General features: G+C 66.4%; 111 protein-coding genes and 2 tRNA genes (2 of these 113 running past the window's edge). 72 read left to right on the top strand and 41 right to left on the bottom strand.

Features of this window, described 5'->3' with window-relative positions; all coding sequences use genetic code 11:
* The 3 genes in view from L1Z78_RS16090 to L1Z78_RS16080 are tightly spaced (at most 19 nt apart) and all read right to left on the bottom strand, a layout consistent with a single transcriptional unit that may run on beyond the window.
* Window positions 1-1,472: the 5' portion of a PhnE/PtxC family ABC transporter permease gene (locus L1Z78_RS16090; protein ID WP_234637400.1), read on the bottom strand. The gene continues 112 nt to the left of window position 1, outside the view; only the first 1,472 of its 1,584 coding nucleotides appear in the window; the start codon lies at window positions 1,470-1,472; the stop codon falls past the left edge of the window.
* A complete protein-coding gene (locus tag L1Z78_RS16085) occupies window positions 1,463-2,284 on the bottom strand; it encodes a phosphonate ABC transporter ATP-binding protein (RefSeq protein WP_234637399.1) in 822 nt (273 codons plus the stop codon). Before L1Z78_RS16085 ends, L1Z78_RS16090 begins: the two co-directional genes overlap by 10 nt.
* A gap of 19 nt (window positions 2,285-2,303) precedes the next feature.
* A complete protein-coding gene (locus tag L1Z78_RS16080; RefSeq protein ID WP_234637398.1) occupies window positions 2,304-3,188 on the bottom strand; it encodes a putative selenate ABC transporter substrate-binding protein in 885 nt (294 codons plus the stop codon).
* A 480-nt stretch (window positions 3,189-3,668) separates the two neighbouring features.
* Here L1Z78_RS16080 and lldP point away from each other — a divergent pair, with 480 nt between their 5' ends.
* From lldP to dld, 4 genes are read left to right on the top strand one after another with little or no spacing between them, the layout of a single operon-like run.
* Window positions 3,669-5,345 (top strand): L-lactate permease, encoded by a 1,677-nt coding sequence (lldP, locus tag L1Z78_RS16075; RefSeq protein WP_234637397.1) that lies wholly within the window; start codon window positions 3,669-3,671, stop codon window positions 5,343-5,345.
* Between the two features lie 20 nt (window positions 5,346-5,365).
* Window positions 5,366-6,172: a transcriptional regulator LldR gene (lldR, locus tag L1Z78_RS16070; RefSeq protein WP_234637396.1), complete on the top strand. Its 807-nt coding sequence runs from the start codon at window positions 5,366-5,368 to the stop codon at window positions 6,170-6,172.
* Window positions 6,173-6,182: 10 nt separating this feature from the next.
* Window positions 6,183-7,322 (top strand): FMN-dependent L-lactate dehydrogenase LldD, encoded by a 1,140-nt coding sequence (lldD, locus tag L1Z78_RS16065; RefSeq protein ID WP_234637395.1) that lies wholly within the window; start codon window positions 6,183-6,185, stop codon window positions 7,320-7,322.
* Window positions 7,319-9,073: a D-lactate dehydrogenase gene (gene dld, locus L1Z78_RS16060; RefSeq protein ID WP_234637394.1), complete on the top strand. Its 1,755-nt coding sequence runs from the start codon at window positions 7,319-7,321 to the stop codon at window positions 9,071-9,073. Before lldD ends, dld begins: the two co-directional genes overlap by 4 nt.
* Before the next feature lie 15 nt (window positions 9,074-9,088).
* On the opposite strand, the gene L1Z78_RS16055 is transcribed toward dld, so the two are convergent.
* The 4 genes from L1Z78_RS16055 to L1Z78_RS16040 all read right to left on the bottom strand — a co-directional run bounded on the left by L1Z78_RS16055 (window position 9,089) and on the right by L1Z78_RS16040 (window position 15,463).
* On the bottom strand, window positions 9,089-10,639 hold the full coding sequence (locus L1Z78_RS16055; RefSeq protein WP_234637393.1) for a S41 family peptidase: 1,551 nt from the start codon (window positions 10,637-10,639) through the stop codon (window positions 9,089-9,091).
* Window positions 10,640-10,800: 161 nt separating this feature from the next.
* A complete protein-coding gene (locus L1Z78_RS16050; protein WP_234637392.1) occupies window positions 10,801-12,309 on the bottom strand; it encodes an aldehyde dehydrogenase family protein in 1,509 nt (502 codons plus the stop codon).
* Window positions 12,310-12,351: 42 nt separating this feature from the next.
* Window positions 12,352-13,233, bottom strand: coding sequence for a transporter (locus L1Z78_RS16045; RefSeq protein ID WP_234637391.1), 882 nt, complete (start codon window positions 13,231-13,233; stop codon window positions 12,352-12,354).
* A 106-nt stretch (window positions 13,234-13,339) separates the two neighbouring features.
* Complete coding sequence (locus tag L1Z78_RS16040) at window positions 13,340-15,463, bottom strand: PQQ-dependent dehydrogenase, methanol/ethanol family (RefSeq protein ID WP_234637390.1); 2,124 nt, start codon at window positions 15,461-15,463, stop codon at window positions 13,340-13,342.
* A gap of 266 nt (window positions 15,464-15,729) precedes the next feature.
* Between L1Z78_RS16040 and L1Z78_RS16035 the strand changes: the two genes are divergently transcribed.
* Complete coding sequence (locus tag L1Z78_RS16035; protein ID WP_234637389.1) at window positions 15,730-15,969, top strand: hypothetical protein; 240 nt, start codon at window positions 15,730-15,732, stop codon at window positions 15,967-15,969.
* 83 nt (window positions 15,970-16,052) lie between these two features.
* Window positions 16,053-16,520 (top strand): hypothetical protein, encoded by a 468-nt coding sequence (locus L1Z78_RS16030; RefSeq protein ID WP_234637388.1) that lies wholly within the window; start codon window positions 16,053-16,055, stop codon window positions 16,518-16,520.
* Between the two features lie 115 nt (window positions 16,521-16,635).
* Here the strand turns inward: L1Z78_RS16030 and L1Z78_RS16025 are convergent, their stop codons facing one another.
* Window positions 16,636-18,825: a TonB-dependent receptor family protein gene (locus L1Z78_RS16025; RefSeq protein ID WP_234637387.1), complete on the bottom strand. Its 2,190-nt coding sequence runs from the start codon at window positions 18,823-18,825 to the stop codon at window positions 16,636-16,638.
* A 125-nt stretch (window positions 18,826-18,950) separates the two neighbouring features.
* Here L1Z78_RS16025 and L1Z78_RS16020 point away from each other — a divergent pair, with 125 nt between their 5' ends.
* Window positions 18,951-20,117: a helix-turn-helix domain-containing protein gene (locus L1Z78_RS16020; protein ID WP_234637386.1), complete on the top strand. Its 1,167-nt coding sequence runs from the start codon at window positions 18,951-18,953 to the stop codon at window positions 20,115-20,117.
* 34 nt (window positions 20,118-20,151) lie between these two features.
* Here L1Z78_RS16020 and L1Z78_RS16015 read toward each other — a convergent pair whose 3' ends face one another.
* Together L1Z78_RS16015 and L1Z78_RS16010 are read right to left on the bottom strand one after the other, a co-directional pair.
* Complete coding sequence (locus tag L1Z78_RS16015; RefSeq protein WP_234637385.1) at window positions 20,152-21,102, bottom strand: class I SAM-dependent methyltransferase; 951 nt, start codon at window positions 21,100-21,102, stop codon at window positions 20,152-20,154.
* A 76-nt stretch (window positions 21,103-21,178) separates the two neighbouring features.
* On the bottom strand, window positions 21,179-21,997 hold the full coding sequence (locus L1Z78_RS16010) for a PaaX family transcriptional regulator C-terminal domain-containing protein (protein ID WP_234637384.1): 819 nt from the start codon (window positions 21,995-21,997) through the stop codon (window positions 21,179-21,181).
* A 96-nt stretch (window positions 21,998-22,093) separates the two neighbouring features.
* On the opposite strand from L1Z78_RS16010, the gene L1Z78_RS16005 reads away from it, so the two are divergent.
* Together L1Z78_RS16005 and L1Z78_RS16000 are read left to right on the top strand one after the other, a co-directional pair.
* Entirely contained in the window at window positions 22,094-22,870 is a 777-nt protein-coding gene (locus L1Z78_RS16005) for a crotonase/enoyl-CoA hydratase family protein (RefSeq protein WP_234637383.1), read from the top strand.
* Between the two features lie 217 nt (window positions 22,871-23,087).
* Entirely contained in the window at window positions 23,088-24,461 is a 1,374-nt protein-coding gene (locus tag L1Z78_RS16000; protein WP_234637382.1) for an AMP-binding protein, read from the top strand.
* 24 nt (window positions 24,462-24,485) lie between these two features.
* Here the strand turns inward: L1Z78_RS16000 and L1Z78_RS15995 are convergent, their stop codons facing one another.
* Window positions 24,486-24,800: a hypothetical protein gene (locus L1Z78_RS15995; RefSeq protein ID WP_234637381.1), complete on the bottom strand. Its 315-nt coding sequence runs from the start codon at window positions 24,798-24,800 to the stop codon at window positions 24,486-24,488.
* A gap of 133 nt (window positions 24,801-24,933) precedes the next feature.
* Between L1Z78_RS15995 and L1Z78_RS15990 the strand changes: the two genes are divergently transcribed.
* Window positions 24,934-25,656: a methylated-DNA--[protein]-cysteine S-methyltransferase gene (locus L1Z78_RS15990; RefSeq protein ID WP_234637380.1), complete on the top strand. Its 723-nt coding sequence runs from the start codon at window positions 24,934-24,936 to the stop codon at window positions 25,654-25,656.
* Between the two features lie 9 nt (window positions 25,657-25,665).
* Here L1Z78_RS15990 and L1Z78_RS15985 read toward each other — a convergent pair whose 3' ends face one another.
* On the bottom strand, window positions 25,666-26,568 hold the full coding sequence (locus L1Z78_RS15985; RefSeq protein ID WP_234637379.1) for a DMT family transporter: 903 nt from the start codon (window positions 26,566-26,568) through the stop codon (window positions 25,666-25,668).
* Window positions 26,569-26,751: 183 nt separating this feature from the next.
* On the opposite strand from L1Z78_RS15985, the gene L1Z78_RS15980 reads away from it, so the two are divergent.
* From L1Z78_RS15980 to L1Z78_RS15965, 4 genes are all read left to right on the top strand, one after another.
* Window positions 26,752-27,543 (top strand): SDR family oxidoreductase, encoded by a 792-nt coding sequence (locus L1Z78_RS15980; RefSeq protein WP_234637378.1) that lies wholly within the window; start codon window positions 26,752-26,754, stop codon window positions 27,541-27,543.
* 117 nt (window positions 27,544-27,660) lie between these two features.
* Entirely contained in the window at window positions 27,661-28,092 is a 432-nt protein-coding gene (locus L1Z78_RS15975) for a PaaI family thioesterase (protein ID WP_234637377.1), read from the top strand.
* A gap of 82 nt (window positions 28,093-28,174) precedes the next feature.
* Window positions 28,175-29,191 carry an NADP-dependent oxidoreductase gene (locus tag L1Z78_RS15970; protein ID WP_234637376.1) on the top strand — a complete coding sequence of 339 codons (1,017 nt, stop codon included), beginning with the start codon at window positions 28,175-28,177 and terminating at the stop codon, window positions 29,189-29,191.
* Between the two features lie 36 nt (window positions 29,192-29,227).
* The gene (locus L1Z78_RS15965) at window positions 29,228-30,133 is read left to right on the top strand and encodes an SDR family oxidoreductase (RefSeq protein WP_234637375.1); all 906 of its coding nucleotides are present in this window, start codon (window positions 29,228-29,230) and stop codon (window positions 30,131-30,133) included.
* 3 nt (window positions 30,134-30,136) lie between these two features.
* Here L1Z78_RS15965 and L1Z78_RS15960 read toward each other — a convergent pair whose 3' ends face one another.
* On the bottom strand, window positions 30,137-30,862 hold the full coding sequence (locus tag L1Z78_RS15960; RefSeq protein WP_234637374.1) for a DUF1566 domain-containing protein: 726 nt from the start codon (window positions 30,860-30,862) through the stop codon (window positions 30,137-30,139).
* A gap of 182 nt (window positions 30,863-31,044) precedes the next feature.
* On the opposite strand from L1Z78_RS15960, the gene L1Z78_RS15955 reads away from it, so the two are divergent.
* The 6 genes from L1Z78_RS15955 to L1Z78_RS15930 all read left to right on the top strand — a co-directional run bounded on the left by L1Z78_RS15955 (window position 31,045) and on the right by L1Z78_RS15930 (window position 40,216).
* A complete protein-coding gene (locus L1Z78_RS15955; RefSeq protein ID WP_234637373.1) occupies window positions 31,045-32,259 on the top strand; it encodes a multidrug effflux MFS transporter in 1,215 nt (404 codons plus the stop codon).
* On the top strand, window positions 32,256-33,710 hold the full coding sequence (locus L1Z78_RS15950) for an MFS transporter (RefSeq protein WP_234637372.1): 1,455 nt from the start codon (window positions 32,256-32,258) through the stop codon (window positions 33,708-33,710). The genes L1Z78_RS15955 and L1Z78_RS15950 overlap by 4 nt, the downstream gene beginning before the upstream one ends.
* Before the next feature lie 166 nt (window positions 33,711-33,876).
* Window positions 33,877-35,187: an efflux RND transporter periplasmic adaptor subunit gene (locus L1Z78_RS15945; RefSeq protein WP_234637371.1), complete on the top strand. Its 1,311-nt coding sequence runs from the start codon at window positions 33,877-33,879 to the stop codon at window positions 35,185-35,187.
* An 18-nt stretch (window positions 35,188-35,205) separates the two neighbouring features.
* Window positions 35,206-38,373 (top strand): efflux RND transporter permease subunit, encoded by a 3,168-nt coding sequence (locus L1Z78_RS15940; RefSeq protein ID WP_234637370.1) that lies wholly within the window; start codon window positions 35,206-35,208, stop codon window positions 38,371-38,373.
* On the top strand, window positions 38,370-39,830 hold the full coding sequence (locus L1Z78_RS15935) for an efflux transporter outer membrane subunit (protein WP_234637369.1): 1,461 nt from the start codon (window positions 38,370-38,372) through the stop codon (window positions 39,828-39,830). The genes L1Z78_RS15940 and L1Z78_RS15935 overlap by 4 nt, the downstream gene beginning before the upstream one ends.
* A gap of 62 nt (window positions 39,831-39,892) precedes the next feature.
* Window positions 39,893-40,216, top strand: coding sequence for an antibiotic biosynthesis monooxygenase family protein (locus tag L1Z78_RS15930; RefSeq protein WP_234637368.1), 324 nt, complete (start codon window positions 39,893-39,895; stop codon window positions 40,214-40,216).
* Here L1Z78_RS15930 and L1Z78_RS15925 read toward each other — a convergent pair.
* On the bottom strand, window positions 40,201-41,283 hold the full coding sequence (locus L1Z78_RS15925; RefSeq protein ID WP_234637367.1) for a DUF72 domain-containing protein: 1,083 nt from the start codon (window positions 41,281-41,283) through the stop codon (window positions 40,201-40,203). The genes L1Z78_RS15930 and L1Z78_RS15925 overlap by 16 nt on opposite strands.
* A gap of 202 nt (window positions 41,284-41,485) precedes the next feature.
* On the opposite strand from L1Z78_RS15925, the gene L1Z78_RS15920 reads away from it, so the two are divergent.
* Together L1Z78_RS15920 and L1Z78_RS15915 are read left to right on the top strand one after the other, a co-directional pair.
* Entirely contained in the window at window positions 41,486-43,837 is a 2,352-nt protein-coding gene (locus tag L1Z78_RS15920) for a Tex family protein (RefSeq protein WP_234637366.1), read from the top strand.
* Window positions 43,838-43,850: 13 nt separating this feature from the next.
* Entirely contained in the window at window positions 43,851-44,690 is an 840-nt protein-coding gene (locus L1Z78_RS15915; protein ID WP_234637365.1) for an HDOD domain-containing protein, read from the top strand.
* Window positions 44,691-44,711: 21 nt separating this feature from the next.
* Here L1Z78_RS15915 and L1Z78_RS15910 read toward each other — a convergent pair whose 3' ends face one another.
* The 4 genes from L1Z78_RS15910 to L1Z78_RS15895 all read right to left on the bottom strand — a co-directional run bounded on the left by L1Z78_RS15910 (window position 44,712) and on the right by L1Z78_RS15895 (window position 48,872).
* The gene (locus L1Z78_RS15910) at window positions 44,712-45,968 is read right to left on the bottom strand and encodes a tetratricopeptide repeat protein (RefSeq protein ID WP_234637364.1); all 1,257 of its coding nucleotides are present in this window, start codon (window positions 45,966-45,968) and stop codon (window positions 44,712-44,714) included.
* Window positions 45,969-46,007: 39 nt separating this feature from the next.
* Window positions 46,008-47,645 carry a DUF4384 domain-containing protein gene (locus tag L1Z78_RS15905; protein WP_326491983.1) on the bottom strand — a complete coding sequence of 546 codons (1,638 nt, stop codon included), beginning with the start codon at window positions 47,643-47,645 and terminating at the stop codon, window positions 46,008-46,010.
* Between the two features lie 238 nt (window positions 47,646-47,883).
* Window positions 47,884-48,306, bottom strand: coding sequence for a hypothetical protein (locus L1Z78_RS15900; RefSeq protein ID WP_234637362.1), 423 nt, complete (start codon window positions 48,304-48,306; stop codon window positions 47,884-47,886).
* 98 nt (window positions 48,307-48,404) lie between these two features.
* Window positions 48,405-48,872, bottom strand: a complete 468-nt coding sequence (locus L1Z78_RS15895) for a hypothetical protein (protein WP_234637361.1) — start codon at window positions 48,870-48,872, stop codon at window positions 48,405-48,407.
* Between the two features lie 652 nt (window positions 48,873-49,524).
* On the opposite strand from L1Z78_RS15895, the gene L1Z78_RS15890 reads away from it, so the two are divergent.
* The 4 genes from L1Z78_RS15890 to L1Z78_RS15875 all read left to right on the top strand — a co-directional run bounded on the left by L1Z78_RS15890 (window position 49,525) and on the right by L1Z78_RS15875 (window position 55,105).
* Complete coding sequence (locus L1Z78_RS15890) at window positions 49,525-50,304, top strand: LuxR C-terminal-related transcriptional regulator (protein WP_234637360.1); 780 nt, start codon at window positions 49,525-49,527, stop codon at window positions 50,302-50,304.
* Window positions 50,305-50,373: 69 nt separating this feature from the next.
* Window positions 50,374-51,246 carry a sensor histidine kinase gene (locus L1Z78_RS15885; RefSeq protein WP_234637359.1) on the top strand — a complete coding sequence of 291 codons (873 nt, stop codon included), beginning with the start codon at window positions 50,374-50,376 and terminating at the stop codon, window positions 51,244-51,246.
* A 43-nt stretch (window positions 51,247-51,289) separates the two neighbouring features.
* Window positions 51,290-52,396, top strand: coding sequence for a patatin-like phospholipase family protein (locus L1Z78_RS15880; protein ID WP_234637358.1), 1,107 nt, complete (start codon window positions 51,290-51,292; stop codon window positions 52,394-52,396).
* 159 nt (window positions 52,397-52,555) lie between these two features.
* Window positions 52,556-55,105, top strand: coding sequence for an AI-2E family transporter (locus L1Z78_RS15875; protein WP_234637357.1), 2,550 nt, complete (start codon window positions 52,556-52,558; stop codon window positions 55,103-55,105).
* A gap of 8 nt (window positions 55,106-55,113) precedes the next feature.
* Here L1Z78_RS15875 and L1Z78_RS15870 read toward each other — a convergent pair whose 3' ends face one another.
* Window positions 55,114-56,250, bottom strand: coding sequence for an iron-containing alcohol dehydrogenase (locus tag L1Z78_RS15870; protein ID WP_234637356.1), 1,137 nt, complete (start codon window positions 56,248-56,250; stop codon window positions 55,114-55,116).
* Between the two features lie 302 nt (window positions 56,251-56,552).
* Here L1Z78_RS15870 and L1Z78_RS15865 point away from each other — a divergent pair, with 302 nt between their 5' ends.
* Entirely contained in the window at window positions 56,553-57,488 is a 936-nt protein-coding gene (locus tag L1Z78_RS15865) for an alpha/beta hydrolase (RefSeq protein WP_234642189.1), read from the top strand.
* 32 nt (window positions 57,489-57,520) lie between these two features.
* A complete protein-coding gene (locus L1Z78_RS15860) occupies window positions 57,521-58,384 on the top strand; it encodes a YbgC/FadM family acyl-CoA thioesterase (protein ID WP_234637355.1) in 864 nt (287 codons plus the stop codon).
* A 35-nt stretch (window positions 58,385-58,419) separates the two neighbouring features.
* Here L1Z78_RS15860 and L1Z78_RS15855 read toward each other — a convergent pair whose 3' ends face one another.
* Window positions 58,420-59,352, bottom strand: a complete 933-nt coding sequence (locus L1Z78_RS15855; protein WP_234637354.1) for a YgfZ/GcvT domain-containing protein — start codon at window positions 59,350-59,352, stop codon at window positions 58,420-58,422.
* A gap of 46 nt (window positions 59,353-59,398) precedes the next feature.
* Here L1Z78_RS15855 and mltG point away from each other — a divergent pair, with 46 nt between their 5' ends.
* The 6 genes from mltG (at window position 59,399) to L1Z78_RS15825 (ending at window position 64,278) form a co-directional block, all read left to right on the top strand.
* Window positions 59,399-60,400, top strand: a complete 1,002-nt coding sequence (gene mltG, locus L1Z78_RS15850; protein WP_326491949.1) for an endolytic transglycosylase MltG — start codon at window positions 59,399-59,401, stop codon at window positions 60,398-60,400.
* Between the two features lie 54 nt (window positions 60,401-60,454).
* On the top strand, window positions 60,455-61,129 hold the full coding sequence (gene tmk / locus L1Z78_RS15845; RefSeq protein ID WP_234642188.1) for a dTMP kinase: 675 nt from the start codon (window positions 60,455-60,457) through the stop codon (window positions 61,127-61,129).
* A complete protein-coding gene (locus L1Z78_RS15840) occupies window positions 61,126-62,175 on the top strand; it encodes a DNA polymerase III subunit delta' (RefSeq protein WP_234637352.1) in 1,050 nt (349 codons plus the stop codon). The genes tmk and L1Z78_RS15840 overlap by 4 nt, the downstream gene beginning before the upstream one ends.
* Window positions 62,176-62,296: 121 nt before the next feature.
* Window positions 62,297-62,656: a PilZ domain-containing protein gene (locus tag L1Z78_RS15835; RefSeq protein WP_234637351.1), complete on the top strand. Its 360-nt coding sequence runs from the start codon at window positions 62,297-62,299 to the stop codon at window positions 62,654-62,656.
* Between the two features lie 81 nt (window positions 62,657-62,737).
* Complete coding sequence (locus tag L1Z78_RS15830) at window positions 62,738-63,550, top strand: TatD family hydrolase (protein WP_234637350.1); 813 nt, start codon at window positions 62,738-62,740, stop codon at window positions 63,548-63,550.
* Window positions 63,541-64,278 carry an ankyrin repeat domain-containing protein gene (locus L1Z78_RS15825; protein WP_234637349.1) on the top strand — a complete coding sequence of 246 codons (738 nt, stop codon included), beginning with the start codon at window positions 63,541-63,543 and terminating at the stop codon, window positions 64,276-64,278. The genes L1Z78_RS15830 and L1Z78_RS15825 overlap by 10 nt, the downstream gene beginning before the upstream one ends.
* A gap of 40 nt (window positions 64,279-64,318) precedes the next feature.
* Here L1Z78_RS15825 and msbA read toward each other — a convergent pair whose 3' ends face one another.
* Window positions 64,319-66,136 carry a lipid A export permease/ATP-binding protein MsbA gene (gene msbA / locus L1Z78_RS15820; RefSeq protein ID WP_234637348.1) on the bottom strand — a complete coding sequence of 606 codons (1,818 nt, stop codon included), beginning with the start codon at window positions 66,134-66,136 and terminating at the stop codon, window positions 64,319-64,321.
* Window positions 66,137-66,325: 189 nt separating this feature from the next.
* On the opposite strand from msbA, the gene tolB reads away from it, so the two are divergent.
* From tolB to L1Z78_RS15795, 5 genes are all read left to right on the top strand, one after another.
* Window positions 66,326-67,645 (top strand): Tol-Pal system beta propeller repeat protein TolB, encoded by a 1,320-nt coding sequence (gene tolB / locus L1Z78_RS15815; RefSeq protein WP_234637347.1) that lies wholly within the window; start codon window positions 66,326-66,328, stop codon window positions 67,643-67,645.
* Between the two features lie 65 nt (window positions 67,646-67,710).
* Complete coding sequence (gene pal / locus L1Z78_RS15810; RefSeq protein WP_234637346.1) at window positions 67,711-68,253, top strand: peptidoglycan-associated lipoprotein Pal; 543 nt, start codon at window positions 67,711-67,713, stop codon at window positions 68,251-68,253.
* Complete coding sequence (ybgF, locus tag L1Z78_RS15805; RefSeq protein WP_234637345.1) at window positions 68,253-69,035, top strand: tol-pal system protein YbgF; 783 nt, start codon at window positions 68,253-68,255, stop codon at window positions 69,033-69,035. The genes pal and ybgF overlap by 1 nt, the downstream gene beginning before the upstream one ends.
* A complete protein-coding gene (locus L1Z78_RS15800; protein WP_234637344.1) occupies window positions 69,035-69,859 on the top strand; it encodes a tRNA threonylcarbamoyladenosine dehydratase in 825 nt (274 codons plus the stop codon). The genes ybgF and L1Z78_RS15800 overlap by 1 nt, the downstream gene beginning before the upstream one ends.
* A 68-nt stretch (window positions 69,860-69,927) precedes the next feature.
* A tRNA-Lys gene (locus L1Z78_RS15795) sits at window positions 69,928-70,003 on the top strand.
* A gap of 72 nt (window positions 70,004-70,075) precedes the next feature.
* Here L1Z78_RS15795 and L1Z78_RS15790 read toward each other — a convergent pair.
* The 8 genes from L1Z78_RS15790 to L1Z78_RS15755 form a co-directional block, all read right to left on the bottom strand.
* The gene (locus L1Z78_RS15790; RefSeq protein ID WP_326491948.1) at window positions 70,076-70,993 is read right to left on the bottom strand and encodes a tyrosine-type recombinase/integrase; all 918 of its coding nucleotides are present in this window, start codon (window positions 70,991-70,993) and stop codon (window positions 70,076-70,078) included.
* A gap of 119 nt (window positions 70,994-71,112) precedes the next feature.
* A complete protein-coding gene (locus L1Z78_RS15785) occupies window positions 71,113-71,349 on the bottom strand; it encodes a hypothetical protein (protein WP_234637343.1) in 237 nt (78 codons plus the stop codon).
* Window positions 71,346-71,747 (bottom strand): helix-turn-helix domain-containing protein, encoded by a 402-nt coding sequence (locus L1Z78_RS15780; RefSeq protein WP_234637342.1) that lies wholly within the window; start codon window positions 71,745-71,747, stop codon window positions 71,346-71,348. Before L1Z78_RS15780 ends, L1Z78_RS15785 begins: the two co-directional genes overlap by 4 nt.
* 136 nt (window positions 71,748-71,883) lie before the next feature.
* Window positions 71,884-72,588, bottom strand: coding sequence for a hypothetical protein (locus L1Z78_RS15775; RefSeq protein ID WP_234637341.1), 705 nt, complete (start codon window positions 72,586-72,588; stop codon window positions 71,884-71,886).
* On the bottom strand, window positions 72,581-73,018 hold the full coding sequence (locus tag L1Z78_RS15770; RefSeq protein ID WP_234637340.1) for a hypothetical protein: 438 nt from the start codon (window positions 73,016-73,018) through the stop codon (window positions 72,581-72,583). The genes L1Z78_RS15775 and L1Z78_RS15770 overlap by 8 nt, the downstream gene beginning before the upstream one ends.
* Complete coding sequence (locus L1Z78_RS15765; protein ID WP_234637339.1) at window positions 73,015-73,767, bottom strand: hypothetical protein; 753 nt, start codon at window positions 73,765-73,767, stop codon at window positions 73,015-73,017. Before L1Z78_RS15765 ends, L1Z78_RS15770 begins: the two co-directional genes overlap by 4 nt.
* Window positions 73,768-74,037: 270 nt before the next feature.
* On the bottom strand, window positions 74,038-74,940 hold the full coding sequence (locus L1Z78_RS15760) for an antA/AntB antirepressor family protein (RefSeq protein WP_234637338.1): 903 nt from the start codon (window positions 74,938-74,940) through the stop codon (window positions 74,038-74,040).
* 125 nt (window positions 74,941-75,065) lie between these two features.
* Complete coding sequence (locus L1Z78_RS15755) at window positions 75,066-75,242, bottom strand: hypothetical protein (RefSeq protein WP_234637337.1); 177 nt, start codon at window positions 75,240-75,242, stop codon at window positions 75,066-75,068.
* A 100-nt stretch (window positions 75,243-75,342) separates the two neighbouring features.
* Here L1Z78_RS15755 and L1Z78_RS15750 point away from each other — a divergent pair, with 100 nt between their 5' ends.
* Window positions 75,343-75,768, top strand: coding sequence for a helix-turn-helix transcriptional regulator (locus L1Z78_RS15750; protein ID WP_234637336.1), 426 nt, complete (start codon window positions 75,343-75,345; stop codon window positions 75,766-75,768).
* A 134-nt stretch (window positions 75,769-75,902) separates the two neighbouring features.
* On the opposite strand, the gene L1Z78_RS15745 is transcribed toward L1Z78_RS15750, so the two are convergent.
* The 6 genes from L1Z78_RS15745 to L1Z78_RS15725 all read right to left on the bottom strand — a co-directional run bounded on the left by L1Z78_RS15745 (window position 75,903) and on the right by L1Z78_RS15725 (window position 80,058).
* Window positions 75,903-76,502 (bottom strand): hypothetical protein, encoded by a 600-nt coding sequence (locus L1Z78_RS15745; protein ID WP_234637335.1) that lies wholly within the window; start codon window positions 76,500-76,502, stop codon window positions 75,903-75,905.
* A 20-nt stretch (window positions 76,503-76,522) separates the two neighbouring features.
* On the bottom strand, window positions 76,523-76,657 hold the full coding sequence (locus L1Z78_RS27970; protein WP_267966978.1) for a hypothetical protein: 135 nt from the start codon (window positions 76,655-76,657) through the stop codon (window positions 76,523-76,525).
* Window positions 76,654-77,067, bottom strand: coding sequence for a hypothetical protein (locus L1Z78_RS15740; protein ID WP_234637334.1), 414 nt, complete (start codon window positions 77,065-77,067; stop codon window positions 76,654-76,656). The genes L1Z78_RS27970 and L1Z78_RS15740 overlap by 4 nt, the downstream gene beginning before the upstream one ends.
* 324 nt (window positions 77,068-77,391) lie before the next feature.
* A complete protein-coding gene (locus tag L1Z78_RS15735; protein ID WP_234637333.1) occupies window positions 77,392-77,589 on the bottom strand; it encodes a hypothetical protein in 198 nt (65 codons plus the stop codon).
* A 114-nt stretch (window positions 77,590-77,703) separates the two neighbouring features.
* Window positions 77,704-78,375, bottom strand: a complete 672-nt coding sequence (locus L1Z78_RS15730; protein WP_234637332.1) for a DUF1828 domain-containing protein — start codon at window positions 78,373-78,375, stop codon at window positions 77,704-77,706.
* A 978-nt stretch (window positions 78,376-79,353) separates the two neighbouring features.
* Complete coding sequence (locus L1Z78_RS15725) at window positions 79,354-80,058, bottom strand: S24 family peptidase (protein WP_234637331.1); 705 nt, start codon at window positions 80,056-80,058, stop codon at window positions 79,354-79,356.
* A 317-nt stretch (window positions 80,059-80,375) separates the two neighbouring features.
* Here L1Z78_RS15725 and L1Z78_RS15720 point away from each other — a divergent pair, with 317 nt between their 5' ends.
* The 8 genes from L1Z78_RS15720 (at window position 80,376) to L1Z78_RS15685 (ending at window position 85,254) form a co-directional block, all read left to right on the top strand.
* A complete protein-coding gene (locus L1Z78_RS15720) occupies window positions 80,376-80,702 on the top strand; it encodes a hypothetical protein (protein WP_234637330.1) in 327 nt (108 codons plus the stop codon).
* Window positions 80,699-81,184, top strand: a complete 486-nt coding sequence (locus tag L1Z78_RS15715) for a phage regulatory CII family protein (protein ID WP_234637329.1) — start codon at window positions 80,699-80,701, stop codon at window positions 81,182-81,184. The genes L1Z78_RS15720 and L1Z78_RS15715 overlap by 4 nt, the downstream gene beginning before the upstream one ends.
* Before the next feature lie 101 nt (window positions 81,185-81,285).
* On the top strand, window positions 81,286-81,609 hold the full coding sequence (locus L1Z78_RS15710) for a hypothetical protein (RefSeq protein ID WP_234637328.1): 324 nt from the start codon (window positions 81,286-81,288) through the stop codon (window positions 81,607-81,609).
* Between the two features lie 2 nt (window positions 81,610-81,611).
* Window positions 81,612-82,469 (top strand): hypothetical protein, encoded by an 858-nt coding sequence (locus tag L1Z78_RS15705; RefSeq protein ID WP_234637327.1) that lies wholly within the window; start codon window positions 81,612-81,614, stop codon window positions 82,467-82,469.
* Window positions 82,466-84,265 (top strand): toprim domain-containing protein, encoded by a 1,800-nt coding sequence (locus tag L1Z78_RS15700; protein ID WP_234637326.1) that lies wholly within the window; start codon window positions 82,466-82,468, stop codon window positions 84,263-84,265. The genes L1Z78_RS15705 and L1Z78_RS15700 overlap by 4 nt, the downstream gene beginning before the upstream one ends.
* Window positions 84,243-84,485 (top strand): hypothetical protein, encoded by a 243-nt coding sequence (locus L1Z78_RS15695; protein WP_034369338.1) that lies wholly within the window; start codon window positions 84,243-84,245, stop codon window positions 84,483-84,485. Before L1Z78_RS15700 ends, L1Z78_RS15695 begins: the two co-directional genes overlap by 23 nt.
* A 27-nt stretch (window positions 84,486-84,512) precedes the next feature.
* A complete protein-coding gene (locus L1Z78_RS15690; RefSeq protein WP_234637325.1) occupies window positions 84,513-84,902 on the top strand; it encodes a hypothetical protein in 390 nt (129 codons plus the stop codon).
* 7 nt (window positions 84,903-84,909) lie between these two features.
* Window positions 84,910-85,254, top strand: a complete 345-nt coding sequence (locus L1Z78_RS15685) for a hypothetical protein (RefSeq protein ID WP_234637324.1) — start codon at window positions 84,910-84,912, stop codon at window positions 85,252-85,254.
* A 29-nt stretch (window positions 85,255-85,283) separates the two neighbouring features.
* On the opposite strand, the gene L1Z78_RS15680 is transcribed toward L1Z78_RS15685, so the two are convergent.
* A protein-coding gene (locus L1Z78_RS15680; protein ID WP_234637323.1) for an IS3 family transposase occupies window positions 85,284-86,386 on the bottom strand; the annotation gives its coding sequence in 2 pieces (ribosomal slippage) (window positions 85,284-86,128 and window positions 86,128-86,386; 1,104 coding nt in all).
* 337 nt (window positions 86,387-86,723) lie between these two features.
* A complete protein-coding gene (locus L1Z78_RS15675) occupies window positions 86,724-86,915 on the bottom strand; it encodes a DUF1508 domain-containing protein (protein ID WP_234637322.1) in 192 nt (63 codons plus the stop codon).
* A 308-nt stretch (window positions 86,916-87,223) separates the two neighbouring features.
* On the opposite strand from L1Z78_RS15675, the gene L1Z78_RS15670 reads away from it, so the two are divergent.
* On the top strand, window positions 87,224-87,436 hold the full coding sequence (locus L1Z78_RS15670; RefSeq protein ID WP_234637321.1) for a hypothetical protein: 213 nt from the start codon (window positions 87,224-87,226) through the stop codon (window positions 87,434-87,436).
* Window positions 87,437-87,744: 308 nt separating this feature from the next.
* Window positions 87,745-87,820: transfer RNA gene (locus L1Z78_RS15665), tRNA-Met, on the top strand.
* Between the two features lie 510 nt (window positions 87,821-88,330).
* Here the strand turns inward: L1Z78_RS15665 and L1Z78_RS15660 are convergent.
* Window positions 88,331-88,933: a hypothetical protein gene (locus tag L1Z78_RS15660; protein ID WP_234637320.1), complete on the bottom strand. Its 603-nt coding sequence runs from the start codon at window positions 88,931-88,933 to the stop codon at window positions 88,331-88,333.
* 24 nt (window positions 88,934-88,957) lie between these two features.
* Between L1Z78_RS15660 and L1Z78_RS15655 the strand changes: the two genes are divergently transcribed.
* Window positions 88,958-89,296, top strand: coding sequence for an HNH endonuclease (locus tag L1Z78_RS15655; protein ID WP_234637319.1), 339 nt, complete (start codon window positions 88,958-88,960; stop codon window positions 89,294-89,296).
* Here the strand turns inward: L1Z78_RS15655 and L1Z78_RS15650 are convergent.
* Together L1Z78_RS15650 and L1Z78_RS15645 are read right to left on the bottom strand one after the other, a co-directional pair.
* Window positions 89,291-89,572 (bottom strand): hypothetical protein, encoded by a 282-nt coding sequence (locus tag L1Z78_RS15650; protein ID WP_234637318.1) that lies wholly within the window; start codon window positions 89,570-89,572, stop codon window positions 89,291-89,293. The two genes, L1Z78_RS15655 and L1Z78_RS15650, sit on opposite strands and share 6 nt — an antisense overlap.
* A gap of 237 nt (window positions 89,573-89,809) precedes the next feature.
* Entirely contained in the window at window positions 89,810-90,160 is a 351-nt protein-coding gene (locus L1Z78_RS15645) for a hypothetical protein (RefSeq protein WP_234637317.1), read from the bottom strand.
* A 36-nt stretch (window positions 90,161-90,196) separates the two neighbouring features.
* On the opposite strand from L1Z78_RS15645, the gene L1Z78_RS15640 reads away from it, so the two are divergent.
* The 14 genes from L1Z78_RS15640 to L1Z78_RS15575 all read left to right on the top strand — a co-directional run bounded on the left by L1Z78_RS15640 (window position 90,197) and on the right by L1Z78_RS15575 (window position 99,428).
* Window positions 90,197-90,493, top strand: a complete 297-nt coding sequence (locus tag L1Z78_RS15640) for a hypothetical protein (protein ID WP_034392891.1) — start codon at window positions 90,197-90,199, stop codon at window positions 90,491-90,493.
* A 10-nt stretch (window positions 90,494-90,503) separates the two neighbouring features.
* Entirely contained in the window at window positions 90,504-92,213 is a 1,710-nt protein-coding gene (locus tag L1Z78_RS15635; RefSeq protein WP_234637316.1) for a terminase large subunit, read from the top strand.
* Window positions 92,214-92,224: 11 nt separating this feature from the next.
* Window positions 92,225-93,466: a phage portal protein gene (locus L1Z78_RS15630; RefSeq protein ID WP_234637315.1), complete on the top strand. Its 1,242-nt coding sequence runs from the start codon at window positions 92,225-92,227 to the stop codon at window positions 93,464-93,466.
* On the top strand, window positions 93,444-94,295 hold the full coding sequence (locus L1Z78_RS15625) for a head maturation protease, ClpP-related (RefSeq protein ID WP_234637314.1): 852 nt from the start codon (window positions 93,444-93,446) through the stop codon (window positions 94,293-94,295). The genes L1Z78_RS15630 and L1Z78_RS15625 overlap by 23 nt, the downstream gene beginning before the upstream one ends.
* A 2-nt stretch (window positions 94,296-94,297) precedes the next feature.
* The gene (locus tag L1Z78_RS15620; RefSeq protein WP_234637313.1) at window positions 94,298-95,476 is read left to right on the top strand and encodes a phage major capsid protein; all 1,179 of its coding nucleotides are present in this window, start codon (window positions 94,298-94,300) and stop codon (window positions 95,474-95,476) included.
* A gap of 42 nt (window positions 95,477-95,518) precedes the next feature.
* Window positions 95,519-95,704 (top strand): hypothetical protein, encoded by a 186-nt coding sequence (locus L1Z78_RS15615; RefSeq protein ID WP_034369093.1) that lies wholly within the window; start codon window positions 95,519-95,521, stop codon window positions 95,702-95,704.
* A 6-nt stretch (window positions 95,705-95,710) separates the two neighbouring features.
* Window positions 95,711-96,052 (top strand): head-tail connector protein, encoded by a 342-nt coding sequence (locus tag L1Z78_RS15610; RefSeq protein ID WP_234637312.1) that lies wholly within the window; start codon window positions 95,711-95,713, stop codon window positions 96,050-96,052.
* Window positions 96,049-96,390, top strand: a complete 342-nt coding sequence (locus L1Z78_RS15605) for a phage head closure protein (RefSeq protein ID WP_234637311.1) — start codon at window positions 96,049-96,051, stop codon at window positions 96,388-96,390. The genes L1Z78_RS15610 and L1Z78_RS15605 overlap by 4 nt, the downstream gene beginning before the upstream one ends.
* Window positions 96,391-96,401: 11 nt before the next feature.
* Window positions 96,402-97,016 (top strand): HK97 gp10 family phage protein, encoded by a 615-nt coding sequence (locus L1Z78_RS15600; RefSeq protein WP_099750619.1) that lies wholly within the window; start codon window positions 96,402-96,404, stop codon window positions 97,014-97,016.
* A complete protein-coding gene (locus L1Z78_RS15595; protein WP_234637310.1) occupies window positions 97,006-97,362 on the top strand; it encodes a DUF3168 domain-containing protein in 357 nt (118 codons plus the stop codon). Before L1Z78_RS15600 ends, L1Z78_RS15595 begins: the two co-directional genes overlap by 11 nt.
* A gap of 97 nt (window positions 97,363-97,459) precedes the next feature.
* Window positions 97,460-98,110 carry a phage tail protein gene (locus tag L1Z78_RS15590; protein ID WP_234637309.1) on the top strand — a complete coding sequence of 217 codons (651 nt, stop codon included), beginning with the start codon at window positions 97,460-97,462 and terminating at the stop codon, window positions 98,108-98,110.
* Window positions 98,111-98,205: 95 nt separating this feature from the next.
* A complete protein-coding gene (locus L1Z78_RS15585; RefSeq protein WP_234637308.1) occupies window positions 98,206-98,649 on the top strand; it encodes a phage tail assembly chaperone in 444 nt (147 codons plus the stop codon).
* Window positions 98,650-98,711: 62 nt separating this feature from the next.
* The gene (locus L1Z78_RS15580) at window positions 98,712-98,963 is read left to right on the top strand and encodes a DUF1799 domain-containing protein (protein WP_050771847.1); all 252 of its coding nucleotides are present in this window, start codon (window positions 98,712-98,714) and stop codon (window positions 98,961-98,963) included.
* A 36-nt stretch (window positions 98,964-98,999) separates the two neighbouring features.
* A complete protein-coding gene (locus L1Z78_RS15575; RefSeq protein WP_234637307.1) occupies window positions 99,000-99,428 on the top strand; it encodes a hypothetical protein in 429 nt (142 codons plus the stop codon).
* On the opposite strand, the gene L1Z78_RS28175 is transcribed toward L1Z78_RS15575, so the two are convergent.
* The gene (locus L1Z78_RS28175) at window positions 99,384-100,010 is read right to left on the bottom strand and encodes an ATP-dependent Clp protease proteolytic subunit (RefSeq protein WP_418921628.1); all 627 of its coding nucleotides are present in this window, start codon (window positions 100,008-100,010) and stop codon (window positions 99,384-99,386) included. The two genes, L1Z78_RS15575 and L1Z78_RS28175, sit on opposite strands and share 45 nt — an antisense overlap.
* A 136-nt stretch (window positions 100,011-100,146) precedes the next feature.
* On the opposite strand from L1Z78_RS28175, the gene L1Z78_RS15570 reads away from it, so the two are divergent.
* The 7 genes from L1Z78_RS15570 to L1Z78_RS15540 form a co-directional block, all read left to right on the top strand.
* Complete coding sequence (locus L1Z78_RS15570) at window positions 100,147-100,488, top strand: hypothetical protein (RefSeq protein ID WP_234637306.1); 342 nt, start codon at window positions 100,147-100,149, stop codon at window positions 100,486-100,488.
* 93 nt (window positions 100,489-100,581) lie between these two features.
* Entirely contained in the window at window positions 100,582-105,288 is a 4,707-nt protein-coding gene (locus tag L1Z78_RS15565) for a phage tail length tape measure family protein (RefSeq protein ID WP_234637305.1), read from the top strand.
* On the top strand, window positions 105,285-106,202 hold the full coding sequence (locus L1Z78_RS15560; RefSeq protein ID WP_234637304.1) for a carbohydrate-binding protein: 918 nt from the start codon (window positions 105,285-105,287) through the stop codon (window positions 106,200-106,202). Before L1Z78_RS15565 ends, L1Z78_RS15560 begins: the two co-directional genes overlap by 4 nt.
* The gene (locus tag L1Z78_RS15555; protein ID WP_234637303.1) at window positions 106,199-107,218 is read left to right on the top strand and encodes a hypothetical protein; all 1,020 of its coding nucleotides are present in this window, start codon (window positions 106,199-106,201) and stop codon (window positions 107,216-107,218) included. The genes L1Z78_RS15560 and L1Z78_RS15555 overlap by 4 nt, the downstream gene beginning before the upstream one ends.
* Window positions 107,215-107,835: a hypothetical protein gene (locus L1Z78_RS15550; protein WP_234637302.1), complete on the top strand. Its 621-nt coding sequence runs from the start codon at window positions 107,215-107,217 to the stop codon at window positions 107,833-107,835. Before L1Z78_RS15555 ends, L1Z78_RS15550 begins: the two co-directional genes overlap by 4 nt.
* A complete protein-coding gene (locus L1Z78_RS15545; protein WP_234637301.1) occupies window positions 107,832-108,146 on the top strand; it encodes a hypothetical protein in 315 nt (104 codons plus the stop codon). The genes L1Z78_RS15550 and L1Z78_RS15545 overlap by 4 nt, the downstream gene beginning before the upstream one ends.
* An 89-nt stretch (window positions 108,147-108,235) precedes the next feature.
* Window positions 108,236-108,561 carry the 5' portion of a hypothetical protein gene (locus L1Z78_RS15540; protein ID WP_234637300.1) on the top strand. Its footprint extends 37 nt past the window's final position, so 326 of the gene's 363 nt are visible here — the first part of the coding sequence; the start codon lies at window positions 108,236-108,238; the stop codon falls past the right edge of the window.

The raw sequence follows: 108,561 nt of genomic DNA, 5'->3' as shown, positions 1-108,561 counted from the left end.
AAGTACAGCAACTGCCCCAGCCCGCCCGCGCCCACGAAGCCCAGGATGGCGGCCATGCGGATGTTCATCTCCCAGCGGTATAGCGTGTAGGCCAGCAACTGCGGCGCGGCGCCCGGCAGCGTCGCATAGAGGAAGGCCATGGCACGGCTGCTGCCGGACAGGCGCAGCGCCTGGGTGGGGGCGGCGGGCTGGTTCTGCAGGGCCTCGGCATACAGGCGGCCCAGCACGCCGGCCGTGTGCAGCGCCAGCGCCAGCGCGCCTGCGAACGGGCCCAGGCCCACGGCCAGGGCGGTGATGGTGGCCCAGACCAGCTCGGGCACGGAGCGCAGCAGGTTGAGCACCAGGCTCCAGGGGGCGCGCCAGCGCGGCAGCGCCAGCAGCAGGCCCAGCACGGCCGCCAGCAGGGTGCCGACCACGGAGATGGCCAGCGTCTCCCACACGCCCACGGCCACCTTGCGCAGCCATTCGGCGCTGGTGTCGGGCGGGAAGAAACTGATGACGAATTCCAGCATGGACCGGCCCGCCGCACCGGTGAACAGCGAGGGCAGGTCCATCTCCAGCATGGCAAAGCTGGCGGCCACGCCCAGGGCCAGGGCGGTGCAGATGAGGGCGCTGCGCCAGCCCCAGGCGCTGGCACGCGCGGCGGGCGGCGTGTCCAGCGCGCGGCGCAGGCCGCGCGAGAGCAGGTCGGCGCCCCAGACCAGCAGCATGAAGGTCAGCAAGATGGTGGAGGCCTCGCCGCCGTTGAGCATCTTCATGGCCTGGTCCATGAGCTGCCCCAGGCCGCCCGCGCCCACGAAGCCCATGACCACCGAAGCGCGTATGGCGCACTCCCAGCGATAGACGGTGTACGAGGTCAGCTCGCGCGCGGCCTGGGGCAGCAGGCCGTAGAGCATGGCCAGCGGCCGGCGCGCGCCGGCCTGCGCCAGGGCGCGTGCGGGTGCGGGGTCGGCCGATTCCAGGATTTCCGCATAGACCTTGGCCAGCATGCCGCCATAGGTCAGGCCCAGGGCCAGCACGCCGGCCGCCGGACCCAGGCCGAAGACGCGCACGAAGACCAGGGCCCAGACCAGCTCGGGCACGCCGCGCAGGAGGGTGAGCAGGCCGCGCGTGACGGGGTTGAGCGCCCGCCGCTCGCGCGCTGCGCCCGTGACCAGGTAGGCCAGCGGCACGGCCAGCACAAAGGCCAGGGCCATGCCGGCCGTGGCAATGGCCAGGGTCTCCAGCGTGGCGCGGCCCAGGTAGCCGAGGAAGTCGCGCCCGGTCTCGGGCGGCAGGAAGGTGGCGAGGAAGCGGCCTATGACCTGCAGGTTGCCGGGATCGAACAGCGCGCCCAGGCTGAAGCCCGCGCCCTGGAACAGCGGCCACAGCACGACGGCGGCCAGCACCAGCGCGCCCAGGCGGCGGGGCGCGGCGGGGTCACGCAGGTCGCGAGGGTTGCCTGCGTCGCGCAGATCGGAGCTCAACGGCATGCGGATGCGGAAAGCGGTGCGGCAAAGGCGGGCGCGGGTGTCCACGCAGGGCGGGAGGGATCATCGCCAGGATGCTCGGACCCATACAGCGCACGCAGGTGTTCCTGCGTGACTTCAGCCGCCGGCAGGTCGAAGGCGATGGCGCCATCGCGGATGCCCACGATGCGCGCAAAGCAGGCCAGCGCCAGGTCCACGGCATGCAGGCTGGCCACCAGGGTGGCGCCGCGTGCGGCGGCTTCGTGCACCAGCAGTTGCACGGTGGACAGGGCCAGGGCTGGGTCCAGTGCGGCCACGGGCTCATCGGCCAGGATCAGCTCGGCCTGCTGGTAGAGCACGCGGGCAATGCCCACGCGCTGCAACTGCCCGCCGGAGAGCTGGTCGCAGCGCGCGAACAGCTTGTCCGCCAGTTGCACACGGGCCAGGGCCTCGCGCGCGCCAGCGGTGTCCTGTGGGTACAGCAGCGAGGCCAGCGCCTTCCAGGCCGGCCACCGGCCCAGGCGCCCGGCCAGCACGGCCGTGACCACGCGCTGGCGCGGCGGTATGGGCGGCGCCTGGTGCACCGTGCCGATGCGCGCGCGCAGCAGCCGGGGAGCCCCTGCGCTGGACGCAGGCACCTCGTCGCCCAGCACGCTGCGCCGGCCCTGGCTGGGCGCCAGCGCCGTGCCGATGACGGACAGCAGCGTGGTCTTGCCCGCGCCCGAGGGGCCGATCAGCGCAATGGCCTCGCCCTGGCGTGCGGCCAGCGTCACGCCGCGCAGCGCAATGCCGCCGCCAGCGTGGGTCAGGCCCACGCCTTCCAGTTCAAAGCTCATGGATTGCGCCTGCTACGGCTTACTTGAGCAGGCCGGCCGACTTGGCGGCAGCCTCGATGCCTTCGTAGTTCGAGGCCTGGGTGGGCACGAAGCGCGCGGCGCGCTGCAGCTCCAGGATGGCCTTGTGCTCGGGCTTGGCCGGGTCCAGCGCCAGGAAGGCGTCGGTCAGCTTCTTGACCAGGGCCGGGTCCAGGTCGCCGCGCACGGTCCAGTTGTAGTCGAAGTAGGGCGGCGTGGTGGCGAACACGCGCACCTTGCTGGTATCGACCTTCCTGGTCTCCACCAGCTTGTCCCAGACCGATGCGTTGAGCACGCCGGCCTCGGCCTTGCCTGCGGCCACGAAGGCCACGGTGGCGTCATGCGCGCCGGAGAAGGCCACGGTCTTGAAGTCCTTCTCGGGGTTGATGCCGTCCTGCTGCAGGAAAAAGCGCGGCATCAGGCTGCCCGAGGTGGACGAGGGCGCGCCAAAGGCGAAGCTCTTGCCCTTGAGGTCGGCCAGGGTCTTGATGGCAGGGTTGGCCGTGATGAACTTGGAGGTGAACCTGGCGTCTTCCTCGCGCTGCACGATGGGGATGGCCGTGCCGTTGGTGCGGATCTTGGCCTGCACGAAGGTGAAGCCGCCCAGCCAGGCCAGGTCCAGCTTGCGCGTGGCCAGCGACTCGACCACGGCCGCATAGTCGGTCACGGGCGTGAACACCACCTTCATGCCGGTCTGGGCCGAGAGGTACTTGCCCAGCGGCTCGAACTTGCGCTGCAGCTCGGTGGGCGCTTCATCCGGGATGGCCGAGACGCGCAGCACGGCGGGTTCGGCGGCCAGCGCGGGCAGGCTGGACAGGGTGGAGGCGGCCAGCACGCAGGCAGCCGCCTGGCGCAGCGCCGAGCGGCGCGCAGTGATGTGGTTCATGGGTGGGCTCCGTTCAATCAGCCACCGCCGTCCGGATACACGGCGGTTTAATAAAGCGCCCGGGATGACCGGGCGCCGAAGGTACAAGGGCGGTACACCGACCGCTGAGGCTGCATTGTAGGGAGCGGGCTTTTCCGTTGGGGACGTCAGGCATGAGCGCCGGACCTGCGGGCACAGCGCTGCCGCCGATCTTTTTCCCGCGTGCGCTGCGTTTGTGCACCGCCTGGGGCCCTGGCTGGCCGGGGACTTGAACATGCGTTGCGCCGAAACATCCATAATTGGTCTGACCAATAAACATCGTGGTGCATTATCTGCACTTTTTTAGGTGTTTACCCTGTTCATCTGCCCAATTGAAAGCTCTGAGAATCGCACCACTTCGCGCAATGGTCTGAATTTGGTCTTAATTGGTTGGACCAATTCATCAATGAAAAAGAAGGACAGCCGCGCGGGCAACACACCCAATCACCTAGAGACACGGTCATGCAAACCATCTGGCAACAGAACTACGATCCCGCCGGGAACATCTGGATCTCGGCGCTGATCGCGCTCATCCCCATCATCTTTTTCTTCCTGGCGCTGACCAGGTTCCGTCTCAAGGGCTACCAGGCCGGCACCGTCACCGTGGCGCTGGCGCTGGGCGTGGCGCTGCTGTTCTACAAGATGCCCGTGAGCGCGGCACTGGCCTCGGCCGTGTACGGCTTCTTCTATGGCCTGTGGCCCATCGCTTGGATCATCGTGGCGGCCGTGTTCCTTTACAAGATCTCGGTCAAGACGGGGCAGTTCGACGTGATCCGCTCGTCCATCTTGTCGGTCACGCCAGACCAGCGGCTGCAGCTCATCCTGGTGGGCTTTTGCTTCGGTGCCTTCCTGGAAGGCGCGGCCGGCTTCGGCGCGCCCGTGGCCATCACGGCCGCGCTGCTGGTGGGCCTGGGCTTCAAGCCGCTGTATGCGGCCGGCCTGTGCCTGATCGCCAACACGGCGCCCGTGGCCTTTGGCGCCATGGGCATTCCCATCATCGTGGCCGGGCAGGTCTCGGGCGTGGATGCATTCGCCATCGGCCAGATGGCCGGCCGCCAACTGCCCTTCATGACCGTGCTCGTGCTGTTCTGGCTGATGGCCATCATGGACGGCTGGCGTGGCGTCAAGGAAACCTGGCCTGCTGTGCTGGTGGGCGGCGGCTCGTTTGCCGTGGTGCAGTTCCTCACGGCCAACTTCATCGGCCCCGAGCTGCCGGACATCACCTCGGCCATCGTCTCCCTGGTGGCGCTGACCCTGTTCCTCAAGGTCTGGCAGCCCAAGCGCATCTTCCGCTTCGATACCGAAGGCGCCAAGCCCGGTGCTGCCGCCGCAGCACCTGCCAAGGCGGGTGCTGTGCTGACGGCCGGCGCCATCGTCAAGGCCTGGTCGCCCTTCATCATCCTCACCGCCATGGTGACGGTCTGGAGCATCAAGCCCTTCAAGGCGCTGTTCGCCGCTGGCGGCCCGCTGGCCTCCACCGTGATCAACATCCCCGTGCCCTTCCTGCACAACCTGGTGGAGAAGACGCCGCCCGTGGTGGCCGCCGCTGCGCCCTACGGCGCGGTCTACACCTTCAACTGGCTGCTGGCCACCGGCACGGCCATCCTGATCGCGGCGCTGATCACCATCACCTTCACGCGCCTGCCGGCCTCCAAGGCGGTGGCCACGCTGGGCGAGACCTTCAGGGAGCTGGCCGTGCCGATCTACTCCATCGGCATGGTGCTGGCCTTCGCCTTCGTGGCCAATTACTCGGGCCTGTCGGCCACGCTGGCCCTGGCGCTGGCGCATACCGGCCAGGCCTTCACCTTCTTCTCGCCCTTCCTGGGTTGGATCGGCGTGTTCCTGACGGGCTCGGACACCTCGGCCAATGCCTTGTTTGCCGCATTGCAGGCCACGACGGCGCAGCAGCTGGGCCTGCCCCAGGTGCTGACCGTGGCGGCCAACACCACGGGCGGCGTGACGGGCAAGATGATCTCGCCCCAGTCCATCGCCATTGCCTGCGCGGCCGTGGGGTTGGCGGGGCGCGAGTCGGACCTGTTCCGCTTCACGGTCAAGCACAGCCTGATCTTCGCCGTCATCATCGGGGTGATCACCACGCTGCAGGCTTATGTATTTACGTGGATGATCCCGGGTCACTGAAAACACCAGAGAGTTCCCCCATGCGCGTTGCCGATCAAGTTGTCGAAAAATTGCTGGCCCTGGTGCAGGCCAGCGGAGTGCAGCCCGGACAGCGGCTGCCCGCCGAGCGGCAACTGGCGGCCGAGCTGGGTGTCTCGCGGACCTCGGTGCGCGAGGCCATACAGAAGCTGACCAGCCAGGGCGTGCTGGCGGCGCGGCGCGGCGATGGCACTTACCTGCAGGAGCCGGCGCCGGCTGCCGAGCCTGCGGACTGGCTGAAGGACGCCATGCGGCCCCTGGCCGGGCTCATGGAGTCCGATTCCCACTACCGCTACGACGTGCTGGAAACCCGCCATGCGCTGGAGACCAGCACGGCCTGGCTGGCCGCCCAGCGTGCCACGCCCCAGGACAAGGACCACATCCAGCGCTGCTTCGACGTGATGATCCAGCACCAGCAAAGCGGCCACGCCGAGCTGGCGGCGCGCGCCGATGCGCAGTTCCACCTGGCCATTGCCGAGGCTTCGCACAACCTGGTGCTGGTGCAGGTCATGCACAGCCTGTTCACCGTGGTGCTGTCCACCGTGGAGCGCAACCGCCATGACATGTTCCGCCTCAGCGCGCCCCAGACCCTGCAGGAGCTGACCGTGCAGCACCAGAGCCTGATGCAGGCCATCCTGGACGGCGACCCGCAGCGCGCCCGCGAATGCATCGGCGAGCACCTGGAGCATGTGCGCACCACCATCCAGCGCCTGGACGAAGACCGTGCTCGGCGCGAACGTTCGATGCGCCTGCCGCTGGACGCCGCCCCCGCGCTGCTTCCGCCTTCTGACCTGATACGAAAGACATGAGACACCCATCATGATCATCTCCTCGACCTCCGACTACCGCGCGGCGGCGCAAAAGCGCCTGCCGCCTTTCCTGTTCCACTACATCGACGGCGGCGCCTATGCCGAGCAGACGCTGCGCCGCAATGTGGAAGACCTGGCCGCCGTGGCGCTGCGCCAGCGCGTGCTCAAGGACATGAGCCAACTGGACACCAGCATCGAGCTGTTCGGCGAAAAGCTGTCCATCCCCGTGGCGCTGTCGCCCGTGGGCCTGACGGGCATGTACCGCCGCCGCGGCGAGGTGCAGGCTGCGCGCGCGGCCGACGCGCATGGCATTCCGTTCACCATGTCCACGGTCTCGGTCTGCCCCATCGAGGAAGTGGCGCCGAAGATCAAGCGCCCCATGTGGTTCCAGCTGTATGTGCTCAAGGACCGGGGCTTCATGCAGAACGCGCTGGAGCGCGCCCAGGCGGCTGGCTGCTCCACCCTGGTCTTCACCGTGGACATGCCCGTGCCCGGCGCGCGCTACCGCGATGCGCATTCGGGCATGAGCGGCCCCAACGCGGCCCTGCGCCGCTACTGGCAGTCGGTCACGCATCCAGCCTGGTCCTGGGACGTGGGCCTGCTGGGCCGCCCGCACGACCTGGGCAACATCTCCGCCTACCGGGGCAGCCCCACCGGGCTGGCCGACTACATCGGCTGGCTGGGCGCCAATTTCGACCCATCCATCTCCTGGAAGGACCTGGAGTGGATACGCGCCTTCTGGAAGGGACCCATGGTCATCAAGGGCATCCTCGACCCCGAGGACGCCAAGGACGCCGTGCGCTTTGGCGCCGATGGCATCATCGTCTCCAACCATGGCGGCCGCCAGCTCGACGGCGTGCTGTCCTCGGCGCGCGCGCTGCCGGCCATTGCCGACGCGGTCAAGGGCCAGATCAAGATCCTGGCCGACTCCGGCATCCGCAATGGGCTGGACGTGGTGCGCGCCATCGCCCTGGGCGCCGACTGCGCCATGATCGGCCGCGCCTTCATCTACGCCCTGGCCACCTCCGGCGAGGCGGGCGTCAAGCACCTGCTGGAACTATTGGAAAAGGAAATGCGCGTGGCCATGACGCTGACCAGCGTAAGCAAGGTGTCCGACATCACCGGCGACCTGCTGGTGCGCCAGCCATGAGCGCGCTGCAGACTCCGGTCGTCTCCCGCGAGGCCCTGCTGCTGCAGCTGCGCGAGGCCGTGGGCGCGGCCCATGTGCTGACCGACGACCAGGCCACGCGGCGTTTCCGCAAGGGCCACCGCACGGGCGAAGGGCCGGTGCTGGCCGTCGTGCGGCCCGGGACGCTGCTCGAACAGTGGAAGGTGGTGCAGGCCGCCGTGGCGGCCGGGCGCATCGTCATCATGCAGGCCGCCAACACGGGCCTGACGGGCGGCTCCACGCCCGACGGCGCTGGCTACGACCGCGAGATCGTGCTCATCAACACCTTGCGCATCACCGGCGTGCAGGTCATTGGCGGCGGCGCCCAGGTGGTCTGCCTGCCCGGCGCCACGCTGGACCGGCTGGAGCAGGCGCTGGCGCCGCTGGGCCGCGAGCCGCATTCGGTGATCGGCTCGTCGTGCATCGGGGCCTCGGTGCTGGGCGGCATCTGCAACAACTCGGGCGGTGCCCTGGTGCGGCGCGGCCCGGCCTATACCGAGCTGGCGCTGTATGCGCGCGTGTGCGACGACGGCTCGCTGGAACTCGTCAACCACCTGGGCATCGCCCTGGGCCGCACGCCCGAGGAAATCCTCACGCGGCTGCAAAACGGCGACTACACCGAGTCCGACATCGCCAGCGACCCGCAGCGCGCGGCGTCCGATCCGCGCTATGCCGAGGCCGTGCGCGCCGTCGATGAAGACACGCCCGCGCGCTTCAACGCAGACCCTTCGCGCCTGTTCGAAGCCTCGGGCTCGGCCGGCAAGCTGTGCCTGTTCGCCGTGCGGCTGGACACCTTTCCCAAGGAACCCAGCACCGTCTTCTACATAGGCAGCAATGCGCCCGACGACCTCACGGCCGTGCGCCGCCACCTGCTGACCGCGCTGCCACGCCTGCCGATTGCGGGCGAATACATCCACCGCACGGCCTACGACATCGGCGAGAAGTACGGCAAGGACACCTTCCTCTTGATCGACCGCTTCGGCACGGCCAGGGTGCCGGCCGCCTTCGCGCTCAAGAGCCGCGTGGACGGCTTCTTCGAGCGCTTCGGCCTGCGCGGCGTCACCGATCGCGTGATCCAGGCGCTGACCAACCTGCTGCCCAGCCACCTGCCCGCGCGCATGCGCCAGTGGCGCGACCGCTACGAGCACCACCTGCTGGTGCGCGTGTCCAACGACACGGCCGAAGCCACGCGTGAATTCCTCACGCGGCACTTCAGCGGCAGCACCACGGGCGGCTGGTTCGAGTGCGATGCCGACGAGGGGCGCAAGGCCTTCCTGCACCGCTTCGCCATCGCGGGTGCGGCCATCCGCTACCGCGAGGTGCACCGCGCCCAGGTCGAGGACATCGTCGCCCTCGATGTCGCCCTGCGCCGCAACGACCGCGAATGGGTGGAGCAACTGCCTGCCGACGTCGAGCGCGACATGGTCCACAAGCTCTACTACGGCCACTTCTTCTGCCATGTCTTCCACCAGGACTACATCGTCAAGAAGGGCGTGGACCCGCTGGCCATGGAGCACCGCATGTGGGAGCTGCTGGACGCGCGCCGCGCCGAGTACCCGGCCGAGCACAACGTAGGCCACCTCTACATCGCCAAGCCCGCGCTGGCGGGCTTCTACCGCGCGCTGGACCCGACCAACACCTTCAACCCCGGCATAGGCCACACCTCGCGCCAGCTGGGCTGGGAGGAATGCTGCGACCGGCCGGGGGGATGGCCCAAGGGGTATTCGGAGTAGGGGGGGGGACGTTTTTCAATCGAGCGATATCCGGCCTGCCGTCGGCAGGATGCTGTCCAGCACCCAGGCCTGCACGGCGGCGGTGTCGGCGAGGTTGCCGTCGAAGACGAACTGCGGCACGTAGGGCTGGCCTTCCTTGTCCTGGCGGCCGTGGTTCTTCCAGACCTTGAGCGGGACGCGGAGCGTGACGGTCGGCGAAAGCGCCTTGTCGGCGACATCGGTGTAAGGCGTGTCCGTTCCGGTGGGGCTGCCCACATGCACGATGCCCGGAATCCGCAGTGCCGCGCTCACGAAGTCCAGGCAGGCGCTCATGCAATAGGCATCGGTGACCAGCACCAGCTGGCCGCTGAAGCGGCGGGCGCGTTCCTGTGCAGCGTCCTGCTGGAACTCCGGGTGCGACTCTTCCACCGATGGCTGCTCGACAAAGTCCTGCCCGCGTGATGCGGCCTCTTGTATCAGCGATGCCATCCGCTGGGTGAACTGGTAGAACAGGCTGTCCTCACCCTCCGTTTCGCGGGATTGGGCCTTTCGCTCCTCGAAAGCCTCCAGCGCAAGGTTGGAAACACGCCAGTAGGCCCGGGGCTGCTGTGGCTGTGCCGCATCGTCCTTGACGATGGCATCCGTCAGCAGGGCCATCAGGATGCGGTAGCCGAGTACGGAGTCGCCGCCACCATTGCCGCGCGCATCGAGCACCACGGCCTGCGCCTCTCCGGTCTGCCGGATTCCGTCCAGCATTTGCTCGAAGCGGGCAACGGCCTTGCTGGACTTGGGCTGGAAGTCGGAGGCATGGACCCAGTACACGCCCGGGCGTACCTGCGTGATGCCCTGTCGCGGCCTGCGGGGCTGCTTCAGAGCCTCGGTGTCCTTGTCGGTCAGGGGCTGCCACTGCATGCCGTAATGGCGGATCTCGCCCGTGGCCGTGCGGGTCGTGCATTGGCTGACCCTGAACGGCTCCCACAGCGGGGCCGTGGGCGACTCGCGGGTCAGAAGCCAGGCCAGGTCGGACTTGGTGGACTCCAGGTGCGTGAGCCGGGTCACGAAGGGCGCGACTTTTTCAGCGAGCAAATCGTCGAGGGGGCGGCCGTCGCAGGACAGCACCTGCTCACCCACCTGCGGCGTATCGACAGGCCATTGTGCGGCGCGGCCCGAGACCCGGTAGCGTCCGCCCTGGCGCTGCACGGCCCAGCCCGCCCAGTTAATGGCGGCGGCCGATGGGGAGGGGTTCCACACGACCAGATGGTTGTCCCTGTAGCCGCTGGTGTAGAAGCGCAGCGCGGCAAAGGCCCGCTGCGGCGTCGTCGCGCGCCGGGCCAGTGCCATGGCCTGGTCATGGCCCTGGCGGAACCATTGGTGGAAAGCCTGCGCGTCCGGGTCGAGGATGGCCGGGTGCGACTGCTGGATGATCGCGTGCACGCGGCCTATGTCTTCCACGGCGGTGCGGCTCCAGCGCTGTGCTTCCTCGCGGGCCTGTTCCGGCGTGGGCCTGGGGTCCGTGTCCCCGTCCTGCGCGTGGCAGGCGAAGGCGATGAAAAGCAGTGACAGCCCGGCGGCCAGTCGATGGTGCATGGTCTCCCTCTCTTTTGGTGCGCCGCAGCCCGGGCGGCATGGAAAGCGAGGGAGTGTGCAAGGTTCTGCGGCGAATGGAGATCGGAGTCGTCTGAATCTGCGCCGTCAGAACAGCGCAGGCCGCCGGCATGTAAAAAAACTGCAGTCCAGCGGCCCGGCCCTTACAGGTTGATGAACACCGACTTGGTCTCCAGGTACGCATCCAGCGCCGTGCGGCCCATGTCGCGGCCCATGCCGGATTGCTTGTAGCCGCCGAAGGGCATGCCCGGGTCCAGCGTGCTGTGGCAGTTGACCCAGACCGTGCCGGACTGGATCTTGGGGATCAGGCGGTGGACCTTGGACAGGTTGTTGGACCAGATGCTGGCGCCCAGGCCGTAGGGCGTGTCGTTGGCCCAGGCGGCGACCTCGTCCAGGTCGTCATAGGGCATGGCCACGAGCACGGGGCCGAAGATTTCCTCGCGCGCCACGCGGTGGTCGTGCTGCACGCCGGTCATCACCGTGGGCTGCACGAAGTAGCCGCGCTGGCCCGCGCGGCCACCGCCCACCAGCACCTCGGCGCCCTGGCTGCGGCCGATGTCGATGTAGCCGCAGACGCGCTCCATCTGCTCCTGCGAGACCAGCGGGCCCATCTGGGCGCGGGGGTCCAGGCCGTGGCCCAGCGTGAGCTTGCCGGCCTGGTCGGCCACGTCGGCGACCACGCGGTCGAACATTGTCTTGTGCACGTACAGGCGAGAGCCTGCGCAGCAGACCTGGCCGTGGTTGAAGAAGATGGCGTTGGCCGCGCCGGCAGCCGCCGTGGCCGGGTCGCAGTCGTCGAGCACGATGACCGGGGACTTGCCTCCCAGCTCCAGCGTGATGCGCGTCATGTTGTCCATGCAGGCGTGGCCGATGCGCTTGCCGACCTCGGTCGAGCCCGTGAAGCTGACCTTGTTGACCAGCGGGTGCGAGACCAGGGGCGCGCCCGTGCCGGGGCCGTCGCCCGTGACCACGTTGAACACGCCGGGCGGAAAGCCGGCCTCCTGGATCAGCTCGGCCAGCATCAGCGCGGTCAGCGGGGTCTGCTCGGCGGGCTTGAGCACCAGGGTGCAGCCTGCGGCCAGCGCGGGCGCGAGCTTCCAGGTGGCCATGAGCAGGGGGAAGTTCCAGGGCACGACGGCCGCGACCACGCCCACGGGTTCGCGCCGGGTGTAGGTGAACATCCGGGCCTCCGGAGCGAGGGGGATGGAGTGCTCGTGCGTCATGCCCTCGATCTTGGTGGCCCAGCCCGCCATGTAGCGGATGGAGGCGATGGCCATGGCAATGTCCACGGCGCCCGCGATGGCGGCGGACTTGCCGTTGTCCAGCGATTCGACCTCGGCCAGGGCCTGGGCGTGCTGCTCCATGAGGTCGGCCAGCCGCAGCATCAGCCGTTCGCGCTCCATGGGGCGCATGCGGCCCCAGGGGCCCTGGTGCAGCGCGCGGTGGGCAGCGCGCACGGCCCGGTCCACATCGGCGGGGCCGGCACTGGCGACCTCGGCGATCACGGCCTCGGTGGCGGGGTTGACGGTGGGCAGGCGCTGGCCGCTTTGCGCGGCCACCCACTGGCCGTCGATGAAGAGGTCGTGCGTGCCCCGGTTGAGGAAGGCGCTGGCGCGCTCGCTGATCTGGTGCTGGATGTCGCTGAGGTTCATGGTTCGTTCCTTGGTGGTGGAGAGGAGGAAGGGGCTTGGGATTCAGAAAACCTGCAGCAGTCGCAGGTTGATGCGGGCGTTCTCCTTGAAGCCCTGGCGCACATGCAGGTCGCGGCCCACGGTGGCCAGCAGCTGCGTCCTGGGCGCGACGAAGACCGCGCCGCCGAACGAGACCTTGGTGGTGGACTGGCGGTCGCCTTGCGCCACGCCGTTGACCCTGGTCTCGCCGCCCGTCAGGTGCGACAAGCCCAGGCGCAGGTCCGAGGTATCCGACAGGTGGTAGCGCAGCAGGCCCTGGAACTGGAACTGCGCCTTTTGCTTGAGCGTGGCGCTGTGGGCGCCGAAGTCGTCGTTCTTGCCGAAGACGGTGACATCGGCCGCCAGGTCCATGGTCACGCTCTTGCCCAGCGGCTTGATCCAGCCGGCCTGCAGTGCGGCCTTCCAGCGGTTCTCGCCCAGGCTCAGCGGGTCGTTGCGGTGGTACTGGCCCGTGGGCAGCCAGACGAAGGGAGTGATGCCGAAGTGCTCCTTGTCGCCGGGCTTTGTCAGCCACAGGGTGGCGGCCAGCATCAGGTCGCCCACGCCGGTATTGCTGCCCATGGCCGCAATGTCGCGCGAGGCCGACAGGCGCCCGAAGGGCAGCAGGAACTGCGGGTCGATCACATAGTCGCCCAGCTTCATGAAGTGCACGCCGCGCGCTATGCCGATGTCCGAGGTCAGCCTCGGCCGTATGGGCGCCTGCTCGCCATTGGCATAGAGGCTGTCCCGCGTGGCGTGCTGGTAATAGACCATGCCCAGCGTGGTGCCCGGGGGCAGGGCGGTGTAGTCGCCGGCGTCGATGTCGACGGCATGGGCGTTGACGGCGCAGCACAGGGCCATGGCCGCCAGGGCCGGGGATGCGCGTCGGTGGGATGGGGATGGCATTGCGGGGTGTCCTGTCCGGTGTTTTCAGGCAAAGCCCTGCCCAGGCCTGCTGCAGGACAGCAGGGCCGGGGAGGGAATGGGAGGTTGGGGAAGGAGGGAGGGCTGTTTACTTGGGTCGCACCGCGTCGGCCGTGCCCTGGATGAAGGCCTTGATCTTCTCGACGTCGTCCATGCTCAGCTTGCCCGTGAAGTCCGGCATGCCGCGCGCCATGGCCGGGCCCTTGAAGATGAACTTGTCCAGGTGTTCGATATAGGCCTTGTCCAGGTAGCCGAGGTTGGGCAGGTTGCCGCCCCGGTCCACGCCGGGCACGCCGTGGCAGAAGGCGCAGTTGCTCACGTACAGGGCCGTGCCTTCGGCCACCAGGCTCTTGTCGTAGGGCACGCCCTGCAGCAGCTTGCCCTGCTGGTAGGCGACGAAGGCAGGCGCCTCGGCCTTGCCGTCCAGCGCGAAGGTGTAGACCGTGCCCGGGCCCTTGCGCTCGGTGTGGCGCGCAGCCAGGCCGTAGACGCCGCCCCAGCCCACGGCGATGGAGACGTACTGCCGGCCATCGACCTCATAGGTGATGGGTGCGGCCACCACGCCCGTGCCCGTGGGCTTTTCCCAGAGCTTCTTGCCGTTGCGCGCGTCATAGGCCACGAAGCGGCCGTCGGCCGTGCCCTGGAACACCAGGTTGCCCGCCGTGGCCAGCGTGCCGCCGTTCCAGGGCGAGGCATGCTCGACGCGCCAGCGCTCCTTCTGTGCCACCGGGTCCCAGGCGATCAGGCGGCCGAAGGGCGTGCTCTTGGGCGGCTCCATGTTGATCAGCGTGGCCGTGTTCCAGCCGATGTTGCTGTGCGGCTCGGGCAGGGAGCCGCCGTTGAACTTCCAGTTCTTGTTGTCCTGCAGGGTCAGCGGCACATGCTGGGCCGGCAGGTAGGCCAGGCCTGTGTCGGGGCTGTAGGACATGGAATGCCAGTTGTGCGCGCCAAAGGGGCTGGGGATCACGTCTCGGGCGCGGTCGCCGCTGCGCGCAATCGGCGTCTCGATGGGCCGGCCCTTGGCGTCGTAGCCGCTGGCCCAGTTCACGTCGACGAAGTTCTTGGCCGAGATGAACTGGCCATTCGTGCGGTCGATCACGAAGAAAAAGCCGTTCTTGGGCGCATGCAGGATGACCTTGCGCGGCTTGCCGCCCACCTTGATGTCGGCCAGCACCATGGGCTGGGTGGAGGTGAAGTCCCAGCTGTCGCCCGGCGTCTCCTGGTAGTGCCAGACGTACTCGCCCGTGTCGGGGTTCAGCGCCACGATGCTGGCCAGGTACAGGTTGTCGCCACCGGCCGGGCTGCGCTTGGACTGGGCCCAGGGCGAGCCGTTGCCCGTGCCGATGTACATCAGGTTCAGCTCGGGGTCGTAGGCCATGGTGTCCCAGGCCGTGCCGCCGCCCCCGGCCTCCCACCACTTGCCGGCCGGGTCCCAGGTCTTGGCAGCGCGGGCCATGGCTTCGTTCTCGAAGGGCTTGGACGGGTCGCCGGGCACGGTGAACCAGCGCCATTGCTGCGCGCCGGTCTCGGCGTCATAGGCCGTGACATAGCCGCGCACGCCGTACTCGGCGCCGCCGTTGCCGATCACCACCTTGCCCTTGATGACGCGCGGCGCGCCCGTGATGGTGTACGAGAAGGCGCGGTCGACGATGGTGTCCTGCTCCCAGACCTTCTGGCCCGTGGCCGCGTCCAGCGCCACCAGGCGGCCGTCGAAGGCGCCCACGAACACCTTGCCCTTGTAGACCGCCACGCCCCGGTTGACCACGTCGCAGCAGCCCTTGAAGCCGTTGGCGCGGTCCACGCCGGGGTCGTAGCTCCACAGGCGCTTGCCGGTGCGCACGTCCACCGCATGCACCACGCTCCAGCTGGCCGTGACGTACATGATTCCATCGACCACCACGGGCGTGGACTCCACGCCGCGCGTGGATTCCAGGTCATACGACCAGACCAGGCCCAGCCGCTTCACATTGGCCGTGTCCAGCTGCCTGAGTTTGGAAAAGCGCGTCTCGCTGTAGTCCATGCCGTAGCTGGGCCAGTCGCGGGACGTACGGGCGTTGTCGAGGATGCTCTGCGAATCGATGCGCGCCGTGACGGCGCGGATGTGTTCGGGCGAGCCTTTGCTTGGCAGCCCTGCCTGGGCCAATGCCGCGCCTGGCAGGGCCAGCGCCATGCCGGCGGCCAGCAGCGCGGAGGAAAGCACGTGGGTCTTCATGTTGTCTCGTCTCCTGTGTGGGGTGTTCTTGCGTGCATGGCGCGCACGGGCAGAGCGCCATGGAGAAGACGATAAAAAAAGCCACCACGCGTCACAACACTCGGATTTACCCGCAGGCCGTTGTGTTCCACCGTGGAACAGCGGTGCCCGGGCATCGCACGGGTCGCAGCTTTAAGAATCCTCTTATGGATTACGCGCGTTGATTTCTCTAATCTCGGGATATTGGCAGTCAGGCCATTTGTCCATTATTTTTTTATCGGGGAGTGATGGTGAATGCTCCCATTCGCATGGATATGCCGGCCTTTCCGGAATGCGGTTTTTCCACCGACTCTCTCGCATCTCCGCGATTTCGACGCTGCCTGGCTGAAGTCAGTCGCCGGCCTGTCACTGACGACATGGACATCGATGGCGTGCCATCGACCCGGAAGGCATTGCCGATGCGCTGGCATGCGCCGCAATGGATGGCACGGGTGTTGGACGCGGTTTTCTTCAATATTCTGGAATGAAAATGACATCGAAACCAATGGCCGGACCACGGCATTTTCTGCTTTTCGAGATTTTGCTGATATTCACTGTGGTGGCCTTGGGCATGCTGGGTTCCGCCTTCGTGACACTCAAGGGCATGGCCCAGTCGAGGAATGCGGACCTGCACGACATCGCCGTCATGCACGCCACCAGCCTGGCTTCGGCCATGCACGCCAATCGCCGGTTCTGGGCCGATACGGCGATTTCCCCGTGCTTCAGCACGGGCGGTGGTCGTGTGCGGGGCTGTGACTATCTGGCCGTCCCGTCGCCGGCCCCGGAATGCGGTGCCTGCACGGCGCAGGCTCGCGCGGTGGCGGACCTGGGGGCATGGCGCGACCGCCTTCTGGCGGCCTTGCCCCAGGCACGGCTGGATGTGCAGTGCCTGGACAGCGCCGCCGAGGCGGCGGATTCCCAGGCCGCGAGCGACATGACCCGCAGCTGCAGCATCCGCGTCGCCTGGCAAGGGCCTGCCGACGGGCGGCGGCAGGATGTCGCTGGCCAGAACACCTACATGATCAGGGTCAGGCCGTGAAGCGGGTCCGTCCGGGCCTGGCCTTGCCCGACCTGCTCATCGCTGTGGCGGTGCTTGCCATCCTGGCGGCGATCCTTCTGGACCCGTGGCCGTAGGGTCCGTTGCACACCTCACCTCAGAAAGCCCGGCTGACTGTCACACCGGCCGACAGCCCCCGGCCCGCGCCCGGCTCGAAGTAGCGCTGGTTGCCCTCGTTGACGATGACCGAGCCCGCGTAGTGCCGGTCCGTCAGGTTGTCGACCCGCACGAAGGCCTGCGCGCCCCATTGCTGCCATTGCCGCGACCAGCGCAGGCTGGAACCCCAGACCGTATAGCCGGCGGCACGGTCGGTGTTGCGGTCGTTCACGGCCACGGGGCCGCTGTGCAGCATGTCCACGGTCCAGGTCCATTGGGGGGACAGGCGCCAGGCCAGCTCGGTCCACAGGCGCCGGGGCGATGTGCCTGCCAGGCGTGAGCCGGGTGCCACCAGGGCCGTGGGCGTGGTGCAGGGCGTGCCGTCGCAGGTCAGGAAGCCGTCGCGGTAGCGCGCCTGCAGCAGGGTCAGCGCGGTGCTGGCGGTCAGCGGGCCCCATTGCGCGTTGCCCGCGAATTCCAGGCCACGCCGCAGCGTGCGGCCCGCGTTCTGGTAGGTGGCGCGCCCGCCCGTGTTGGACAGCACCGTGAGCTCGCGCTGGGTGTGGGTCTCGAACAGCGTGAGGTTCCAGCCCGCGTGGCCATGGCGCCCGCGCAGGCCGACCTCGACCGTGTTGTGGGCGCTGGCCGCCAGGGCGGTGTTCAGGCCGCTTCGTCCGCCGGGCCGGTAGGCGGTCTCGTTGAGCGTGGGTGTCTCCATGCCCCGGCCCACCGAGGCGTGGGCCACCAGCCCGGGCAACAGGTTCACGCGCAGGCCCAGCGAGGGCAGCCAGCCGCGCCAGGCCATGGCGCCGCTGTCGTCACCATTGCCGGTGACGATGAAATGGTCCTCCGAGCGGTAGCGCACGCGCGCCTGGCGCAGGCCGGCGCTCAGGCCCAGGGTCTGCGTGCGCCATTCGGCCTGCACATAGGGGTCGGCCGAGCGTGCCTGGTTGCGTTCGTCGCGGCGCAGACGGCCCATCACGCCGAGCTGGCTGCCGACGAAGTTCTCGTAGCCGCGCCGCGTCTCGCCTTGCCAGTCGTAGGCCACGCCCGCCGACCAGTCCAGCGTGCCGCCGGCCACGTCCTCGTACGTGCGGCGCCAGCGCAGATTCATGCCTGCGTAGTCGCGGTCCAGGTCGATGATGCCCCCCGGGTGCGATGGGGGTGCCTGGGTGGCCACGGGAATGGACTGGTACTGCAGCACGGAGCGTGTGCCGGCATAGGCCATGAGTTCCAGGCGCTGCCGGCCGTCGAGGCGGTGCTGCCAGGCGGCGCCCAGCTGGCGCTGGCGCACGCTTTTTCGCGTATCGAAGCGCAGCGCGGCGGCCGTGGTCTGGCCCGGGTCGGCCTCGAATTCGGCGCGCGTCAGGCCCAGGGGGTCCTGGGCGTTCAGGCGCTGTTCCTGGTATTGCAGCAGCCAGTGGTCATCGCCTTGCTGGCGCGAGAGCTTCATGTGGGCCGTGCTGCGGTCGGCGGCCGACTGGGGGCGCATTCCATCGGTGGCGAAGCGTTCGATGTGCAGGGCGTAGCGCCAGGGGGCGGAGCCGGCTGCTGCGTCACCGCCCAGCGTGCCGCGCAACTGGGTGGACAGGCGCCACAGCCCGTCCGGGCCCACGGCCATGCCGCTGCGCCACAGGCCGGGCTGCTCGCCATCCTCGGTGTACAGCAGCAGGGCGCCGCCCGCGCTGTTGCCGTAGAGCACGGCGGCGGGGCCGCGCACCACGTCGAGGTGCGCCGCATTGCCCAGCGTGAAGCTGGCGGCCTGTCCCTGACCGTCCGGGGCGCCGGCGGGAATTCCGTCCACGTACAGGCGCAGGCCGCGCACGCCGAACGTCGAGCGCGCCCCGAAGCCGCGCACCGAGATCTGCAGGTCCTGCGCGAAGTTCTGGCGGTTGAGCACCACGATGCCCGGCACGCGCGCCAGGCCTTCGGACAGGTTGATCTGCATCTGGCCCTCGCGCAGCAGGCCGCCGTCCACGCTGTCGATGGCGGCCGTGGAGCGCCAGAGGTCGGGCCCTGCCGCGGCCCCGTCCTGGCTGGCGTTGATGACCACGGGGGCCAGCATGGCATCGCTGGTCTCGTGGGTGCGGTCCTGTGCCTGCGCGGACAGCGCGTGCAGCGCGCAGGCCAGGGCGGGGCCCAGGGCATGGCGGGCGGCGAGAGAGGGCGGTGGAGGTCGGTGGCGTTGCATCGTGGCGGGGCATGGACAGATGCCCGAGGTTAGCGAGCGCACAAGGCCATTCCAACACGGGTGATTTCCCTAGTGCTGTCTTGTGCCATGGCGGAACAACAATCGCGGCAGTCTTGATTTCCGTCATGCACCAGGATCCTCCCGCGCATTTGCCCTCCAACCCCTTCTATGCCACGCGGCAGGACAGGGTGGCGCTGGCGCGCGAACGCTATTTCGAACGTGGCGAGCGTCCCTCGGGCCTGGTGTCCGAGCCCGTGCTGCAATCGTGGACGCGCTGCCTGGGCGCCAGCCGCCGCCCCGACGAGAAGATCAGCTTCGACCCGGTCAGCAAGATCCGCACGGCCACCTTGCTGACACGCAACCGCGCGCTGATCGAAGCCGCCAAGGATCCCATCGCAGAGCTGGAGACGGTCATCGCGGGCAGCCAGGCGCGCGCCATGCTGACCTGCAGCGAGGGCGTGGTGCTCATCGCCTCGCGCCCCACGCCGGGCGACGGGCCGCTGCTGCTGTCGGCCGCGCGCGTGGGAGTGAACATCGCCGAGGACGCCGTGGGCACGGGCGCGCCGGGCGTGGCGGTGCGCACGGGCGAGGTTTGCCATGTGCGCGGTGGCGAGCATTTCTTCCGCTGCCTGGCTTCGCTGCACTGCGCGGCCGCGCCCGTGCGCGACGCCAGCGGGCGCACCGTGGCCATGCTGGATTTGAGCAGCGAGGCCGGTCCGTTCCGCTTCGATGCGGGCGCCATGGCCCACATGTACGCCACCAGTATCGAAAACCGGCTGCTGGTGGGGGCGGCGCGCATGCACCTGCTGCTGCGCTTCCAGTCCAGCAGGAGCATGTTCGGCACGCCGCTGGAGGGATTGGCCGCCGTCGATGGCGAAGGCCGCGTGTGCTGGTTCAACGGCGTGGGCGCACAACTGTTCGACAGCCCGCGCCGGCCTGCGCAGGCACCGGAGGCCGAGGAGGTGTTCGGCCTGGGGCTGAAGCAGCTGCTGGCGCTGGCCCATCATGGACAGGCGCGGCCGCAGATGTTGCCCACGGGGTTGACGCTGTGGGTGCAGGCCCAGCTGGACGAAGGCCCACCGTTGGCCGATCAGGACTTGCCGTCCGGGTCGCCGGCCGGGCCTCCGCCAGGGATGCCAGCCGAGGCGCCATCCTCCCTGGGCGAGGCCAGCCGCGAATTGATCGAGCAGGCACTGGCCCGCTGCCAGGGGAATATCTCGCGCGCCGCCCGCATGCTGGGCGTCTCGCGCGGGCTGCTGTACCGGCGCCTGCGCGAGTGGGGGCGGCTCTAGCCCAGCTGGCCAGCACGCTCAAGGGCAGGGCCGGTCAGGTGGCCGCATCGGGCACATCGGGCGCTCTGTAGACCAGCACCTTGAGGCTGCGCTCGGCATCGATGTCGGCGAAAGTGGCCGGGTTGGCCACGCGCTCGACGAACGCCAGCTCGGGCGCTGCTTCCTGCATCTGCGAGGTCAGGAACCGCGTGCCCATCTCGGGCGCGTTCAGGCACAGCAGCACATGGCCGCCGGGGCGTAGCAGGCCTGGCAGGCGGCGCATCAGCCGGGCGTAGTCCTTGGTGGCGACGAAGCTGCCCTTCTGGTAGCTGGGCGGGTCCACCACGATCAGGTGGTAGGGGCCGCCGCGCGTGATCTTGCCCCAGCTGCTGAAAATGTCGTGGGCCAGGAAGCCGGCGCCCGACAGATCGTTGAGTCGGTGGTTCTGCTGGCCCGTGGCCAGCGCGCCCTGGGCCATGTCCATGTTCACCACCTGGCGGGCACCGGCCTGCAGCGCCACCACCGAGAAGGCACAGGTGTAGGCGAACAGGTTGAGCACCTTGAGGCCGAAGCGGTGCTCGGGGTGGGCGGCCACATGCTCGCGCACCCAGCGCCGGCCTTCGGCCATGTCCAGGAACAGGCCATGGTTCTGGCCGCGCAGCACGTGCACGCGGTAGCGGGCACCGGACTCGGTGACCACGTGCGGGTCGGGCACCTCGCCGGCCATGAGCCGGGTTTCGGCCGGGGCGGCGCTCTGGCGCAGCTGGTAGACCCAGTTCAGGGGCTGGCCCGGGGCGATCTCGCTCCAGCGCCGGCCCAGCGCGTCGGCGATGGCGGCCAGCGCGCTGTCGTCCAGCGGCGCAAAGCTGGTGAGCACGAGCACGGGAGGGAAGGCGTCCAGCGCAAGGTGTTCGCAGCCGGGGTACAGGCCTCCCCGGCCGTGGAAGATGCGATGGGCGTCGGTGGCGGGCTCCATCCGGGCGATGGCGTCGAGCAGGGCTTGCATGGGAGATCGGCAACAGGGCAAAGGCACCGGCGGCTGCCGGCGCGAAGCCCGCAAGTGTATGCAGTTTGGCAAGACCTCAGGAGTCTGGCCGGCCGTGCTCCAGCCAGCGCAGCCACAGGCCCAGGGCGGTGTCCTGGTAGCCCAGCAGCGCCTGGTGCAGTGACTGGCGCGCGGCGGAGGGCATCAGCTCCTCGGGCAGCAGGGGGTCGCGCAGCAGGTGGGCGATGGCCTGGCGGCCCAGCAGCAGGGACTCGCGCACGGCTGAGGCAAGCGGCATGCCTTGCAGGCGCGCATGGCTGGCCTGCACCATGTCCAGCCAGTGGCGGTGGGCCGATTGCAACGCACGCACATCCCACAGCGAGCGTGCGCGGGCCAGCATGGCCTCGTCGAAATCCTGTGCCAGGAACATCAGCGCTGCTCCCGACAGGCCCAGGGAGCGCAGCTCATCGCGCTGCGCGGGCAGGCCGCCGGCCAGATTGTCGGGCCGCACCCGCAGCCCCTGTTCGAGCCCGGCGAAGCCCAGCAGGCCCAGGGCCCGCTGGTGACGCCGCCAGCATGTCTTGTCCGAACGCGGTACGGCCGCATCATGCACGGCCAGCCAGCGGCCCTGCCAGGGCGCGCGCCGAGACTCGCGCTGGCGCCAGCCATCGACGGTGCGGGACAGCGACGGGTCCAGGGCCTGCGCCCGGTAGCTGCCGCGCCCGCAGCGCGCGATCTTGCCCTGGGCCACCAGCCGCGTGAGGCTGACGCGCACCGTGGTTTCCCCAAGGCCCAGCAGCTCGCCGGCGCGCAGCAGGGCCGATGCCGGCAGCGGCTGGCCGCGTGCCACCAGCAGGTCCAGCATCAGGTCGGGGCCGCTGGGGCGGGGCGGCACGACATTACATGACTTGTCCATCGTTGTGAAACCTTGCAATGCTTCCTAGCATGGATTGCAACATGTCCCGGACCTGGCAGCCGGCGCGGGCGGGACAGTGCGATTCAGGAGGCAGACATGGAGTTCGTGGATTTCGCGGTCGAGGGCGCGGTATGCGTCATCACCATGAACCGGCCGGGCAAGCGCAACGCGGTGCACCGGCCCATGGCGCAGGAGTTGCGACAGGCATTCGAGCGCTTTGAAAGCGACCCGGCATTGCGCGTGGCCGTGCTCACGGGCGCCGGCGGGCATTTCTGCGCGGGCGCGGATCTGGGCGTGGTATCCGATCCCGACCTGCGCAACGAGCTGGACCCGCAAGGCGGCGGTGCGGGGCCCATGGGGCCGACGCGGCTGGCACTGTCCAAGCCCCTGATCGCGGCGGTCAACGGCTATGCGGTGGCGGGCGGGCTGGAGCTGGCCCTGCTGGCCGACCTGCGCGTGGCCGACGAGGATGCGGTCTTCGGGGTCTTTTGCCGGCGCTGGGGCGTGCCGCTGATCGACGGTGGCACGGTACGCCTGCCACGCATTGTCGGCATGGGCCGCGCGATGGACATGATCCTCACGGGCCGCGCCGTTCCTGCACCCGAGGCCCGGGCCATGGGCCTGGTCAACAGCGTGGCACCGCCCCAGGGGGCCTTGGGCGAGGCGCTGGCGCTGGCGCGGCAGATCGCTGCATTTCCCCAGCAGTGCATGCTGGCCGACCGCGCATCGGCCTATGCGCAATGGGACCTGCCGCTGGTCGAGGCCTTGCGCAACGAGGGGGCACGGGGCACGCCCATGGTGGTGGCCGAAGGCCAGGCTGGCGCGGCCAGTTTTGTCGGGGGAGCGGGCCGCCATGGCCGCTTCGAGGCTTGAGCAAGCAGGAGACGTTGATGCATTCGAACACCGTGCCGGACGGCGCGCAGGCGCGCCAGCCCACATATCTGGAACTGATCCGCCGGGGGGCGCGCCAACACGGGACGCGCACCGCCATCACCTATGGCGGGCAGAGCATGAGCTTTGCCGAGGTCGATGCGCTCAGCAGCCGGCTGGCGCATGCGCTGCATGGGGCGGGCGTGGGGCAGGGGCGCACGTGGCCCTGTTGCTGGGCAACGGCCTGTACAGCGTGCCGCTGGACTTCGCCTGCGTCAAAGGCGGGCTCAACCGCGTGCCGCTCAACGCGCGCCTTTCACTGGCCGAGCATGCGGCAATGCTGCGGGAGACCGGCTGCACGCACCTGGTCTTCGGCGAAGGGCTGGCGCCGCGTGCGCAGGAGCTGCGTGACACGGTGCACGGCCTGGCATGCCTGGGCCTGGGTGCGGCGTTGGACGGGGCGGCCGATCTGCTGGTGCTGGCCCAGGGGCAGCCCGACCACGGGCCCGAGATCGAGGTCGCGCCCGACGACGTGGTGCTGACCCTGTTCACCTCGGGTACCACGGGCACGCTCAAGGCCGCCCGGCACACCCAGGCCTCCTATGCGGGCATCTGCCGCAATGTGCTGCTCAACCTGCTGCCAGCCACGCCGGACGACGCCATGCTGCATGCGGCATCCATGATCCATGCCAGTGGCGTCTTCGTGCTGCCGTTCTGGCTGCGGGGCGCGCGCACCGTGATCCTGCCGGGGTTCGAGCCCGGCCAGTTCCTGGCCACGCTGCGGCGCGAGCGCGTGACGGCCATCAACCTGGTGCCCACCATGCTGCAGATGCTGCTGGAGCACGCGGACTTCGCCACGACCGATGTGCAGGCGCTCCGATACGTGATCTACGGTGCATCGCCCATGCCGCGCGCCGTGCTGGAGCGTGCCATGGCGCACTGGGGCCGCCAGCGCTTCTGGCAGTACTACGGCCAGACCGAGGTGCCGCTGTGCCTGGCCGTGCTCCGGCCCGAGGACCATGTGGACGGGCTCATGGGCTCGGCCTGCGGCCAGCCCTGCATCGATGTGGAGTTGCGCCTGCTCGATGACCAGGGCCGCGACGTGCCCGCGGGCGAGCCCGGCGAGATCACCGTGCGCGCGCCCTCGGCCGTGGCCGGCTACCACGGCGCGCCCCAGCTCACGGCCGAGACCTTCACGCCGGACGGCTGGGTGCGCACGCGCGACGTGGGCGTGCTGGACGAGCGCGGCTTTCTGCACCTGAAGGACCGCAAGTCCGACATGATCATCAGCGGTGGCTACAACATCTACCCGCTGGAGGTGGAGAACGCGCTCATGACCCATCCTGCGGTGTGCGAGTGCGCCGTGGTGGGAACGCCGCACGACAAATGGGTGGAGGTGGTCACGGCCGTGGTGGTGCTCAGGCCCGGCCATGAGGCCGAGCCCCAGGCCCTCATCGCCCATGTGGCGCAGCAGCTGGCTTCCTACAAGAAGCCGCAGCGCGTGCTGTTCGTCCAGGAGATTCCCAAGACCGCCGTGGGCAAGCTCAACCGCCGGCTGCTGCGCGAGCGGCTGGGCAGGCAAGCGGCGGCCTGAGGGCAGCGCCGGCGTGGCCGGGGCTCAATGCCGCCAGCCGCGACGCACTTCGAAGAAGCTGCATTCGCCGTCGCCCAGACCCTGCATGCCGGCCTCGGTGGCGGCGCGCGCAGCCTTCATCCAGCGGTGGAAGGCGAGCTTGGCGTCGTCGCTGATTTCTTCGGGGGGGGTGTCCTCCAGTCCCTGTACCAGGGACAGGACTTCGCTGACCTGCTCGGCGCTGCCGAGCTGGCGTTCCAGCACGCGGGCATAGCGTGCCTCGGCCTTGTTGCGTTCATGCTCCGGCAGGCCCGGGTAGTCGCACAGGGTGACGGTGAAAGCGGCTTCTTGCATGTCCATGATTCACGATGTGAGGATGATGACTGGTGAAATATACAGTAATAACTGGCTGTTCATCCAGTGTTTTATGCAGTGTTCTGCTGCCGTGGTGGCGGCGGAGCCACAATCCCGGGCAAGGAGAGATGCATCCGCCATGAACCAAGACATGCCGGGCGCCAGCGCCGCCCGCAATCCTGAACCCACCGGCCATGCGCTGTTCGCCACGCGCGTCGGCCCCTGTGGGGTGGCCTGGGGCCCTGGCGGCCTGGTGGCCTTCCAACTGCCCGAGGTCGATGGTCCGGCCGCCACGCGCACGCGCATGCTGCGCGGCGTGCAACTTCGCCGCCCGGGCAGCTATGCCCCTGCGGCACGGGCGCAGGACCTTCCGGACAACGTGGTGCAGGCGATTGCCGGCGTGCAGGTGCTCATGGCGGGCTACGGCGAATGGAGCGAGCAGCCACCGCCCGCCGCCGGTGCCCGGCAGCTGCGTGACGGCCCCGTGCTGCCCGACCTGCGCAGCCGGCGTGCCCCGCATGCGGACGACGCACTGCCTGATCTGGCCGAACTGGCACTGGACTGGCATGGCGTGTCCGAATTCCACTGCCGCGTCTACGCGCTGACGCGCGCCATCGCTCCGGGCCATACGCGCACGTATGGCGAGATCGCCCGGGAGTTGGGCGAGGTGGGCTTGTCGCGCGCCGTGGGGCAGGCGCTGGGCCTCAATCCCTTCGCACCTGTGATTCCCTGCCACAGGGTGCTGGCTGCCGGATCCCGGCCAGGTGGTTTTTCGGGCGGCGGCGGCGCGCTGACCAAGCTGCGCATGCTGGAGATCGAGGGGGCGGCCTGGGGCGGCACGCGCTCGCTGTTCGGGGATTGAGCGCCGGCCTCAAGGTGCGGCGGCGCCGGGGCGCCAGGTCACGAGAAGAATGCCCAGCGCCGCCAGCGCCATCCCCGGCCAGGCCAGGGGGGGTATGGCTTCGCCCAATACCAGCAATGCAATGAAGGCCGTGCAGGGCGGTACCAGGAAGAACAGGGCCGACACCTTGGAGGCCTCGCCGTGCCGGATCATGGCCAGCAGCAGCGTGATGGCGACCAGCGAGTTGCACAGCACCAGATAGCCCAGCGAGGCCAGCAGCGGCCCCGTCCAGGCGATGTGCATCGGCTCCAGAAGGACGGCCAGTGGCGCGGTAACCAGCAGGGCGACCCCGTATTGCACGAAGTTGGAACTGACGGGATGCACGGGTCGGCCGTAGCGCTTTTCGTAGAGTGTGCCGCCGGTGATGCACAGCAGCGCGGCTACGGCGAACAGCAGGCCGGCAGGTGACAGCAGGTCCACAGATGCCTTGGAGACGATCACCAGGGCCGACCCCAGCACGCCCAGCGCCAGGCCGGCCCAGCGCCGCGCATCGACACGTTCGTGCGCGATCAGCGGCGCCAGCAGCCCGATGAGTATGGGTTGCAGCGAGGTGATCAGGGCCAGGCCCCCGGCCGACATGCCCAGCTTGAGCGACAGATAGGTGCAGCAGAAGTAGCCGGCCTGCAGCAGCAGGCCGATCACGGCCAGACTGGTCCATTGCGAGGCGCTGCGTGGCATGGCGGGCCGCAGCCACAGCAGCAAAGGCAGCAGCAGCGCCACCACGCATGCATAGCGCAGCGCCAGGAAGGTCATGGGGTCCGCGTAGGCCAGTCCCACCTTGAGCACCACGAAGCCGCTGGACCACAGCAAAAGGAACAGGGCGGGGGCGGCCTTGAGCCAGGCGGGCGGGGTCTGTGGCGTGGGTGTCGGCATGGTGGTCGGGAGGGCGGACCGGCAGCCATCGTATCGCCGGCCCGGACATTGCGTTGGCGGACACGCATGCGACATGTCCGGCGGGATGCGACTTGCACAATCGCCGCTGCGGGCCGCGCTGCCAGGGTGCCGCCCCCCCCTCAATCACCACGGGCATGCAATCCCGGACCAGGAGACAGACAGATGACTCGCAATGTGCAGCAACTTTTCGACCTCACGGGCAAGACGGCCCTGGTGACCGGCGGCTCGCGCGGCCTGGGCTTGCAGATGGCCCATGCGCTGGGCGAGGCCGGCGCCCGGATCATGCTGACCTCGCGCAAGGCCGCCGACCTGGAGGAAGCCGCCGCCGAGCTGCAGGCCGCGGGCATCGATGCGCGCTGGATCGCCGCCGACTGCGCCAACGAGGCCGACATCGAGCGCCTGGCCGCCGAGACCCTGGAGCGTCTGGGCCAGGTGGATATCCTCATCAACAACGCAGGCGCCAGCTGGGGCGCGCCGGCCGAGGAACACCCGGTGGCGGCCTGGGACAAGGTGATGAACCTCAACGTGCGCGGCTACTTCCTGCTGAGCCAGCAGATCGCGCGGCGCAGCATGATCCCGCGCGGCAGCGGTCGCATCATCAACCTGGCCTCGATCGCGGGACTGGGTGGCAATCCGCTGGGGATGAAGACCATCGCCTACAACACCTCCAAGGGCGCGGTGATCAACTTCACGCGCGCGCTGGCTGGTGAGTGGGGCGTGCACGGCATCACCGTCAATGCCATCTGCCCGGGATTTTTCAAGACCAAGATGGCCGCCGTGCTGATCGAGACCCTGGGCGAGGACGAGATGAAGTCCCATGCGCCGCTGCGCCGCCTGGGCGACGACGAGGACCTCAAGGGCCTGACCCTTTTGTACGCCAGCGATGCCGGCAAGCACATCACGGGCCAGTGGATGGCCGTGGACGGCGGCGTCAGCGCCCTTGTGGGGGGCTGAGCGCGGCCGTGCTGCGCCCCAGGTGACAGTTTTTTCCATGGATCCGGCCGCGCCGCGCCAGGCGGGCCCGGCGCGCGCTTATGCTCGGCGGCATCGAGATCTGAACTGGAGAATTTCTTGCTGGATTTTGGCCACCGCATCCCTTTCGTAGACCATCTGGGCTTCACGCTGCACCACATGGAGGACGGGGAATCCGAATTGCGCTTCGAGGCACGTCCCGAGCACCTGAACACCTTCGACGTGACCCATGGCGGCGCCACCATGACCTTGCTGGACGTGACCATGGCCGTGGCCGCGCGAAGCCTGCAGCGCGACATGGGCTGCGTCACCATCGAGATGAAGACCAGCTTCATGCAGCCCGCGCGCGGCCCCCTGGTGGCCAGGGGCGTGGTGCTGCACCGTACGCGCTCCATGGCCTATACCGAGGCGCGCGTGTTCGATGCCTCGGGCCGGCTGTGCAGCCATGCCACGGGCACCTTCAAGTACATGCCGCGCGCGGTCAAGCCGACCGCGCCGGGCGAGAGCCTGACCGCGCTCGCCACCGACTGAGCTGCCCCTCTTTTACCCCGGCCGGGACCCGGACAGGACCGGGGCCGGCGCCTTTGTTAGCGATGCCACAGGAGCTTTTCCCATGCCCGTGAACCAGCAGATCGTGCTCGACAACCGCCCCGCAGGCGAAGCCGTGGAGAGCAATTTCCGCCTCGTCACTTCCGAGACCCCGGCGCTGGCCGAGGGCCAGGTGCTGGTGCGCCACCACTACCTCAGCCTGGACCCCTACATGCGCGGTCGCATGAACGACAGCAAGAGCTATGCCCAGCCCCAGCCGCTGGGCGAGGTCATGATCGGCGGCACCGTGGGCGAGGTGGTCGAGAGCCGCCATCCCAAGTTCGCGGCCGGCGACAAGGTCGTGGGCATGGGCGGCTGGCAGGAGTACAGCGTGGTCGATGGCAATGCGCCGGGCATGCTGCGCAAGGTGGACACCACCCATGTGCCGCTGTCGCACTATCTGGGCGCGGTGGGCATGCCGGGCGTGACGGCCTGGTACGGCCTCGTCAAGATCATCGCCCCCAAGGCCGGCGAGACCGTGGTGGTCAGCGCGGCCACGGGCGCCGTGGGCAGTGCCTTCGCGGCCCTGGCCAAGGCGCGCGGCTGCCGCGTGGTCGGTATCGCGGGTGGCCCCGAAAAGTGCCGCTATGCCACCGAGGAGCTGGGCTTCGACGCCTGCATCGACTACCGAGAGCACCCGGATACCCCGTCCATGGCCCGGGCGCTCAAGCAGGCCTGCCCCCAGGGCATCGACGGCTATTTCGAGAACGTGGGCGGCTACATCCTTGACGCCGTGCTGCTGCGCACCAATGCCTTCGCCCGCATCGCGCTGTGCGGAATGATCGCGGGCTACGACGGCAAGCCGCTGCCCATGGCCAATCCCGCGCTGATCTTGGTCAACCGCATTCGCATCGAGGGCTTCATCGTCAGCGAGCACATGGAGGTCTGGCCCGATGCGCTGCAGGAACTGGGCCAGCTCGTGGGCACGGGCAGGCTGCGCCCGCGCGAGAGCATCGCCCAGGGCATTGCCTCGGCGCCGTCGGCCTTCCTGGGCCTGCTCAAGGGGAAGAATTTCGGCAAGCAGCTGGTCAAGCTGATCTGATCGTCGCGCGCCAGAAAACATACAAGGAGACAAGACATGATCAAGAACTTCAAGGGCAAGACCGCAGTGCTGACGGGCGCAGGCTCGGGCTTCGGCCTGGAGTGCGCGCGCATCGGTGCCGGGCTGGGCATGAACCTGGTGCTGGTCGATGTGCAGCAGGAGGCGCTGGACAAGGCTGCGGCCGAGTTCGAGGGCCTGGGCGTGCGCGTGCTGGCGCGCCGCGTGGATGTGTCGGACGCGGACCAGATGCAGGCGCTGGCCGACGAGGTGCGCCGGCAGTTCGGTGCACCGCACTTCGTGTTCAACAACGCAGGAGTGGGTGCGGGCGGGCTGGTCTGGGAGAACACCGTCGCCGACTGGCAGTGGGTGCTGGGAGTCAACCTCTGGGGCGTGATCCACGGTGTGCGGCTGTTCACGCCCATGATGCTGGAGGCGGCCAGGACCGACCCATCCTTCGAGGGCCACATCGTCAACACGGCCAGCATGGCCGGCCTGCTGGCGCCGCCCAACATGGGCATCTACAACGTCAGCAAGCATGCCGTGGTCAGCCTGACCGAGACGCTGTACCAGGATCTGGCCCTGGTCTCCGACCAGATCAGCGCCAGCGTGCTGTGCCCGTTCTTCGTGCCCACGGGCATCAGCCATAGCGAGCGCAACCGCCCGGCCCACCTGGCCGCGCAGCCGTTGACGGCCAGCCAGAAGATAGGCCAGGCCATGAGCGAGAAGGCCGTGGGCTCGGGCAAGGTGACGGCCTCCGACGTGGCGCGCAAGGTCTTTGACGCCATGGCCGCGAACCAGTTCTACATCTACAGCCATCCCCAGGCCCTGGGCTCGGTCCAGACCCGCATGGAGGATGTGGTGCAGGGTCGCAATCCCACCGATCCCTTCGCGCACAAGCCCGAGCTGGGCGCCAGCCTCAAGGCCTCGCTGCGCGCGGCCTGAGCGTCAATCCTCGGTGTCCGGGTCAGGCTTGCCAGGGCCCGGCCTGTCTGGACGCGGGGGCGTGGGCGTCTGTGCCTTGTCGGAGGGCATGGGGCGCACCAGCCGCACCAGAAGCTGGTTGCCGCGACCCATGTCCGGCCGCGACTCCAGGCTGTCCAGGTCAATGGCCCAGGCCTGCTGGGCCGACAGCTGGGGCGCTGCGCTGCCCGAGATGTTGCTGTAGTTGTAGGGGTTGACGGGGCGTGCGTTCACCGCGGCCGTGCCCGTCCAGTGCCAGCCGCGCGGCGCGCCAGGGAACAGCTCGGGCGACAGGCCCTGGGGCCGGATGTCGCGCGAGATCAGCCGGCGCAGCTCGTTGACACGCGGCAGCCGCCAGCGCACACCGTCCTGCTGCGCACGTTCGATCGCCAGGGCCTGTGCCTGCTTGTGCGTGAACAGCTGCGGCATGCCCGCGCAGTCCTTGCCATTCCAGTGCATGCCCTCCACGCAGCGGGGCCACAGCAGCCGGGCACGCCGGTCTATCACGTAGCGGCCATCTTCCGAGACCTCCAGCGCCGTGGCGCTGCCGCGCCTGGCATCGGGGGGCAGGTCCGCCGGTTGCGCATGGGCTGCCGCGGCCACGCAGGCCAGCAGCAGCGCGGTGGTGCGCGGGCGGCAAGGCTGTCGGGGGCACTGCTGGCGGTGGGACCGGGGCAGGGGATCGGTGGCAGGGGCAAGGGCTTGGGGCATGGCGTGGATGTTCAGGTGGAAAGCCTCTTGAATGGGGAACCGGTATCCGAGCGTAACAGCATTGCGGCGCTGGGACTTGTGCCATGGCAAGCCGCCGGGCGCGGTGCGCGCAGGCCGCCATGCCCAGGAAATGTGAGCAGCATCCAGCAGCCTGGCGCGCTTGCCGCCACAATGGCGCGTCTATGTCATCTTCTCCTTCTTTCCGTCTGGCCCTGATCCTGGGCCTGCTTTCGGCCATCGGGCCCTTTGCCATCGACATGTACCTGCCCGCGCTGCCCCAGATCGGCAGCAGCCTTGGCGCCCCGGTGGGCGCCGTGCAGGCCAGTCTCACGGCGTTCTTCCTTTCCCTGGGGGTGGGCCAGTTGCTCTACGGGCCGGTCTCCGACATGGTGGGCCGCAAGCCGCCGCTGTACTTCGGCCTGGCGTTGTTCGCCGTGGCCAGCGTGGGCTGCGCCCTGGCCACCAGCATCGAGACGCTGGTGGTGCTGCGCTTCATCCAGGGCCTGGGCGCGGCGGCCGGCATGGCCGTGCCGCGCGCGGTCGTGCGCGACCTGCATACCGGCCATGCCGCCGCTCGCATGATGTCGCTGCTGATGCTGGTGTTCAGCGTCTCTCCCATCCTCGCGCCGCTGGCCGGCAGCGGGGTGATCGCCATCAGCAGCTGGCGCGGCGTGTTCTGGGCCGTGGCCCTGGCCTCCGTCGTCGGCCTGGTGGCCGTGTTCGCCAGCCTGAAGGAGACGCGCGACGCCGCCGCCCGCCTGGACAGCAGCGTGGCCGGCGCCCTGCGTGCCTATGGCGTGTTGCTGCGCGACTGGCATTACCTGGGCCTGGTCTTCATCGGCGGCTGCTCGCTGGCCGGCTTTTTCGTCTACCTGGCGGGCTCGCCCTTCGTGCTGATCAACCACTATGGCCTCAGCTCCACGCAGTACAGCCTGGCCTTCGCGCTCAATGCCATCGCCTTCATCGGGGCATCCCAGTTCACCGGCTGGCTGGGCCAGCGCTTCGGCATGGTGCGCGTGGTCAAGGCCGCCGCCAGCGCCGCGGGCCTGGTCATGGTGGCGTTGCTGCTGTACTACCTGCTGGGCGGCGATCGCCTGCCGGTGCTGATGGGCCTGTACTTCATCTGCAGCCTGCTGATGGGGCTGGTCATCCCCACGACCTCGGTACTGGCGCTGGAAGAGCATGGCGCGATCGCCGGCACGGCCTCGGCCCTGCTGGGCACGCTGCAGATGCTGTCGGGCGCCGCCGCCATGCAGATCGTGGGCCTGTTCTCCACGGGCAAGCCCCTGCCCATGGTCGTGGGGATGGCCGTGGGGGCGTTGATCGGCGTGGCGCTGACCTGGATCACCCTGGGTGGCTCGCGTGCCCATCGGGTGGTGATGAAAGACCATCCATGAGCGCTGCACCCACAGCCGCTGTGGCTGCGCCCCAGGACGGCCTGCCCCAGGACGGCCTGCCCCAGGATGGCCTGCCCTCCGGCCCACGCGGCCGGGCCATGCTGGTCATCATCCTGGGCCTGACGCTGTCGGTGCTGGACAGCACCCTGGTCAACCTTGCGCTGCCGGCCATGGCGCGCGAGCTGCAGTCCAGCTCGGCGCATACGCTGTGGGTGGTCAACTCCTACCAGTTGGCCAGCCTGGTGCTGCTGCTGCCACTGGCGGCCCTGGGCGAGCGCCTGGGCTATCGGCGTGTCTACCTGGTGGGCATGCTGGTGTTTGCCGTGGCTTCGCTGGCGGCCATGCTGGCCACATCGCTGCCCGCCCTGGTGGCGGCGCGCGCCCTGCAGGGCCTGGGCGCGGCAGGGGTGATGAGCGTGAACGCGGCCCTGGTGCGGCTGATCTATCCGCGTGCCCTGCTGGGGCGGGGCATGGCCGTCAATTCGCTGGTGGTGGCCACGGCGTCGATGGCCGGGCCTTCGGTGGCGGCGGCCATCCTGTCCGTGGCCAGCTGGCCCTGGCTGTTCGCCGCCAACCTGCCGCTGGGCCTGTTCACGCTGTGGCTGGGGCGCAGGGCACTTCCGGCCAATGCCGTGGCCGGCCATGCAGGGGCACGGCTGTCGCCGCTGGACGTGCTGCTCAACATTCTCATGTTCAGCCTGATCTTCCTGGGCGGTGAGCAGCTGGGCGTGCGCGCGGGCGGTGCCGATTCTTCCCTGCCTTCGGGCTGGTGGCTGCTGGGCGCGGGCCTGCTGGTGGGCGCCTGGTATGTGCGCCGCCAGTGGCGCCTGCCCGCGCCGCTGCTGCCGGTGGACCTGCTGCGCATCCCGGTGTTCGCGCTGTCCATGTGCGGCTCGGTCAGCGCCTTTTGCGCGCAGATGCTGGCCTATCTGGCCCTGCCGTTCCTGCTGCTGGAGTCGCATGGCATGTCGCCCATCGAGGCCGGCCTGCTGATCACGGCCTGGCCGCTGGCCACGGTGCTCACCGCGCCGGTGGCGGGCCGGCTGATAGGCCGCTATCCGGACGGCCTGCTGGGCGGCATCGGCATGGCCATGTTCGCCTGCGGTCTGTGGCTGCTGGCGGCCATGCCCGAGACGATTTCGGCGGCGGACATGGTCTGGCGCATGCTGCTGGCGGGCAGCGGGTTCGCGCTGTACCAGTCGCCCAACAACCATACCATCGTGACTTCGGCGCCGATGGCGCGCAGCGGCGCGGCCGGCGGCATGCTCAGCTCGGCCCGGCTGACGGGGCAGACGCTGGGCGCCGTGGTGCTGGCCACCATCTTCACCTTCGCGGGCGGGCATGGCGGGCATGCCGAGATCGTGGCCCTGGCCGTGGCCGGGTGCTTTGCCGCGATGGCGGGTGTGTTCAGCGTGCTGCGCGTGCGCAGCGGCACGGTCGCGAAGCACTGAACTGGCAGGCAATGGCATTGAACTTGCATGCGTCGGCAGGCTCTGACACGTGCATCATCCCTGTCGGCCACGCCATGCGACTTGTATGGCATGCCATCCACTTTACAAACAGGACATATGGGCGGCGCACAATGCGGCGGCGCCTTTAACGACAACCGCCGTACTCATGAATTTTGACGTGCCCCTTCCGCCGAGCTCGCGCCTGTCGGCGCCTTTTGAATCCCAGCCCGGCGCGGGGCACGCTCCTCCTCTCGCGGGTCTCGCCCGGGCCGCCTTGTGCACCCTTGCTTTGGTGGGAACGCTGGCAGGCTGCTCCAGGCAGGAGGCAGCGCCCGCGGCCGCCAAGGCCGCGCCCGAGGTGGGCGTGGTCACGCTGCAAAAGCAGAGCCAGCAGCTCGATTCCACGCTGCCCGGCCGCACGCGCGCCTCGCTGACGGCCGAGGTGCGGCCCCAGGTCTCGGGCATCGTGCAAAAGCGCCTGTTCACCGAAGGGGCCCTGGTCCGCCAGGGCCAGCAGCTCTACCAGATCGATCCGGCCTCGCTGCAGGCCACGCAGGCCAGCGCCCAGGCGGCCCTGGCCAAGGCAGAGGCCAGCGCGCGCACGCTGGAAGCGACGGCGCGCCGCAATGCCGAACTGGTCAAGATCGACGCCATCAGCCAGCAGGCCTTCGAGGAAAGCCAGGCCGCGGCGGCGCAGTCGCGCTCGGACGTGGCCGTGGCCAAGGCCAACCTGGCGACGGCGGGCATCAACCTCAAGTACAGCCGCATCGAGGCGCCGATCAGCGGACGCATCAGCCTGTCTTCGGTGACGCCGGGCGCGCTGGTCACGGCCAACCAGACCGAGGCGCTGACCTCCATCGTCCAGCTCGACCCCATGTTCGTGGACTTCACCCAGTCCAGCAGCGAGCTGCTTCAGCTCAAGCGCGACTGGGAGGCGGGCCGCTTCCAGAAGGTGGAGGGCGACAAGATCCCCGTTCGCATCGTGCTGGACGACGGCAGCGCCTACGCCCACCAGGGCAAGCTGCAGTTCGCGGGCGTGATCGTCAACGCCACGACCGGCACGGTCACGCTGCGCGCCGTCGTGCCCAACCCCGATGGCGTGCTCATGCCCGGCATGTACGTGCAGGCCCTGCTGCCCACGGGCCTGGCGCCCGAGGCGCTGCTCGTGCCCCAGCAGTCGGTGACGCGCGACCTGACGGGCAAGGCCAGCGTGCTGGTGGCCAAGGCCGACGATGTGATCGAGAAGCGCCCCGTGGAGATCGACCGCGCCGTGGGCAACCAGTGGCTGCTGCAAGGCGGGCTGGCAGCCGGCGAGCGCGTGGTGGTCGACGGTTTCCAGCGCATCAAGCCCGGCGACAAGGTGCGCCCCGTGGAAGTGGACCTGCGCGCCAAGGCCCAGGCCCGCAACGGCATGCCTGCAGCCCTGGCGCAGCCTGCGGCCGCAGCCCCCGCTCCAACGGCCCCCGCAGGCCAGTAAGCGCCGGGGACGCAGCACATGGCCCAGTTCTTCATCAGCCGGCCCATCTTCGCGTGGGTCATCGCCATCATCATCATGCTCGGCGGCGCCCTGTCCATCTCCACGCTGCCGCTGGAGCAATACCCCGACATCGCGCCGCCGCGCGTGACCATCGGTGCGCAGTACACGGGCGCCTCGGCCGCGACGGTCGAGAACTCGGTGACCCAGATCATCGAGCAGCAGCTCAAGGGCATCGACAACATGCTCTACATGAGCTCGACCTCCGATGCCTCGGGCCGTGCGCGCACCACGCTGACCTTCGCGCCGGGCACCAACATCGACGTGGCCCAGGTGCAGGTGCAAAACAAGCTGCAGTCGGCCGTGAACCGGCTGCCCGACGCGGTCAAGAGCCGCGGCGTGTTCGTGAACAAGGGCGGCCAGGACTTTCTGGTCACCTACAGCTTCTTCTCCAAGGACCCGGCCATGACCGCGGTCGACATCGGCGACTACCTGACCAGCAACCTGGTCGACGTGATCGGCCGGCTCGACGGCGTGGGCGACGTCAATGTCTTCGGCACCAACTATGCGATGCGCATCTGGATGGACCCGGCCAAGCTGGAGAAATATGCGCTGATGCCCTCGGACCTGGTCAACGCGCTGAACTCCCAGAACGCCCAGGTCTCGGCGGGCCAGCTCGGCGCGCTGCCCGCCAAGGCGGACCAGCAGCTCAACGCCACGATCACGGCGCGCACCAAGCTCAAGACGGTGGAGGAGTTCGAGAACATCGTGCTCAAGTCCTCGCTGGACGGCTCGGTGGTGCTCATGAAGGACGTGGCGCGCGTGGAGCTGGGCGCCGACAACCTGACCATCAAGGCCCAGCTCAACGGGCTGCCCGGCGCCGGCATGGGCATCGTGCTGGCCGACGGCGCCAACGCCATGAACGTGGCCGACGGCATCGCGGCCAAGCTGGCCGAGCTCAAGCCCTTCTTCCCCAACGAGATCGACTACTTCGTCAGCTCGGACTCCACCCCCTTCGTACGTGCCTCCATCAAGGAAGTGGTGACCGCGCTGGCCGAGGCCATGGTCCTCGTGGTCATCGTGATGTTCATCTTCCTGCAGAACTTCCGCGCCACGATGATCCCCGCCATCGCCGTGCCCGTGGTGCTGCTGGGCACCTTCGGCGTGCTGTCGCTGGCCGGCTACTCGATCAACACGCTGACCATGTTCGCCATGGTGCTGGCCATCGGCCTGCTGGTGGACGATGCCATCGTGGTGGTGGAGAACGTCGAGCGCGTGATGCACGAGACCGGGCAATCGCCCAAACAGGCCACGCGCCAGTCCATGCGCGAGATCACGCCGGCCCTGGTGGGCATCGGCGTGACGCTGTCGGCCGTGTTCGTGCCCATGGCCTTCTTCGGTGGCTCGACGGGCGTGATCTACCGCCAGTTCTCCATCACCATCGTGGCTGCGATGGCGTTGTCGGTGTTCGTGGCGCTGACGCTCACGCCCGCGCTGTGCGCCACCTTGCTCAAGCCTGCGGCGGCTGGCGCGGCGCATGACCGTCCGAACCGCTCCGGCATCCTGGGGCTGAACGACCGGTTCTTCCGCTGGTTCAACCACCATTTCGACGCCACGGCCGCGCGCTACCAGGGCACGGTGGCCTATTCGCTGCGCCGTGCCAAGCGCATGATGCTGATCTTCATCGCCGTGTGCGGCGTGGTCTGGCTGCTGATGGCGCGCCTGCCCACCTCCTTCCTGCCCGACGAGGACCAGGGCTTCGTCTTCGTCAACGTCAACCTGCCCTCGGGCGCCGCCGATGCGCGGCTGCAGGACGTGCTCGTGCAGGTGCGCGAGTATTTCGCCAAGCAGCCCGACGTGCTGAGCTTCTACCAGGTCTCTGGACTCAATGGCGACCAGGCCTCGGCCCGCGCCTTCGTGCGGCTGAAGACCTGGGACGAGCGGCCGCTGCCTGGCCAGTCGGCCTCGGCGATCGCCCACCGCGCGACCAAGGACCTGGCGGCGATCCGCGATGCGCGCGTGCTCGTCATGCTGCCGCCGGCCGTGCGCGGCCTGGGTGCCAGCTCCGGCTTCAACTTCATGATCAAGGACATGAACGGCCTGGGCCACCAGACCCTGCTGGAGGCCAAGGAAAAATTCCTGGCCGAGGCGCGCAAGCGCCCCGAGCTGACCAACCTGCGCATGACCAACCTGGAAGACGCCAGCGAGCTGCGCCTGGACATCGACGACCGCAAGGCCGCCGCGCTGGGCCTGTCCTATGCCGACATCAACAGCGTGCTGTCCAGCGCCATGGGCGGCACCTATGTCAACGACTTCCTGAACAACGAGCGCGTCAAGCGCGTCTACATCCAGGGCGATGCGCCGCACCGCATGCTGCCGCAGGACATCGCCAAATGGACGGTGCGCAATGCCAGGGGCGAGATGGTGCCGTTCAGCGCCTTCTCCAGCAGCTACTGGGCCTATGGCTCGCCGCAGCTGATGCGCTACAACGGCAACCCGGCCTATGAGATCGAAGGCCGAGCCGCGCCCGGTGTCAGCTCGGGCACGGCCATGCAGATCGTCGAGGACATCCTGCGCACGCTGCCGGCCGGCATCGGCTACGAATGGACCGGCGCCTCGCTGCAGGAGCGCCAGTCGGGCGCCCAGGCGCCGCTGCTGTACGCCATCTCCATCCTCTTCGTGTTCCTGTGCCTGGCCGCGCTCTACGAGAGCTGGACCGTGCCGCTGTCGGTGATGCTGGCCGTGCCGCTGGGCGTGGTCGGCGCGCTGGCCGCCACCTACACGCGCGGGCTGACCAACGATGTGTACTTCCAGGTGGGCCTGCTGACCACGGTGGGCCTGGCGTCCAAGAACGCCATCCTGATCGTCGAGTTCGCCGTGCAGCTGCAGGAGCAGGGCAAGAGCATCTTCGACGCCGTGGTGGCGGCCGTGCGCCAGCGCCTGCGGCCCATCCTGATGACGTCCCTGGCCTTCGGCTTCGGCGTCATCCCGCTGGCCATCGGCACGGGCGCCGGCGCGGGCGGGCGCAATGCCATCGGCACGGCCGTGCTGGGCGGCATGCTGGCCTCCACGGTGCTGGGCATCTTCCTGGTGCCGGTGTTCTTCCTGCTGGTCCGCAGCTGGTTCAAGAGCCACGGGCGCACCGACGACGACGCTGCACCGCAGACCACCAAGGAGAGCGCAGCATGAAGCGCCCCATGAATCTTGCCCCCCTCGCCACCGCTGCGGCCCTTGCGACGCTGTTGTCCGGCTGCAATCTCGCACCGCAGCACCGCACGCCCGACCTGCCTGTGCCCGCCACCGTGGGCGCTGCGGTGGATGCCAGCCCGGCCCGGGCCGACGAGGCCAGCCTGCAGGCTGCCGCCGCGCTGGGCTGGGTGCAGTCGCCGCAGCTGCGCGAGGTGATCGCGCTGGCCTTGGCCAACAACCGCGACCTGCGCGTGGCCGTGGAGAACATCGAAAAGGCACGCGCCCAATACGGCATCACACGCGCGGACCTGCTGCCCAGTGTCAATGCCCAGGCCCAGGCCAGCCGGGCACGCACGGCCGCCGGCATGACCAGCGCCACCCAGGCCGCTTCGGTCAGCACGCAGTACACCGCCCAACTGGGGTTCGCCAGCTACGAGATCGATCTCTGGGGCCGCGTGCGCAACCTCAGCGAAGCCGCCTTGCAGCAGTTTCTGCAGACCGAGCAGAATCGGCGCAACGTGCAGATCGGCCTGGTGGCCGACGTGGCCAATGCCTGGCTGACGCTGGCCACCGACCAGGCGCGCCTGCAACTGGCGCGCGACACGCTGGCCAGCCGCGAGAAGGCCTACGAGCTGACGCGGCGCATGCACCAGATCGGCTCCACCTCGGGACTGGTGCTGGCCCAGAACCAGACCACGGTGGAGACGGCGCGTGTCGATGTGGCCAGCTTCACCTCGCAGGTCGAGCGCGACCGCAATGCGCTGCAGCTGCTGGTGGGTGGGCCGCTGCCGGCTGCGCTGCTGCCCGGCGCCGAACTGCTGGCTGCGGGCGCCCAGGCTCCCGCGGCCCTGCTGCCCGTGCCCGCGCCGCTGCCGTCCAGCGTGCTGCTGGCGCGCCCGGACCTGCAGGCGGCAGAGAACAACCTGCGCGCCATGGCGGCCAACATCGGCGCCGCGCGTGCGGCCATGTTCCCGACCATCAGCCTGACGGCCAGCATCGGCACGGGCAGCCGCGAGCTGGACAACCTGTTCGGCGGCGGCAGCAGCACCTGGAGCTTCATTCCCCTGGTGCGCCTGCCCATCTTCGATGCCGGCCGCAACCGGGCCGGCGTGCAGGTGGCCGAGGCCAACCAGCGCATTGCCGTGGCCCAATACGAGAAGGCCGTGCAGACCGCCTTCCGGGAAGTGTCCGACGTGCTGGCCGACCGGGCCCAGTGGGACGAGCGCCTGGCCGCGCAGACCCGCATGGTGGAGGCCACGCAAAAAGCCTTCGATCTGTCCGAGGCCCGCTTCAAGGCCGGCGTGGACAACTACCTGACGGTGCTCGATGCGCAGCGCAGCCTCTACACGGCCCGGCAGACGCTGATCGGCCTGCGCCTGTCCGAGCAGCTCAACCGCGTGACACTGTGGAAGGTGCTGGGCGGCGAGCCGGCCGGCGCCACCATGGCCAGCTCCTGAGCGGCTCGGGTACATTCTGCGGGTCAGGCCCGGGGCCCGCAGAACATTCCGCCACGATCACGATGAACCCTTTCGCCCACACCCCCGAACCTCCGTACTACGCCGTCATCTTCTCGTCCCGCCGCACGGCCGACGATGGCTATGGCCTCATGGCCCAGCGCATGGTGGAGCTTGCGGCGCAGCAGCCCGGCTTCCTGGGGGTGGAAAGCACGCGCGGCGAGGATGGCTTCGGCATCACCGTGTCCTACTGGTCCTGCGCCGAAGACATCGCGCGCTGGAAGGGCGATGCCGAGCACCTGGTCGCCCAGCAACTGGGCAAGGACGCCTGGTACGAGCACTACGAGCTGCGGGTGGCCCGCGTGGAGCGGGCCTACGGCAAGCGCTGAGTCCGGGCCGCCTCCGCTTGCACCACGGCCTCGGCCAGCAGCGCGATGGAGCGGGGCGCGCAGCCCTCGGCATCGTTGCTCACCGTCACAAAGGCGGGCAGCCCGCGGCTCGTGATGCCGTCGATGGTCTTGGCGAGGATGGAGCGCGTGTGCACATCGGGCGTGCGGATCTCGTCGAAGGGGTCGTGCTTCTTTTGCGCATCGGGGTAGCCGTAGGCACCGAACTCGCGGTTCAGGTTCCAGCGGCAGACCAGGGGGCTGGGCCACAGCTGCCGCAGAAAAACCAACTGCTCTTCGATGGGCGGCATCTTGCCGTGCAGCCCCAGGCAGAAGGTGGCCCCCGACGCGCGCAGCGTGTCCGCCAGCTCGGGAGTCAAAAGCTCCGGGTCGCGCACCTCCACCGCCACGATGATCTGCGCGCCCAGCGGATGGGCGGCCAGCGCCGCTCGCACCGCGTCCAGCATGGCCTGCAGCCGCGCCAGCAGTTCGGTAGGGCGGCTCAGCAGGCCCCAGGTCATGGGACTGAGCTGGAACACCAGCACGCCGAGCTGCTCGCCCAGCCCTTCGAGCGTGGGTTCGACGAAGCTGGTCACGGCCAGATCGGGCTGAAGGAACACGGGGTTCAGCGACATGCCCTTGCCATCCTCGTCGCGGACCTGCGCATCGGTGACCACCGAAGGGCACTTGACCACGAAGCGGAAATCGACCGGCACTTGGCCTGCAAAGGCCAGGTACTGGCTGGCCGTCAGCGGCCGCCAGAAACTGCGGTCCACGCAGACCGTGCGCATCAGCGGATGCCGGCCATAGGCCTGCAGTCCTTTCTTGGCGAGCACGCTTTTGTCATAGGCGCCATCCCAGACCAAGCCTTCCCAGCCCGGGTAGGACCAGGTGGAGACCCCCATGCGCAGGCCCGGCGGAAGCTGGTCCGCCAGCGCCTGCCATTGCAGGGCCTGGGCCGCCAGTTGCACGGTGCCGACGGCCTTGCGGGATGCCGGCTTGCGACCGCCAGGCGCGGGAGGCGGGGCAGGGGAGGCTGGTGGGGGAGAACCGAACAGATCGTCTTGCATTCGAGGCTGGTGATTGTGGCAGAGGAAGCCTGCATGCCACGCGGCGCGGCAACGCAGGCAACGGATTGATTTTGCAAGCCCTTGAATTCATTGACCTGCAAGAAATGCTTGCATTTGCGGGTCGGCCGTGAGCGGTCCGGCCCGAATCGCGTGTGGCACACTTGGCCGCTTTCCGGATTCCACGCCATGGGGCGTCTGTCGAATGCAAAAAATCATTGGCCAAATCGCCGCAGAACTGAATGTCAAGCCGCAGCAGGTGGGTGCCGCGGTCGAGCTGCTTGATGGAGGGGCCACGGTGCCCTTCGTTGCCCGCTACCGCAAGGAGGTGACGGGTGGCCTGGACGATGCCCAGCTGCGCCAGCTCGATGAGCGCCTGACCTATCTGCGCGAGCTCGAGGATCGCCGCGCCTCGGTGCTCAAGGCCATCGATGAGCAGGGAAAGCTCACCGACGCTCTGCGCCTGGCCATCGCCAATGCGCCGACCAAGCAGGAACTGGAGGACATCTACCTGCCATTCAAGCAGAAGCGCCGCACCAAGGGCCAGATCGCCAAGGAGTTCGGCATCGAGCCGCTGGCCGACAGGCTGTTCGCCGACCCCACGCTGGACCCGCACAAGGAGGCCGAAGCCTTCTGCAAGCCCGCCACCACGCTGGACGACGGCAAGCCGGGCCCGGATTTCTCGACCACTTTCGCCGTGCTCGACGGCGTGCGCGACATCCTGTCCGAGCGCTGGGCCGAGGACCCGGCCCTGGTGCAGAAGCTGCGCGAATGGCTGTGGGAAGACGGCCTGCTGCGTTCCAAGAAGGTCGAGTCCAAGAACGAGAACGATCCCGAGGTGGCCAAGTTCCGCGACTACTTCGAGTACGACGAGCCCATCGGCCGCGTGCCATCGCACCGCGCGCTGGCCGTGTTCCGCGGCCGTGCGCTGGAGATCCTCGAGGCCAAGCTGGTGCAGCCCGTCGAGCCCGAGCCGGGCCAGCCCAGCCTGGCCGAAGGAAAGATCGCGCTGCACCTTGGATGGAGCCATGCCAGGCGCGCCAGCGATGACCTGATCCGCAAGTGCGTGGCCTGGACCTGGCGCGTCAAGCTCAGTCTCTCGACCGAGCGCGACCTGTTCTCGCGCCTGCGCGAGGACGCCGAGAAGGTGGCCATCAAGGTCTTCGGCGACAACCTGCGCGACCTGCTGCTGGCAGCGCCCGCAGGCCAGCGCGCCGTGATCGGCCTGGACCCCGGCATCCGCACGGGTGTCAAGGTGGCCGTGGTGGACAGCACGGGCAAGCTGGTGGACACCACCACCATCTACCCGCACGAGCCGCGCCGTGACTGGGACGGCTCGCTGGCCGTGCTGGCGCGCCTGGTCGAAAAGCACCAGGTCAACCTGATCGCCATCGGCAACGGCACGGCCAGCCGCGAGACCGACAAGCTGGCGGCCGACCTGATCAAGATCGCCGGCAAGGCCGAGCGCAAGATCGAGAAGGTCGTGGTCAGCGAGGCCGGTGCCTCCGTGTATTCCGCCAGTGAGTTCGCCTCTCAGGAAATGCCCGATGTGGACGTGAGCCTGCGCGGCGCCGCCAGCATCGCGCGCCGCCTGCAGGATCCTCTGGCCGAACTGGTCAAGATCGACCCCAAGAGCATCGGCGTGGGCCAGTACCAGCACGACGTGAACCAGAGCGAGCTGGCGCGCCAGCTCGATGCCGTGGTCGAGGACTGCGTGAACTCCGTGGGCGTGGACCTGAACACGGCTTCGGCGCCGCTGCTGTCGCGCGTCTCCGGCCTGTCGGGCAGCGTGGCCAAGTCGGTGGTGCGCTGGCGCGATGCCAATGGCTCGTTCAGGAGCCGCAAGCAATTGATGGAGGTCTCCGGCCTGGGCGCCAAGACCTTCGAACAGGCGGCGGGCTTTCTGCGCATCCGCGGCGGCGACAACCCGCTGGACATGACGGGCGTGCACCCGGAGACCTATCCGGTGGTCGAGCGCATCATCGCCGCAACGGGCAAGAGCGTGGACCAGCTCATGGGCCGCGCCGAGGTGCTCAAGGGCCTGAAAGCCGAGCAGTTCGTGAACGAGCAGTTCGGTGCCATCACCGTCAAGGACATCCTGGGCGAGCTGGAGAAGCCGGGGCGCGATCCGCGTCCCGACTTCGTGGTTGCCCGCTTCAATGACGGCGTGGAGGACATCAAGGATCTCAAGGAAGGCATGACGCTGGAGGGCACGGTCAGCAACGTGGCCCAGTTCGGCGCTTTCGTGGACCTGGGCGTGCACCAGGACGGCCTGGTCCACGTGAGCCAGATGAGCCACAAGTTCGTCGAGGACGCGCGCGAGGTCGTCAAGACCGGCCAGATCGTCAAGGTCAGGGTGCTGGAGGTCGATGTGGCGCGCAACCGCATCAGCCTGACCATGAAGCTGGATGCCGCGCCCGCGCGCCGCGACGGCCCGCGCGACAACCGGTTCGAAAGCACAGGACGCGGCCACCAGGGCGGGCAGCGGCGCAGCCAGGATCCGGCGCCGCAGTCGGCCATGGCGTCTGCCTTCGCCAAGCTGCAGGGACGCAAGTAGGGGCGGCCGCGCGATGGTGGCGCATGCGCTGCACCTGCAGACGCTGGTGACCAGGCCCGTGGCCTTGCCGGCGCAGCCGCGCATCGTGGCCCTGTTGTTGCGCGAGCTGGTGCCCGAGGTGCCCAGCCTGCGGCGCCTGAGCCAGCTGTTCGCCGCCGATCCCGCTTTGGCTGCGCGGTTGCTGGCCCTGGCCAATGGGCCGGTCTTCGGCATGGCCGGTCGGATCACCGGGATCCCCGAGGCGCTGGCCCTGCTGGCGCCGGCGCAACTGCGCCAGATCGTCCAGAGCATGCCGCTGGGCGTGGGGACGCACGCGGTGCCGGGCATGGCGATGCCCGCCTTCTGGCGCTACAGCATGGACGCCGCGCGCGTGGCCCGGGCGCTGGCCGGCACGGTGCAGGCCAGTCCCACGGCGGCCTATGCGGCGGGCCTGCTGCATGGTCTGGGCGAGCTGGCCATGCATCTGTCCGACCCGGCGCGGGCCGCCACCATCACGGAACTGGTCGGGCCGCTGGATCCGCGCCGCACGGAGGTGGAGTTGCGTCTGTGCGGCTACACGTACAGCCAGGTCAGCGCGGCCCTGGCCCGGCAGTGGAGCCTGCCGCCGCTGCTGACCGATGCGCTTCAGCACCTGCATGCGCCATTGGCCCAGCCCGGCTTCGATCCACTGGCCGGCGTGCTGCACATCGCCGCCTGGCGTGCCCGCTCGCGCGAGGCGCAGTGGGGCGAGCGCGCGCTGGCTGTGAGTTTCCCCGGCGAAGTGGGCGTGGCCCTGGGCCTGGACATCGACATGGTGCTGCGCCAGGACCCGGTGGACTGGATGGCCGACTCCGGGCTCGATGTGCTGCTGTAGGCGGTCCCGCTGCGGTGTCGGTCAGTTCCTGTGCCAGGGCGCGGGTATCAGGTCGACCAGGGGCGAGGGATCGCGCCGGTAGGGCACGGGGCTGATGGGGGCCATGGGCTGTAGCGTCATCGGGTCGATGCGCGACAGCTGCTGCATCCAGCCGATGTCCACGCTGCCGCCCGGTGCGGGGCGGGAATAGATCAGCTCCAGCATGCGCCGCGACGCCGCGTGCCCCTGCGCCGCGGCCTGCTGGTACAGGTGCAGGGCCTCCGTGTAGTTGGCGGGCACGCCTTCGCCTCGGTGGTAGCGCTGTGCCTGCTCCCACTGCTGTTGCGCCGTGCCGGGTTGTCGCACCTGGATGTCCTGCTCGTTGGGCGAGCCCCGCAGCTGCTGCGCGCCCAGTGCCTTTTGCGGTCCCGGTGGAACCGGCACGCCGAAGGTGCTGCGGGCCGAGACCTGCTGGCCTGTCGCGCGCAGCCGCTCGCCCAGCATCTGGGCATTGGCGGCCGCGCCGGGCGAGCGTGCCGACGCCGCACGGAACTGCCGCAGCGCCGCCTCGGGCTCACCCTGTGCCAGCAGCGCAAGGCCCCATTCCAGCTGGGCGCCGGGGCTGCCCAGGCGAGCCGCGCGTTGCAGCAGGGCCTGGTCGGGCGTGGCCGTGGCGGCGGACACATCGTCGGCCTGTTCCTGCGTGGACAGCGGCGCCAGGCGCCGTGCCAACAGCCATTGCAGGTACTGGGCGCGGGCCGGGTCGGTGCCGGCCAACTGCTCGATCCAGGGGCGTGCTGCCGGCGGATCGGGTGGCTGGCCGCAGCCCTCGATGGCGCACCAGGCCAGTCCCGCGCTGGCCAGCGGATGCCCCGCACGCTGGGCCCGCTCGAACCATTGCCGGGCCTGGGGGCCGTCCTGTGCCATGGCGATGCCATGCAGGGCCAGCAGCCCCATCACCCATTGCGCCTCGCGCTGGGTGGACGCACTCGCGCCCCGGCCTTCTGCGCGGTTGCGCAACTGGGCCAGCGCGCGCTGCTGGGCAGCGTCCGGGTTCGGCGAGATATTGCTGGTGCCCGGCTGGGAGCCGGACAGGCTGACCGTGGCGACCCTGATCGGCGCGACCGGCGTGAAGCGGGCAGCCGCCTGCACATGGGGCGGTACGGCCGCGGCCATGCCCGGCAGCAGGGCCAGCAGGGCCTGCAGCACGAGCCCGCTGGCCCGGCGCAGTGGTGGCACCGTCCCCGTCAGGCCCGCGGCCGTGGGGCGGCGGGCGGGTTCTTGGGCTGTGTACGGCATGGCGGACGGCCTTTGCTTGGCTTGTCGGGTGGGTGGGGCTCAGCGCTTGGCCTGGGCCGGCACCACCTGCCAGAAGCGGGCCATGCCGGTGTAGCGTTCCGTGCCCAGCGACTCGGCCATGTACCGGTTGACGTCCTCCAGGGTGCGCATGCCGGGGATGGCGATGAAGGCCTTGCCCTGGAGCAACTGGGGCAGTTTCTCGCCCATGTTCTGCTCGGTGGCGAAGCAGGCCACGCCTTCCTTGCCGGGAGGGCCGGCGTTGATCACGTAGCCGGGGTTGGGACTCATCCAGTCGGGCAGGCGCACGGACTGGGCGGCCGTGATCCACCCGGAGCGGTTCACGTCGTTGGGGACCAGGCGCGTGACTTCGCCGTCGGCGCCGGCCATGAAGCAGGCCAGGTAGGAGGCGCGCGACACGGTGGCGGACAGGAACAGCTGCTCGCCCGTCTCGAAGGAGGTGCGGGTCGGCGTGATGTTCTCCACCCACAGGTCCAGCTGGCGGTCCGGCGCGGGCGCGCCGTAGCGGTAGTCGCCCGTGCCCACGGCGACCTTGTCCGTGGCCGTGGTGACCGGCGCCGCGCTCTTGGTGTCCCAGCCGATGCGCGTCATGTGGCCGTCGGCGCCCACGGCCACGAAATCGCGCAGTGCGCGCTCGTAGGTGCTGAAGTCCACCACGCCGTTGACCACCATGCCGCTGTCGGCCTGGAAGCGCCCTATGGCTTCGCGCCACTGCGGATTTCCCGCGGTGAAGGCCGGGGCGTCGGGTGGCAGATAGCCCTTGCTGATCAGCGATTGGCGCACCAGTTCCTGGTGGATGCCGGCATCGCCTTCCTCATACCAGTCGCGCAGCTGGCGCTGGAAGTCGGGGTGGGTCTGGTCCAGCGTCAGGCACTGCCAGTAGGGAAGGCGGGACCATTTGCCCAGCAGCTCGATCATGCCCAGCTCGACCAGGGTACGCACGGCCGGGCCCGAGCCCTGGGCATAGTCGCGGCCCACGCTGAACTGCACGCCGTAGTTGCCGATGCGGCCCGACAGGTCCAGGCCCTGGCTGCCGTTGCCGATCACGACCTCGTTGGCCGAATCCAGGCCCGGAATGATGGTGCGCGTGCGGAAGTCGCCCAGATGCAGTTCCATTCCCAGCACGGCGCCGCTTCGGTTGCTGCTGTAGCCGGTTTCCAGGCGCGAGGCGCTGGTGCCCGCATCCAGGCTGTTGCGCAGCACGTTCTGGTCCATGAAGGACACGGCGCCCGACACGTACAGGGCAGGGCGCTGCAACTGGATCTGGTTGTTGTTGAGCAAGATGGTGGTCAGGTTCTGCACCGTGTCCTGGCGCGCGATGTCCACCTCATAGTCCACATAGCGGAAGGCACTGCTGACGCGCGACATCTGGGACAGAGCGGTGACCACCATTTCCTTGGCGGCCACGGCCACGCGGCCCGAATAGTCGGGCAGTTGCTTGCTGGTGATCAGCACCGTGGGCATGTGGCTGTTGCGGAACATCCTGTCCATGCACATCAGCGAATCGGAAAAGCTCGATATGGAGCGTACCGGCCGCACCACGGGCCGGTCGGCCGCATAGACCTTTTCCAGGTACTTGGCATCCTTGCGTGCATCCAGTGGTGCGCAGCCCGACAGCAGCAGCAGGCCGGCCGAGACGGCACAGGCGATCACGCGCAGGCATCCCTGCCGTCCCGTCCATCGCTGGCGGAAGGCACCATGCGTTCGCGCATGGCCGCCGCAAGCCGGCTGGGGCACGGCATCGGGGCGGGGAAGTCCTGGCGATGAAAGGCTGTTGCACATGATGGACCTCTGCTGGAAAAGGGCGAACCAGGCCATCGGCGTGCGTTGGCGCCCATGGCGGCAATTTCGTTGGAGGGGGCTGGCGGGCGACCATGGGGCGCGGCGCCGGGCCGCGCTATCGGCAGATGTTGACCAGGTCGCCCTTGAGGACCACGATCTGATCCTTGGTCTGGGGGCCGAAGCGGTTGAATGCGCCGGTGTTGGTGTTGCTGGCCAGATCCTGCGTGCAGGTGCGCTTCATGCCGGTGCTGCTCGTCGTCGTGGTGGTCACCACGTCGGCATCGGTGGATACGCCCGGGGCGCCGTTCATGGCCATGGCCTCGTAGCGCGCGATCTTGGCCTTGACGTTGATGGGGATGTCGGTCACGGTGTCCAGCCCTGTCGATGTGCCGGGCTTGGCAGTCGGCAGCCTGAGGTAGTCGACGGGCTTGTTCAGCACCACGGGATCTTCGCCGGGGGCCGCTGCGTGCAGGGCAGGCGCTGCGATGGCGAGCCAGGCCACGAGGGCAGCCGAGCAGGTGTTGACGGCGGTTTGCATGGTGGGCTCTCCCGGTGCGGTGGATCTGGCCGGTGCCGGGAAGGCAGTGCCGGGAGACCTGTGGTCACCCGGCAGCCTGCTTCATCCGGCAACCGGGTTCAGTGGTTGTTGTAGCAGGTGACGCAGCCGTTGTTGCTGGAGATGTTCTGCACCGCCATGGAGCCGTTGCCGGCATAGTTGACGATGCCGGAGTTCTTGGCGGCCACCACCTGGATCGAGGTGCTCTTCACATCGACTTCGCCATAATTGGAGGCCAGGTTGTTGACGGCGACGGCGCCCCATCCATCGGCCTTGTTCAGGATGCCGCTTCCCGTGGCGGCCACCACTTGCAGCGAGCTGCCGTGCTTGTCGATGGTCACATTGCCTGCATTGCTGGCCAGGTTCTGGGAAGCCTTGCCACCGCCCGTGGCCGAGTTGATCACGCCGCTCTTGTTCAGCAGTGTCACCTGGACGCTGGGTCCGCTGATGTCGATGTACGAACTGTTGCCAGGACCGCCGGGGCCGCTGGGACCTGCCATGGCAGCTGTTGCGATCAGGCTCAGGGAAAGGATTGCAAGCGATTTCATGATGGCTCCTTGGTGATACGGACTATCAGGAAAAAGGTGTGTAAGCACCCGTTTTGCAGACACTTTGCGGAGGTTGCCGGCTTTGTCTCCCTGGCCCCTGCTCGTTGTCTGGACTCCAATGTGCTCGGCCTGCTGCCTGCGCTCCATCTCTTGTTCGGGGTAGCCATGAGCGTTGATCCACCACGGCGGTAGTTACCCGCTGAGGCGTCACCGCCACAGGCCGCATCGGGTTAAAGCCTGGGCTAGGCGGCCCGGATGGATTTCGGTAGTTTCCAATTGCAACAACAGTAAATGGCTGATTGCATGCGGCTTTGCCGATGCCGGCCACCCGATGTTTGTGCGCGTCGGGCAACCTGGCGTATCGAAGTGCATACGCTGGGCGCGGGCGATTCCCGGGAGATCAGCGTGGCGCGATGGAGGCACCTGCGCCCTGGACGCAGGGCAAGGGCTGTCGGCAGGCGAGCGTGTGCGTTGTTGTCTGGGGGCAAGTCCTGGGCCATTTTTCTTACAAATGTGTTAATTTGTAATTCAGGCAATCTTTCATAAACATCGTCAAAGATTGTGGATATCGGTAGCGATTTCTCTTAATGTGGAAAGGCGAGCCTGTGAACGGTTGCGTCGTACACAAGACGTGACATCTGAGGAGATCAGCATGAACCCATCCGACATTCCCGCCGATGCACGTCCCCTGATCGCCGAGTCGCCACGCGCGCAGGCCATGCCCGGCGCCGGCCTGGGCCCCGTCATGTGGCCCGACTATCTGGCGGGCCAGCCCGACAAGCCCGTGCGGGTGCTGCTGGTTGATGACGACGCCCACATCCGCATGGTGATAGCCCAGGAAATCATGAGCGACCCGCGTACCCTGGTCGTCGCGCAGGCCGGCAGCGTGCGCGAGGGGCGCAAGGCCATCCGCCAGCATGAGTTCGACGTGATGCTGGTGGACCTGAACCTGGGCGATGGCGAGGGCTTCGAGCTGCTGGACATGATGAAGACCGTGCGCCCCACGGCCGAGGCCGTCATCGTCTCGGTCATGGAAAACGACGAGCAGGTACTGCGGGCCTTCGAGCTGGGGGCCACGGGCTACCTCGTCAAGAACTCCTGGTTCGGCAACTATCCGCAGGCCGTGCTGCAGGTGGCCAACGGCGGCGCCTCGGTCACGCCCAGCCTGGCGCGCAGGCTGCTGCAGCGCTTCGACAAGACACAGGGTGCGGAGCCCAAGCGGCGCACGCCCGACGAGGCCGACCGCCTGTCCACGCGCGAGCGCGAGGTGCTGCGCATGGTGGCCAGCGGCTACACCAGTACCGAGATCGGCTCGCGGCTGATGATCAGCGGCATGACGGTCAATACGCACATCAAGAACATCTACCGCAAGCTGCAGGTGCGCACCCGCGCCCAGGCAGTGCGCTTTGCATCGCTGCGCGGGCTGTTCTGATCGCCGGGCGGCGTCCCGCCCTGTCCGCAGCGCAGCAGCCCGCTTCCCGGCGCAGCCGCCCGCAAGGCCATGAAGCAAACCATTCGCACACTGTCCGTCTGCCTGGCCATGGGCCTGCTGCAGATGCTGGTGCTGGGTGTCTGGCTGTGGCAGGCGGGCGCGCAGGCCCCGGCCTGGCTGTCTCTGGCCAGCCTGGCGGTGATGGCGCTGACGGCGCTGCTGTGGTCCATCGGCGCACGGAGCCTGTACCGGCTGCTGCTGTGGCGGCGCAGGCGCACGCCCAGGCCCTCGCGAGAGGTGCAGGCCGAACGCCGGCGCATCGCGGCGGACCTGCATGACGGCGTGGGCGCGCTCCTGGTCCATGCCATGGCCCTGCTGGAGCCGCACGAGGGCCGGCAGAGGCAGGCGCATGCCTTGCTGGAGCAGTCCTTGCTGGATCTGCGGCTCATGGTGGATTCCATGGATGCCATGGAGGATGCCTTGCCCGTGCGGCTGGCGCGGCTGCGCCATCGGCTGCAGCCCGTGCTGGACCGCCGTGGCATGCAGATGCGCTGGAGCGTGGCAGATCCTCAAGCCGACCCTCGCATCGGCGTGCAGCCGGGCGCGCAGCCGGACCTGCCACGTGGCCAGCCCTCGCAGCATCTGCTGGCCATTGCCCAGGAGGCCGTGAGCAACGCCTTGCAGCACGCCCGGGCCCGCACGCTCTGGCTGGTGCTGGAGCCGGTGCAGCAGAGCACTGCGCAGGCCGATGGTGCCCGCTGGGAGTTGCGGGTGGAGGATGACGGAAGGGGACTGGCGTCGGAGCCGGTGGATGGGCAGGGCCTGCCCGGGACCCGTGGCATGGGCCTGGAGGGAATGCAGCGGCGGGCCCATGCCATCGGGGCCGTGCTGGATTTGTATGCGCGCCAGGGGGGGGGCACGGTGGTGCGCGTGCGCTGGTGAACAGGCCGCAGGTTGCGGCGACGGCCTGTGCACAATGGCGTCCATGAGCCACTCTCCTGCCCTGCGCATCCATGCGGGCCCCAGGGCCCTTGCCCACATCCGCCGCCACGGCTTGTCGCCAGGCCAGGTCCGGGTGATCCCGGCCGCCGCCGGCGGCCCCAAGGGCCTGATCCTGGGGCCACTGGACCGCTTCATCTTTGGCGAATGGCTGCCACGCTCGCGGCAGCCGGTGGATCTGGTGGGGGCCTCCATCGGCGCCTGGCGCATGGCCACCGCCTGTCTGGAGGCGCCGGTGCAGGCCTTCGAGCGGCTGGAGCGCGACTACATCGCCCAGCGCTTCGACCCCCCACCGGGCAGCCGGCGCACGCCGGCGGCCCTGGTCAGCGAGCGCTTCGCCAGCAGCCTGGAACAGTTCTATGGCGGGCGCGTGACCGAGGTGCTGGGCCATGCGCGCTATCGGCTGCATGTCGTGGCCGCGCGCGGGCGTGGCCTGCTGGCGCGCGAGTCGCGCTGGCGCACGCCACTGGGCTATCTGGGCGCGTTCGCCAGCAATGCCGTGCACCGCAAGGCCCTGGGCGCGTGGCTGGAGCGCGTGGTGTTCTCCTCGGGATCGGCCGAGGGCATGGCGCCCATTCCTTTCGGCACGCACGATCTGCGCACGCGCCAGGTCGCGCTCAGCGAGGCCAATTTCATGCAGGCCTTGCGTGCCAGCTGCTCCATCCCCTTCGTTCTGGAGGCCGTGCACGACATCGCTGGTGCGCCGCGCGGCGCCTACTGGGATGGAGGCATCACCGACTACCACCTGCATCTGGCCTACGCCGACCAGGGGCGCCTGGGTGAGGACGGCATCGTGCTGTACCCCCATTTCCAGCAGGCCGTGGTGCCGGGCTGGCTGGACAAGGGCCTGCGCTGGCGTCACCGCGCGACGCCCTGGCTCGATGCCATGGTGCTGCTCGCGCCTGATCCACGGTGGGTGGCACGGCTGCCGCGTGGCAAGCTGCCGGACCGCCATGACTTCATGGACTTCGCCACCGACCACGAGGCCCGCTGGCGTGCCTGGAGCACTGCCACCTCGGCGAGCCGGCAATTGGCGGATGAGTTCGCGCAGTGGCTGGATCGCCCCGATCCGGGGCAGGTGCTGCCGCTGTAGGCGGGCGCCGCCATCGGCGGGACGTCGCGGGGCAAGGCGGCGGAGTTCCCGCGATTGCGGTGGCCGCTGACAGGGCAGGCTGGCGGCACACGGTGCAATGCCGGGATGGCCGGTTGCGGGACGGTACCCGGCCCGTTCCGAATCCTGATACCTGATCCCATGAATCCACATTCCGATCCCTCGCCACCGCCTTCGCGGCAGGAGCGCGGCGGGGGCACCGAGGCCGCCGATGCAGCGTTCGCGCGCAGCGTGCGTTCGGCCCTGCCGGGGCTGGCGCAACTGGCCGACATGGTGCCTGCGCTGCGTCTGCTTACCGGCCTGCTGGTGGCCAGCATCGTGATTGCGGGCCTGTACTTCGGCCAGGGACTGCTGATTCCCCTGGCGTTGGCCCTGCTGTTCGGCTTCCTGCTCGATCCGGCAGTTTCCCGCCTCAAGCGCTGGGGACTGCCGCGCATGGCCGCCACGCTGCTGGTGGTGGCCCTGGCGCTGGCGGCGTTGGCGGGAATGGGAAGCTACCTGGTCGGCCAGGTACAGCAATTGAGCGCCGACCTGCCCACCTACCAGAACACCATCCGCGACAAGCTGCGCAGCCTGCGCCGCAATGCCAACATGCCCAGTGCCTGGGACGGGGCCCTGCGCACCTACGACACCGTGGAGCGCGAGATATCGCGCGGTGCCGCAGGCACGGCAAGGGTGCAGAAGGTGGAAATACAGTCACCCGAGCAAAAACCGACGGCGCGCATGCTGCAGTGGCTGGGCCGCGTGGCCGAGCCCGTGACCACGGCGGGCATCGTGCTGCTGTTCATCATTCTGATTCTGCTGGACCGGGACGATCTGCGCGACCGGCTGCTGCGCCTGATGGGCGGCAACCTGCATGTGGCCACCGATGCGCTGGACGAGGCTTCGCAGCGCATCGGCAAATACCTGCGCATGCAGTTCGTGGTCAACCTCACCTACGGCCTGCCCATGGCCGCCGGACTGTGGTTCATCGGCGTGCCGGGGGCCATCCTCTGGGGCGTGCTGGCGGCCATCATGCGTTTCGTTCCCTATGTGGGGGCCATGATCTCGGCGGCCTTCCCGCTGGCGCTGGCCTTCGCCGTGGACCCGGGCTGGCAGATGCTGCTGATGACCCTTGGCCTGATCCTGGCGCTGGAGCTGATCAGCAACAACCTGATCGAGCCATGGCTGTATGGCAGCAGTACGGGGCTGTCCACGCTGTCCATCATCGCGGCCGCCACCTTCTGGACCGCGCTGTGGGGGCCGATAGGGTTGATCCTGTCCACGCCGCTCACGGTCTGCCTGCTGGTGCTGGGCCGCTACATCCCGGCGCTGCAGTTCATGGAGGTGCTGTTGGGCAGTGCTCCGGTGCTGGGGCCGGCCCAGCGCCTGTACCAGCGGCTGCTGGCCGACGATGTGGAGGATGCCATCACGCTGGCCCACGACCTTGTGGATGCCCGGTTGCCGGCGCGGCCAACGCAGGCCGAACGCGCGGCCGCGGTCGCCGGCTTCTACGACGAGGTGGCGATACCCGCCCTGCGACTGGCCACGCAGCAGCATCTGGAATCTGCCACGGCCGAGCACCGGCTGCGCCTGTCCAGCGGCATGGATGCCTTGATACAGGAGCTGCGCGAGACCCATCCCGCCCCGGCCCCGGCCCCGGTCCCTGTCTCCCGGGTGCTGCGCATCCATTGCGTGGGCGCGCGCTGGGAAGTCGATGCGCTGGCGGCTGCCATGGTGGCCCACAGCGAGGCGCTTCGTGGCCATGTGCTCAGCTGCTCGGACTGGGCGCTGGCGGCCGATCCGCTCTGGCGCCAGCTGGGGCAGGGCGAGAATGCCGAGCTGCCTCAAGGGCCTGCTGCGGCCCAGTCACTGGGCGAGGCCCGGTTGCTGGTGCTGTCCGTGTTCAGCGCACAGCCCCAGACCGTGGTGCGCCAGATGCTGCGCCGCGTGCGCCGGCATTGGCCGCATCTGCGCGTGGTGCTGGCATTGTGGAATGCGCCGGCCGTGGTGGCCGACCCTGATTTCGCCCGCCGCTGTGGCGCAGCCGCCTGCGTGGGTAGCCTGCGCGAACTGCAGCTGTGGGTTGACGCGCTGCGCCTGCCGCAGGCCGCGGACCAGGGGCTGGCCGCCCCCATCGCGCTGGACGATGCCGAGCGCGTGCAGCAGTTGCACGACAGCGGCGTGCTGGCCCCCGCGCTGCAGGCCCTGTACCACGAGGCGGCCCAGCAGGCCGCCAACGCCTTCGACGTGAAATGGGCCCAGGTTTCCTGGGTGGACACTGACCGTGTGCACACCCCGGGCAGCCTGCTGTTGCCGGACGAGGGTGGGCCGGCATCGGCCGGCATGCCGCGCGCGCAGGCGATCTGCTCCTATGTGGTGCATGGCGGCGAGGCCCTGGTGGTGCCGGATGTGGCGCGCGACCCGCGGTTCGCCTCCAACCCCTTGCTGGGTCCCCTGCAGCTGCGGTTCTATGCCGGCGTGCCGCTCAGGAGCCGGCAGGGCAGGGTGCTGGGCAGCTTCTGCATCATGGACGATGCGCCGCGCGACGTCTCGGCGGCCGACCTGGAGCTGCTGTCGGCCATGGCCACGCAACTGATGCAGTCGGTGGAGGCTCGCCGACCCATGCAGGCAGGCGCGGCGCCCACGCCCGGGCCAGCGCCTTCGCCGCAGTCGACTGCGTGGCCGGCGCCGGGGTCGCAGCGCACCTGAGAGCGGTCTTACAGCGAGCTGGCCAGCATCTGCTCGTAGTCCTGCGCGCTGGCCGGGCGCGGGTTCGTTCCGTGGCAGTGGTCCCTGAGCGCGCCCGCGATCACGGCCTCGAATTGCGTGCGCTCCACTCCCATGGCGGCCAGGCCCGTGGGCAGGCCCAGGCGGGCATTCATGTCGTGGATGGCTTCGGGGATGTCGCTCCCCGAGGCCAGGCCCATGGCATGGGCCATGCGGTCCAGGCGTTGCTCGGCGCGCACGCTGTCGGCATCGGCATTGAAGCGCACGACGGCAGGCAGGAACATGGCGTTCAGCGTGCCATGGTGCAGGCGCGGATTCACGCCACCCAGGCTGTGGCTGAGGCTGTGCACGCAGCCCAGGCCTTTCTGGAAGGCCATGGCACCCTGCATGCTGGCGCTCATGAGCTGGCGGCGGGCCTCGGCATCCTGGCCGTTGCGCGTGGCACGCTCGATGTGCGCCCAGCCGCGCGCAAGGCCATCGAGCGCAATGCCGTCGGCGGGCGGGTTGAAGGCCGCGGCCATGAAGGTTTCCATGCAGTGGGCGATGGCATCCATGCCCGTGGCGGCCGTCAGCATGGCGGGCAGGCCATAGGTCAGTTCGGGGTCGCAGATGGCGGCGCGCGGCACCAGGTGCCAGCTGTGAAAGCCCAGCTTGCGGTGGTCGTCCACGATGATGATGGCGCCACGCGCCACCTCGCTGCCCGTGCCGCTGGTGGTCGGCACGGCGATCAGTGGTGCCACGCGCTCGCTGATGCGCGGCGAGCCGCCCTCGATGGTGGCGTAGTGCGACAGTGGCCCTTCGTGCGTGGCCGCGATCGCCACGCCCTTGGCGCAGTCGATGGCGCTGCCGCCGCCCACCGCGATCAGGCCGTCGCAGTGCCGATCGTTGTAGAGTGCGGCGGCCGCGCGCACGGCCGCTTCGGTGGGGTTGGACGGGGTCTGGTCGAACACCGCATGCGGCATGTCGCCCAGCGCATCCAGCGCCTTTTGCAGCACGCCGGCCGCCTTGACGCCCTGGTCGGTGACGATCAGCGGCCGCGCGATGCCCACGCGCCGGCACTCCTGGCGCAGCAGGCGCACGGCGCCGAAGTCGAACTGGATCTGGGTGACGTAGTTGATGAAGGCCATGGTCTGTGGATCGTTGGCGGGCCGCTGCGGGCCGTTGCGGAATCGGGGAGTGCGCAGAATCTAGACCGCGTGTGCTGCACTGCAAACAAAGCAAACCCTGAGAGCACGCCTGGACGGTCACGGGGGTGACAGTGCAGGCATGCGATGCAATCCGATGGCTGCCAGGGCCTTGTGCTCGCGGCACAATGCCTGCTGCGGCGATGTGCCTTCCCAGTTCTGTCTGATTGAACGTGTCCCAGCCTGAATCCCATTCCCGACCCGGCTCCCATGCCACGCCCCTGCCGGCATCCCTGACCCATCAGATGCGCGACGTGCTGCGCCGCATGGAGCGCGCCGCGCGCACGCCCATGCACCAGCTGGGAGCGCAGGGCGCACGCGCCGCCTACGAGGCGGGCGCCGGCGTGCTTGAAATATCCAGGCCCGCCCTGCCACGGGTGGAGGATCTGCAGATTCCCGCGCGTGACGGCGCCCGTCTGCCCGCCCGGCTGTATGCGCCCGTGGAGCCTGCGCAGGCTCCGGCCCCGGGACTGCCCGTGCTGCTGTATCTGCACGGCGGCGGTTTCACCGTCGGCAGCGTGGCCACGCATGATGTGCTGTGCCGTCAACTGGCCCACCTGTCAGGCGCCATGGTGGTTTCGCTGGACTACCGACGCGCGCCCGAGCACAAGTTCCCCACCGCCCACGACGACGCCTGGGATGCCCTGCAATGGCTGGCCGGGCAGGCAGCTTCGCTGGGGGCGGATCCCGCACGCCTGGCCGTGGGTGGCGACAGTGCGGGTGGCACGCTGGCTGCTGCCTGTGCCATCCATGCGCGTGACACGGGCTTGAAGCTGGCCCTGCAACTGCTCATCTACCCGGGCACCACGGCCCACCAGGATACCGATTCGCACCGGCGCTTCGCCCATGGCCTGGTCATCGACGAGCCCGCCATCACCTGGTTCTTCGCCCAGTACCTGAACAGCCCGGCCGACCGCGAGGACTGGCGCTTCGCGCCGCTGCTGGCCCCGGACGTGGATGGCGTGGCGCCGGCCTGGATCGGCCTGGCCGAATGCGACCCGCTGGTGGACGAAGGCGTGCAGTACGCCGACAAGCTGCGCATGTCCGGCGTGCCCGTGGACCTGGAGATCTACCGCGGCGTGACCCACGAATTCGTCAAGATGGGCCGCGCCATCCCCGAGGCGCGCCGTGCCCATGCCGATATGGCGCAGGCACTGGGCCAGGCTTTCGGCCTGCGCTGAGCATCCCCAGAACCAAGGAGAGAAGAACACCCATGCAACGCCAAGATTTCCGCAGCCTGCAGCGCATCGAAGTGCGCTGGTCCGAGGTGGACGCCCAGAAGATCGTCTTCAACGCCCACTACCTGATGTACGCCGACGTGGCCGTCACCGACTACTGGCGCCAGCTGGGCCTGCCCTACGAATCCTCGTTCGCGGCCCTGGGCGGCGAGCTGTTCGTCAAGAAGGCGACCACCACCTACCACGCCTCTGCCACGCTGGGCGACGTGCTGCATGTGGGCATACGTTGCGCCAGGCAGGGCAATACCTCGCTGCTGTTCGAGGCCGGTATCTTCCGTGGCCTTGAACTGCTCAATACCGTGGAGCTGGTCTACGTGTTCGCAGATGCCGCCACGCGCCAGCCGCTGCCCGTGCCGCAGGCGCTGCGCGATGTGCTGACGGCCTACGAGGCCGGAGAAAGCGTGGTGCGCGTGCAATCGGGCAGTTGGAATGACCTGGGGCGCGATGCCGAGCGCCTGCGCCTGGCCGTGTTCGTGCATGAGCAAGGCGTGCCGCGCGAGATCGAGATCGACGAACTCGACCCCGTGGCGCGCCACGCCGTGGTCTACAACGGCCTGGGCCAGCCCATTGCCACGGGCCGCCTGGTCAGTGACAGCCCGGGCGCAGGCCGCATCGGCCGGATGGCGGTGGACCGCAGCGTGCGCGGCGGTCGCTGGGGCCGCATCGTGCTTGACAGCCTGGTCGAGGCGTCGCGCCAGCGGGGCGACCGTGAAGTGGTGCTGCATGCGCAGCGCCATGCCGAGTCCTTCTACTTGCGCGCAGGGTTCACGCCCGAAGGCGAACCCTACGAGGAAGCAGGCATTCCCCACATCACGATGAGGAAGTCGCTCACGGCCTGATGGCCCGGGCTGGCGGCGCAGCCCTTGCGCAGGACTCAGATGTCGTCACGCAGCACATAGGGCAGGGGCCTGGGCTGCAGCGCCACGGCCTGGGTTGCATCGGCCTGCTGGCCCTCGCCCACGGCCGCATGGGCCAGCAATGGCTGCCCGGCCGAGGCGATCTGCATGGAGACGATGGCGTCCCAGCCCCCGGCCGGGGCCGGGGCGGCCTGGACCACGGTGCCGGTGGCCTGTTCCAGGTCTTCGGGCGTGAACACTTCCATGCCTGTCGCCAGTGGCTGCTGCGCGTGGACGATACAGGCGCGGCGCTTGAGCGTGCCACGGAACTGGCTGCGGGCCACGACCTCCTGGCCGGGGTAGCAGCCCTTCTTGAAGTTCACGCCACCCACGGATTCGTAGTTCAGCATCTGCGGCACGAAGGCATCGGCCACGGGGGCCGACAGCGTGGCGATACCGCTGGCGACTTCGCTCCACAGCCATTCGGCTTCGCTGAGCGCAGGCCCCTGGGGCAGGGGTGCGCCCAGGGGTGCCACACGCAGCGCGCGCGGCTGGCCCGCTGCCGGGTACAGGGCGATGCGGTGAACCTCGCCATCCTGCGCCATGGACCAGGGCGGGGCATTGCCGGCCACATCGCCGGCCAGGCCATGCAGCGTGAAATCCGCCGTGGCGTCGCTGAGCTTGCACTTGGCGCGCAGCACGAACATGGACAGGCGCTTGAGCGTGGGGGCCAGCAGGCTTCGGTCGCACAGCAGCAGGATCTCGTCCGGGCCGCGCTTGAAGCCGATGAAGCTGGCCAGCATGCGTCCCTTGGCGGTGCAGAACGCCGCCAGGCGCGCATGCTGCAGATCGAGCAGCACGAAGTCGTTGGTCAGCTGGCCATGCAGGAACTGGGCGGCGTCTTCGCCGAGGGCGCGTATCACGCCGAGATGGGAAACGGGGGCAATGCCGTTCAGGAGAGGCTGGGTCATGGCTGAATTATGATCAGCCGCTCTATGGCTTGCTTGGACCGAGGTTGTGCGCCTTCTCTTTCGCGCTTTGATGATGTTGCTGGTGCTGGCCGCCGTGCTGGCCGGTGCCGGCTGGTGGTGGTTGCACCAGCCCCTGCCTCTTGCCCAGCCCACGCTGGAGCTGGAGGTCGAACCTGGCACCACGCCGCGTGGTGTGGCGCGCGAAGCCGTCAAGGCCGGCGTACAGACCGACGCGCGACTGCTGTACGCCTGGTTCCGTCTCTCGGGCCTGGACCGGCAGATCAAGGCCGGCAACTATGAGTTGAACACGGGCCTGACACCCTATGTGCTGCTGCAAAAGCTCGCGCGCGGCGAGGAGTCGCTCAAGGCGTTGACCTTGGTCGAAGGCTGGAACTGGCGCCAGGTGCGCGCCGCCCTGGCGCGCGAGGAATTCCTGCGCAAGGAAAGCGCGGACATGGACGATGCTGCACTCATGCAGGCGCTGGGCCGGCCTGGCGTGCCGCCCGAAGGCCGCTTCTTCCCCGACACCTATACCTATGCCAAGGGCAGCTCCGACTTGGCCTTGCTGCGCCGCGCATTGCACGCCATGGACCGGCGCCTGGCCGATGCCTGGGCACTGCGCGCCGCCGACACACCGCTCAAGAGCGCCGATGAAGCCCTGATCCTGGCCAGCATCGTCGAGAAGGAGACCGGCCGGGCCGCCGACCGTGGGCAGATCGCCGGGGTCTTCAGCAACCGCCTGCGCATAGGCATGCTGCTGCAGACCGACCCCACCGTGATCTATGGCCTGGGCGAGAAATTCGACGGCAACCTGCGCCGCCGCGACTTGCAGGCCGACACGCCCTGGAATACCTACACCCGTGCGGGTCTGCCGCCCACGCCGATTGCCATGCCCGGCAAGGCGGCCCTCATGGCGGCCGTGCAGCCTGGCCAGACCAGGGCGCTGTATTTCGTGGCACGCGGGGACGGCACCAGCCATTTCAGCAACTCGCTGGATGAGCACAACCGCGCCGTGAACCGCTACCAGCGCGGCCCGCAAAAACCCTGACCGCCAATGCGGCCCCCGGGCCCTTGCGTATCCTCCTCTCCTATGACCACTGCAATTCCCGCCGGCCTGTTCATCAGCTTCGAAGGCATCGATGGCGCCGGCAAGTCCTCGCACATCGCGTCCCTGGCCCAGGCCTTTCGCGACCAGGGCCGTACCGTGACGCTCACCCGCGAGCCCGGAGGCACGCCGCTGGCCGAAAAGCTGCGGGCGCTGATGCTGCACGACGCCATGGACCCGCTGACCGAGGCGCTGATCGCCTTCGCGGCCCGGCGTGACCATCTGGTGCAGGTGATAGAGCCGGCGCTCGCGCGCGGCGAAGTCGTGCTCTGCGACCGTTTCACCGATGCCACCTTCGCCTACCAGGGCGCGGGCCGGGGCTTCGACGTGGCGCCGCTGGCCACGCTGGAGCGCATGGTACAGACTGGCACGGCGCCCCAGCCCGGCCTGCTGCGCGAGCCTCATCTGACCCTGTGGTTCGACCTGCCCGCCGAGGTGGCGGCCGAACGCCTGGCCTCGGCGCGTGTGCCCGACCGTTTCGAGTCCGAGCCCGGCAGCTTCTTCGCGCGCGTGGCCCAGGGCTATGCGGCGCGCGCCGCCGCGGCGCCCCAGCGCTTTGCGCGCATCGACTCCAATGCCAGCCGGCACGCGGTCTGGCAGCAGATCACCCAGGTCATGGTGCACAGGGGCTGGCTGGCCATCATGGCGGCCGGCCCGGGAGGCAGCGCATGAGCGAGTCCCTGCAACAACCGGCCGAGACCGATGCGGCCTGGATCGCCGGGCAGCGCACGCGCCTGCTGGCGCAGCGCGGCCATGCCTGGCTGTTGCAAGGCCCTTCGGGCCTGGGCCAGTACGCGCTGTCGCTGTCCCTGGTGCGTGCCTGGCTGTGCGAGTCGCCCACGGAACAGGGCGCCTGCGGGCACTGCGGCAGCTGCCACGCGATCGACGTGCGGGCCCATGCCGACCTGTGCGTGCTCATGCCCGAGGTGCAGATGATGGCCCTGGGCTGGCCCCTGCCGGAGAAGGCCCAGGCCGAGATCGATGACAAGAAGCGCAAGCCCAGCCGCGAGATCCGGGTGGAGGCCATGCGCGACGCCGTGGAGTTCTGCCAGCGCACCAGCGCGCGCGGGCGGGGCAAGGCGGTGCTGGTCTATCCGGCCGAGCAGATGAACGCCATCACGGCCAATGCCTTGCTCAAGACGCTGGAGGAGCCGCCGGGCGATGCGCGCTTCGTGCTCGCCAGCGAGGCATCGCATCAGTTGCTGCCCACCATCCGCAGCCGCTGCCTGATCCACACCATGGCCTGGCCCGCGCAGGAGCAGGCCCTGGCGTGGCTGCAGGCGCAGGGCGTGGCACCCGATGCCGCCGCCGTGGCGTTGCGCGCCGCGGGCGGACGGCCCGGCGATGCGCTGGAACTGGCGCAAAGCGGGGGGGGCAAGGACATGGGCGCCTGGTCCCATCTGCCGCGCGCCCTGGCCAAGGGCGATGTGGCGGCCCTGGCCGCCTATGCACCACCCGATGCCGTGGCGGCACTGCAAAAGATCTGCCACGACCTGATGGCCCTGGCCGCGGGGGCCGCGCCACGCTATTTCACACCGGCCGATCTGCCTTCGCGGCCACTGGCCATGGGATTGCTGGCCGACTGGTCGCGCGCCCTGGCGCAGGCCGCGCGCACCGCCGAGCATCCCTTCAACGCCGGTCTCATGACCGAAGCCCTGGCCGCCGAGGCGCGGCGTGTGCTGCTGTCCGGCCAGCCGACGCGCCAGCGCAGGGGGTGATGCCCGCCGCCATGCGGCCGGGCGCTTTTTGCCACGGCAGGCGCCGGCCTGTTAACCTACTGCCCTGGGCCCGGTGCCAACCGCGCCGGCCGCTCACCGAACCAAGGTCTGCAAAACATCCATGAGCACCGCACCCACCACCCCCCGTCCCAGCGTGATGCAACTGGCGATCAAGGAAAAGGCCGCGCTGTACGCTGCCTATATTCCCATGTTCGCCGAAGGGGGTGTTTTCGTCCCCACACAGCGTGAGTACCGGCTCGGCGACGATGTCTACGTGCTGCTGACCCTGCCCGACGAGCCCCAGCGCTACCCTGTGGCCGGCCGCGTGGCCTGGATCACTCCGGCGCGGGCCTCCGGCAACCGCACGCAGGGCATAGGCATACAGTTCCCCAAGGACGAGAAGTCTGCGGAACTCAAGGCCAAGATCGAGAACATCCTGGGCGCTGCCCTGGGCTCGGACAAGGCCACGCAGACGGTCTGAGCCCGGCGCCCGCCTGCCATGCATGCCGACAGGGAGGCGCACTCCCGCGTCGGCATGGCTGTTTCTGAACCACGAGATTGCATGTTTACCGATTCCCACTGCCACCTGAACTTCCCCGAGCTGCAAAGCCGCCTGCCCGAAATCCGCGAGGCCATGGCGGCCGCGCGCGTCACGCGTGCGCTGTGCATCTGCACCACGATGGAGGAATTCGGCGATGTGCACCGGCTGGCGCTGGACCATGACAACTTCTGGGCCACGGTGGGCGTGCACCCCGATACCGAGCACATGACCGAGCCCGGCGTGGACGACTTGGTCGAGCGCGCCGCGCTGCCCCGTGTGGTGGCCATCGGCGAGACCGGGCTGGACTACTACGGCATGGAAGACCGCAAGGGCGGTCGATCCATCGCCGACCTGGAGTGGCAGCGCGAGCGCTTTCGCGTGCACATCCGTGCGGCTCGCCGGACGCAAAAGCCCCTGGTCATCCATACGCGCAGCGCCTCCGACGACACGCTGGCCATCCTGCGCGAAGAGGGCGAAGACGGATCGGCAGGCCAGGCCGGCGGCGTGTTCCACTGCTTCACCGAGACCATGGAAGTCGCCCGCGCGGCGCTGGACCTGGGTTACTACATCTCCATGTCGGGCATCGTCACCTTCAAGAACGCCCAGCATCTGCGCGACGTGGCGGCCTTCGTGCCGGCCGACCGCCTGCTGATCGAGACCGACAGCCCCTACCTGGCGCCGGTGCCCTATCGTGGCAAGACCAACAACCCCTCCTACGTGCCCTATGTGGCCCGGCAGATCGCCCAGGTGCGGGGCATGCCGGTGGAGGAGGTGGCGGCACTGACCAGCGCCAACTTCGACCGGCTTTTCAAGGGGGTCGTCGCATGCGACTGAAGGCTGCGATCGTGGACGGCCTGGGTCGCTCAGGCCGCATGGACCGGCGCCGCTGGCTGGGCCGGGCCCTGGCGGTCATGGCCGCTGGCGGCGGGGGCGGTCTGGCGCACGCCAGCCAGTACGACGACTATGTGCGCGCCATCATCAGCGACAACGAACGCGCCATGGTCAACCTGATCTTTCGCGGCTTCGATCCCAACACCCGCGACACGCGTGGCCGACCGGGCCTGGTGGCAGCCTTGCACCAGGGGTCGCTGGGCGTGTTCGACGTTCTGCTCAAGTCGCCGGGCATCAAGGTCAACGAAGCTTCCCAGCAGGGTGAGACGCCGCTGATGATGGCCTGCATCAAGGGCCATCTGGACCTGGCGCGGGAACTGATCCGCCGTGGCGCCGACGTCAACCGCCCGGGCTGGGCACCGCTGCACTACGCGGCCTCGGCCGACCTGCCCAGGACCCTGGACATCGTCAAGCTGCTGCTCGACAAGAGCGCCTACATCGATGCCGAATCCCCCAATGGCACCACGCCGCTCATGCTGGCCGCCCAGTACAGCAGCGAGGCCGTGGTGGACCTGCTGATCGCCGAGGGGGCCGACGTCGTGCTGCGCAACCAGCGCGGCCTCACGGCCGCCGATTTCGCCCGGCAGGTCGATCGCCAGTACATGGTGGACAAGCTCTCCAAGGCCATCCAGGCCGAGCGCAAGACCCAGCCCTCGCGCGGCACCTGGTAGCCGCAAGGCAGGTGGCATTGCGGGCGCCACCCTTGTCCACTCAATGGGTGTGATTCCTGCTCAGTCTGGCGTACAACCCGTCCCGTGCCAGCAACTCGGCGTGCGTTCCCTGTTCGGCGATGCGGCCGCGCTCCATCACCACCACGCGGTCGGCATGCTCGATGGTCGACAGCCGGTGCGCGATGACCAGGGTGGTGCGGCCCTGCATCAGCCGCGTCAGCGCCTCCTGCACCAGGCGCTCGGATTCGTTGTCCAGCGCCGAGGTGGCCTCGTCCAGGATCAGGATGGGTGCATCCTTGTACAGCGCCCGTGCGATCGCCAGCCGCTGGCGCTGGCCGCCCGACAACTGGCTGGCGTTGTGGCCCACCACCTGGTGCAGTCCCTGGGGCAGGCCGCGCACATGGGCGCCCAGATTGGCAGCGTCCAGCGCGGCCCACAGCCGGGCCTCGTCTTCCGCGCTGCCCAGGGCCACGTTGGCGGCGATGGTGTCGTTGAACATCACCACATCCTGGCTGACCATGGCGAACTGCTGGCGCAGCGCGCCCAGTTCCCACTCCGACAGAGGGATGCCATCGAGCAGCAACTGCCCGCCCGTGGGTTGAAGAAAGCGCGGCAGCAGGTTCACCAGGGTCGTCTTGCCGGCGCCGGAGGGGCCGACCAGGGCCACCACCTCGCCAGGGCGCACGCTCAGGTCCACATGGCTCAGGGCAGGAGCCTTGTCCTCGCCAAATTGCACGGACACGTCGCGCAGCGCCAGCTCGCCGCGGGCCCTGCCCGGCACCAGCGTGCCGCCGGTCTCGTCGCCCGAGCCCTCGAGCAGGTGCAGGCCACGCTCCAGCGCAGCCACGCCGCGCGTGATGGGGTTGGCCACATCGGCCAGGCGGCGGATCGGCGCGATCAGCATCAGCATGGCCGTGATGAAGGCCGCGAAGCTGCCCACCGTCACCTCCTGCACATTGGCCGTGATGGCGCCCGTGCCCCGGCTTTGCCACAGCGCGATGCAGATCACGGCCGACAGGGCAGCGGCGGCCAGCAACTGGGTCAGCGGTGTCATCGCGGCCGAGGCGATGGTCGCCTTGATGGCCAGTTTGCGCAGCTGACCGCTCAGGCCGCCGAAGCGCTTTTGCTGGCCTTGCTGCGCGCCATGCAGTCGCACCATGCGATGGGCCAGCACGTTCTCTTCCACCACGTAGGCCAGCGAATCGGTGGCCTCCTGGCTGATCTTGGTGATGCGGTACAGGCGCCGCGACAGCGTCTTCATGATCCAGGCCACGCCGGGCACCACGGCAGCCACCACCAGGGTCAGCTGCCAGTTCAGATACAGCAGGTAGCCCAGCAGCGCCACCAGCGTGAAGCCATCGCGCGAAATGCCCAGCATGGCCTGTACCAGCAGGGTGGAACCCGTCTGCACCTCGTAGACTACGGTATTGGACAGCGACGAGGCCGATTGCCGCGAGAACAGCGCCATGTCGGCGGCCAGCAGACGCTCGAACAGGCGCTGGCGCAACGCCAGCATGCCTTCGTTGGCGATGCGCGCCAGCGCATACTGGCCCACGAACTGTGCCAAGCCCCGCACCAGGAACACGCCGATGATGGCCAGCGGCACCGACCACAACGGCAGCGTGCCGTCGGTGAAGCCGCTGTCCAGCAAGGGCTGGAGCAGGGCCGGGATCAGCGGCTCGGTGACCGCCCCCACCAGGGTGGCGACCACGGCCAGCGTCCATGCCAGGCGCTGGCCTCCGAAGTACGGGGACAGACGCCTGAGGCGCTGCGACAGGGTCAGCGTGCTGGCCAGATCAAGGGCCGCCGGTGCGGCCGAAGGCGCGGGGGCCGGCGGCGGTGAGGATGGTGCTTGCATGAGGCGCGGATTTTACGGCGGGCGTGCACCTGGCTGCGCCATGGGGAACTGCGGCGCCTGGCAAGGATCGAGAAAGCGTGGACCGACAGACCCTACCGTGCACGTTCTTACATCGTGACGCATCCAGTGTGTGTAACATTCGCACCTGTGCAAGTACCGGGGTCTTCCCGTAGATATTGATGAATGCCAATGACTATTGACCGACTCCCTTCTTCCTCCCTCCTGGGGGCCGTGCCATGCCCTTCGCGGCGTACCTTGCTGGCTGCCCTTGCATCGACTCCTGCAATTCCCGCCCTGGCGCAGTTCCGCGTCGAAGTGACGGGCGTGGGCCTGACGCAGTTGCCCATCGCCATTGCAGCCTTCAAGGGGGAAGGGCAGGCGCCCCAGAAGATATCGGCCATCATCCAGGCCGACCTGGAGCGCAGCGGTCAGTTCCGCGCCGTGGACACGGCGGGTGCCCAGCTGGACGAAACCTCGCGCCCCGACGTGGCCCTGTGGCGCCAGAAGAGTGCCGACTCCCTGGCTGCGGGCAGCATCACGCGCCTGGCCGACGGCCGCTATGACGTGCGCTTTCGCCTGTGGGACGTGGTCAAGGGCCAGGACCTGGGTGGCCAGGGCTTCGCAGTCACCACGGGCGACCTGCGCCTGGTGGCTCACCGCATCTCGGACTACATCTACGAAAAGCTCACGGGCGAGAAGGGCGTGTTCTCCACGCGCATCGCCTACGTGACCAAGTCGGGCAGCAACTACCGGCTGTGGGTGGCCGATGCCGATGGCGAGAACGCCCAGTCCGCGCTGTCCAGCCCCGAGCCCATCATCTCGCCGGCCTGGTCGCCCACCGGCACCCAGCTGGCCTACGTGTCCTTCGAATCACGCAAGCCCGTGGTGTATGTGCACGAAGTGGCCAGCGGGCGCCGACGCCTCCTGGCCAATTTCCGTGGCTCCAACAGTGCGCCGGCCTGGTCGCCCGATGGCAATTCGCTGGCCGTCACGCTCAGCCGCGATGGCGGCTCGCAGCTGTACCTGATCGGCGCACAGGGCGGTGAGCCGCGCCGCCTCATGCAAAGCAGCGGCATCGATACCGAGCCGAACTTCTCCAGCGACGGACGATCCATCTACTTCGTCAGCGACCGTGGCGGCGCTCCCCAGATCTACAAGGTCCCCGCCTCGGGCGGCAGCGCAGAACGCGTCACCTTTACCGGCAACTACAACATCTCGCCCAGTGTCAGCCCCGATGGAAAATGGCTTGCCTACGTCTCGCGCGTGGGCGGCGGCTTCAAGCTGCACGTCATGGACCTGGCCACCGGCACGGTCAATGCCATCACCGACACCACGGCGGACGAAAGCCCCAGCTTCGCTCCGAACAGCCGCCTGATCGTCTACGCCACCCTGCAGCAGGGCCGCGAGGCGCTCATGACCACCACGCTGGACGGCAAGATCAAGGCGCGCCTTGCAGGGCAGGGCGGGGACATCCGCGAGCCCGACTGGGGTCCGTTCCAGCGCCAGTGATTCCCGGTTTTTCAGTCAACTAGTCAACTCAGCACGAAGTCCATCCGGACATACGGAGATTTTTCATGATCACCATCAAGCGACTTTCCCTGGCACTGGCCGTCACCGCCCTCATGGCGGGCTGCAGCTCGGGCGTCAAACTCGACGAAACCCCCGTCACCGACGCGGGTGCCACCACCACGGGCCAGGGCAGCGGTGCCGGCACGGGCGGCACCTCGCAAAGCGGCATCTCGGGCGTGGACCTGACCGGCTCGGCCGCGGACAAGGCCGGTCCCCAGGGCGTCAGCCGCATCGTCTACTTCGACTTCGACAGCTATGTCGTCAAGCCCGATGCCCAGCCCCAGATCGAAGCCCACGCACGTTTCCTGAAGGCTGCGCCGTCGCGCAAGGTCCAGATCGAAGGCCACACCGACGAGCGCGGCGGCCGCGAATACAACCTGGCCCTGGGCCAAAAGCGCGCCGAAGCCGTGCGCCGCTCGCTGGGCCTGCTGGGCGTCAGCGATTCGCAGATGGAAGCCGTGAGCTACGGCAAGGAAAAGCCTGCCGCCGAAGGCCACTCGGAAGACGCCTACGCACAGAACCGCCGCGCTGAACTGTCCTACCGCTGATGAAGATGCTGCGCTCCCCGATCCTGCACCGTACCGCGCTGCGCACGCTGCTGGCCGCGACCCTGGCGGCCGGTTACGCCGCCAGCGGCCATGCCGCACTGTTCGGCGATGACGAGGCGCGCCGCGCCATCCTCGAAATGCGCCAGCGCGTCGACGGCATGCAGCAGTCGCAGCAGCGCATGAGCGAGGAAAGCGCGCAGACGCGCCGTGGTCTGCTCGAGCTGCAGTCGCAGATCGAGCAGCTCAAGTCCGAGCAGGCCAAGCTGCGCGGCCAGAACGAGCAGTTGCTGCGCGACGTGGCCGAGCTCCAGCGCGGCCAGCGTGACATTGCCAAGGGCGTGGACGAGCGCCTGCGCCAGTTCGAGCCCGTCACGGTGACGTCGGACGGCCAGGAGTTCTCGGCCGATCCTGCCGAAAAGCGTGACTTCGAGGCTGCCCTGGCGCAGTTTCGTGCTGGCAGCTATGCGGAAGCCGGGGCAGCCTTCTCCTCCTTCCTGAGCCAGTGGCCCAAGAGCGGCTATGTCCCTTCGGCACGCTTTTGGCTGGGCAATGCACAGTACGCCAATCGCAACTACAAGGACGCGATCGCCAACTTTCGCGCCCTGTTGGCTGCCACTCCCATGCACGGTCGGGCGCCGGAGGCGGCGCTGTCCATCGCCAACTGCCAGATCGAGCTCAAGGACACCAAGGGCGCGCGCAAGACGCTGGAAGACCTGATCAAGGCCTACCCCAACGCCGAAGCCACCGCAGCTGCCAAGAACCGTCTCGCCAGCCTCAAGTGATGACAGAGCCGGCCTCTTTCCCCTCGGGGCAAGACAGGACAGCGCCTGATGCAGGCGCTGTTTTTTCTGATGCCGACCTGCAGCGCCGCTTCGGTGGCCTGGAGCGCCTGTATGGCGTGCCGGGGGCCGCGCGCATCCGTGCCGCGCATGTGGTCGTCGTGGGCATTGGCGGGGTGGGCTCCTGGACCGCCGAGGCGCTGGCGCGCAGTGGCGTGGGCGAGCTCACGCTGATCGACATGGACCACGTGGCCGAGTCCAATATCAACCGCCAGATCCACGCGCTCACCACCACGGTGGGGCAGGCCAAGATCGAAGCCATGCGTGAGCGCATCGCCCGGATCAATCCCGCCTGCCGCGTGCACTGCATCGATGACTTCGTCGATCCCGACAACTGGCTGCGCCTGCTCCCGCAAGACGCCGATGCCGTCATCGACGCCTGCGACCAGATAAGGGCCAAGACTGCCATGGCCGCCCATGCACGTGCCACGCGGCAGCGCTTCATCTCGGTGGGAGCCGCCGGTGGCAAGCGTCTGGCGCACAAGGTGGATATCGATGACCTCAGTGCCACCACACACGACCCGCTGCTGGCCCAGCTGCGCTACCGCCTGCGCCGTGAGCATGGCGCACCCAGGGAGGGCAAGCGCATGGGCGTCGCCTGCGTCTTCAGCCGCGAGGCCGTGGCCCCGCCCGACGCCTCCTGTGCCATCGAAGGCGATGGCACGCTCAACTGCCATGGCTACGGATCGGTGGTGTCCGTCACCGCCACCTTCGGCCAGTGCGCAGCCGGCTGGGTCATTGACCAACTGAGCCGCGTCAAGGATTGAAGGTCGGAATTTGATGCTACAATCTATGTCTTCGCTGAGCGGCATGTGAAGCCTGCAAGGCGTGGTTCGGGTCTTTAGCTCAGTCGGTAGAGCAGCGGACTTTTAATCCGTTGGTCGCGAGTTCGAATCTCGCAGGACCCACCAACAAACATGCGGAAGCCGCGCTATCATAAAGGTAGCGCGGCTTTTGTTTTATTCCCAATTTGGGAATACGGGTCAGCCCAAGGACTGCCGTTTCGAGACCTTCGAACGGTCGTAGACCCGGGCCGTGGTGGCCGAGCTGGCGTGAAGCTCGGGCAGGGCGCCATACCGTGCCTTGTGCTGGGTCGTGTAGTACGCCCGCAGATCGTGGAAGGTGAAGCGCCGGCTGATCACCTTGGTCTCCAGGGCCTCGACCATTGCCCGCTGCCAGCCCGTGGTGAAGCCCGATTCCGTGAGCGGGCTGCCGTGCTGGTTGATGAAGACGTGCAGCGAGGTCTCGGGGCGCGGTAGCTGGAGCAGCCTCTTGGCCAGGTCCAGCATGGCCGGACCCATGGTGATGTTCTCGGCCCGCTTGGTGCCGCCGTGCTGCTTGGCGCGCATCAGCCGGATCTCGCCGGCCTGCATGTCGATCTGCGGCACCTGCAGGGCCAGGAACTCCACGCGGCGCGAGCCAGCCAGGGCGGCGAACTCGGCCATCAAGGCCAGGGTCTTGCGCGCTGGGCTGCCGGCCTCCAGCCAGTCCAGGAACGCGCGCAGCTCGGCCGGCTCGGGCGCTTCCGTCCGGGCTCGCTCGCTGTTCTTCTTGACCTGCTTGCACGGGTTGGCGTCGATCAGCCCGCGCTCAATGGCCACGTTCATCAGGTTGGAGAGTAGGGCGATCTCTCGATTGCCTCGCACGGGTGCGTCTGCACGCTCCACGCGCAGGAACCTGGCGATGTCTGTAGGGCGCACTGCGGCGGCTGGCACCTCTCCCATGACCTCGATGAGCTTCAGGCTGTACGACTCGTAGTCCTTCTTCGTGCGCTCCGCCAGGGCCGTCCAGCGGGCGGTCTTCTGGTACAGGCCCCAGAGCTCGCGGATCGTTCCCTGCAGGTTGGGGACGTGATTCATCTCCAGCACGGCCTGGATGGCCGCTGTGCGATCTGTTCCCAAGTTGATGGGCTTGCCGCCCACCGGGTGATATCGGTAGGTGACAAGCCCGTTCTTGCGCGGCCGAGCCTCCATCCGGGGCAGAAGGCCGAAGCCTGATGCTCGCTCTCTTCTGCGACCCATCACTTACTCCAGTTGAAGCCGCGCCGAGCCGGTGAGGGCGCTTTGTTGTTCAGCCTCTCTTCCACGATGGTGCGACCAACCAGCGGAAGGCCGTCGGGACGGACACCGGCCACGGCAATGCCGAGTACTCGCTCGATGTAGCGGCGCTGGGCGAAGCGCTGCTTCAGCGGCTTGCACAGGCCGTTTATCTCGTCTTCGGTCAGGAAAGGACTCAAGACTGGTGATTCAGCTGTCATGTAGCTGGCCCTCCTGTGCTTCTCTTGCGCGGGGTAGAGGCCGCGCTAGCCTTCTTCTTGGCGGCTGCCTTTGCCTTGTTCTTGAGGGCCTTCACATCCACGCCGGCATCACGCATCCAGCTAGGGACTATGCCCAACTTTAGGAATGCCTTTTCTAGGTTGGCGCGAGGATTGGGATCCGAGGCTTTCAGCCGGATGGTCGGCATCGGGCCAGGGATTCTGGTCTCGAGCTTGACTTGGGTAACTCTTTGCGATTCCTTGAACGCCACAACATCGGCTTCGTTAAACACGATTCGGCGCCCGATGCGATAGCAGGGGATTGGTCCATAAGGAGCGGCCAAAGCGTAGAGCCCCCGAGAGGATATGCCGAGGATGGCTGCAGCTTGCTTAGCGTTCATGAGAAAACTCCTTGCTGTGTGGTCTGACGACAAAGGGATTCCCAAGCATTCACGAGGAGGGCGCGTACGCTGTGCGATGACCCGTCTTGGCGCGTGAAGCGGGGGCGTTTTTCATTTTGCTCTGCCATGTTGATTGCTAGTTTTGGCAGGCGTTGTGCCAGCCGTATTGATCGCCGCGCTTGTTCTCTCCTGTCATGCCATCTGCCAGGCTGCCGATGGTGGCAGTCAGTAACCGGGCCGCATCAAGAACTCCCCGGATCTCGTTGATGTTTGCGGTTCTGCCGGCGCTGTCCACCACATCGAGCAGGATGCTCGCGTGCAATGCGATGGCGCTAAGAACGTGGTGCCGCTTGGTTTCTTCTTGGTTGGAGGCTGGTCCCGGTTCGCTTGCAGGCGCATAGACGGCCTGCTGTCGCTCCTGCAGCGCCCTGAGAGCCGATGAATCTCCCGCAAGTCGAGAAGACCGGAAGGCACCGGACAGATCGATTGCCAGCGGCAGAGCTTCTCGAAGCAGGCAGCGCGCGGCGTTGATGGGGTCACTGCCGTCGGTCTCTGCAGCGCTCAGCGCCTTTGTTGCTGTGTCCAAGCTGTCGGCGACCATGGCGAGAAGCTCACCCATGGCCGGCCTCGGGCCGTCCCCCATCCACGTTCCGTCGGTCCTGTTCACGTCCATCAGTAGAGCATCAGCCGTGTCGACGGCTTCATGGCCGGGGATGCGTGGCAACAGGTCCGCAAGAGGCAAGATCAAGTTGTGCACGCGCCGAGCCACGTGGCGAGCCAAAGCTTCATGCTCTTGGAGGATGTCGGGCTTCGCGACATCAATGCATGGCGCTTCAACCATGGCGGCACCTCGTTTTGCTGACTGGCTTGAACACCTCCAGCACGCGGCCGAAGACGGTGATGGAGTTGAGTATCTCGGGCGTGCATTTGCCCCACTGCAGCGCATCAAGCCCGTGGGGATCAGCGATTTCAAGGGAGCCGTCCAGACGGTGATGGAACCGCCTCACGCCAAACCATTGATGACCCTGGCCGTAATAGAAGGCGATCAGGTAGTCGGAGTCGCAGGTGATGCGGCGCGCATCGAAATCCACGCTGATCACGTCTCCCGCTTCGATGACGTGGCCGAAGAGGCTGTGATGGGTGAGCAAGATGTGCCGCCCGAACATTCCTGTAGCCTGGGCAGGGTGCTCCAGTTGGCCCACAGCCGTCGCCGGCATGGCGCGGCTGGGCTGCTGCAGGGCAGGGGCCTTGCGTTCTGCGACGTCGCTCATGCCTTGCCACTCCGCTCCAAGTACCAATCCAGGTACTCGCGGCCACTCTTGTCCAGGCGCTCATACACAGCATGCTGCCGCAGTATCTCGGCCGCGACCATGACTTGGCGCCCGGTTGCATCCTGCACGGCGATCAGGTCAGTGCCTGTGTCGCTTTCGTTGAACCAGGTGCCGATATGCTCCACCTTGCCAACCAGCGTATCCAGTAGCGCCGGCTCGCATTCACTCGGCGGTGTTGCCGCCGTCACATGCAGCCGGCTCACGAAGGCGTCGGGGTGCTGCGGCTTCAGCTTCGCCAGCACTTCCGCTGCCTCGGCCCAAGACTCATGACGGAAGGCTAGGCGCGCGCCTTTCGAGGTCCATACCTCGTAGCGGTACTGCGAGCCGTGTCCGGCCGAGATGTGCAGCCAGTCCTCAAGAAGCCGAACTTTTCTGCTGAAATCTTCATCGGCAGCCTGGGCGCGTCCCTGGTCTTGCAGGCGTTGGACGGCCCAATCAGGCAGCGGTGGGAGCGGTTTGGGATGGACGTTGGCATGGAAACGGTGCGTCTCCAGCGTGCTGTCAATGAGGCATTGCCAGTGCACAGCAATCTCCTTGATCCGCTCAAGGAGGTCGAGGGCCGTAATAGGATCGGGCAGGGCTGGCGCTGCACGGCGGGTCGGAGGGGTAGGGCGGGGGTTGCGGCCGATCTTGGGGTTGATTCCGGCGTGGGTTTCCCCTGCCGCGCGAGGCGTGGCATCATTCTTCATGGTCTAAAATTCCTTGCTACGGGTTTTTGATCAAGAGTTCTGCGCGGTTCGCGCTGCGCAGTTCTCGGCGAAGGCTGGCAGTTCGCGCTGCTGGCCTTCAGCTTTTGTAGGGGGCGCATTTGGCATGTCCAGGGTCCTTGAAAAAATATGTATCGATGCTATCGGTCAGCAATCAAAAAAAGCCGGCCAAAAGCTTCGTTTGGAATCACTGTTCAAAGAAAAACAGTTCAGGAGGTCACCGCCTCCGCGTGAACCTTCAGCGCCCGGGGCTCAGAGCAGGGCTGTCTGGGGTTCATCTGAGCCCTGCCTTGGTTTCAGCGGGATCACACTGCCGCCGCTGCCGCGCTTTCCATCCGCCGCGGGCATGTTCTCGCGCACCACATCAACGACAGATTCCCACCAGTCGATCTGATTTCCGTGGTGTGCGTTCTTGGCCTTGAAGGGCAGCACCTCGCCGTACTTGAGGCCTGCTTCAGTCAGCGCGTAACCGTCCTCGACCTTGCGCTGAAGGCCAAGCTGCAGAAGTACCTTGTTGACGAGCTGGCTGCTGACTTTGGCGCGGCCAGTCTGCTCCGCGAGGCGGGCTCCGATTTGCGTGGGGTTGAGATGGACCATGCGCTCCAGTGCCACGGGGGGCAGCGCGCGGCGGAACTCGCTGAAGTCGATGCCGGTGTGCTGTTCGAAGGCCTGGAGCTTGGCGGCTGCGACCACATCGAGGCGGATGCCGGGCACGTCCTTCAGTGCGTCGCCGACGAAGTTGATCACCTTGACCTGATCCAGGGGCGTGCGGCCGCGGACACGAGCGGGCTTCATCTCCACTGGCGCTGGCAGAGTGGCCACGTCGCCGACCAGCACGCGGCGCTCGCAGGCGATGTAATACAGGCGAGCCTCCTTGCCCTTTGGGGTGCGCTCGACCATTGCCAGTTCTTTGGCCATACCGACGCTGATGATGTACTCCTTCGTCGGGCGACCTTGACCCTTCTCGCCAATATTGGCGAGAAGGTAGGTTTTGTAGTCGCGCCCCTCGACGAACTCGTACTGCTCAATCCGGTCTTTGATCCAGTTGGAGAAGTCACGACCCACGTCCAGGTACGTGTGCAGGTCACGCCCTTCCGAGGTCAGCATGGTTACGCCGCCGATCTCGCGCGGCGCTACGGGGATTAGTTCGTTCATTGCTGGGCTCCTTTCTGTTGCGGCCAACTGTCGGCTACTTCTTGAAAAATTGCGAGACTTAGAAAAGTCACTCTTGAGGTGTTTTTCAGTGCCTGAAATGTGTGTACGGCGACATTTGCACCGGCTCACTGCGGGCTTGTTCCCGCCTCGCACTGCTCATCCGCGCGGCGGCTCAGTTCGAGACGAAACAGGATCTCCTGGTTGACGCTGCGGAACGCTTCCTTCGCCTTGGTTCGAAGGTAGTGCTCAAGGTCGTCCGTCGGCCTAAACTGGATGGGAGGCTTCTGCTTGGCTTTCGACATAGAATCAAACTTGGTTGTGATTGATACTGAACAGTCATGAAGAGTAGTGTAAATACCGTTCGCTACTTGTCAATACTGTTCATGACTAAATTTGGAAAAAATGGACAGCGAACTTCCACAGCGCCTCATCAAGGCGCGCTCCGGCCATGGCTGGTCTCAGGCTGACTTGGCCGAGGTCAGCGGCGTTGCGCCCGCGCAGATCTCTCGCTACGAGCAGGGCCGTAGCAAGCCCCGCACTGAGGTCGCTGCGAAACTGGCGAAGGCGCTGGCAGTCAGTTTTGAGTGGCTCGCTTATGGCCGCGGAAACATTGACGATGGGGCGGACGTTCCGAAGTACCCAGCAGCCCAAAAGCTTGTGCACACGTTTGACTTGGAGAACGACCCCGAGCTTCGCGAAGCCGTCGAAAGCCTTGCGGAGGAATCTGGCTTGACGATAGAGATGGCGATCAAATCTGCACTTCTCGCCGCTGCCCGAGAGCGGCGGCAGAAGGGCGCAGAGGCTGCGGTCAAAAAAACCAAGCCTTGAACCCTCATTTGAAAGCTCTGCTGCGCTCGGCTCAAAAGTGAGCCGAGCAAAACCGACGCGTCGTAGGTTTTCAGCGTGGTGTGCAACAGCGGTGGGGCAACGCTTTGCGCCGGCCTGGTCTGCAGCGGAGACCATCACGCGACACCTCCGGCCAGCCGTTCCATGAGCGGACGCTCTTGATACTCGCCCCAGTACCCGTTGAACACTTCGTTCAGCACATCGTGGGACGCACGGTCGAACTCGGGGTCCGTCGTCATCTTGTTCATGAAGGCGAGATGGCAGCACCACGCGAGCGGCGGTATATCCCAGTCCTCGCCGCGGCGGCTGGATGAGTTTTCAAGCTGCAGCGTGTAGATCAGGCTTGCAGTGGTCTTGCCGTATTTTTTGTACTCATCCGACTGGCGCGCGGCCAGGCCCACATTTAGCGCTTCGAGCACATGCTGGCGGTCTGCCTTCGCGTCCAGATGGCGGCTCAGCGTCATGGTGAAGTGACCCAGCTCGATCTCGCCGAACCGAATGTCCAGGAGCGCCTCTTTGCACTGGGTGATTCCCTGTGCAGCGCGCTCTTTCTGCGCGGTCCCCTCTTCAAATCGCTTGTGAGACTCACCCCAGATTGATGCCGCCTCGTTGTAGACGTCGCGCGCCTTGTTCAAACCCCGGGCGACGTGGCGAGCTTTGACCAGCAGCTTGATGAGCTGGGCGCCGGTCTCTTCCCCTGTGATTTCGAGTTCCATGGATTCGGTTTCCTCTGGGGTTACAGGTGCTGGCGCTGGGATGCGCGGTGATTGCGCCAGAGCAGGCCCAAGGCCCAGGCCATGGACCGCAGCAGGGTTCCGCCAGCGCGGCGGCGCATGGCGACGAGACGAAACAGGCATGCGGCCTGGCTCATGAGGTACTCCTTTTGACGGTGATGGGGAGGGCCTGGAACGCGGCGCCCGCGTCGATCTCGGCCTGGATGGTTTGCTCGCGCTCGTCGTAGGACATGCCGGCTGTTGCCAGCTGCTCGCGCCGAGCGGCGGCGTAGTCAATGCGGATGCGCTCGCGGTCTTCGATCTGGCCGTTGCCGCCGAAACCGCAGTACGAGCACATGCAGGGCACGCCCTTTGCACGCAGCTCGCGGCCCTGGCGCTCTGCAGCGCGTACTTGATGCGGCTGCAGTCCGTTGTCGCGGCAGATGCGCCGGATCCAGCCTTCAGTGAGGCTGCTGTGCCCGTGGCGCGCGTCTCGGCGGACCTGCAATAGCGCTTCCGCCTTGCTGAGCGTGATCTCTTCGAGGAGGTGGCGGGAGAAGGGCGGCATCAATCACTCCAACAGGTTGAGGAATGGATGCCTGCGGCACCCCTCGCAACACCTCGCTGGCGGGAGTTCATCCCTGGACCTGCCCTCTGCATCCTGTTGGGCTTACCGGCTTCGTATCGCTTGCCGAGGTCTTGGCGCTTGGTGGTGCGTTGTGATGAACTTTAGCACATGCTATGAATTGCGCAAGATGAATATTTGCAAATGCTATAGATTTCGAAAAACTACCCATCCCCACGCTGCACGCGGACGCAAAAAAGTCCCGTCGCGCGGGGCTTGTGTTGGAGTAGGGTGGCTCGGTTGGCCGATGGCGCCGGGGTGGGGCGGCTACAGAGATCGCAACCTGACCAGTCGCGGATCGTCGGCCGTGGCGCCGCCAGCATCCAGCTCATCAATAGACTGCTGGACACGCAGCTCAAGTGTGGTGATCTGGAGATCCTTCGCCGGATGCCAATCTGGCAGGGCGCGGGCACTTGATAGATCTGCCGCCAGGGTCTCGATGTCTTGCAGGGTGGTGTAGGGCATTCAATGCTCCGATGGCGCCGCAACAGCGCGGCACTACCATCCTGCTGTCACGACTGCCTGCCTTGTGGCGACCGGGCATGAAAAAGCCCGCTCGGGGCGGGCTACGGTTGCGACCTAGTTGTGCAGCGCTGGCGCTCTCTCCAAGTTGCTCAGCAACTGAACCTCGGCTGCAGCTTGCAGAATGAATGCTTCTGATTTGGCCTTTTCAGGGTCTTCTCTGTCATCAATGACGAAGCGCAATTTTCTGCCGGAATTCTGAGTGGACTGGCTAATATCAACAATTTTATGAAGCGCGGCATTAATTGCAGAGTGGTGAGTTGATGTTACAGCAATTCCAACTCCATTAACTAGCAAATCAAGGCTTACTGTTTTTCCAGACACTCCTTTAAATCCTGGATTTCTGGATATGTCGGCATCTGGGTAAATTGCTCTATAGGCCATCGCTACTTCATCAACCAGTAGCACCATGTCAGTATTGGAGCCTTCGTTATCTCGCTCCCATGCGCATATGTCGAGAGCTGCTGCCACGTAGTTGGCGAAAGCTTGTTGCGCATTCGACGGGGTTGCTATGGTTTCGAGAATCCAATCATCCGTGTATGACGCACCATTACGTTGAGCAGCGTTCGCCAGAAATTTTCCCTCTCGCATGCTATCGAGCTTCATTCCTCGGCCAGAGAAATGAAGGGCCATGTAGCCATCATCGAAGAAGCGCACGGCCCCGCCTGCATGCTGCACAAACATGGGGATCGGGTCGCCATCGGCGAAGCGGAAGGGCGTTGTCAGCATGGCCACCGTCCCCTCGTCGTTGAGCGGGGTGCACGCGAACCCGATCAATGTGGATAGGTTATGGCAGATCATCTGAGCCTCAAGGTCTCTGGGTTGTCTATGGGTGGATCGATCGTGATACAGCACCGTTCGCAAAAGTATGACATTGCCTGTTCAAAAGTCCAGCTAGCCCACTGTGGCTGAGGCTCACTACGTGAAGTCCCGAAGTGCTCATGTGACAGTTGATGGAGATCGTTCATGGGCCGCTTGGAGTTGGTGACTGTCAACTGGTAGATGCGCTGAGGTCCGCCGAGCTGGGACCGGAACACGCTGAACTGGAAGGTTCTGAAGTGCGTGCTCTTCGCGATCACATGTTCAATTTTCGCCAACAAGCCTGCTCGCGTCCCGTCAGTCCGAAGTAGCCCCTGCTCGATGGTGTGGTGCCAGGGGCGTTGCTTGCATGCGAAGAACTCGCAAGGGCCTTCCAGCAGAAGAGGTGAGCTAAGCAGCTCCCTCGCTTCTTCCTCGGGGACAGAGATCATGTGCTTCTATGTGTTGAACTGTCGTCAGACGTTGCTGATGGGCTACGTCTGCTCCTCTTCATAAATCCCCGCCGCCCTACAACCTCGCGGCGTCGGCCTTGCATGGTGGATGCGTCATGGCGGTATGGCGGCTGACACTTGGTGCGGCCCCGTGACCTTTGCTATCGGCGCCCATACGAGGTAGGCGACCCAACTCTTGCCGTCTCGTGTGCAGTAAACAAGGAATTCCCCCTTGTCGCGGCTGCTCGGCCGATACTTGAACTCGCCGCAACCCCTGACCGAGTTTTGCGCAAGAGCCTTGCTGATGGGCAAGTTGAAGTCATCTCTCCAAGGGCCGGGGTAACGCTCCTGCAGCGTCATGTCTGCATGGGCGGCAGCGGCTGCCATCACCCCCGCCACGATAAAAACCCTCTTCATCCCACTCTCCTTGTGTCATAAGCCAGCAACAACCGGTGCCTTACCCCTGATGTAGCGTCCACCAAGCCTTCACGCGGCCCGCGACATTGATGCTATCGGCAGCTGTGCGTAGGTCGATTCGCTCCTCGTCTGGAAACTCTTCTGCGTTATCACTGCGGAGCACCAAGGTTCCTGTCGAGTGAATCAGAGCGCGCTTCAGCAGCAGGCGGTCACACACGTCCAGCACATAGATGCCTGGCACATCGATTGACTTCTGGCCCATGTCCACGAAAACCAGATCGTGGTCACGGATCGTGGGCAACATGCTTTGCCCGATGCCTGTCAGGATCTTGATGCGGTCGTAGTTCGTGCTGCCGACCTTCTGACGCACCCAGCTTTCCAGCACATCAAGGTGCCGGATGATCTGAACGGGCTCGCTCATGCCTCTTCCTGGGCCCATGGAGGGGGTCGGGGAAAGGTGTTGTAGTCGCACGTACCCAGGCGGGATGTCATCGCGATCACTTGTCGGCATGCTGACAGGCGCCGCGGCTTCTGCGGATGACGCGGTGAACCAGCCAGCGTAACCGGGGAGCGCTTCGAGCTTTTCCACGAAATCCTCTTTGATGGGCCGGTGCCGGCTCTTCATCTGACCGATGAAGGAGCCGTTGCTGTAGCCCAGCAGGCGCGCAAGCGCTGTGTCGCTGCCAGCCTTCTTGGAAGCAGCGATCAGCCGCTCAATCCTGAATTCCTGCGTGTCGTTCGTCATGTCTCGAAGATAGCAATTGCGAAAATAGCGTACGCTAACGATTTGCTTGTCTTATCTTTAGCTGATGCTATAGAATGGGGCATGCCCATACCAGCCCTCACGCCACAAGAGGCCCGCGAGCTTGCGGTGCGAGCGGGGACAACGCCCGCCTACCTCTACCAAGTTCTCACTGGACGGAGGGCTGCAAACCCGGCCCTTGCGCGCCGGATCAATGCAGCCGATACAAGGATCCTTTTGTCGGACCTGCGGCCTGGCGACTGGCACGAGATCTGGCCGGAGCTTGTGCCAGTCGCTGCCCAACCCGCCGAGATCTGACCATGCAGCCGCGTCAGGACATCCTCCGCCCGCCGCGCGCTGTAGCCAGCTCGCGCTCCACGCACATCACCACTCGGCTCGCCCTGCAGCGGATGTGCAGCTCCCCCGCTCTCCATGACAGCTCCAGCTGGCTCGTCGTCAACGTCTGCTCCCGCGCGCTTGTCTCGGGGTTCACGTTGGTGCTGACACTGGTCCTGGTGCTGGCGTGGAAGGGCTGGGTGTTGAGGTTCATGGCGGCTCCCTTTGGTGTGGTTTTTGTTTGCATGGCCGCGATGTTCGGCGTTCCCTTCTTCCCCGTCCACGTCCAATTTTTCAGGAGCCGGATATGAGCGCTCTCGATGCGCTGCGCCGCGGCGTAGACAACTTCCCTGGTGGCCGCGCTGTCGTGGCCGTTCGCCTTGGCAAGACCGACGAGGTTCTGCGCAAGGAGCTGTCCGGCGCCTCATCGCACAAGCTCGGCGCGGTCGATGCACTGACCATCACCAGCCTGCTGCGCGAGGCCGGCATGCCCCACTGCTACGACTACGCGGCCTATGTCGCTGGCGAGGCCGGTGGCCGCTTCGATCTTCTGGAAGCCTGCCGCACGGTGGTGGCAAGTCCGGTGGACAAGGTATCCAAGCTGGTGCTGGAGACCTCACACATCACGAGCGCGGTGATCGAGGCCATGCAAGACGGTGTGATTTCGGACAACGAGCTGGCGCAGATCGAGCGCGAGATCGCCGAGGCCGAGGAGGTGCTGCGCAAGCTGCGACAGGCTGCGCGCGCCGTCAACGCCGCAGGTAAGCCGCAGCGCGCGCCGGCCATCCCCTGACCCGTTTTCGCCGACGGCCAGGGTAGCTCCCGTAAAGCAGATCCACCACCTGCCGGCCGTTGGCTTTCTTCTTGTGGTGCTTCCCTCTAAGTGGTGGACACATGCCAACGAAAACTCTCATAGACGAAGCCGCCCTGATCGCGGATCTCAATGCTCATTTCCCCGGCGCCAAGGCTCAGTTCCTGCGCAGCTGGTCGAGCAATCCGACCCAGATTGGCGCTGTGGTCTCCGGCGAGGCTGAGATCGAACCCGGCTATTGCATAGGCCCGTCCATCTACCTGGATGACGAAGCCTATGACGGCTACATCCACAGGGGGTTTGAGGCCTGGTGCGTGGCTCGTGGCTGGTATGTGGAGATCTACGAGCACGGCACGCTCTGGGTTGTGCAATTGCCCCTGGACAGCGCACTGGAGGCGAAGGAGTAGGCATGGCTGGCGAATGGATCAAATTCGATAACAGCCTGCCGGAGAAGCCGGAGACGCTGGCTATCACGGCGAAGATGGGTTGGGACGACCCGGATTTGACCGTGGGCAAGCTGATGCGCCTGTTTCGCTGGTTCGATCAGCACACCACTGACGGTAACGCTGATGGCGTTACGCCAACGCTGTTGGATCGTGTGCTCGGCGTTACTGGCTTCACTGAATGTGTTGCAACGGTTGGCTGGATCGTGGTCACGGAAGACGGTATCTCGCTGGCCAATTTCGACAAGCACAACGGTGCGACGGCAAAAAGCCGTGCCCAGGGTGCCAAAAGGGCGGCAACTCACCGAAGTAACGCTTCTAGTAACGGCGAAAGTAACGCTGATGGCGTTACGAGGCCGTCACCTAGAGAAGAGAAGAGAAGAGAATATAAAGACAATACCCCCCAACCCCCCACCGGGGGGCGGCAGCGTCGGAGCGATGCTGCCGACGAGCCGGATGGCTTCGGCGAGTTCTGGTCGGCATACCCCCGCAAGGTCGGCAAGGATGCGGCTCGCAAGGCCTTTGCCAAGCGCAAGCCCGATGCCGATCTGCTGGCGAAGATGCTGGCGGCCGTTGCGGTGCAGGCCAAGTCCACCCAGTGGCAGCGAGACGGTGGCCAGTACATCCCTCACCCTTCGACGTGGCTCAACGAGGGTCGATGGAACGACGGGGAGGGCGCGGCGCAGGGTGGTGACAGCGAGAGCCGGCCGCAATGGGCTCTGCAGGCCGGGTTCGAGAACCGCTGGGAGGCCGAGAACGAGCGGTGCTACGCCCACAACGCCCACCTCTTCCGCGACGGCCGCCGCATGGAGGTGCCTGAGTGAACGCCGCCGAACTCAGCCAGCGCATGGCCTCTGACGCTGCGGCGATTGCGCAGTACCTGCTGCCCAACGGCAAACGCAAGGCCGGCGAGTGGGTGGCTGGCAGCGTGAATGGCGAAGAGGGCCAGTCCCTGTCCGTCCGCCTGACCGGCGCCAAGGCCGGCGTGTGGAAGGACTTCGCGTCAGGAGACGCGGGCGATTTGCTGGACCTGTGGGCCGCCTGCCGCAGCCAGTCCATCGGCGAAGCCATCCGCGAGGCGAAGCAGTACCTGGGCATCCGCGACGTGATGCCCGAGCGCGAGAAGAAGACCTTCAAGCGCCCGGCAAAGCCGCAGTGCCAGCCCGCCAAGGCCGGCGTGAAGGAGTGGCTCAATGGCCGTGGCATCACCGACGAGACCATCGCTGCCTTCCGGGTGGCCGAGCAGATCCGCGGTGGCAAGACCTACGCCGTGTTTCCGTACCTGCGCAACGGCGAGCTGGTCAACGTGAAGTACCGCAACATCGCGGAGAAGCGCGACATGCGGCAGGAGAGCGGGGCAGAGCCTTGCCTCTTCGGTTGGCACCTGATCGACCCGAAGGCCCGCACCGTGGCGATCACTGAAGGCGAGATCGATGCGATGACGTTGCATCAGGTCGGCATTCCGGCCCTGTCGGTCAATGCTGGCGCTGGCAATCACCAGTGGCTGGAGAACGACTGGGAGCGCCTGGATTGCTTCAGCGAGATCCTGATCTTTTTCGACAGCGACGAGGCCGGCAAGGCCGGGGCGCAGGAGATCGTTCGCCGCCTGGGCCTGGAGCGCTGCAAGCTGGTCACGCTGCCCGAGAAGGACGCGAACGAGTTCCTGCAGAAGGGCGCCTGTGGAGAGGACTTCTGGCACGCCACCAAGGAAGCCAAGACCCTGGACCCCGAGGAGATGCGCCAGGCCAGCGACTTCATCAACCGCGTGAAGTCCATGTTCTATCCGGCCCACGATGACGAGGGCGACCCGGTGCTGCGCCTGGACAAGGATCTGGACTGGTTCGAGTTCCGCTCCGGCGAGGTCACCGTCTGGACCGGCTACAACGGCCACGGAAAGAGCTTGATGCTGTCTCAGGTGCTGCTGGGGCTGATGCAGCAGGGCGATCGCGTGATGGTGTTCTCCGGCGAGATGACACCCGAACGCCAGCTCAAGCGCACCGTCAAGCAGGCCGCGGGCCTGGACCGCCCAAGCATGCCCTACATCGACGCCATCGGAGCCTGGCTGCACGACAAGCAATGGTTCTTCAACGTGGTGGGCAGCGCAGGCATCGACCGTCTCCTGGCCGTGTTCCTGTACGGCTCCAAGCGTTACGGCATGCGTCACTTCGTGATCGACAGCTTGATGATGACGGACGTGCCCGAAGACGGCCCAGGGAGCATGACCGCCCAGAAGGAAGCCGTCCGCAAGATCTGCGACTTCGCGCGCCGCAATGGCGTGCATGTCCACCTGGTCGCCCACCCGCGCAAGGGTGCTGACGAGTCCAAAGGGCCTGGAAAGCTGGACGTTGCCGGGTCTTCCAAGATCACCGACGGCGCCGACAACGTGTTCACGGTCTGGAGCGCGCGCAAGGACGAGAACGACGCCGGCCACGACCCCGACAAGCCCGACGCCAAGCTGGAGCTGCAGAAGCAACGCAACGGCGACGTGCAGCACTACAGCCAGTACCTCTGGTTCAACAAGGCCGCCCAGCAGTTCGCCACGAACAACCGGCGCCGCGCCATCAGCTATGTCCCTTTCTCAACCCAGGAGCCAAAAGATGAATTCGCTGACCAATCCTGAGCGCGCCATCACCAGTCTTGAGAACTGCCATGTGCTCCTGTGGAGCCAGAGCCAGTGCGCGATGCATATCGAACCAGTCAGCAGCATGCTGACCCATAACCGCCGAGCCTATGTCGAGGACCGACGCATGGACTACGTGCCAATCGCCTTCGGCACCCGAGATCTGTGCAGCGCACTGGCGGAAAAGGTTCGGCAGACCCTCAACAAGCGCCGCGGCTGACCCGTCTCTCACTGACCCAAGGAAAGAATGAGCAGGACCTACATCGACTTCAACGCCGTGCCCGAGGAGCACAGGCACATTGACGCGCGTCTGGCGAACTGGGGCCGCTGGTGCCATGGCGCCGTGGCCCGGGATATCTCGCCGATGTTCCGCATGGTCTCGCCCGAGCCCATGGACCGCGCCCAGGCCCGCGAGGCCAGGCAGCGACAGCAGCTGCAGATCGACCACTTGGACGCGGCCCGCATCCATGCCGCCGTGATCCATCTTCCGCTGCAACACAGGAGCGCACTGAACTGGATCTATGTAAAACCCTGGATGGCTCCCAAACGTGTTTGCCAAATCATTGGCACCAGCTTGGTCGAACTCGGCCGGCTTTTGACAGACAGCCGCCAGATGCTTCTGGCGAGAAAGGTTTAGAACCGAAATGCAATATCAAGACGGACGTGCTTCTGCGGATGAGCAACTTGTCAATGAACACATGCTTGGACAGTGCATGCACCCCAACTTCAAGGTGGTTCGAAGCCCCAGCCTGCTGTACGCCGAATGCCGCGACTGCAATGCGTGGCGGCACTTGGACGGAAGGCCGAGTCGCGAGCAGGCGCATCAGGAGTTGCTCGCCCAGCAGATCAGACCTGCACACAACCCAACCAACGGTCTTCAGGTTGAGCGGTTGATGGGCCGCGCGGGCTGGGAGGTGCTTTCTGTCTGCCGTGATGGAGCCTGGCGCTGCACGGTAAAGCGTGAGGGCTTGATCTTCGAGTCGGGCTGACCTGCTCGGTTTAGTCGAGACAGTTTTTCCTAGAAGACGGCGGGTTGCGGTTCTTTGCGGAGTTCGAGTTTGAACTCTGCCGGGGTCAAGTATTGCAGGCTGCTGTGGGGACGTACCTCGTTGTAGTGATTGCGCCAGGCTTCGATCAGGGCAGCGGCTTCGCGGCGCGAACGGAACCACTCGATGGACAGACACTCGTCGCGGAACTTGCCGTTGAAGCTTTCGTCGGTGCCGTTCTGCCAGGGCTTGCCGGGATCGTTGAGCACGGTGGCAATGCCCGAGGCTGAGATCCACTCCAGGATCGCCTGGCTGACGAACTCGGGGCCATTGTCCGAGCGCATGAACAGCGGCGCCCCGTGCAGGCTGACCAGCCGCGAAAGCACCTCGATCACGCGCTTGGAACGGATGGCCCCAGCCACGTCGATGGCCAGGCACTCCCGGGTGTATTCGTCCACCACGGTCAGGCACTTGATCTGCTGACCGCTGGCCGTGGTGTCGAAGACGAAGTCATAGGCCCAGACCATGTTGGCCTTGAACGGCGTGTGGATGCGCGGGCGCAGCGATGCGATGCGCTTGCGCGGCCGTTTCCGGGGCACCAGCAGGCCCGCCTGACGCCACAGCCTGTGCGTGCGAGACCAACTCAGCTCGAAGCCCTTGCGACGCAGGAATACGCGAATGCGGCGATAGCCGTAGCGCGGATACATGGCCGACAGTTCCTTCATCGCCGCAAGCACCGGCGCATCCTTGGCGGGCAAGCGCAACTCGTAACTGGGCGTGGCGCGTGACATGCCGATGAGCCCGCAGGCGCGGCGCAGACTCAAGCCACGTGCGCGCACGAAGGCCAGTTGCTCGCGCCGAGCCAACGGGCTCACCATTTTTTTGCGTTGATCTCCTTGAGAATCTCGAGGTCCAGATCTCGCTCGGCAAGAAGCTTCTTCAGCCGGCTGTTCTCAAGCTCCAGGGCCTTCAGACGCTTGACGTCGGCCGCTTCCATCTGGCCGAAGTGTTTGCGCCAGGCATAGATGGTGGCTTCGCTGACCTTGTGCTTCTTGGCGGCCTCGGCCACCGTCGTTCGATCTGCTTCGCGCAGGATCGTGACCATTTGCTCTTCTGAAAATCGACTCTTCTTCATCGGCTCCTCTCCGGGCGGGAGCCATCTTCCTAGAAATCAATGTCTCGGAGAAACCGGGCAGGTCAGGGCGACCACTCGACACCAGCGGCGGCAGCGGTGCAAGTTGCCGCACTGCTCATAAAAAAAGGGTTGTACAAGGCCTGATTTTCAGGTATCGTTCGCCCTATCGATTGAGCGAAGACGCATAGGAATCGTGGCATCCCTGGACGGAGGTGGCAGTGCGTCGATAGCTCAAGTTGAGACTTCCCCAGGGTGCCGATGCGCCCAAAGAAAAAGCCCACTAGGTTCGCCAGCGGGCTTTTTGTTTTGCGTTAAATCTAACGGTATTCGCAGCGACTTATTCTGAGTAGAACACCTTGGCTGCTGACGATCCCTTCATCAAATTGATCGAGTGTTCGCAATCCGATCGGGCAACATAGCTTTCGCTGCTCCTAGAGATTGCCTTTCCATTGACAGCGTAGTAGATCCAGTACCACTGTCCTTGATTGTCTTTTTTCTGCCAATAGCAGGGGTAAGTAACTTCAGCCATTCCTTCTCCTTGTTGAAAGGACTTATGTGACCACTGGTGGCTGAACGTGTCAATACGATTTCTTCTAATTGTCTTTTATTGAAGAATAGACATTGGCCTTGATTGCTCACGCAGTCGGGGCTTTCCTGTTTCATCCCCTGATCCAGCCGGGGCCGTCCCTGAGTGGCTTGATGGGGCGGGCGTTCCACCGCAAGCGCAGCGGAGCTGGATAGTTCGCGAACGGCACTTCCCCAGCGGCGTTGTGCCGTAAGTCCGATGGGGGAATTGGTGGACTTCACGGGTGGCTCAACCGATGGTAGGCTCATCCCATGAACAAGCTCCATCAATTTCTGGAATCCGCCCAGCCTGGAAGTCTGTTGTCGCTGGGCGCCGATGACCTTGGGATAGCAGGTGCCGCGTTTCATGCATTGGTCAAAGGCTGGGAGCGGGATGGTGGTGATGGGTTCCACGTCCACAAGACTCATCAAGAGAGTCAGACTGGGAACCGATGGATAGACTTCGTTGTCATCCAGAAGAACTGACCAATTCGGCGAGGGCTGTTGCATGAGTACCGATAGCATTCGCTATGAGGCCCGCTGCCAAGCATGTGGAAGGCTTGGCGAGTACATCGATGGCTCCGATGATTGGGGAAGAACTTGGGAACGATGGATAGGGTTCCAGGAACTGCCCGAGGATGACTACCACGTGGCTCGACAACGAACCGGGCTTGTTCGCCCTGTGTGCGAATGTGGGAGCTCGAACATCATCCGAGGTGAGCGTTTGAAAAGCTCCCAGTAAAAGATCAACGCAACGCATTTGTAGAGCTACCGCGAGGTGGCTTTTTTGTTTCCGCACCGTAGAGCAGTTGACAGCTCGCCGGGCTCATAACCCGGAGGTCGGCCGTTCGATTCGGCCCGGTGCATCCAGTTCGACGGAAAGCAGAAAGCTGATCTGCAGGCGGCCCGAAAAGGGACTTCGACAAGCCTGCTCAGGGGCACGCGCCCCGATAGTGCGCCGGGTAGCGCCGGCATCCGTCACCAGTTCGCCGCCACCAGGTGCACCCGGCAAAGCATGCATAGCGCATGGGGTGCAAGGCCTGCGTGGCGGCACCTATCAAGGAGATCTGCATGGGTCATCGGCCACGCATCAGCGCGCTGCCACTGCGGATTCAGAAGGCCGACTCCCGCAAGCTGCAGCAGGCCCCGCGCCTTGGAGCCATGGGCCGATCCCGTGGCCGCGCCAGGCAGGAGGCCCGGCTGAGGATCCGGCTGCGAGACGGTCCGCGCTGCGCCTGCTGTGGCGAGCTGATCGACATCACGCCAAGCATGCCCCGGCCCTTCGAGTTGGATCACATCGTCCCGCTGTGGCAGGGCGTTGAGGGCGCCTCGGGGCAACCAGCCAAGCCTGTGGGGCAGCTACGACAGTGAACACATGTCTTATCTACTAAGTCCGAAGCTGGGGAACCGGATGCGCTCTGGCTGAGGAGGCTGTGGCAATGGCTGCTTCATGCGATCTTGGAAATCTCGCCAAGCTTGCTCATCTTGCTGCCGCTGGGCGCCTTCTTTGGCAACTTCGACAGCGTCTTGCCGCTTGCGCTGGGCATTAGATGAGTCGCGATATTGGGTGTATTCGTAACTTGCAATCAAACCAAGGGCCGCCCAAATGAACTGTACTGCCTGGCTTTTCGCAATAGGCGCCAAGTTGGTAAGCCAGGGCGCGTGCTCTTTGACGCGATCAAATGTGCGTTCAGAGCTCTCGCCAGCTGCAACAGAGTCCTTGATTGTCTTCGCAATTTTGGACAGTGCTTCAATTGTGGACGACGGGCCGCTTAGTAGCCTCACTGTTTCATCTAAGAAGCTATAGGTTCCATCAAGAACCTTGGCGATGGAGCCGCAACGAGGGCAGTCAACTACACAATTGTCAATTGATATTTGACTGCCACCGCCACCAAAAATCATGGTGACGGGAAATATAAGACCGCAACTATCGCACTGACCAGGTGGGTGCATGCTGTGTTCCATGGGTTGGTTGTAGTGCATTCTATGTGTTGTCGGAAGGCTCTGATGATGGTCCTCAAGATACTTAAAAACGCGTTGCCAGTGCTCGACACCCGCCGCGTGCAGACGATGCAGGCCGGCAACTGGCGCACCAGTGGCCAGACCAGCAGCCAGCGGGGCTACGGCTACCGCTGGCAGAAGGCACGAGTGACGTTCCTGAAGGCGCAGCCCTTGTGCATCCGCTGCCAGGCTGAGGGCAGGGTTGAGGCGGCCACGGTGGTTGACCATCGGATACCCCATCGAGGCGATCAGACACTGTTCTGGGATACCAGCAACTGGGATCCGCTGTGCGCCACCCATCACAGTCGAGACAAGCAACGCGAGGAGGCTTGCCGAGTCTTATAGACCCGCGATCTCGCGGACCTCTGCCAATGTGAACTCTTGGCCTTCGTCATCGAAGTCCTGATAGATGTGCTCACCCGTCGTGAGCAGCTCGTCCAGCTTCGCGACTTCTTGATCTTGCAGCTCGTAGATAACGATGAATGCTTCTGCCGGATCCTGGTCATCCGCGCCGAACTCCTTGGCTTCCTCGTGAAGCGCTTTGATTGCAGAAGCGGGATCAGCGGCTTCGCCCATCCACTGTAGGAAACCCGGGCCTGTGTCGAAGATTGCGTATTGCATCGGTGTTCCTTCTGGTCGGTGTTGATGATAGATGGCTCTGGACAGGCGTAGGGCGGGCATACCGTCGCACGTCAGCCGACTGGCATTTGCCCTGTACAGGGCTTCTATGCGCGTGCCAGGGCCATCGGCAATGTGATGGGACGGGGGGGCTATGCAAAGTTCCCAGGCTTTCGGCCTCTAGACCGCCCTGTTCCGCACGCGCAAGAAATTTCCCCCTATTCAAATAATTCAAATGGGTCATTTCCGCCGCTTGGACATGAGGTATTTAACAAGGGCTGCTCCACCTGTGACGATGGTGCTTAAGGGTTCGTCCCGGCAGTACTTGTCCATCCATGCTGCAACCGTGGCTCCCGAGGGCAGATCGAGTTCTTCTCCTCGTGGCGTTGCCGTTACATAGCCAGAGACGTAGCCCCAAAGCCATAGCTTCATCACCTGTTCATCTTGTGAACCTGTTTGTCTTCGGGACTCGATCCAGTTCCCGCATTGATAGTGCTTTTCGCTAGGAATCACGATCTGCCCTGCGTAGCCACTGGCCGATGCCGACAGCAGGAGGAGGGGAATCATGCGCCGGATGGTTGTATGAAGCATTTGGGTCTGATCGCATTTAGTTGGGAGGAATGTTAAATGAGCGGAGTCAAAGGGCGCAGCGGCGGCGCGCGTCCGGGCGCCGGCCGCCCACCGAAAGAGCCCGCATACCTGAACCTGAGCGTTACCTACGACGAGCCCGCCAAGTTCCTAAAGGCGGTGATGAACGACAGCGGCACCGAAGCCAAGCTGCGGATTGACGCCGCGAAAGCGCTGCTGTCGGCCGAAGTCCGCCGCGGCGAGAACGGGGGCAAGAAGGCCGCCCGCGCTGGCGCTGCAGCCACCCGGGCGAAGAGCGGGAAGTACGCATCGGCCGCGCCGCCGAACCTGCAGTAGGAGGTGCCGGATGCCTGAATGGTCTACCGCATGCGTTGATTGGGCTGAGCGGATCCGGGAGGGTCGCTCGATCATTCCGCCGCCGATCTTTCCTGAGGAGGCCGAGGCGGGTCTGGCCGTGATGCGGGATCTGCGCATCGTGGACGCCCCGGGCAGCCCGCGCATGGCTGACGCCTGCGGACAGTGGATCTTTGACCTGGCCGCAACCATCTTCGGTGCTTACGACGCCAATAGCGGCCGCAGGCTCATCAAGGAATGGTTCGTGATGCTGCCGAAGAAGAACTTCAAGTCCGGGTTGGCTGCCTCCATCATGCTCACCTGCTTGGTGCGCAATTGGCGCCGGTCGGCCGAGTTCACCATCCTGGCGCCAACAAAGGAAGTGGCTGACAACAGCTTCACTCCCGCCAAAGACATGGTGCAGTACCTGGAGGAGAGCGAAGACGAGGACGAGGAGCCCTACAGCGAGTTGGCGGAACTGATCCATGTGCAGGACACCCAGCGGATCCTGACCCATCGCAGCATGGGCGCGAAGCTGAAGGTGATCGCGGCGGACACGAATACCGTTTCCGGCAAGAAGTCTGCCGTGCTGCTGGTGGAGGAGCTTTGGCTGTTCGGAAAGATCGCCAAGGCAAAGGACATGCTGCGAGAGGCTGGCGGCGGGTTGGCTGCGCGTCCCGAAGGTTTCATCCTTTACATCACCACCCAGAGCGACGAGGAACCTGCGGGCGTTTTCAAGGAGAAGCTGGAGTACGCGAGGGGTGTGCGCGACGGCACCATCATTGATCCCGAGTTCCTGCCCATACTGTTCGAGCACCCGCCAGAGCTGGTGAAGAACGAGGGCTGCATGCTCCTGGAGAACCTGGCCATGGTGAACCCCAATCTGGGGTACTCGGTGGACCGGCCATTCTTGGAGCGCGAGTTTCGCAAGGCGCAGCAGGAGGGCAAGGAGTCGCTCAGAGGCATGCTGGCCAAGTACGGCAACGTTGAGGTCGGCTTGAAGCACCGTTCCAACAGCTGGGCTGGCGCAGAGTTTTGGGAGCTTCGTGGGAACCGCCGCATTTCGCTCGAATACATCCTGCGCGAGTGCGAGGTCGTTGTGGTCGGGATCGACGGTGGCGGGCTGGATGACTTGCTGGGCCTAGCTGTTGAGGGGCGATACCGAGGCGTGACTCGCTGTGCGCTCTGGAACAAGGCTTGGATCCACCCCATTGGCATCGAAAGGCGTAAGTCGGAGGAGCCGAGATACCGAGACTTCGAGCGCGACGGCGACCTGGTCGTGGTGGAGCGCCCGGGGCAGGATCTGGAGGAGCTTGCGGCGGTCTGCAAGGAGATCTACGACGCCGGCCTGCTGGCGCGAATCGGTCTGGACCCTGAGCGAACGCACAAGGTTGTGTACCAGGCGCTCATTGATGCCGGGATACCGGAGGAAATGATCATCGGCATCTCGCAGGGTTGGAAGCTCACCGGCGCCATGGCTGTCGCGGAGCGGGGCCTGGAGGATGGGAGTCTTACCCACGCCGCACAGCCTCTCATGGCCTGGTGTGTTGGCAATGCGAAGGTGGTGCCCTCGGGCAACGCCTCTCTGATCACGAAGCAGGCCAGCGGCACAGGGAAGATCGATCCGCTGATGGCCTCCCTGAACGCCGTCACGCTCATGGCGACCAACCCGCAGGCCAAGGGGCCATCCGTCTACGAGACGCGCGGCATGCGCTTTCTATAGGGCACGACCACATGAAGATATTCGACAAGCTGTTCCGGCGGGATGGGCCGGAGGCTCAGTCGCGCCCGCGAGCCAGTTCGGAAGGAATTGCCTTCCAGGGGCTGGACGACCCGGCGCTGCTGGAGTTCATCCGCAAGGGCCAGATGGGCGCATCGAACCGGATGCTGCGCAACACCTCGGCGTTGCGCTGTCTGTCGCTGATCGGCAATGGCCTGGGCATGCTGCCCACCAGCCTTTACCGGGCCGGCGACGACAAGGAGGTTGCCAAGGATCACCCGGCGCACAAGCTGCTGCGCTACAAGCCGAACCCCTGGCAGACGCCGATGGAGTTCAAGAGCCAGATGCAGCTGCTGCTGGAGACCGAGGGCAACGCATACGCGCGCATCATCCGCGCCGCTGGCCGCCCGATCCACCTGATTCCCTTCGAGAAAGGGAAGGTGGACGCCAAACTGGGCAGCAACTGGCGCATGCAGTACCGCTGCACAACTGAAAACGGCGGTCAGATCACGCTGGACCAGGAGGAGATCCTGCATGTGCGCGAGCTGTCGTTCGACGGTGTGCTGGGCCTGTCCAAGCGGCAACTGTCCACCGAGGTCTTCGAGCTGGCCGAGCAGGCGCAGCGCGCGGCCGGCAACATCTTCAAGACTGGCGTGATGGCTGGGGGCGCGATCGAGACGCCGAATGCTCTCTCAGACCAGGCGTACAACCGCATGCGGGCTTCCCTGGACCAGGGGCTCAGCGGCTCCGAGAACGTCAACAAATGGATGATCGCGGAGGAGGGGGCCAAGGCCAATCCCTTCACCTCGACGGCCAAGGACGGCCAGCAGCTGGAAAGCCGCAACCACCAGATCGAGGAGGTGGCCCGTCTGTACGGCGTGCCCCGCCCGCTGCTGATGATGGATGATACCAGTTGGGGCTCCGGCATCGAGCAGCTGGCCATCTTCTTCGTGCAGTTCACGATGACGCCGCGTTTCACGGCCTGGGAGCAGGCCCTGGAGCGCTCGCTGCTGACGGATGCGGAGAGGGGGCACTACTACTTCAAGTTCAACGAGCGCGCGCTGCTGCGCGGCACGCTCAAGGACCAGGCGGACTACTTCGCCAAGGCGCTGGGCGCCGGTGGCCACCAGCCATGGCACACGGCCAATGAGGTCCGCGACCTCGCTGAGTACCCGGCAGACCCGAACCCGAAGTTCAACACCCTGGGCGATCCCTCAGGGAAGAAAGCAAGCAATGAGCCTCAAGCAACTACCTGAGCTGCAGGCCTACGGCCGCGAGCGAATCCAATCGTTCGTATCGCCGAATGCCTTGGCTCGCTGGTCGCCCGCCATCCAGGCAGCTGCCGGCGATTCGCCCGACAACGTGGTGAGCATCCTCGACGTGATTGGGGAGGACTGGTGGACCGGCGATGGCGTCACCGCCAAGCGCGTAGCCGGCGCCCTTCGGGCCATCGGTGATCGCGATGTGACAGTCAACCTGAACAGCCCAGGCGGCGACATGTTTGAAGGCGTTGCGATCTACAACCAACTGCGCGAGCACCGTGGGCGCGTGACCATCAACATCCTGGGCTTGGCCGCAAGCGCCGCCTCCGTGATCGCGATGGCGGGCGACGAGATCCGCATCGGCCGCCCATCGTTCCTGATGATCCACAACTGCTGGTGCTTGGCTGCAGGCAACCGGCACGACTTCGCCGAGCTGAGCGAACAGATGGCGCCTTTCGATGCCGCCATGGCGGATGTCTACCAGGCCCGCACCGGCGTAGAGCTCAAGCGCATCCAGACCTTGATGGACAAGGAAAGCTGGATTGGCGGCTCTGCCGCAGTCGCGGAGGGTTGGGCGGACGCCCTGCTGGAAGACGCCGCCATCAAGGATGACGGAAGCGGCACCCAAGCCGTCGCCGTTCGCCGCATCGAAGCAGCACTGCGATCCAGCGGCATGCCGCGCAGCGAGGCGCAACGACTGCTCTCCGATTTCAAGTCCGGCCTGAGCGATTCGGCTGGAAAACCTGGCGGCCTGAGTGATTCGGCTCCGCATCCCGTCGCAGCTTCCGCGCTGCAGAACCTCATCCACGCCATGAAAGGCTGAACATGACCGACGTCAACAAGACCATCGAAGACCTGGGTAAGGCTTTTGAAGCCTTCAAGGCAACTCACACCCAGGAGCTCAACGCCCTCAAGCAGAGCCAGGGAACCGGCGACTTCCAGGCCAAGATCGAGAAGATCAATGCCGACATCGACCGCCATCAGCGCGAGATCGAGGACGCCCATACCAAGCTGGCCGCTGCGCAGCAGGGTGTGCCCAACGCAGGCCCGGCCGACAAGGAATACAGCGCCGCCTTCCGCGCGCACTTCGCACGCGGCGAGGTGCAGGCCTCGCTGAACAAGGGCTCGTCCACCGAAGGAGGCTACCTGGCGCCGATCGAGTGGGATCGCACCATCACGGACCGCCTGATCCAGGTCTCGCCCATCCGTGGCATCGCCTCGGTGCAGTCCATCTCCACGGCCGGCTACAGCAAGCTGTTCAACAACCGTGGCACGACCTCCGGCTGGGTGGGCGAAACCACGGCGCGGCCGCAGACCAACACGCCGACGTTCAGCCCCATGACCTACAAGCCGGGCGAGCTGTACGCCAATCCGGCGGCCACCCAGCAGATGCTGGACGATGCCGAGGTCAACCTGGAGCAGTGGCTGGCTGGCGAGGTCGAAACCGAGTTCGCGTATCAGGAGGGCATCGCCTTCCTGACCGGCACTGGCGCGAACGACCGCCCGAACGGCTTGCTGACCTATGTCACGGGTGGCGCCAACGCTGCGGCCCATCCCTGGGGTGACATCAAGACGGTGGCCTCGGGCGCCGTGGGCGCCATCACCTCCGACGCCATCGTGGACCTGATCTACGAGCTACCCGAGGAGTACACGGCCAATGCGCGCTTCCTGATGAACCGCACGACCCAGGGTGTGATCCGCAAGCTCAAGGACGGCCAGGGCAACTACCTGTGGCAACCCAGCTACGTGGCAGGCCAGCCCGCCACCATCGCCGGCTACCCGGTGACGACCGTGGCCGGCATGCCCAACGTGGCCGCCAACGCCATCTCGGCCATGTTCGGCGACTTCAAGCGCGGCTACCAGATCGTGGACCGCACCGGCGTGCGCGTGCTGCGTGACCCCTTCACGAACAAGCCGTTCGTGCAGTTCTACACGACCAAGCGCGTGGGCGGCGGTCTGCTGAACCCCGATGTGCTGAAGGCCCTGAAGGTGGCTGCAGCCTGATGACCAGGGCGGGCTCCGGCCCGCCCATCACCTGGAGAAAACATGAAAGCCACCAAGCAATTCAAGGCCGTCCCGGACGGCGAGTTCCACCCCGTGACCTACGAGGTTGGCGACGAGGTGCCGCCCGAACTGGAGGCGACCGCACGCTACTTCGAGGCCCTCGAAGAAGACGACTCGGCCGCCAACAAGCAGGCAGGTCGCGGCAAGGCTGGCGCTGCCAAGGGGTAAGCAGGCATGCCCATCTTGACCATCGAGACGGCCATCGACCACTGTCGGGCTGACCCGGAGGACGCCGTGATGGTCGAGCTGTACCTCGGTGCTGCCATCGACGCCGCCCAGGAGTACCTGGGCCGAAAGGTGTACGCCGACCAGGCCGAGCTTGACGCTGCGGTGGCTGCGGGCGAGGCTGGTGAGCTGCCCATGGTGGCCACCTACTCGGTGAAAGCGGCGATGCTGCTGATCTGCGGTCACCTCTTCGCTAACCGCGAGGATGTGGTGGTGGGCGCGCAGTCCTTCGCCATGCCCAACGGCTCGCGCGATCTGCTGCGGCCTCATCGAAAGGTGCAAGGCCTATGACCACGTTCCGCGCCGGCACCCTTCGAGACCGCATCCACATCCAGCGCAAGACAGGCGGCAAAGACGGCTGGGGCACGCCCGAGCCTGAGGCCTGGGAGAACATCTCCCCAGGCCGCATCGCTGCCAACGTGCAGCACAAGTCTGGCCTGGGCACTATCAAGGCGGACGCTGAGGTGTCCATCGTGCGCGCGAGCATCCGCATCAGGCGCCGCACTGGCTTGGACGCCGGTATGCGCGTGCTGTTCGACTCGTCCATCTACAGCATCGAGGCAGTGCTCCCGGGGCCGACCCGGGAATACATGGACCTCGTGTGCAAGCTCATCCAGGGCAAGCCCTGAAGGAGGATTGAATGGCAAGGCGCACCCTATCCAATCCGGGGCGTGATGGCCGTCGCAAGGTGCTGACCGGTGGCAACTCGTTCGGCATGGAGCTCGACCTGAGCGCCGTGGACGACATGCTCAGCGCGTTGGAGTCCGGCGTGGAGGCGGCAATCCGGCCCATGGCTCAGGCCGGCGCGCAGGTGATCTACGAGCGCGTCAAGCTCAACGTCCAGGGCCTGGGGCGCGTGACGGGAAACCTTGACCGCTCCATCTACCAGTACTTCAGCGACGAGAAGTCGGAGGACGGGAAAAGGGCGGAGTACCACATCAGCTGGAACCACAAGAAGGCGCCCCATGGGCATCTGGTGGAGTTCGGCTACCTGCAACGCTACCGCTACTACCAGACCAACGACGGCCAGGTGCGGCCCATGGTCAGGCCCGGCATGGACGGCCAGCCGCCCCCGCCCCGCCGCGCGAGCCAGGCCCAGAAGGACGCCTACTACGTGACTCTTCCGAGTCCGAAGCAGGTTCCCGGCAAGGCCTTTGTGCGCAGCGCGGCCAGCTCGCTCCCAGAGGCGCAGAAGGCCGCTCAAGCCGAGCTGTGGCGCCGGTTGTTTGAACAGGGAGGCTACGGTGGCGCTTGAATCTGACCTCATGGCCGTGCTGCTGGTCGTGTGCCCGCGCGTCGTCGTGGGCACTGCGCCCTACGGCACGACCATGCCCTATGTGACCTGGCAGCACATCGGCGGCGATCCGCTGGAGTGGCTGGACAACACGGTGGCCGACAAGCGCAACGTGCAGATCCAGATCAACACCTGGGACAGCACTCCGCTCAAGGCCTTTTCGCTGATGCAGACCATCGAGGCCGCCCTGCGTGCCGCGATGCCTCAGCTGATCGCGCGCCCAGTGTCCGAGCCCATCGGGGCCTACGGCGACGGCGACGAGACGCCGGGCTACCTGCAGACCTACACCATCTGGGGCGCCCGATAGGGTCCCGACCAGTTCCGCCGCCTGGCGGTTTTCTTGCCCGCTCGGGCGCAACCTCATACCCGCTTCGGCGGGTTTTTTCATTTCCGAAAGGCCCACCATGGCATATAGCGTTCCGGACGGCTCGAAGCTGTTCATTTCCACCGAATACGACGCAGTGATCCCGATCACCGCCATCAGCAACGCAACAGCAGCGGTTGCCACGGCAGCGGGCCACGGCATGGCCAATGGCAAGGAGTTCATCCTGACCGCAGGCTGGGACGACGCGAACAACCGCGTGTACCGCGTCGCAAACACGGCCGCGGGCACCTTCGAGATCGAAGGACTGGACACCTCCAATACAGCCCGTTTTACCTCGGGCGGCGGCGTCCCCGCATCGGCCCTGCCCGTGAAGAAGTGGCAGGAAATCCAGCAGGTGCTGAATCCGTCCACCTCGGGCGGCGAAGCGCAGTTCGCCGACGTGGCCCCCCTGGCCAGCATGAACACGTTCCAGATCCCGACTGGGTTCTCGGCTACCAGCATCACCATCCCCATCGGCGATGACCCCAGCCTGCCGGGCTACAAGGCGACCAAGAAGGCCTCCGAGGACCGTCTGCTGGTCGCTCTGAAGGTGCTCAAGCCCAACGGCAACGTGAACTACTTCTACGGCTACATCGCCCTGAACGAGATCCCCTCGCTCACCAAGGGCCAGGTGGACACCGTGACCGCCGCCATGGCCCCGCAGGGCCGCACCACCCGCTACGCCGTCTGATCGGCCGCCAGTTGCACCGGCCCGGCTGTTTCGTCTCTCAGCAGAGGCGGGCAGTCGGGCGCGGGCATTTCTCATCCATCTGCTGAAAGAAAACCATGACCGCACCTGCAAAGAAGGCCGACAAGGCCGCTCCGTTCATCCTGGGCAAGCGCCCCGAGACCATCTCAGGCACTATCGAATTCCCTCTGCCGGATGGCACCAGCGCGAAGCTGGAGTGCAAGTTCAAGTACCGCACCCGCAAGGAATTCGGCGTCCTGTGGGACGAAATCGCGGGCGCCACGCTGGCGCTGGCCACGGCCCAGCAGGACACGGCCAAGAAGGAAGGCGAAGAAGCCAAGTTCAGCTTCGCTGGCATGTTCGAGCGTGGCGATGCCGTGAACGCAGACAACGCGCTCAAGTACCTGGCCGCCTGGAACGAGGAGTTCCCCGCCCTGAGCAAGAACACGCTGATCGAGCTGTTCGACCAGGCCCCGGCCGCGCCCGCCGCGCTGTGGGACGGCTACCGCCAGCTCTGCACCACGGGCCGCCTGGGAAACTGAGGGCCATAGCTGCTGCCATCTACCGCAAACCCCCGACAGCCGAGCAGCTCGGCTTTTGGGGCATGACGTACCGGGACTGGGAGGCAGAGCAGCAGCCCGTCGAGATATGGCCCGAGAACTTCCCGGCCTACAAGCTGTGGTGCAAGGTCGGCAGCCAGTGGCGCTACACCATGAGCGGCCCGGCCTCGCTCGACTACATCCCGCTGCAGCACGAACTGGACCGCATGGGCCTCAGCGAAGAGGACTACGACGCGCTGTTCAGCGACATCCGCGTCATGGAGTCTGAGGCCCTGGCGGCCATGCGCGAAGAGTAAAGCCGCCGAGGCGGCCTTTGAATTTCCGGAGGAACTATGAGCTCCCATGAAAACGCAGCAGCCGCCAATGCACACGCGGCAGCAGCGTCTGCCAAGCAGGCGGCCACCTCTGCGCGCCTGGCCGAGATCGATGCCAAGTACGCCCGGAGCGGCGACCTCGCCGGCTTCCTGCGCGAGGTTGGCGCGGCCGGGCTCACGCTGGCGGACCTGGCCGACTGGCTGGCCGCAGCCGGCGCGGCAGACATCCCGAAGTTCGCCGTGGGCGACATGCTCGCCAAGGAGCACCCCGGGGAAGCCATCGTGCCGACCCTGTTCAACCCTTGGCCCGAGGCGCTGGCCCTGGGCCGCGAGATTGTGCGCCTCAACACCCAGATCGCCTGCCTGCTCGCGCGCTGGGATGGAAACGGACTATTGCCCGTATCAGCGACTCGCTGGGATGGCAGCAGCCCCGGGGAGCGCGCATGAATTCATCAGTTCCGATAGTGTTTTGGGGGCGGGTGGTGTGTATCCCTGAGGTGGCTTCTGATCTGGGATTGCCACATGCGCTACCGGCTCCGACCGATGAAAGCTGATGTCCTGTATATGCGTGGCGATCCGCAGCCGTAGTGCATCTTCTGCGGTCAGATAGGTGGATGCCGTGCTCCCGAAGTGTCTGCTTATCAGCGATTCGTCCCATTCTGACACCGTGCGAAATGGTGCGCAGATAAGCGATGTGCTGTCAGTAATTTGACCAATGTTCGGTCCTTCTGAGTAGCTCGCAGCGTGGAGTGAAAAAGAGTTAACGACTGCCGAAATACGGTCTATGCCAGCCATGAACATGGTCGCGGCAACAGAACTGCAGACGCCAAATGCATAAGTTCGTACAGGGACTGGCTGCATTCTCATGAAGTTATACGCACCGACGCCGGACGTGACGTCGCCGCCGCTGCTGCAAATGCAGACGGTGACTCCTGTTGCGCTGTGCTGGATTGCTTGAGTGATCAGGCACTCCAGGTTTCGGATCCCTTGCGGAGTAACCTCTCCGTGGTACACCAAATTGTGGTTCATTCGCCCTCCTGACGATGGGTTGTGTGGAAGCTCCCATCGTATGCCAGGAGGGCAACTGCACTGCCAGGGGCTGGGCTGGCGCTGCCTGCGAGGGGTGTTTGATACCATCCCCTCCAGTTTTACTACTGGAGGGGATATGAGGCTGCTCGCTGTTCTTGGCGTTGTCTCTGCCATCGCGGCGGCACCTGTGGTGTTCGCGCAGAACTACTCGGCAATGGTCGCGAAGGCGAAGGCTGCAGTTTCGCGAGACTTCAAAGATCCAGAGGGTGCGCGTTTCCGCGACGTCGGCATCTACAAGTCCACTACTGGCAAGGGTGGGGTATCCGTCTGTGGTGAAGTCAATGCCAAGAATTCCTACGGGGCGTATGTTGGGTACAAGCGCTTCGTGGTGGACGATGACTTCGTCCAGATTGAAGACGATGGGGACCTTGGGCTGATTCCCTCCCTATGCCATGAGCTGGTGCGAAGAATGAAGTAGCACAGCGTCATCGAACAACTTATCCAAACCCCGGTCCGCCGGGGTTTTCTGTTTCTGGCTCGCCTTTGGCGGGCCTTTTTTATGGGCGGATCTATGACGCAAGAAGGACCCAAGGCCGTAGTCAGCGTTGTCGCTGAGGACAACACAAAAGAGGGGTTGGATCGGGTCAAGCGCGGCATCCAGGAAACCGCTCAGACCGTAATCAAGGCCGGACAGGAGGCAGGCAAGGGCATTTCCAAGATGGGCGAGGGGGCCGACCAGACCGCTCGGAAGCTGGAGTCCTTTGAGAAATCCTGGGTCAACAGCGTTCAGCGCGCCCTGGTCGCGGCAGAGGCCGGGGAGAAAGGGACCGCCAAGTATTTCGAAGCCTGGGGCAAGTATCGCGGCATCGGCGGCGATGTCATGGAGCCGATCCTCGCTCAATTGCGCGCGGTCGAGGCCGCCCAGGCCGCAGCCGCTGGCGCTGCCACCAAGGGGCTGGGCACCATGGGGGTGTCCGCCGCGCAAACCGCCGCAGCGCTGCGCCAGGTGCCTGCCCAGTTCACCGACATCGTGGTCAGCCTCCAGGCGGGTCAGGCGCCCCTTACTGTGCTGCTGCAGCAGGGTGGCCAACTCAAAGATATGTTCGGCGGCACAGCTGCCGCTGCGAAAGCGCTCGGCGGGTATGTCATGGGGCTGGTGAGCCCGCTCACGCTGGTGGCTGCCGCTGGCGCAGCGACGGCTGTGGCGTTTCATCAGGGGGCTCAGGAGAACGAGGCGTTCGTGCGCTCCATAGCCCTCACCGGCAATGCTTCTGGCGTCACCACAAGCCAGCTGCGTGAGTACGCGCGGCAGATTGATTCTGTGGTGGGCACTCAGGCGCAGGCGGCGTCCGGCCTGGCTGATTTCGTCGCAGCCGGTGTGCGCGGCGGCGATGAGCTGCGCCGCTACACGCAGACTGCCATCGAGTGGGAGAAGCTCACGGGCCAAGCCGTCAGCAAGACGGCTGACCAGTTCGCCAGCCTGCAAAAGGATCCTCTGGCCGCCGTCATCAAGCTCAACGAAGGGACCAACTTCCTGACGGTCTCCGTGTACGAGCAGATCAAGGCGCTGGATGACCAGGGCCGCAAGGCCGATGCATCGAAAGTGGCCATGGAGGCGCTTGACGGTGCCATGCGCGAGCGCGGCAAGACCATCAAGGACTCCCTGGGCTACATCGAGCGCGGATGGAATGCCATCAAGGGCGCCGCCTCTGATGCCTGGGATGCAATGCTCAACGTGGGGCGCGCGGCGACCATCAACGACCAACTGGCAGTCGTGCAAAAGGAGTTGACAGCTCTGCTGGCGCAGTCCGAATCGGGCTTTGGCGAGACGGGCAGCGGCGCGGCCACGGGCCGCAGTAATGCCGCCTATGTCCGCAAGATCAAGGAGCGCATCGATGCGCTGAAGGCCGAAGAGTGGGCGCTCTACGAAAAGGCTGACGCGGAGAAGGTTGCCGCCATGCAGCGGGAGGAATCCACCCGCAGGATGCAGGCCCTGCTCGACTTCGACAAGGACTATGCCAAGGCCCTGGAGAAGGAGACCACGCTGCAGGAGAAGCTGGCAAAGGTGCGTCGCGAGGGCGAAGCTGCCGGCAAATCCGAGTCCGAGATCAAGCAGGTGCTCACGTATGTGACGGAGCACAACAAGGCGAATCAGGCCGGGGCTAAGGCAGCCAAAGAGCATGCCAAGGAGTTGGCCGAGCAAGCCAAGGTGTATGCAGAGCTGGCGGGCCTATCGAGCACCTATTACAAAGATCTGGAGATGGTGCAGAAGCGGCTGGCCGCGGGGAAGATTACCCAAGAACAGTACGTCAAGTTCGTTGAAGACCTGATCAAGAAGCAGCCGTTCGCCATCGCTCTGGCCAAGGAAGAGGAGAAGGCCCGCCGCGACCTGCAGAAGGCCATCGAGGATGACATCAAGCAGGCCGACCGCCTGGCCGACAAGCGCCAAGCCGCGATCAAGTCCGCAGAAGATGCCGTGCGCAAGGCGCGCCAGGAAGAGGAGGCACATGCCCTGGCTGCTGCTGCCAACATCACGCTGGCCGAGGCCGTGGAGCGCCTGACCATCGCGCGCCTGGAAGACCAGTTGCAGATGGCCCGCATGGGCACGGAGTCGCAGGCCACCATCGATGCGCTGGAGCGCGAGCTGGCCGCGCGCAAGGAACTGCTGGGCGTGCTCCAGCAGAAGGGATTCCGCGAGGGCAACAAGAAGGCAGCGGACGAAGCTGCGAAGGACTGGGACAAGACCGCCCAGACCATCAGCCGCACGCTGTCCGACTACATCATGGCCGGCGGCAAGGACGCGGCGCAGTACCTCAAGCGGCTGTTTGCCAACTTGGTGCTGGAGCCCATCGTGCAGTACGGCGTCAGCTCGCTGATGGGAATGGGTGGCCAGGCGGCAGGCGCTGCGAGCGGCGGTTTCAATCCGTTGAATTTGCTGAGCGGCGGCAACTCTGCAGTAGGGATGATGGGCACCGGGAGCCTCGTCATGAACGGGCTCACCGCGTGGGGGCCTGGCGGCAGCGTCATGGGCATGCTGGCCAACCCTGGCCTGTATGCCGGCGCCGAGCTGCTGGGCGCCATTGCTCCGCCTCTGCTGGCTGCTTTTGCTGTGTTCAAGATCCTGAAGGGAGACTGGTTCGGTAGCCGCGGCCCGAACCACGCTGGCGGCGTGGCGTCCACGGCGACCACTGACCGCGACCTGACTGTGAAGCAGGTGCTCGGCACGGACGCCTGGGGCAACACCCTGGGCGACTTCACCACGCGAGCCAACAAGGACCTGGACAAGCAGCTGCAGACCACGGTCAACGGCATGCTGGACATGTACAAGGCGCTGGCCAAGATCGGGGGCGTCAACGCGCGTGAGATCGACATCGCTGCCGGGTTCTCCACGAACCCCAAGTACGGCGACGAAGGGGCCATGGGCTTCTTCCAGATCCTCGACAAGCAGACCGGGGAGGTGCTGAAGAAGTACAAGGACCGCGAGTTGGACGCCGACCCCCAGAAGGCCTGGGCGCAGTTCGTCGGCGACATGGGTGGCGCGCTGGTGGCGGAAATCAAGAAGGGCGATATCCCTGGCTGGATGCGCGACGAGTTGGATGCGCTGGGCGAGGATGTGACCGTCGAAGGCCTGACCGCTGCGATCCAAAAGATCGCGGTGATCGATGCCTCCTTCAAGAGCTGGGCCAATACCCTGGTCGGCTTCAACGACCTGAACGCCAAGGCACAAACCGCGCTGCTCAAGACCTCGGGCGGCATCGAAGCGCTGACGAACAACGTCAACGCCTTCTATGCCGGGTTCTATTCCGAGGCCGAGCGCGCCGAGATCCTGCAGCGTCAGGTGCGCGAGCAGCTCAAGGGTCTGGGTGTGGATATCGACCCCAAGGGGGGCGAAGAGGCCAAGAAGAAGTTCCGGAAGCTCATCGAGGACGCGCTGGCATCCGGCAACACCGAGTTGGCAGCCAAGCTGCTGGCCCTGGCGCAGCTGTTTGGCGTGGCCGCAGATGCCGCGCAGAAGTCAGCGGACACGGCGGCCGAGGCGGCAAAGACTGCGGCAGACGAGGCGGCCAAGGCTGTCGAGGATGCACGCAAGAAGGCCAAGGACGCCGCATACGCGAACTTCGAGGCCGCGATACAGCGCGAACAGAAGTACTGGCAGGACGTGGCCAGCGCATCGCAGGAAGCCATAAGCGGACTGTCAAATGCGCTGAGCACGCTCAAGAGCAACGCTCGGGATCTGTACGGCTCCGTCGATGCCACGCAGCAGATGCTCGCGGCCCAGGGGATGGTCTACATCGAGGATGCGCTGGCGGGCGTGCGCGGTGGGCGAAAGCTCACCGACTACGCAGGCCTGACCGATGCCATCGGTGCAGCCCGTGGCGGCATCTCGTCGGGCCGCTATGCCTCGCAGTTCGAGCGCGAGCGTGATGCGTTGATCCTCGCCGGCCAGCTCACCGAGTTGGCCGAGAAGGGTGATGCGCAGTTGAGCGTTGAGGAGCGGCAGCTCAAGGCTTCACAAGAGCAGCTTGAGCGCCTCGACAAGACGCTGATGTACTGGCGCGATCTGCTCGCCGGCAACGACAAGCAGATCGACGCCACGCTGAGCGTGGAAGCAGCGATCAAGGCGCTCGAAAAGCTGATGTTCCCGGACAACGCGGGCGGCGGGGGCGCACAGCCTGGAAAGGACGGCGGCGGCGCGCAGTTGGGTGGTGGCGGTACGGGCGGCTGGGATGGCTACAAGCCGTCGAAGTACAAGCGCCCGCATACGGATGGCAGCGGCGGGACGTTCTACAACCCTGTGATCGACGAGAAGGAGATCGCCAAGCTTGACGGCCTGTCGGGGCTCTACCACTCCTTCGACGGCACGGGCGATCTGCGCGGGCTGCTCGATGCGATCAAGTCCGCTGGCGGCTCGCTGTCTGACCTGTCCGCGCTTTCCGGTCTCTACGAGTCGGACTGGCGCAAGGCGGCCGAGAGCGTGGGCATTCCGGCGTTTGCTATCGGCACCAATCTCGTCCCGCGCGACACGCTCGCTGTGCTGCACCAGGGCGAGGCGGTTGTGCCAAAGGCCTTCAACCCGTGGGCTGGAGGCGCGGGAGGGATGGCCAGCGGCAACAACAACGCTCGGCTGGAGGCCCTGGTCGCCCAGTTGATCGATGAAAACCGAACGCAGGCGGGTCAAATCGTACGGCTCCAGAGCCAAGTGGCAAAGCTGCTGCAACGCTGGGACGGGGATGGCATGCCGCAACCACGAAAAGAAGGAGAGGGGGTCGCAGCATGAGCATTTCATCGCTCGTCGTCGTCGCTCCACTCGTTGTGACGCCGGCCATGCTGGTGTCCAGCGATGTGCCGGAGAACGACTATCCAGAGTGGGCGTCCGGCACGACATATGCAAAGGGCGCGCGGGTGATCCTCGCCGCCCAGCACAAGGTCTACGAGAGCACGGCGGACAGCAACACGGGCAACAACCCCGCGACGCCATCCTCCGAGCCAAAGTGGGTCGAGGTCGGGCCGACGAACCGCTGGAAGCCGTTCGACAAGTCGGTCAGCAGCCAGGTCAAGCAGGCAAACAACATCAGCTATCGGATCAAGCCGGGCCAGGCAATCACCTCGATCGGTGCGCTCAACGTCACGGGTGCCACAAGCATCCGCGTGCGGGTGATTGATCCGACCTTCGGCACTGTGTACGACAAGACCACGCCCATGTCGTCCGTGCCAGTGGCTGCTGGGTGGTGGGAGTGGTACTTCGCTGAGCGGCGGGTACCGACCCAGGCCCTGGCGCAGGACCTTCCGAGCTTCCCCGCGGCTGACATCCTGATAGACGCTGCAGGCACATCGGCGCTGGCTGTCGGCGTGATCTTGATGGGTCAGCGCCGCGCATTCGCCATGGGCGTCAAGTCTGGCGCCCGTGTAGGCATCCAGGACTACTCGCGCAAGGAGCGCACAGAGTTTGGTGACGTGGTTCTCGTTGAGCGTGCATTCGCAAAGAGGGCCGCGTTCCAGATGTTGCTGGAGTCCCGGGAGGTTGACTCCTTCAATGACTTCCTTGCCAGCGTGCGTGCCACGCCTTGCCTATGGATCGGCTCCAGCCGATTCGAATCCACCACGGTCTATGGGTTCTATAAGAACTTCGAGATCGTGCTTTCTTACTACGACTATGCCGACTCAGAACTTGAGCTGGAGGGCCTGACATGACGGATATCGTCTCGCCAACACCAATCACGGAGCTGCCTCCCGCGCCGCAGCCCACGGACACGCCGGCCGAATTCAACACCAAGGGATTCGCGACGGTTGCGGCTCAAGTGGCGATGATCCCGCAGATCAACACGGCGAATGCCCAGACGTTTCAGAACGCCACTGCGGCCAATGAGCGCGCCACAGCTGCCGGGCTGTCTGCCGGCCAATCTCAAGGCTTCCGTAATGAGGCGGAGGGCTTCAGGAACACAACGCTGGGCTACCGCGACCAGACGCTGACGTTCCGCAATGACGCTGAAGGATTCAGCAACACGGCCAAGAACTATCGTGACCAGACCCAAGGTTTCAGGAATGAGGCGGAGGGCTTCAGGAACACAACGCTGGGCTACCGCGACCAGACGCTGACGTTCCGAAACGACACGGAGGGGTTCCGCAGCCAGGCCCAGGACTTCCGCAACCAGGCCGAGGTCTTCGCCACCCAGCAGATCAAAGGGTCCAGCTCAACCAGCGTGACACCCGGTGCCGGGGCAAAGAGCTTTGTGATCGAGCCGTCGCGCTCGTTCGTGACCGGCATGTATGTCGTGGCCACGTCAACAAGCGACCCTGCAACCCAGATGAGCGGGCCTGTGCAGAGCTACAACCCCGCGACCGGTGCGCTCGTGATCGCTGTCGACGTGTTTGCGGGCAGCGCGGCCCGCTCGGATTGGGTGATCGGCGTGGCCGCCCCTGGTGCTGCAACGGGCCTTGCCCGTCAGGTTGTCACCACAAACACGACGTGCGTCGCCGGGGTCGCGTACATCGTGGCTGCGGCCGGCATCACGCTCACGCTGCCCGCGACATGGGTCCCGGGCGACCGGATTGCAATCATCGAGGCAATTGGCGATGGCGCGCAGTACTCCATTGCATTTGGTGGGACAAAGCTGCGCAGCCGTTCCATGGGGACTCAAGTCATCTCGGCCGTTTACGGCGCGACCGGGGTGCTCACACATCAAGACGCAACACGGGGGATCGTATGAATACGCTTGCAGGAATTTTGGGGCAGGGCGGCGGAGACTTCCCGGTCTGGTCTGCATCGCTCACTGTCATGCAATATCAGATTGTGCGGAGCCCCCTGGATGGGGAGCTGTATTCGCGCAGCGCGGCGACTGGCACAAGCGCTACTGATCCAGCAGATGACATCGTCAATTACCGGGCAGAGTCATACAAGCGCTGGACCGCGATTGTTTGCGATGCGACTCCGCGAAGCCCCGGTGGAGCTTTTGCCGTCGGCACGAAAATGGCTAGCACTCCAGTAGTGAGTGTTGGTGTCCGGACTCTGTGTTTGGAGATGCTGGGCCGGGGCATGGTGGACTTCATGGCCGTCAGTCGCGGCGGCGGCTCCGGGCCGATGCGAGTCGAGCTTGTAATCGATGGCCGAACTGTCTATGACGGAACGCATACATATTCGACGGCAGTCCAGTGGAGCACTTTTCTGGGCAATGTGACCATGAATGGCAGCGGTCAGCTTGACACCCCGATTGATGCATCCAATGCCATTGAGTTCAAACGCCACCTGCGCCTGTACCTGACGCCAACTACTACGTCATTTACTGTTGCTGGAAGCATCGCATACAAGCAAAGGAGCCAAGCATGAGCGAGATGATCGAGGAGACCGTGGGCGGAGTGATCGTGCGGCGCTGGCCCGATGCGCCGCACGTCGATGCTGTGCCGCACTCCTGCTCGCGGCGCCAGGGCCGGCTTGTGCTGGAGTCCTGGGGCATGTACGAGGCAGCAGAGGCGGCGATTGCGGCCATTGCCGATCCAGCCGAGCGCCGCATTGCGCAGATCGAGTACGAGGCCGACACCTGGGAGCGGCACAACCCGTTTCTGTCGGCCCTGTGGGCGCAGATCGGTGGCACGCCTGAATCGCTCGATGCCGCCTTCGCGCTCGCTGTGACGCTCTGATCAGCCCCACTCCACAACAGCCGCCTTCGGGCGGTTTTTTCATGCCCGGAGGAGGGCCGATGAATCAACTTGAACCAACAGCTGCAGCTGTGGCAATCGCGTCCGTGCTCTTCGGGCCTGCGATGGCGGGCTACATCGGGCCGTACGCGGTGATCCTCATTGCATCGACCGTGGGCGCCGCATGGGCCTTGGGCCGGCGCGATCCCAGCTCGCGGCTCGGCGCCGTGGGCTACTTCGCACGGCTCAATGCCACAGCCCTGCTCATCACTGCCGGCCTGGCCACGCTCGCGGGTCGGTGGCTCGGCTTCGAGGACACGACATGGATGCTGGCCCCCATCGCGCTCGTCGTGGGCGGCGTGGGCGATGACTGGCCGCGCTTGGGCCGCTGGGTCTTCGAGCGCGCGGCCCGGGTGCT

The sequence above is a fragment of the Delftia tsuruhatensis genome (assembly GCF_903815225.1).
Lineage (GTDB): Bacteria > Pseudomonadota > Gammaproteobacteria > Burkholderiales > Burkholderiaceae_C > Comamonas > Comamonas tsuruhatensis_A.
Note: the sequence above shows the minus strand (reverse complement) of the source record. Positions and strands in the feature narration are given on the sequence as shown.

What these genes read in the sequence shown, in the direction of transcription:
- L1Z78_RS16085 (WP_234637399.1), bottom strand. Translation starts at nt 2,284, where the DNA reads ATGAGCTTTGAACTGGAAGGCGTGGGCCTGACCCACGCTGGCGGCGGC.
- L1Z78_RS16080 (WP_234637398.1), bottom strand. Translation starts at nt 3,188, where the DNA reads ATGAACCACATCACTGCGCGCCGCTCGGCGCTGCGCCAGGCGGCTGCC.
- lldP (WP_234637397.1), top strand. Translation starts at nt 3,669, where the DNA reads ATGCAAACCATCTGGCAACAGAACTACGATCCCGCCGGGAACATCTGG.
- lldR (WP_234637396.1), top strand. Translation starts at nt 5,366, where the DNA reads ATGCGCGTTGCCGATCAAGTTGTCGAAAAATTGCTGGCCCTGGTGCAG.
- lldD (WP_234637395.1), top strand. Translation starts at nt 6,183, where the DNA reads ATGATCATCTCCTCGACCTCCGACTACCGCGCGGCGGCGCAAAAGCGC.
- dld (WP_234637394.1), top strand. Translation starts at nt 7,319, where the DNA reads ATGAGCGCGCTGCAGACTCCGGTCGTCTCCCGCGAGGCCCTGCTGCTG.
- L1Z78_RS16055 (WP_234637393.1), bottom strand. Translation starts at nt 10,639, where the DNA reads ATGCACCATCGACTGGCCGCCGGGCTGTCACTGCTTTTCATCGCCTTC.
- L1Z78_RS16050 (WP_234637392.1), bottom strand. Translation starts at nt 12,309, where the DNA reads ATGAACCTCAGCGACATCCAGCACCAGATCAGCGAGCGCGCCAGCGCC.
- L1Z78_RS16045 (WP_234637391.1), bottom strand. Translation starts at nt 13,233, where the DNA reads ATGCCATCCCCATCCCACCGACGCGCATCCCCGGCCCTGGCGGCCATG.
- L1Z78_RS16040 (WP_234637390.1), bottom strand. Translation starts at nt 15,463, where the DNA reads ATGAAGACCCACGTGCTTTCCTCCGCGCTGCTGGCCGCCGGCATGGCG.
- L1Z78_RS16035 (WP_234637389.1), top strand. Translation starts at nt 15,730, where the DNA reads ATGGTGAATGCTCCCATTCGCATGGATATGCCGGCCTTTCCGGAATGC.
- L1Z78_RS16030 (WP_234637388.1), top strand. Translation starts at nt 16,053, where the DNA reads ATGCTGGGTTCCGCCTTCGTGACACTCAAGGGCATGGCCCAGTCGAGG.
- L1Z78_RS16025 (WP_234637387.1), bottom strand. Translation starts at nt 18,825, where the DNA reads ATGCAACGCCACCGACCTCCACCGCCCTCTCTCGCCGCCCGCCATGCC.
- L1Z78_RS16020 (WP_234637386.1), top strand. Translation starts at nt 18,951, where the DNA reads ATGCACCAGGATCCTCCCGCGCATTTGCCCTCCAACCCCTTCTATGCC.
- L1Z78_RS16015 (WP_234637385.1), bottom strand. Translation starts at nt 21,102, where the DNA reads ATGCAAGCCCTGCTCGACGCCATCGCCCGGATGGAGCCCGCCACCGAC.
- L1Z78_RS16010 (WP_234637384.1), bottom strand. Translation starts at nt 21,997, where the DNA reads ATGGACAAGTCATGTAATGTCGTGCCGCCCCGCCCCAGCGGCCCCGAC.
- L1Z78_RS16005 (WP_234637383.1), top strand. Translation starts at nt 22,094, where the DNA reads ATGGAGTTCGTGGATTTCGCGGTCGAGGGCGCGGTATGCGTCATCACC.
- L1Z78_RS15995 (WP_234637381.1), bottom strand. Translation starts at nt 24,800, where the DNA reads ATGGACATGCAAGAAGCCGCTTTCACCGTCACCCTGTGCGACTACCCG.
- L1Z78_RS15990 (WP_234637380.1), top strand. Translation starts at nt 24,934, where the DNA reads ATGAACCAAGACATGCCGGGCGCCAGCGCCGCCCGCAATCCTGAACCC.
- L1Z78_RS15985 (WP_234637379.1), bottom strand. Translation starts at nt 26,568, where the DNA reads ATGCCGACACCCACGCCACAGACCCCGCCCGCCTGGCTCAAGGCCGCC.
- L1Z78_RS15980 (WP_234637378.1), top strand. Translation starts at nt 26,752, where the DNA reads ATGACTCGCAATGTGCAGCAACTTTTCGACCTCACGGGCAAGACGGCC.
- L1Z78_RS15970 (WP_234637376.1), top strand. Translation starts at nt 28,175, where the DNA reads ATGCCCGTGAACCAGCAGATCGTGCTCGACAACCGCCCCGCAGGCGAA.
- L1Z78_RS15965 (WP_234637375.1), top strand. Translation starts at nt 29,228, where the DNA reads ATGATCAAGAACTTCAAGGGCAAGACCGCAGTGCTGACGGGCGCAGGC.
- L1Z78_RS15960 (WP_234637374.1), bottom strand. Translation starts at nt 30,862, where the DNA reads ATGCCCCAAGCCCTTGCCCCTGCCACCGATCCCCTGCCCCGGTCCCAC.
- L1Z78_RS15955 (WP_234637373.1), top strand. Translation starts at nt 31,045, where the DNA reads ATGTCATCTTCTCCTTCTTTCCGTCTGGCCCTGATCCTGGGCCTGCTT.
- L1Z78_RS15950 (WP_234637372.1), top strand. Translation starts at nt 32,256, where the DNA reads ATGAGCGCTGCACCCACAGCCGCTGTGGCTGCGCCCCAGGACGGCCTG.
- L1Z78_RS15945 (WP_234637371.1), top strand. Translation starts at nt 33,877, where the DNA reads ATGAATTTTGACGTGCCCCTTCCGCCGAGCTCGCGCCTGTCGGCGCCT.
- L1Z78_RS15940 (WP_234637370.1), top strand. Translation starts at nt 35,206, where the DNA reads ATGGCCCAGTTCTTCATCAGCCGGCCCATCTTCGCGTGGGTCATCGCC.
- L1Z78_RS15935 (WP_234637369.1), top strand. Translation starts at nt 38,370, where the DNA reads ATGAAGCGCCCCATGAATCTTGCCCCCCTCGCCACCGCTGCGGCCCTT.
- L1Z78_RS15930 (WP_234637368.1), top strand. Translation starts at nt 39,893, where the DNA reads ATGAACCCTTTCGCCCACACCCCCGAACCTCCGTACTACGCCGTCATC.
- L1Z78_RS15925 (WP_234637367.1), bottom strand. Translation starts at nt 41,283, where the DNA reads ATGCAAGACGATCTGTTCGGTTCTCCCCCACCAGCCTCCCCTGCCCCG.
- L1Z78_RS15920 (WP_234637366.1), top strand. Translation starts at nt 41,486, where the DNA reads ATGCAAAAAATCATTGGCCAAATCGCCGCAGAACTGAATGTCAAGCCG.
- L1Z78_RS15915 (WP_234637365.1), top strand. Translation starts at nt 43,851, where the DNA reads ATGGTGGCGCATGCGCTGCACCTGCAGACGCTGGTGACCAGGCCCGTG.
- L1Z78_RS15910 (WP_234637364.1), bottom strand. Translation starts at nt 45,968, where the DNA reads ATGCCGTACACAGCCCAAGAACCCGCCCGCCGCCCCACGGCCGCGGGC.
- L1Z78_RS15900 (WP_234637362.1), bottom strand. Translation starts at nt 48,306, where the DNA reads ATGCAAACCGCCGTCAACACCTGCTCGGCTGCCCTCGTGGCCTGGCTC.
- L1Z78_RS15895 (WP_234637361.1), bottom strand. Translation starts at nt 48,872, where the DNA reads ATGAAATCGCTTGCAATCCTTTCCCTGAGCCTGATCGCAACAGCTGCC.
- L1Z78_RS15890 (WP_234637360.1), top strand. Translation starts at nt 49,525, where the DNA reads ATGAACCCATCCGACATTCCCGCCGATGCACGTCCCCTGATCGCCGAG.
- L1Z78_RS15885 (WP_234637359.1), top strand. Translation starts at nt 50,374, where the DNA reads ATGAAGCAAACCATTCGCACACTGTCCGTCTGCCTGGCCATGGGCCTG.
- L1Z78_RS15880 (WP_234637358.1), top strand. Translation starts at nt 51,290, where the DNA reads ATGAGCCACTCTCCTGCCCTGCGCATCCATGCGGGCCCCAGGGCCCTT.
- L1Z78_RS15875 (WP_234637357.1), top strand. Translation starts at nt 52,556, where the DNA reads ATGAATCCACATTCCGATCCCTCGCCACCGCCTTCGCGGCAGGAGCGC.
- L1Z78_RS15870 (WP_234637356.1), bottom strand. Translation starts at nt 56,250, where the DNA reads ATGGCCTTCATCAACTACGTCACCCAGATCCAGTTCGACTTCGGCGCC.
- L1Z78_RS15865 (WP_234642189.1), top strand. Translation starts at nt 56,553, where the DNA reads ATGCGCGACGTGCTGCGCCGCATGGAGCGCGCCGCGCGCACGCCCATG.
- L1Z78_RS15860 (WP_234637355.1), top strand. Translation starts at nt 57,521, where the DNA reads ATGCAACGCCAAGATTTCCGCAGCCTGCAGCGCATCGAAGTGCGCTGG.
- L1Z78_RS15855 (WP_234637354.1), bottom strand. Translation starts at nt 59,352, where the DNA reads ATGACCCAGCCTCTCCTGAACGGCATTGCCCCCGTTTCCCATCTCGGC.
- L1Z78_RS15840 (WP_234637352.1), top strand. Translation starts at nt 61,126, where the DNA reads ATGAGCGAGTCCCTGCAACAACCGGCCGAGACCGATGCGGCCTGGATC.
- L1Z78_RS15835 (WP_234637351.1), top strand. Translation starts at nt 62,297, where the DNA reads ATGAGCACCGCACCCACCACCCCCCGTCCCAGCGTGATGCAACTGGCG.
- L1Z78_RS15830 (WP_234637350.1), top strand. Translation starts at nt 62,738, where the DNA reads ATGTTTACCGATTCCCACTGCCACCTGAACTTCCCCGAGCTGCAAAGC.
- L1Z78_RS15825 (WP_234637349.1), top strand. Translation starts at nt 63,541, where the DNA reads ATGCGACTGAAGGCTGCGATCGTGGACGGCCTGGGTCGCTCAGGCCGC.
- msbA (WP_234637348.1), bottom strand. Translation starts at nt 66,136, where the DNA reads ATGCAAGCACCATCCTCACCGCCGCCGGCCCCCGCGCCTTCGGCCGCA.
- tolB (WP_234637347.1), top strand. Translation starts at nt 66,326, where the DNA reads ATGACTATTGACCGACTCCCTTCTTCCTCCCTCCTGGGGGCCGTGCCA.
- pal (WP_234637346.1), top strand. Translation starts at nt 67,711, where the DNA reads ATGATCACCATCAAGCGACTTTCCCTGGCACTGGCCGTCACCGCCCTC.
- ybgF (WP_234637345.1), top strand. Translation starts at nt 68,253, where the DNA reads ATGAAGATGCTGCGCTCCCCGATCCTGCACCGTACCGCGCTGCGCACG.
- L1Z78_RS15800 (WP_234637344.1), top strand. Translation starts at nt 69,035, where the DNA reads ATGACAGAGCCGGCCTCTTTCCCCTCGGGGCAAGACAGGACAGCGCCT.
- L1Z78_RS15785 (WP_234637343.1), bottom strand. Translation starts at nt 71,349, where the DNA reads ATGACAGCTGAATCACCAGTCTTGAGTCCTTTCCTGACCGAAGACGAG.
- L1Z78_RS15780 (WP_234637342.1), bottom strand. Translation starts at nt 71,747, where the DNA reads ATGAACGCTAAGCAAGCTGCAGCCATCCTCGGCATATCCTCTCGGGGG.
- L1Z78_RS15775 (WP_234637341.1), bottom strand. Translation starts at nt 72,588, where the DNA reads ATGGTTGAAGCGCCATGCATTGATGTCGCGAAGCCCGACATCCTCCAA.
- L1Z78_RS15770 (WP_234637340.1), bottom strand. Translation starts at nt 73,018, where the DNA reads ATGAGCGACGTCGCAGAACGCAAGGCCCCTGCCCTGCAGCAGCCCAGC.
- L1Z78_RS15765 (WP_234637339.1), bottom strand. Translation starts at nt 73,767, where the DNA reads ATGAAGAATGATGCCACGCCTCGCGCGGCAGGGGAAACCCACGCCGGA.
- L1Z78_RS15760 (WP_234637338.1), bottom strand. Translation starts at nt 74,940, where the DNA reads ATGAACGAACTAATCCCCGTAGCGCCGCGCGAGATCGGCGGCGTAACC.
- L1Z78_RS15755 (WP_234637337.1), bottom strand. Translation starts at nt 75,242, where the DNA reads ATGTCGAAAGCCAAGCAGAAGCCTCCCATCCAGTTTAGGCCGACGGAC.
- L1Z78_RS15750 (WP_234637336.1), top strand. Translation starts at nt 75,343, where the DNA reads ATGGACAGCGAACTTCCACAGCGCCTCATCAAGGCGCGCTCCGGCCAT.
- L1Z78_RS15745 (WP_234637335.1), bottom strand. Translation starts at nt 76,502, where the DNA reads ATGGAACTCGAAATCACAGGGGAAGAGACCGGCGCCCAGCTCATCAAG.
- L1Z78_RS27970 (WP_267966978.1), bottom strand. Translation starts at nt 76,657, where the DNA reads ATGAGCCAGGCCGCATGCCTGTTTCGTCTCGTCGCCATGCGCCGCCGC.
- L1Z78_RS15740 (WP_234637334.1), bottom strand. Translation starts at nt 77,067, where the DNA reads ATGCCGCCCTTCTCCCGCCACCTCCTCGAAGAGATCACGCTCAGCAAG.
- L1Z78_RS15735 (WP_234637333.1), bottom strand. Translation starts at nt 77,589, where the DNA reads ATGCCCTACACCACCCTGCAAGACATCGAGACCCTGGCGGCAGATCTA.
- L1Z78_RS15730 (WP_234637332.1), bottom strand. Translation starts at nt 78,375, where the DNA reads ATGCTGACAACGCCCTTCCGCTTCGCCGATGGCGACCCGATCCCCATG.
- L1Z78_RS15725 (WP_234637331.1), bottom strand. Translation starts at nt 80,058, where the DNA reads ATGACGAACGACACGCAGGAATTCAGGATTGAGCGGCTGATCGCTGCT.
- L1Z78_RS15720 (WP_234637330.1), top strand. Translation starts at nt 80,376, where the DNA reads ATGCAGCCGCGTCAGGACATCCTCCGCCCGCCGCGCGCTGTAGCCAGC.
- L1Z78_RS15715 (WP_234637329.1), top strand. Translation starts at nt 80,699, where the DNA reads ATGAGCGCTCTCGATGCGCTGCGCCGCGGCGTAGACAACTTCCCTGGT.
- L1Z78_RS15710 (WP_234637328.1), top strand. Translation starts at nt 81,286, where the DNA reads ATGCCAACGAAAACTCTCATAGACGAAGCCGCCCTGATCGCGGATCTC.
- L1Z78_RS15705 (WP_234637327.1), top strand. Translation starts at nt 81,612, where the DNA reads ATGGCTGGCGAATGGATCAAATTCGATAACAGCCTGCCGGAGAAGCCG.
- L1Z78_RS15695 (WP_034369338.1), top strand. Translation starts at nt 84,243, where the DNA reads ATGAATTCGCTGACCAATCCTGAGCGCGCCATCACCAGTCTTGAGAAC.
- L1Z78_RS15690 (WP_234637325.1), top strand. Translation starts at nt 84,513, where the DNA reads ATGAGCAGGACCTACATCGACTTCAACGCCGTGCCCGAGGAGCACAGG.
- L1Z78_RS15685 (WP_234637324.1), top strand. Translation starts at nt 84,910, where the DNA reads ATGCAATATCAAGACGGACGTGCTTCTGCGGATGAGCAACTTGTCAAT.
- L1Z78_RS15675 (WP_234637322.1), bottom strand. Translation starts at nt 86,915, where the DNA reads ATGGCTGAAGTTACTTACCCCTGCTATTGGCAGAAAAAAGACAATCAA.
- L1Z78_RS15670 (WP_234637321.1), top strand. Translation starts at nt 87,224, where the DNA reads ATGAACAAGCTCCATCAATTTCTGGAATCCGCCCAGCCTGGAAGTCTG.
- L1Z78_RS15660 (WP_234637320.1), bottom strand. Translation starts at nt 88,933, where the DNA reads ATGCACTACAACCAACCCATGGAACACAGCATGCACCCACCTGGTCAG.
- L1Z78_RS15655 (WP_234637319.1), top strand. Translation starts at nt 88,958, where the DNA reads ATGATGGTCCTCAAGATACTTAAAAACGCGTTGCCAGTGCTCGACACC.
- L1Z78_RS15650 (WP_234637318.1), bottom strand. Translation starts at nt 89,572, where the DNA reads ATGCAATACGCAATCTTCGACACAGGCCCGGGTTTCCTACAGTGGATG.
- L1Z78_RS15645 (WP_234637317.1), bottom strand. Translation starts at nt 90,160, where the DNA reads ATGCTTCATACAACCATCCGGCGCATGATTCCCCTCCTCCTGCTGTCG.
- L1Z78_RS15640 (WP_034392891.1), top strand. Translation starts at nt 90,197, where the DNA reads ATGAGCGGAGTCAAAGGGCGCAGCGGCGGCGCGCGTCCGGGCGCCGGC.
- L1Z78_RS15635 (WP_234637316.1), top strand. Translation starts at nt 90,504, where the DNA reads ATGCCTGAATGGTCTACCGCATGCGTTGATTGGGCTGAGCGGATCCGG.
- L1Z78_RS15630 (WP_234637315.1), top strand. Translation starts at nt 92,225, where the DNA reads ATGAAGATATTCGACAAGCTGTTCCGGCGGGATGGGCCGGAGGCTCAG.
- L1Z78_RS15625 (WP_234637314.1), top strand. Translation starts at nt 93,444, where the DNA reads ATGAGCCTCAAGCAACTACCTGAGCTGCAGGCCTACGGCCGCGAGCGA.
- L1Z78_RS15620 (WP_234637313.1), top strand. Translation starts at nt 94,298, where the DNA reads ATGACCGACGTCAACAAGACCATCGAAGACCTGGGTAAGGCTTTTGAA.
- L1Z78_RS15615 (WP_034369093.1), top strand. Translation starts at nt 95,519, where the DNA reads ATGAAAGCCACCAAGCAATTCAAGGCCGTCCCGGACGGCGAGTTCCAC.
- L1Z78_RS15610 (WP_234637312.1), top strand. Translation starts at nt 95,711, where the DNA reads ATGCCCATCTTGACCATCGAGACGGCCATCGACCACTGTCGGGCTGAC.
- L1Z78_RS15605 (WP_234637311.1), top strand. Translation starts at nt 96,049, where the DNA reads ATGACCACGTTCCGCGCCGGCACCCTTCGAGACCGCATCCACATCCAG.
- L1Z78_RS15600 (WP_099750619.1), top strand. Translation starts at nt 96,402, where the DNA reads ATGGCAAGGCGCACCCTATCCAATCCGGGGCGTGATGGCCGTCGCAAG.
- L1Z78_RS15590 (WP_234637309.1), top strand. Translation starts at nt 97,460, where the DNA reads ATGGCATATAGCGTTCCGGACGGCTCGAAGCTGTTCATTTCCACCGAA.
- L1Z78_RS15585 (WP_234637308.1), top strand. Translation starts at nt 98,206, where the DNA reads ATGACCGCACCTGCAAAGAAGGCCGACAAGGCCGCTCCGTTCATCCTG.
- L1Z78_RS15580 (WP_050771847.1), top strand. Translation starts at nt 98,712, where the DNA reads ATGACGTACCGGGACTGGGAGGCAGAGCAGCAGCCCGTCGAGATATGG.
- L1Z78_RS15575 (WP_234637307.1), top strand. Translation starts at nt 99,000, where the DNA reads ATGAGCTCCCATGAAAACGCAGCAGCCGCCAATGCACACGCGGCAGCA.
- L1Z78_RS28175 (WP_418921628.1), bottom strand. Translation starts at nt 100,010, where the DNA reads ATGAACCACAATTTGGTGTACCACGGAGAGGTTACTCCGCAAGGGATC.
- L1Z78_RS15570 (WP_234637306.1), top strand. Translation starts at nt 100,147, where the DNA reads ATGAGGCTGCTCGCTGTTCTTGGCGTTGTCTCTGCCATCGCGGCGGCA.
- L1Z78_RS15565 (WP_234637305.1), top strand. Translation starts at nt 100,582, where the DNA reads ATGACGCAAGAAGGACCCAAGGCCGTAGTCAGCGTTGTCGCTGAGGAC.
- L1Z78_RS15560 (WP_234637304.1), top strand. Translation starts at nt 105,285, where the DNA reads ATGAGCATTTCATCGCTCGTCGTCGTCGCTCCACTCGTTGTGACGCCG.
- L1Z78_RS15555 (WP_234637303.1), top strand. Translation starts at nt 106,199, where the DNA reads ATGACGGATATCGTCTCGCCAACACCAATCACGGAGCTGCCTCCCGCG.
- L1Z78_RS15550 (WP_234637302.1), top strand. Translation starts at nt 107,215, where the DNA reads ATGAATACGCTTGCAGGAATTTTGGGGCAGGGCGGCGGAGACTTCCCG.
- L1Z78_RS15545 (WP_234637301.1), top strand. Translation starts at nt 107,832, where the DNA reads ATGAGCGAGATGATCGAGGAGACCGTGGGCGGAGTGATCGTGCGGCGC.